Annotated in this window: 95 protein-coding genes, 2 pseudogenes and 1 riboswitch (2 of these 98 only partly in view); of the genes and pseudogenes, 65 read left to right on the top strand and 32 right to left on the bottom strand. The window is 71.4% G+C overall.

What is annotated here, in order from left to right:
- From ACZ7M7_RS20115 to ACZ7M7_RS20105, 3 genes are all read left to right on the top strand, one after another.
- Nucleotides 1-101, top strand: partial view of a hypothetical protein gene (locus ACZ7M7_RS20115; protein ID WP_472118673.1) — the final stretch only. It extends 649 nt beyond the left edge of the window; 101 of the gene's 750 nt are visible here — the last part of the coding sequence; its start codon lies beyond the left edge, outside the window; it ends in the stop codon at nt 99-101.
- A gap of 51 nt (nt 102-152) precedes the next feature.
- Entirely contained in the window at nt 153-1,835 is a 1,683-nt protein-coding gene (locus ACZ7M7_RS20110) for a peptide-N4-asparagine amidase (protein WP_472118670.1), read from the top strand.
- A 198-nt stretch (nt 1,836-2,033) separates the two neighbouring features.
- Nucleotides 2,034-3,473 carry a cation:dicarboxylate symporter family transporter gene (locus tag ACZ7M7_RS20105; RefSeq protein WP_472118667.1) on the top strand — a complete coding sequence of 480 codons (1,440 nt, stop codon included), beginning with the start codon at nt 2,034-2,036 and terminating at the stop codon, nt 3,471-3,473.
- Nucleotides 3,474-3,586: 113 nt separating this feature from the next.
- Here the strand turns inward: ACZ7M7_RS20105 and ACZ7M7_RS20100 are convergent, their stop codons facing one another.
- Nucleotides 3,587-4,036 (bottom strand): MarR family winged helix-turn-helix transcriptional regulator, encoded by a 450-nt coding sequence (locus ACZ7M7_RS20100; protein ID WP_383599033.1) that lies wholly within the window; start codon nt 4,034-4,036, stop codon nt 3,587-3,589.
- Between the two features lie 93 nt (nt 4,037-4,129).
- Here ACZ7M7_RS20100 and ACZ7M7_RS20095 point away from each other — a divergent pair, with 93 nt between their 5' ends.
- Together ACZ7M7_RS20095 and mltG are read left to right on the top strand one after the other, a co-directional pair.
- Nucleotides 4,130-5,932 (top strand): ABC transporter ATP-binding protein, encoded by a 1,803-nt coding sequence (locus ACZ7M7_RS20095; RefSeq protein WP_472118664.1) that lies wholly within the window; start codon nt 4,130-4,132, stop codon nt 5,930-5,932.
- Nucleotides 5,933-5,975: 43 nt separating this feature from the next.
- Nucleotides 5,976-6,830 carry an endolytic transglycosylase MltG gene (gene mltG, locus ACZ7M7_RS20090; RefSeq protein WP_383629995.1) on the top strand — a complete coding sequence of 285 codons (855 nt, stop codon included), beginning with the start codon at nt 5,976-5,978 and terminating at the stop codon, nt 6,828-6,830.
- 666 nt (nt 6,831-7,496) lie between these two features.
- On the opposite strand, the gene ACZ7M7_RS20085 is transcribed toward mltG, so the two are convergent.
- The 4 genes and pseudogenes from ACZ7M7_RS20085 to ACZ7M7_RS20070 all read right to left on the bottom strand — a co-directional run bounded on the left by ACZ7M7_RS20085 (nt 7,497) and on the right by ACZ7M7_RS20070 (nt 11,403).
- Nucleotides 7,497-8,582, bottom strand: a complete 1,086-nt coding sequence (locus tag ACZ7M7_RS20085; RefSeq protein WP_472118660.1) for an NAD(P)-binding domain-containing protein — start codon at nt 8,580-8,582, stop codon at nt 7,497-7,499.
- A 93-nt stretch (nt 8,583-8,675) separates the two neighbouring features.
- Nucleotides 8,676-9,698 (bottom strand): ABC transporter substrate-binding protein, encoded by a 1,023-nt coding sequence (locus ACZ7M7_RS20080; protein ID WP_472118657.1) that lies wholly within the window; start codon nt 9,696-9,698, stop codon nt 8,676-8,678.
- A 47-nt stretch (nt 9,699-9,745) separates the two neighbouring features.
- Nucleotides 9,746-10,540, bottom strand: a pseudogene (locus ACZ7M7_RS20075) (ABC transporter ATP-binding protein).
- Nucleotides 10,513-11,403, bottom strand: a complete 891-nt coding sequence (locus ACZ7M7_RS20070) for an ABC transporter permease (protein WP_472118654.1) — start codon at nt 11,401-11,403, stop codon at nt 10,513-10,515. The pseudogene ACZ7M7_RS20075 and the gene ACZ7M7_RS20070 overlap by 28 nt, the downstream one beginning before the upstream one ends.
- 391 nt (nt 11,404-11,794) lie before the next feature.
- Here ACZ7M7_RS20070 and ACZ7M7_RS20065 point away from each other — a divergent pair, with 391 nt between their 5' ends.
- On the top strand, nt 11,795-12,217 hold the full coding sequence (locus ACZ7M7_RS20065; protein ID WP_472118651.1) for a secondary thiamine-phosphate synthase enzyme YjbQ: 423 nt from the start codon (nt 11,795-11,797) through the stop codon (nt 12,215-12,217).
- Between the two features lie 51 nt (nt 12,218-12,268).
- On the top strand, nt 12,269-12,760 hold the full coding sequence (locus tag ACZ7M7_RS20060; protein ID WP_472118648.1) for a DUF2397 family protein: 492 nt from the start codon (nt 12,269-12,271) through the stop codon (nt 12,758-12,760).
- 59 nt (nt 12,761-12,819) lie between these two features.
- On the opposite strand, the gene ACZ7M7_RS20055 is transcribed toward ACZ7M7_RS20060, so the two are convergent.
- The 3 genes from ACZ7M7_RS20055 to ACZ7M7_RS20045 form a co-directional block, all read right to left on the bottom strand.
- Nucleotides 12,820-13,506 (bottom strand): alpha/beta fold hydrolase, encoded by a 687-nt coding sequence (locus tag ACZ7M7_RS20055; RefSeq protein ID WP_472118645.1) that lies wholly within the window; start codon nt 13,504-13,506, stop codon nt 12,820-12,822.
- 151 nt (nt 13,507-13,657) lie between these two features.
- Complete coding sequence (locus ACZ7M7_RS20050) at nt 13,658-14,299, bottom strand: isochorismatase family protein (protein WP_472118642.1); 642 nt, start codon at nt 14,297-14,299, stop codon at nt 13,658-13,660.
- 84 nt (nt 14,300-14,383) lie between these two features.
- Complete coding sequence (locus ACZ7M7_RS20045) at nt 14,384-15,652, bottom strand: MFS transporter (protein WP_472118639.1); 1,269 nt, start codon at nt 15,650-15,652, stop codon at nt 14,384-14,386.
- Nucleotides 15,653-15,735: 83 nt separating this feature from the next.
- Here ACZ7M7_RS20045 and ACZ7M7_RS20040 point away from each other — a divergent pair, with 83 nt between their 5' ends.
- Complete coding sequence (locus tag ACZ7M7_RS20040; RefSeq protein WP_472118637.1) at nt 15,736-18,393, top strand: ATP-binding protein; 2,658 nt, start codon at nt 15,736-15,738, stop codon at nt 18,391-18,393.
- Between the two features lie 507 nt (nt 18,394-18,900).
- Here ACZ7M7_RS20040 and ACZ7M7_RS20035 read toward each other — a convergent pair.
- Nucleotides 18,901-21,492: a SpoIIE family protein phosphatase gene (locus ACZ7M7_RS20035; RefSeq protein WP_472118634.1), complete on the bottom strand. Its 2,592-nt coding sequence runs from the start codon at nt 21,490-21,492 to the stop codon at nt 18,901-18,903.
- Between the two features lie 593 nt (nt 21,493-22,085).
- On the opposite strand from ACZ7M7_RS20035, the gene ACZ7M7_RS20030 reads away from it, so the two are divergent.
- Nucleotides 22,086-22,289, top strand: a complete 204-nt coding sequence (locus ACZ7M7_RS20030; protein WP_020125862.1) for a cold-shock protein — start codon at nt 22,086-22,088, stop codon at nt 22,287-22,289.
- Nucleotides 22,290-22,466: 177 nt separating this feature from the next.
- Complete coding sequence (locus ACZ7M7_RS20025; protein ID WP_472118631.1) at nt 22,467-23,948, top strand: DEAD/DEAH box helicase; 1,482 nt, start codon at nt 22,467-22,469, stop codon at nt 23,946-23,948.
- A gap of 85 nt (nt 23,949-24,033) precedes the next feature.
- Here ACZ7M7_RS20025 and ACZ7M7_RS20020 read toward each other — a convergent pair whose 3' ends face one another.
- Complete coding sequence (locus ACZ7M7_RS20020; RefSeq protein WP_472118628.1) at nt 24,034-25,221, bottom strand: cytochrome P450; 1,188 nt, start codon at nt 25,219-25,221, stop codon at nt 24,034-24,036.
- 105 nt (nt 25,222-25,326) lie between these two features.
- A complete protein-coding gene (locus ACZ7M7_RS20015) occupies nt 25,327-25,890 on the bottom strand; it encodes a hypothetical protein (RefSeq protein WP_472118625.1) in 564 nt (187 codons plus the stop codon).
- A 347-nt stretch (nt 25,891-26,237) separates the two neighbouring features.
- On the opposite strand from ACZ7M7_RS20015, the gene ACZ7M7_RS20010 reads away from it, so the two are divergent.
- On the top strand, nt 26,238-27,470 hold the full coding sequence (locus tag ACZ7M7_RS20010; protein WP_472118622.1) for a PP2C family protein-serine/threonine phosphatase: 1,233 nt from the start codon (nt 26,238-26,240) through the stop codon (nt 27,468-27,470).
- A 12-nt stretch (nt 27,471-27,482) separates the two neighbouring features.
- Here ACZ7M7_RS20010 and ACZ7M7_RS20005 read toward each other — a convergent pair whose 3' ends face one another.
- Nucleotides 27,483-27,638, bottom strand: coding sequence for a hypothetical protein (locus tag ACZ7M7_RS20005; protein WP_328429370.1), 156 nt, complete (start codon nt 27,636-27,638; stop codon nt 27,483-27,485).
- 246 nt (nt 27,639-27,884) lie between these two features.
- Here ACZ7M7_RS20005 and ACZ7M7_RS20000 point away from each other — a divergent pair, with 246 nt between their 5' ends.
- Nucleotides 27,885-28,295 carry a hypothetical protein gene (locus ACZ7M7_RS20000; protein WP_472118619.1) on the top strand — a complete coding sequence of 137 codons (411 nt, stop codon included), beginning with the start codon at nt 27,885-27,887 and terminating at the stop codon, nt 28,293-28,295.
- Here ACZ7M7_RS20000 and ACZ7M7_RS19995 read toward each other — a convergent pair.
- Nucleotides 28,264-28,752, bottom strand: a complete 489-nt coding sequence (locus ACZ7M7_RS19995) for a hypothetical protein (RefSeq protein ID WP_472118616.1) — start codon at nt 28,750-28,752, stop codon at nt 28,264-28,266. The two genes, ACZ7M7_RS20000 and ACZ7M7_RS19995, sit on opposite strands and share 32 nt — an antisense overlap.
- A 213-nt stretch (nt 28,753-28,965) precedes the next feature.
- Between ACZ7M7_RS19995 and ACZ7M7_RS19990 the strand changes: the two genes are divergently transcribed.
- From ACZ7M7_RS19990 to ACZ7M7_RS19920, 15 genes are all read left to right on the top strand, one after another.
- A complete protein-coding gene (locus ACZ7M7_RS19990) occupies nt 28,966-29,565 on the top strand; it encodes a DUF998 domain-containing protein (protein ID WP_472118613.1) in 600 nt (199 codons plus the stop codon).
- Nucleotides 29,566-29,620: 55 nt separating this feature from the next.
- Entirely contained in the window at nt 29,621-30,361 is a 741-nt protein-coding gene (locus tag ACZ7M7_RS19985) for a DUF1775 domain-containing protein (RefSeq protein ID WP_472118610.1), read from the top strand.
- Between the two features lie 107 nt (nt 30,362-30,468).
- Entirely contained in the window at nt 30,469-30,684 is a 216-nt protein-coding gene (locus tag ACZ7M7_RS19980) for a hypothetical protein (RefSeq protein ID WP_472118607.1), read from the top strand.
- A complete protein-coding gene (locus tag ACZ7M7_RS19975; protein ID WP_472118604.1) occupies nt 30,684-33,026 on the top strand; it encodes a heavy metal translocating P-type ATPase in 2,343 nt (780 codons plus the stop codon). Before ACZ7M7_RS19980 ends, ACZ7M7_RS19975 begins: the two co-directional genes overlap by 1 nt.
- The gene (locus tag ACZ7M7_RS19970; RefSeq protein ID WP_472118601.1) at nt 33,023-33,601 is read left to right on the top strand and encodes a copper chaperone PCu(A)C; all 579 of its coding nucleotides are present in this window, start codon (nt 33,023-33,025) and stop codon (nt 33,599-33,601) included. The genes ACZ7M7_RS19975 and ACZ7M7_RS19970 overlap by 4 nt, the downstream gene beginning before the upstream one ends.
- 184 nt (nt 33,602-33,785) lie before the next feature.
- Complete coding sequence (locus ACZ7M7_RS19965; RefSeq protein WP_472118598.1) at nt 33,786-34,517, top strand: hypothetical protein; 732 nt, start codon at nt 33,786-33,788, stop codon at nt 34,515-34,517.
- A 192-nt stretch (nt 34,518-34,709) separates the two neighbouring features.
- Entirely contained in the window at nt 34,710-35,366 is a 657-nt protein-coding gene (locus tag ACZ7M7_RS19960; RefSeq protein ID WP_383598968.1) for a sigma-70 family RNA polymerase sigma factor, read from the top strand.
- A gap of 112 nt (nt 35,367-35,478) precedes the next feature.
- On the top strand, nt 35,479-36,543 hold the full coding sequence (locus tag ACZ7M7_RS19955) for an ABC transporter substrate-binding protein (protein ID WP_472118595.1): 1,065 nt from the start codon (nt 35,479-35,481) through the stop codon (nt 36,541-36,543).
- Between the two features lie 2 nt (nt 36,544-36,545).
- A complete protein-coding gene (locus ACZ7M7_RS19950) occupies nt 36,546-37,613 on the top strand; it encodes a FecCD family ABC transporter permease (protein WP_383598962.1) in 1,068 nt (355 codons plus the stop codon).
- On the top strand, nt 37,610-38,470 hold the full coding sequence (locus ACZ7M7_RS19945; RefSeq protein ID WP_472118591.1) for an ABC transporter ATP-binding protein: 861 nt from the start codon (nt 37,610-37,612) through the stop codon (nt 38,468-38,470). Before ACZ7M7_RS19950 ends, ACZ7M7_RS19945 begins: the two co-directional genes overlap by 4 nt.
- A gap of 29 nt (nt 38,471-38,499) precedes the next feature.
- Entirely contained in the window at nt 38,500-38,724 is a 225-nt protein-coding gene (locus ACZ7M7_RS19940; protein WP_383598957.1) for a hypothetical protein, read from the top strand.
- Nucleotides 38,725-38,836: 112 nt separating this feature from the next.
- Nucleotides 38,837-40,189 (top strand): MFS transporter, encoded by a 1,353-nt coding sequence (locus tag ACZ7M7_RS19935; protein WP_472118588.1) that lies wholly within the window; start codon nt 38,837-38,839, stop codon nt 40,187-40,189.
- Nucleotides 40,190-40,202: 13 nt separating this feature from the next.
- Entirely contained in the window at nt 40,203-42,029 is a 1,827-nt protein-coding gene (gene asnB, locus ACZ7M7_RS19930; RefSeq protein ID WP_472118585.1) for an asparagine synthase (glutamine-hydrolyzing), read from the top strand.
- 12 nt (nt 42,030-42,041) lie between these two features.
- Entirely contained in the window at nt 42,042-43,304 is a 1,263-nt protein-coding gene (locus ACZ7M7_RS19925) for a cytochrome P450 family protein (protein WP_472118582.1), read from the top strand.
- Between the two features lie 95 nt (nt 43,305-43,399).
- Nucleotides 43,400-44,371 carry an L-tyrosine/L-tryptophan isonitrile synthase family protein gene (locus tag ACZ7M7_RS19920; protein WP_472118579.1) on the top strand — a complete coding sequence of 324 codons (972 nt, stop codon included), beginning with the start codon at nt 43,400-43,402 and terminating at the stop codon, nt 44,369-44,371.
- Here ACZ7M7_RS19920 and ACZ7M7_RS19915 read toward each other — a convergent pair.
- The 3 genes from ACZ7M7_RS19915 to ACZ7M7_RS19905 are packed head-to-tail and all read right to left on the bottom strand — an operon-like array spanning nt 44,341 to nt 47,156.
- Nucleotides 44,341-45,339 carry an ABC transporter substrate-binding protein gene (locus ACZ7M7_RS19915; RefSeq protein ID WP_472118577.1) on the bottom strand — a complete coding sequence of 333 codons (999 nt, stop codon included), beginning with the start codon at nt 45,337-45,339 and terminating at the stop codon, nt 44,341-44,343. The two genes, ACZ7M7_RS19920 and ACZ7M7_RS19915, sit on opposite strands and share 31 nt — an antisense overlap.
- Before the next feature lie 6 nt (nt 45,340-45,345).
- Nucleotides 45,346-46,131 (bottom strand): ABC transporter ATP-binding protein, encoded by a 786-nt coding sequence (locus tag ACZ7M7_RS19910; protein ID WP_472119266.1) that lies wholly within the window; start codon nt 46,129-46,131, stop codon nt 45,346-45,348.
- A gap of 2 nt (nt 46,132-46,133) precedes the next feature.
- A complete protein-coding gene (locus tag ACZ7M7_RS19905) occupies nt 46,134-47,156 on the bottom strand; it encodes a FecCD family ABC transporter permease (protein WP_472118574.1) in 1,023 nt (340 codons plus the stop codon).
- Between the two features lie 411 nt (nt 47,157-47,567).
- Between ACZ7M7_RS19905 and ACZ7M7_RS19900 the strand changes: the two genes are divergently transcribed.
- From ACZ7M7_RS19900 to tgmB, 8 genes and pseudogenes are all read left to right on the top strand, one after another.
- Nucleotides 47,568-48,293, top strand: a complete 726-nt coding sequence (locus tag ACZ7M7_RS19900; RefSeq protein ID WP_472118571.1) for an ankyrin repeat domain-containing protein — start codon at nt 47,568-47,570, stop codon at nt 48,291-48,293.
- 208 nt (nt 48,294-48,501) lie between these two features.
- Entirely contained in the window at nt 48,502-49,899 is a 1,398-nt protein-coding gene (locus ACZ7M7_RS19895) for an FAD-binding oxidoreductase (protein ID WP_472118568.1), read from the top strand.
- A gap of 268 nt (nt 49,900-50,167) precedes the next feature.
- Nucleotides 50,168-50,355 (top strand): annotated as a pseudogene (locus ACZ7M7_RS19890) (cytochrome); the annotation flags it as partial.
- 198 nt (nt 50,356-50,553) lie between these two features.
- Nucleotides 50,554-52,032 carry an MFS transporter gene (locus ACZ7M7_RS19885; protein ID WP_383599735.1) on the top strand — a complete coding sequence of 493 codons (1,479 nt, stop codon included), beginning with the start codon at nt 50,554-50,556 and terminating at the stop codon, nt 52,030-52,032.
- Between the two features lie 53 nt (nt 52,033-52,085).
- Entirely contained in the window at nt 52,086-53,279 is a 1,194-nt protein-coding gene (locus tag ACZ7M7_RS19880; RefSeq protein ID WP_472118565.1) for an esterase-like activity of phytase family protein, read from the top strand.
- A 96-nt stretch (nt 53,280-53,375) separates the two neighbouring features.
- Entirely contained in the window at nt 53,376-53,804 is a 429-nt protein-coding gene (locus ACZ7M7_RS19875; RefSeq protein WP_451166024.1) for a hypothetical protein, read from the top strand.
- 135 nt (nt 53,805-53,939) lie between these two features.
- Entirely contained in the window at nt 53,940-54,131 is a 192-nt protein-coding gene (gene tgmA / locus ACZ7M7_RS19870; protein WP_328883330.1) for a putative ATP-grasp-modified RiPP, read from the top strand.
- Between the two features lie 13 nt (nt 54,132-54,144).
- Nucleotides 54,145-55,101 carry an ATP-grasp ribosomal peptide maturase gene (gene tgmB, locus ACZ7M7_RS19865; RefSeq protein ID WP_383598926.1) on the top strand — a complete coding sequence of 319 codons (957 nt, stop codon included), beginning with the start codon at nt 54,145-54,147 and terminating at the stop codon, nt 55,099-55,101.
- A gap of 73 nt (nt 55,102-55,174) precedes the next feature.
- On the opposite strand, the gene ACZ7M7_RS19860 is transcribed toward tgmB, so the two are convergent.
- The 4 genes from ACZ7M7_RS19860 to ACZ7M7_RS19845 are packed head-to-tail and all read right to left on the bottom strand — an operon-like array spanning nt 55,175 to nt 59,496.
- On the bottom strand, nt 55,175-56,044 hold the full coding sequence (locus tag ACZ7M7_RS19860) for a sugar phosphate isomerase/epimerase family protein (protein ID WP_472118560.1): 870 nt from the start codon (nt 56,042-56,044) through the stop codon (nt 55,175-55,177).
- Nucleotides 56,041-57,057: a Gfo/Idh/MocA family protein gene (locus ACZ7M7_RS19855; protein WP_472118557.1), complete on the bottom strand. Its 1,017-nt coding sequence runs from the start codon at nt 57,055-57,057 to the stop codon at nt 56,041-56,043. Before ACZ7M7_RS19855 ends, ACZ7M7_RS19860 begins: the two co-directional genes overlap by 4 nt.
- Before the next feature lie 43 nt (nt 57,058-57,100).
- Complete coding sequence (locus ACZ7M7_RS19850; protein ID WP_472118554.1) at nt 57,101-58,525, bottom strand: sugar porter family MFS transporter; 1,425 nt, start codon at nt 58,523-58,525, stop codon at nt 57,101-57,103.
- Between the two features lie 11 nt (nt 58,526-58,536).
- Nucleotides 58,537-59,496: a sugar phosphate isomerase/epimerase family protein gene (locus tag ACZ7M7_RS19845; RefSeq protein ID WP_472118551.1), complete on the bottom strand. Its 960-nt coding sequence runs from the start codon at nt 59,494-59,496 to the stop codon at nt 58,537-58,539.
- 209 nt (nt 59,497-59,705) lie between these two features.
- Here ACZ7M7_RS19845 and ACZ7M7_RS19840 point away from each other — a divergent pair, with 209 nt between their 5' ends.
- A complete protein-coding gene (locus ACZ7M7_RS19840) occupies nt 59,706-60,704 on the top strand; it encodes a LacI family DNA-binding transcriptional regulator (protein ID WP_472119263.1) in 999 nt (332 codons plus the stop codon).
- Between the two features lie 18 nt (nt 60,705-60,722).
- On the opposite strand, the gene ACZ7M7_RS19835 is transcribed toward ACZ7M7_RS19840, so the two are convergent.
- From ACZ7M7_RS19835 to ACZ7M7_RS19820, 4 genes are all read right to left on the bottom strand, one after another.
- Nucleotides 60,723-62,225 carry a C40 family peptidase gene (locus tag ACZ7M7_RS19835; RefSeq protein ID WP_472118548.1) on the bottom strand — a complete coding sequence of 501 codons (1,503 nt, stop codon included), beginning with the start codon at nt 62,223-62,225 and terminating at the stop codon, nt 60,723-60,725.
- 56 nt (nt 62,226-62,281) lie between these two features.
- Nucleotides 62,282-62,459, bottom strand: a riboswitch (cyclic di-AMP (ydaO/yuaA leader).
- Between the two features lie 142 nt (nt 62,460-62,601).
- Nucleotides 62,602-63,660: an NAD-dependent epimerase/dehydratase family protein gene (locus tag ACZ7M7_RS19830; protein ID WP_472118545.1), complete on the bottom strand. Its 1,059-nt coding sequence runs from the start codon at nt 63,658-63,660 to the stop codon at nt 62,602-62,604.
- Between the two features lie 70 nt (nt 63,661-63,730).
- Nucleotides 63,731-64,990 carry a glucarate dehydratase family protein gene (locus ACZ7M7_RS19825; protein WP_472118542.1) on the bottom strand — a complete coding sequence of 420 codons (1,260 nt, stop codon included), beginning with the start codon at nt 64,988-64,990 and terminating at the stop codon, nt 63,731-63,733.
- A complete protein-coding gene (locus ACZ7M7_RS19820; protein WP_472118539.1) occupies nt 64,987-65,895 on the bottom strand; it encodes a 5-dehydro-4-deoxyglucarate dehydratase in 909 nt (302 codons plus the stop codon). Before ACZ7M7_RS19820 ends, ACZ7M7_RS19825 begins: the two co-directional genes overlap by 4 nt.
- A 654-nt stretch (nt 65,896-66,549) precedes the next feature.
- On the opposite strand from ACZ7M7_RS19820, the gene ACZ7M7_RS19815 reads away from it, so the two are divergent.
- The 25 genes from ACZ7M7_RS19815 to paaE all read left to right on the top strand — a co-directional run bounded on the left by ACZ7M7_RS19815 (nt 66,550) and on the right by paaE (nt 100,522).
- Nucleotides 66,550-68,415: a phage tail sheath subtilisin-like domain-containing protein gene (locus ACZ7M7_RS19815; RefSeq protein WP_472118536.1), complete on the top strand. Its 1,866-nt coding sequence runs from the start codon at nt 66,550-66,552 to the stop codon at nt 68,413-68,415.
- A gap of 33 nt (nt 68,416-68,448) precedes the next feature.
- Entirely contained in the window at nt 68,449-68,973 is a 525-nt protein-coding gene (locus ACZ7M7_RS19810) for a phage tail protein (protein ID WP_004003113.1), read from the top strand.
- A 27-nt stretch (nt 68,974-69,000) separates the two neighbouring features.
- Nucleotides 69,001-69,738 carry a T4 family baseplate hub assembly chaperone gene (locus tag ACZ7M7_RS19805; RefSeq protein WP_472118532.1) on the top strand — a complete coding sequence of 246 codons (738 nt, stop codon included), beginning with the start codon at nt 69,001-69,003 and terminating at the stop codon, nt 69,736-69,738.
- Nucleotides 69,731-70,480 (top strand): hypothetical protein, encoded by a 750-nt coding sequence (locus tag ACZ7M7_RS19800; protein WP_472118529.1) that lies wholly within the window; start codon nt 69,731-69,733, stop codon nt 70,478-70,480. Before ACZ7M7_RS19805 ends, ACZ7M7_RS19800 begins: the two co-directional genes overlap by 8 nt.
- Nucleotides 70,481-70,513: 33 nt before the next feature.
- Nucleotides 70,514-71,362 (top strand): Pvc16 family protein, encoded by an 849-nt coding sequence (locus tag ACZ7M7_RS19795; protein ID WP_472118527.1) that lies wholly within the window; start codon nt 70,514-70,516, stop codon nt 71,360-71,362.
- Nucleotides 71,363-71,395: 33 nt separating this feature from the next.
- Nucleotides 71,396-73,420 (top strand): ATP-binding protein, encoded by a 2,025-nt coding sequence (locus ACZ7M7_RS19790; protein WP_472118524.1) that lies wholly within the window; start codon nt 71,396-71,398, stop codon nt 73,418-73,420.
- Nucleotides 73,411-73,713 carry a hypothetical protein gene (locus tag ACZ7M7_RS19785; protein ID WP_383598898.1) on the top strand — a complete coding sequence of 101 codons (303 nt, stop codon included), beginning with the start codon at nt 73,411-73,413 and terminating at the stop codon, nt 73,711-73,713. The genes ACZ7M7_RS19790 and ACZ7M7_RS19785 overlap by 10 nt, the downstream gene beginning before the upstream one ends.
- Nucleotides 73,710-80,648, top strand: coding sequence for an eCIS core domain-containing protein (locus ACZ7M7_RS19780; protein ID WP_472118521.1), 6,939 nt, complete (start codon nt 73,710-73,712; stop codon nt 80,646-80,648). The genes ACZ7M7_RS19785 and ACZ7M7_RS19780 overlap by 4 nt, the downstream gene beginning before the upstream one ends.
- A 28-nt stretch (nt 80,649-80,676) precedes the next feature.
- Complete coding sequence (locus tag ACZ7M7_RS19775) at nt 80,677-81,363, top strand: hypothetical protein (protein ID WP_472118518.1); 687 nt, start codon at nt 80,677-80,679, stop codon at nt 81,361-81,363.
- 43 nt (nt 81,364-81,406) lie between these two features.
- Entirely contained in the window at nt 81,407-82,135 is a 729-nt protein-coding gene (locus tag ACZ7M7_RS19770) for a hypothetical protein (RefSeq protein WP_472118515.1), read from the top strand.
- Nucleotides 82,136-82,146: 11 nt separating this feature from the next.
- Nucleotides 82,147-82,530: a LysM peptidoglycan-binding domain-containing protein gene (locus ACZ7M7_RS19765; protein ID WP_383598888.1), complete on the top strand. Its 384-nt coding sequence runs from the start codon at nt 82,147-82,149 to the stop codon at nt 82,528-82,530.
- Nucleotides 82,523-83,662, top strand: a complete 1,140-nt coding sequence (locus tag ACZ7M7_RS19760) for a hypothetical protein (protein ID WP_472118512.1) — start codon at nt 82,523-82,525, stop codon at nt 83,660-83,662. Before ACZ7M7_RS19765 ends, ACZ7M7_RS19760 begins: the two co-directional genes overlap by 8 nt.
- A gap of 82 nt (nt 83,663-83,744) precedes the next feature.
- Nucleotides 83,745-84,281, top strand: coding sequence for a phage baseplate assembly protein V (locus ACZ7M7_RS19755; protein WP_383629922.1), 537 nt, complete (start codon nt 83,745-83,747; stop codon nt 84,279-84,281).
- A 50-nt stretch (nt 84,282-84,331) separates the two neighbouring features.
- On the top strand, nt 84,332-84,667 hold the full coding sequence (locus ACZ7M7_RS19750) for a hypothetical protein (RefSeq protein WP_383598878.1): 336 nt from the start codon (nt 84,332-84,334) through the stop codon (nt 84,665-84,667).
- Complete coding sequence (locus ACZ7M7_RS19745) at nt 84,664-85,059, top strand: GPW/gp25 family protein (protein ID WP_383629918.1); 396 nt, start codon at nt 84,664-84,666, stop codon at nt 85,057-85,059. The genes ACZ7M7_RS19750 and ACZ7M7_RS19745 overlap by 4 nt, the downstream gene beginning before the upstream one ends.
- Nucleotides 85,056-88,166, top strand: a complete 3,111-nt coding sequence (locus tag ACZ7M7_RS19740) for a putative baseplate assembly protein (protein WP_472118508.1) — start codon at nt 85,056-85,058, stop codon at nt 88,164-88,166. Before ACZ7M7_RS19745 ends, ACZ7M7_RS19740 begins: the two co-directional genes overlap by 4 nt.
- Entirely contained in the window at nt 88,163-91,954 is a 3,792-nt protein-coding gene (locus ACZ7M7_RS19735) for a putative baseplate assembly protein (protein ID WP_472118505.1), read from the top strand. Before ACZ7M7_RS19740 ends, ACZ7M7_RS19735 begins: the two co-directional genes overlap by 4 nt.
- Nucleotides 91,954-94,140: a hypothetical protein gene (locus tag ACZ7M7_RS19730; protein WP_472118502.1), complete on the top strand. Its 2,187-nt coding sequence runs from the start codon at nt 91,954-91,956 to the stop codon at nt 94,138-94,140. Before ACZ7M7_RS19735 ends, ACZ7M7_RS19730 begins: the two co-directional genes overlap by 1 nt.
- A gap of 78 nt (nt 94,141-94,218) precedes the next feature.
- On the top strand, nt 94,219-95,766 hold the full coding sequence (locus ACZ7M7_RS19725; protein WP_472118499.1) for a DUF6519 domain-containing protein: 1,548 nt from the start codon (nt 94,219-94,221) through the stop codon (nt 95,764-95,766).
- Nucleotides 95,766-96,650 carry a peptidoglycan-binding protein gene (locus ACZ7M7_RS19720; RefSeq protein ID WP_472118496.1) on the top strand — a complete coding sequence of 295 codons (885 nt, stop codon included), beginning with the start codon at nt 95,766-95,768 and terminating at the stop codon, nt 96,648-96,650. Before ACZ7M7_RS19725 ends, ACZ7M7_RS19720 begins: the two co-directional genes overlap by 1 nt.
- 144 nt (nt 96,651-96,794) lie before the next feature.
- The gene (paaA, locus tag ACZ7M7_RS19715) at nt 96,795-97,772 is read left to right on the top strand and encodes a 1,2-phenylacetyl-CoA epoxidase subunit PaaA (RefSeq protein ID WP_383598861.1); all 978 of its coding nucleotides are present in this window, start codon (nt 96,795-96,797) and stop codon (nt 97,770-97,772) included.
- Nucleotides 97,769-98,062 (top strand): 1,2-phenylacetyl-CoA epoxidase subunit PaaB, encoded by a 294-nt coding sequence (paaB, locus tag ACZ7M7_RS19710; protein WP_383598858.1) that lies wholly within the window; start codon nt 97,769-97,771, stop codon nt 98,060-98,062. Before paaA ends, paaB begins: the two co-directional genes overlap by 4 nt.
- Nucleotides 98,063-98,072: 10 nt before the next feature.
- A complete protein-coding gene (gene paaC, locus ACZ7M7_RS19705) occupies nt 98,073-98,900 on the top strand; it encodes a 1,2-phenylacetyl-CoA epoxidase subunit PaaC (RefSeq protein ID WP_383598855.1) in 828 nt (275 codons plus the stop codon).
- Nucleotides 98,894-99,406: a 1,2-phenylacetyl-CoA epoxidase subunit PaaD gene (gene paaD / locus ACZ7M7_RS19700; RefSeq protein WP_383598852.1), complete on the top strand. Its 513-nt coding sequence runs from the start codon at nt 98,894-98,896 to the stop codon at nt 99,404-99,406. The genes paaC and paaD overlap by 7 nt, the downstream gene beginning before the upstream one ends.
- The gene (gene paaE, locus ACZ7M7_RS19695; RefSeq protein ID WP_472118489.1) at nt 99,407-100,522 is read left to right on the top strand and encodes a 1,2-phenylacetyl-CoA epoxidase subunit PaaE; all 1,116 of its coding nucleotides are present in this window, start codon (nt 99,407-99,409) and stop codon (nt 100,520-100,522) included.
- 118 nt (nt 100,523-100,640) lie between these two features.
- On the opposite strand, the gene ACZ7M7_RS19690 is transcribed toward paaE, so the two are convergent.
- Entirely contained in the window at nt 100,641-102,806 is a 2,166-nt protein-coding gene (locus ACZ7M7_RS19690) for a TerD family protein (protein WP_472119260.1), read from the bottom strand.
- A 180-nt stretch (nt 102,807-102,986) separates the two neighbouring features.
- On the opposite strand from ACZ7M7_RS19690, the gene ACZ7M7_RS19685 reads away from it, so the two are divergent.
- The gene (locus ACZ7M7_RS19685) at nt 102,987-103,940 is read left to right on the top strand and encodes a Dyp-type peroxidase (RefSeq protein WP_472118486.1); all 954 of its coding nucleotides are present in this window, start codon (nt 102,987-102,989) and stop codon (nt 103,938-103,940) included.
- A 120-nt stretch (nt 103,941-104,060) separates the two neighbouring features.
- Here ACZ7M7_RS19685 and ACZ7M7_RS19680 read toward each other — a convergent pair whose 3' ends face one another.
- On the bottom strand, nt 104,061-104,453 hold the full coding sequence (locus ACZ7M7_RS19680) for a DUF5997 family protein (RefSeq protein WP_451166065.1): 393 nt from the start codon (nt 104,451-104,453) through the stop codon (nt 104,061-104,063).
- A gap of 58 nt (nt 104,454-104,511) precedes the next feature.
- On the opposite strand from ACZ7M7_RS19680, the gene ACZ7M7_RS19675 reads away from it, so the two are divergent.
- The gene (locus tag ACZ7M7_RS19675; protein ID WP_472118482.1) at nt 104,512-105,303 is read left to right on the top strand and encodes a LysR substrate-binding domain-containing protein; all 792 of its coding nucleotides are present in this window, start codon (nt 104,512-104,514) and stop codon (nt 105,301-105,303) included.
- A 28-nt stretch (nt 105,304-105,331) separates the two neighbouring features.
- Here the strand turns inward: ACZ7M7_RS19675 and ACZ7M7_RS19670 are convergent, their stop codons facing one another.
- From ACZ7M7_RS19670 to ACZ7M7_RS19655, 4 genes are all read right to left on the bottom strand, one after another.
- A complete protein-coding gene (locus tag ACZ7M7_RS19670; protein ID WP_451166069.1) occupies nt 105,332-105,784 on the bottom strand; it encodes an SRPBCC family protein in 453 nt (150 codons plus the stop codon).
- A gap of 71 nt (nt 105,785-105,855) precedes the next feature.
- Nucleotides 105,856-108,687 (bottom strand): beta-L-arabinofuranosidase domain-containing protein, encoded by a 2,832-nt coding sequence (locus ACZ7M7_RS19665; RefSeq protein WP_472118477.1) that lies wholly within the window; start codon nt 108,685-108,687, stop codon nt 105,856-105,858.
- A gap of 172 nt (nt 108,688-108,859) precedes the next feature.
- Complete coding sequence (locus ACZ7M7_RS19660) at nt 108,860-109,546, bottom strand: HAD family hydrolase (protein ID WP_472118474.1); 687 nt, start codon at nt 109,544-109,546, stop codon at nt 108,860-108,862.
- A gap of 19 nt (nt 109,547-109,565) precedes the next feature.
- The gene (locus ACZ7M7_RS19655) at nt 109,566-110,045 is read right to left on the bottom strand and encodes an Lrp/AsnC family transcriptional regulator (RefSeq protein WP_328429426.1); all 480 of its coding nucleotides are present in this window, start codon (nt 110,043-110,045) and stop codon (nt 109,566-109,568) included.
- 245 nt (nt 110,046-110,290) lie between these two features.
- On the opposite strand from ACZ7M7_RS19655, the gene ACZ7M7_RS19650 reads away from it, so the two are divergent.
- Entirely contained in the window at nt 110,291-111,781 is a 1,491-nt protein-coding gene (locus ACZ7M7_RS19650; RefSeq protein WP_472118471.1) for an FUSC family protein, read from the top strand.
- Between the two features lie 420 nt (nt 111,782-112,201).
- The gene (locus ACZ7M7_RS19645; RefSeq protein WP_472118468.1) at nt 112,202-113,254 is read left to right on the top strand and encodes a lactonase family protein; all 1,053 of its coding nucleotides are present in this window, start codon (nt 112,202-112,204) and stop codon (nt 113,252-113,254) included.
- A 99-nt stretch (nt 113,255-113,353) separates the two neighbouring features.
- Here the strand turns inward: ACZ7M7_RS19645 and ACZ7M7_RS19640 are convergent, their stop codons facing one another.
- Together ACZ7M7_RS19640 and ACZ7M7_RS19635 are read right to left on the bottom strand one after the other, a co-directional pair.
- The gene (locus tag ACZ7M7_RS19640) at nt 113,354-114,277 is read right to left on the bottom strand and encodes a sirohydrochlorin chelatase (RefSeq protein ID WP_383598823.1); all 924 of its coding nucleotides are present in this window, start codon (nt 114,275-114,277) and stop codon (nt 113,354-113,356) included.
- 120 nt (nt 114,278-114,397) lie between these two features.
- Nucleotides 114,398-114,718, bottom strand: partial view of an N-acetylglucosamine kinase gene (locus ACZ7M7_RS19635; RefSeq protein ID WP_472118464.1) — the final stretch only. It continues 657 nt past the right edge of the window; only the last 321 of its 978 coding nucleotides appear in the window; its start codon lies beyond the right edge, outside the window; its stop codon occupies nt 114,398-114,400.

Here is a 114,718-nt window from a genome sequence, read left to right as displayed (position 1 = left end):
TGTCCGGATCGGCGATGGGGTACCTGCTGCGCACGCTCGACCCCGATCGGCATCCCGTGGTGGTGATGGGGGACAGGGCCGACCTGAAGCGCCCCCACTGACGCGGTAGGCGTCATTGCGGAGGATGCCCGACTCGCCGTAGAACACCGGCCATGAAGAGACGGATCGCCATGTCCATGCTCACGGGAGCGACCCTCCTGGCGAGCACCCTCCTCGGCGCGAGCCCAGCCCCCGCAGCCCAACCCGCCTCCGCGGCCCAACCCGCCGGTGCCGGCGCCGACACCTCCACCGACGTCCCCACCAACGTCCCCGCCGAGTTCGGCACCGACTGGCACGACCCCCTCACCGCTGCCCCGCCCGTCACCAAACCCTCCGGCAAGTCCTGCCAAGTCACCGTCGCCGAGGCACAGTTCCGCGACTTCACCCCGTACAAGGGCACGTACACACCGCCCGAAGGCTGCGGTGACCGCTGGAGCAAGGTCGTGCTGCGGATGGACGGCAAGGTCAAGGGCCGTCAGTACGACCGGCTCGGCCATCTGCAGGTCGGCGGGGTGGAGGTCTTCCGTACGTCGACCCCCGAGCCGTCACCGGACGGGATCGAGTGGTCCGTCGAGAAGGACGTCACGCGGTACAGCGACACGTTCCGCCGCAGTCAGGACGTCGAGATGCTCATCGGGAACGTCGTCGACGACACGTACACCGGCGTCATCGACGTCAAGGTCACGTTGACGTTCTACGCCGGCCGCCCTGCCGCCGGCACCCCCGACCGCGTCCTCACCCTCAGGGACGGCACGCTGACCACGCCGCGCAACAGCGAACGTATCGTCGCCGAGGTCTACGCGACCGGCTCCGGCGGCGGTTGCGAGGAGTTCTGGTACCTGTCGGCGCCCGAGCCTGCCCCGTACTCCTGCAAGGCCGACGGCGGCCCCTACCGTGAGGTGCAGATCAATGTCGACGGTCAACTCGCCGGAATCGCCGCGCCGTTCCCGCACGTCTGGACGGGCGGATGGTCCAACCCCTTCCTCTGGTACGTCACTCCGGGGCCGCGGGCCTTCGACGTCAAGCCGATCGAATACGACCTGACACCGTTCGCGGGTCTCCTCAACGACGGGCGCCCCCACCGCGTCGAGGTCTCCGTCGTGGGAGTTCCGGAGGGCCAGAGCGGCTGGAGCGCGCCCGTGAACGTCCTCGTCCGGCAGGACGCGAAGCGCGCACACGTCACCGGCAGGCTCACCGCGCGCAAGGTCGGTGACCTCACCAACTCCTCGACGTACACGCCCGGTTCGGAGCATCGGGTGCACACGGAGGCTGGTCACCGGCTGACCGTCGCCGGATACGTCGACACCTCGCACGGCCGGGTGACGACCACCGTGCGCCGGTCGCTCGCGAACAGCTCCGCGCACCGCTGGACCGACGGCGAGAACCTGGATGCCCTCGACGCCACCTGGACGGACGACCAGTCGGTGACCGTCGATGGAAGCGGTCCCGCCCGGACGACGCGCATGGAGCGGACGTACACCATGGACGGCTCGATCACGATCGGCGCGGACGACCGGCTGCTCACTGTGCTGACCCTCGGTGACCGCGCCGCGGTCGTGACTACCGAAGGGGGACGGCGGATCTCGTGGTCGTGGCTCGACGACACCGTCGAGGGCGACGCCGCATGGACGTTGAACGTGCCACGCGACCAACGCCACGCGGTCGGCACGACGAGCGAGCGGTATCGGCTGTACGGCTCGGGCGACGTAGGTGGCTCACCCGGCTCGGGCGGCTGTTACGACCGCTCCGTCACCAGCGTTCAAGGGGCGCTCACCGAGGATCGCGAGGGCTGTTGAGGCGGGTCGGCAGGGGCTGCTGAGGCGAGTTGTGTGCGATGCGCCATGCGGGACGTGATTTACACGGATGCAACGCGGCGGTCTTGTGCGGGAACAACATCACCCCCAAAGTGATCGGCACGGAATGCGCTTTCCGTATGGCAGAAGTCCCCGCCGTCCCTTGGGGCTTCTGTGTGCCGCCGTCCCCAAGGAGTTCCCGTGCCGCCGTCCGTACCGTCCCTTCCGCGACGCGTCGCACGCACACTGCGTACCTCTCTCTTCGCGCAGGTCGCCTGCGCGCTCGTGCTCGGAATCGTCGTCGGGAAGCTGTGGCCCGGATTCGCCGCGGACCTCCAGCCGCTCGGCGACGGTTTCATCCGGCTCATCAAGACGATCATCTCGCCGCTGGTGTTCTGCGTGGTCGTCGTCGGCATCGCCAAGGCCGGTGATCTGAAGGCGTTCGGCCGGATCGGGCTGAAGGCGCTGATCTGGTTCGAGATCGCGAGCACGCTCGCGCTGGTCATCGGCCTTCTCGCCGCCAACGTGGTTCAGCCCGGTGCCGGGATGAACGTCGATCCGTCCACGCTCGACGCCTCGGCGGTCGACGCGAAGACGGGCGGCGGGCATCTGCCCTCGACAACGGAGTTCGCGCTGGAGGCGATCCCGACCTCGTTCGTCGGGGCCTTCGCGGAGAACTCTCTGCTCCAAGTGCTCGTCCTGGCCTGCCTGGTGGGGGCGGCGCTGCTGCATCTCGGTCACACCAAGGTGCCGCAGGTGCTGCCGGCCATCGAACAGGCCCAGGAGATCATCTTCGCGATCGTCGGCTTCGTCATGCGGCTGGCCCCGATCGCGGTGTTCGGCGCGATGGCCGTCCTCATCGGCAACTACGGACTCGGCGTCATCGAGACGTACGGCAAGCTGATCGTGCTGTGCTACGCCGCCGCGGCGCTGTTCATCGCGCTGCTCGCCGTCGCCCTGAAGGTGGTCACCGGGCTGAGCCTCTGGAAGTTCCTGCGCTACATCCGTGAGGAGATGCTGCTCGCGCTCGGCACCGCCTCCACCGAGTCCGTCCTGCCGCGTGTGATGCAGAAGCTTCGCAAGGCGGGCGCCCGCGACGACGCCGTGGGCCTGGCGCTGCCGACGGGCTACTCCTTCAACCTCGACGGCGCCTCGCTCTACCTGTCCATCGGCACGCTGTTCATCGCCCAGGCCGTGGGCGTGGACCTCAGCCTCAGTCAGCAGATCACCGTGGTCCTGGTGCTGATGCTGACCAGCAAGGGTATGGCAGGCATCCCCGGCTCCGCCTTCCTCGCCCTGTCCGCGACCGCCTCCTCGCTGGGCGCCATCCCGGCCGGAGCCGTCGCTCTGCTCCTCGGCGTGGACCGCATCATGGACTCGATGCGCGTCGTCACCAACCTGCTCGGCAACTGCGTCGCCGTCTTCGCGGTCTCCCGCTGGGAGGGGGCTCTCGACAAGGAGCGGGCGAAGAAGGTGCTGGACGGCGAGATCGTGGTCGAGCTGGACGACGAGGAGCCGGAGAAGGCGCAGCTCAGGAAGCCTGGGGCGCCCGGGACGTCCCGGGCTGACGCTCCCGGTCCCGAAGCGCCTGTTGCCGTGCCGGCCCAGGGCGCCAAGGAGACGGCTTCCGGGGCCGGCTGAGCCCATCCATCGCCCCATCCATCGCCCCACCCACCGCAATGGCCGCGGCCACCACTCCAGCAGCATGGAGCGGTGGCCGCGGCCATTTCACGTGCCCTCTCGGCAAAGGCCGCTCAACACCGCCGGTCGGCAGTCCCGTCGATCAGCGTGTCCAGCAACTCGCCCAGCACCTCGCGCTGTTCGTCCGTCAGCGGCGCCAGGATCTCCTCCGCGGCCGACCGGCGTGCACCGTGCAGTTCCCGCAGGGCCTTGCGCCCGTCGTCGGTGAGCTCGATCCGGATCACCCGCCGGTTGGTCGGATCCGGCACCCGCCGTACCTTTCCGCTCGCCTCCAGCCCGTCGACCAGCGTCGTCACCGCGCGGGGGACCACCTCCAGACGCTCGGCGAGGTCGGCCATCCGGGGTGGCGAGTCGTAGTGCGCGAGCGTGCGCAGCAGTCGGGACTGGGCCGGGGTGACGCCCAGGCCGCACTCGTGCAGGTGGCGCTTCTGGATCCGGTGCACCCGGCGGGTGAGGCGCAGCAGCTGCTCGGCGAGCGGGCCGTCGGGATCGGGGGTGGTCATGCGGGAACAATATCAGGACTACATTCATTGTGAGCATAGGTAACAATGAGCTAAGCTCCGTCAGTCCGCATCACCACACCTCCGTAGGAGCCCATGCACCCCGAGAACGAACCCACCCGGACGCCACTCGCCGAGCAGCCGGAGCAGCCCCGGCAGGTGCGCCGCATCCTGAAGCTCTTCCGTCCCTACCGCGGCCGCCTCGCCGTGGTGGGCCTCCTGGTCGGCGCGTCATCGCTGGTCGGCGTGGCCACGCCGTTCCTCCTCAAGGCGATCCTCGACGTCGCCATCCCTCAGGGCCGCACCGGCCTGCTCAGCCTGCTTGCGCTCGGCATGATCCTCAGCGCGGTCCTGACCAGCGTCTTCGGTGTGCTGCAGACCCTGATCTCCACGACGGTCGGCCAGCGCGTCATGCACGACCTGCGCACCGCGGTCTACGGCCGCCTCCAGCGCATGTCCCTCGCCTTCTTCACCCGCACCCGCACGGGCGAGGTCCAGTCCCGCATCGCCAACGACATCGGCGGCATGCAGGCCACCGTCACCTCCACCGCGACCTCCCTGGTCTCCAACCTGACCAGCGTGGTCGCCACGATCGTCGCGATGATCGCCCTCGACTGGCGCCTGACGGTCGTCTCGCTGCTCCTGCTGCCGGCCTTCGTCTGGATCAGCCGCCGCGTCGGCAACGAACGCAAGAAGATCACCACCCAGCGCCAGAAGCAGATGGCCGCGATGGCGGCCACGGTCACCGAGTCGCTCTCGGTCAGCGGCATCCTGCTCGGCCGCACGATGGGCCGCTCCGACTCGCTGACCAAGGCCTTCGCCGATGAGTCGGAACAGCTCGTCGACCTCGAGGTGAGGTCGAACATGGCCGGCCGGTGGCGCATGGCCGTCATCACCATCGTCATGGCCGCCATGCCCGCCTTCATCTACTGGACCGCGGGGATGGCGCTCCAGCTCGGCGGCCCGCAGGCCTCGATCGGCACGATCGTCGCGTTCGTCTCGCTCCAGCAGGGCCTGTTCCGCCCGGCGGTCAGTCTGCTGTCCACCGGCGTCCAGATCCAGACCTCGCTCGCGCTGTTCCAGCGCATCTTCGAGTACCTCGACCTGCCCATCGACATCACCGAGCGGGAGAACCCCGCCCGCCTCGACAGCGTCAAGGGCGAGGTCCGCTTCGAGAACGTCGAGTTCCGGTACGACGGCAAGAGCGGCCCGATCCTGGACGGCATCGACCTCACCGTCCCTGCGGGCGGCAGCCTCGCGGTCGTCGGCCCGACCGGCGCCGGGAAGTCGACGTTCGGCCACCTGGTGCCGCGGCTGTACGACGTGACGGGCGGCCGGGTCACCCTCGACGGGGTCGATGTGCGCGACCTGGACTTCGACACCCTCGCCCGCGCGGTCGGCGTCGTGTCGCAGGAGACGTACCTCTTCCACGCCTCGGTCGCCGACAACCTGCGCTTCGCCAAGCCGGACGCCACCGACGAAGAGCTGCACGCGGCGGCGAAGGCGGCCCAGATCCACGACCACATCGCGGGCCTGCCCGACGGCTACGACACCGTCGTCGGCGAGCGCGGCCACCGCTTCTCCGGCGGTGAGAAGCAGCGCCTGGCCATCGCCCGCACCATCCTGCGTGACCCGCCGGTCCTGATCCTCGACGAGGCGACCAGCGCCCTGGACACCCGCACCGAGCATGCCGTGCAGGAGGCCATCGACGCCCTGTCCGCCAACCGCACCACGGTGACCATCGCGCACCGCCTGTCCACCATTCGGGGCGCCGACCAGATCGTGGTGCTCGATGCGGGGCGCGTGGCCGAAAGGGGCACCCATGTGGAGCTACTGGAGCAGGACGGGCGGTATGCGGGGCTGGTCCGCCGAGACGCCCAACTGGAGCCGACGGGGTGACGTTATGCCGGGTTTGTAAGCATGTGGGGGTTACCGTGCCCGCATGCACATGAACACTCCGTCACGGAGCACGATTCGACTGACGCGCCGGGGCCGTATCGCCCTCATCGCCGCGGGCGCCGTCGTGGCCGGCACCGCCGTGGCGGTGCCGCTGCTGAGCGTGGATGAGCAGGAGGCGAAGCCCACCACGCTGGTGATCCCGGAGGGCTGGCGCGCGAGCCACGTCTATGCCGCCGTCGACAGGGCGCTCACCCTGCCGGCCGGGACCACGAAGAAGTCCCTCGCGAAGCTCGACCTCAAACTGCCGAACGACGCCGACGGCAACCCCGAGGGCTACCTCTTCCCGGCGACGTATCCACTTGAGCGCGACGGGAAGAAGGCCACGCCGGACTCCCTGCTCTCGGCGATGGTCGACACCGCCAACAAGCGGTTCGGCGGCGCGCCGATCGCCGCCGGCGCGCAGCGCAACTCGATGAACGTCTATCAGACGGTCACCATCGCGAGCATCATCCAGGCCGAGGCCGCCACCAAGCCCGACATGGGCAAGGTGGCCCGGGTCGTCTACAACCGGCTCGAACGCGGGATGCCGCTGCAGATGGACTCCACCATCAACTACGCCCTGAAACGCTCCACGGTCACGACCACCGAGGCCGACACGCGGATCGAGAGCCCCTACAACTCGTACCAGCGCATGGGCCTGCCGCCCACGCCGATCGCCAACCCGGGCGAGGAGGCGATGCGCGCCGCGATCAATCCGGCCGCGGGCGACTGGCTCTACTTCGTCACCGTCAAGCCCGGCGACACCCGCTTCTCGGCCGACTACTCGGAACACCAGCGCAACGTGGCGGAGTTCAACGCCGAGCAGAAGAAGAAGGCGAGCCCGAAGCCGACGAATTGAGTCGGCGCGGGTGTGCTGTGGTGACCCGGCGTGGGTGGTCGGCCGCGCGGCGGCCGCGCGTGCGGGGGCGGCAGACGTAGACACCACAGGACGCCGGCCGGGAGACGGCAGGTCGACGACGCCCTGCGGGCCAGGGGGCGGCGAGGCAGCCAGTGCGGAGCGGGGCGGGATGTGAGGTGCGGCTTGGCCCGTTCGCGTTCCCTGAGGGCGACGGCGTGCCCGCCCGACTCCGGCGCCTCGGGCGGACGAGTACTGGCTGGAGGTTGGCCCTGGCGGAGCGTCATGCTGGACGGTTGGCCCTGGCGGAGGGTCATGCGGCGGACCGGCCCGTCGCATCATCTGTGCCGTTGGTGTGACAGCCCGGCTCCGTTCAACGTTTCGGGCGTGCGCACGCCCGTCGGAGGGTTGCCTGAAAGGCGTCACGCAGTGGGCCGGAGCGCCCGGTTCGGCAAGGGCGACTGCTGTGCCCGCCCGGCTCCCGTCGGTCCCTCGGGTGGGGGCATACGTGGTGGAACGTAGCCCCGACGGGAGCGACGCCGCGTCATCACGGGCGGACGGCTCGCCCGGTCGGCAGCGGTCAGTACCTGGGGCCGGAGCGAGGCACGCCTGTCGGAGGTTTCCCTCGCGGGACGCCGAGCGGTGGACCCGATACGCCCGCCCCACCCCTCACGCCGCCACCGACTCCTCCGCCAGCAACCGCCTGATGTCCCGTACGGCGGCGCGGCCGGCTCGGTTGGCGCCGATTGTGCTGGCGGAGGGGCCGTAGCCGACCAGGTGGATACGGGGATCGGCGACTGCGCGTGTGCCCTCCACGCGGATGCCGCCGCCCGGCTCGCGCAGGCGGAGGGGGGAAAGATGGTCGATGGCGGCCCGGAAACCGGTGGCCCACAGGATGACGTCGGCGTCCACGCGGCGCCCGTCGTCCCACTCCACGCCCTCCGGCGTGATCCGGTCGAACATGGGCTGCCGGTCCAGGGTTCCGTCCGCGAGCCCCTGCCGGATGGCGTCGTTGAGGGGCAGCCCCGTCACCGAGACGACGCTCTTCGGCGGTAGTCCCTGCCGGACCCGCTCCTCGACGAGCGCGACGGCCGCGCGGCCGAACTCCTCCGTGAAGGGGCCCTCGCGGAACACGGGCAGGCGCCGCGTGACCCACGTCGTGGCGGCCGCGTACCGGGCGATCTCCAGCAGGTGCTGGGTTCCGGAGGCGCCGCCGCCCACCACGACGACCCGCTTTCCGGTGAACTCCTGCGGCCCGGGGTAGTGGGCGGTGTGCAACTGCCGCCCCCGGAACGTCTCCTGGCCGGGATAGCGCGGCCAGAAGGGCCGGTCCCAGGTGCCGGTCGCGTTGATCAGCGCCCGCGTCGACCAGGTCCCCGCCGAGGTCTCGACGAGCAGCCGCCCGTCCGGGCCCTCGCGTACGGCACGCACGTCGACGGGCCGCCGGACGCGCAGATCGAAGGTCCGCTCGTAACGGTCGAAGTACTCGGCGATGACCTCGGACGACGGCCGCTCGGGGTCGGCGTCGGTCAGCTCCATGCCGGGCAACGCGTGCATCCCGTGGACCTTGCCGTACGTCAACGACGCCCACCGGAACTGCCAGGCACCGCCCGGGCCGGGGGAGTGGTCGAGCACGACGAAGTCGCGGTCCGGCGCGAAGCCGGTGCGCCGCAGGTGATAGGCGCTGGACAGGCCCGCCTGACCAGCGCCTATGACGACCACGTCGACGAAGTTGACCGCGTCGGCATCATTCACGCTTCTACCAACCGCATCGAGGCCGTGGATCTTCCCGAGGCCCCGGACGACGGTCCCGGACGGTCCGGGAAGGCCCCCCGGAGGCTTGGAGCCCTAGCCTTCCGAGGGGCGAGGCGCGGCAGTCGACGGCGGGAGGTCGCCGTTGAACCTCGTGTCGGTGAAGCCGCCGAAGTCGACCTTGTTCGGGATGAGCTTCAGAGCGGCGAAGGTGTCGACGATCTCCTGCTCGGAGGCGATGAGCGGCTTGTCGACGGCCACCGCGATCCGGGTGGTGTACGTCCGCTTCACCGCGGCCAGCGCCACGTCCTCGGGCAGCCCGGTGTCCTTCGCCCAGACCTTCGCCCAGTCGTCCTCGTGCGAGTACACCCACTGCTGGGCGCGCCGCAGCCGCTCCAGATAGTCCTTGACTGCGGCGGCCTTCTTCTTGTCCTGCAGCGCGCTCGGCGCCGCCACCTGGAAGGTCAGCCCGTTGGTGATGCCGTCGCCGGTGGTCAGGACACGGCCCTGCTTCGCCTTGAGCACCTGCGAGGTGTACGGGTCCCACACCGCCCACGCGTCGACCTTGCCGGAGGTGAACGCGGCCAGCGCGTCGGCGGGCTGGAGGTACTTGACCTTCACGTCGCTCAGGCTCAGCCCGGCCTTCTTGAGGGAGGCGACCAGCTGGTAGTGGGCGGAGGAACCTTGGGCCACGGCGACGGACCTGCCCTTGAGCTGCGCGGTGCCGGACAGCTTCGAGTCGTTCGGGACGAGGACGGTGTCGCCCTTGGACGTGCCGTGCCAGGCGGCCACCACCTTGATCTTCGAGCCCGCGCCCGCCGCGAAGACCGGCGGCGTGTTCCCGACACCGCCTATGTCGACGGCCCCCGCATTGACGGCTTCCAGAAGCGGCAGACCGGAGCTGAAGGTGGACCACTTGATCTTGTAGTCGAGGTTCTCCAGCTCTCCGGCGGCACGCAGGATCGCCTCCGAACCACCCTTCTGGTCATCGACGTTGAGGGTGAGCGAGCCCTGGCCGTCGGTGTCGTTCCCCGTACTGGCGGGCGAGGCCTCGCCGCAAGCCGTGAGCAGAAGCGCGAGGGGGAGGAGAAGCGCGGCAGGGACGAGACGTCGTCGCATGAGGGTTCCGTTCTCGGTGGTTCTGGGGTGGTTCTGGGGTGGTTGGTTCAGGCGGCTTCGGCGGCGGTGTCGACGCCGAGCCGCTCCAGGAGTCCGGCGCGCAGTTCCGCGAACCGGGGGTCGGTGATGTCGCGGGGCCGGTCGAGGTCGATGCGCTGTTCGTGCGCGATCACCCCGTCGTCCATCACGAGGACGCGGTCGGCGAGGAGCACGGCCTCCTCCACGTCGTGCGTGACGAGCAGCACCGCGCAGCCGCGCCGCTGCCACAACTCACCGACCAGGCGCTGGGCCTTGATCCGGGTGAGCGCGTCGAGCGCACCGAACGGCTCGTCGAGCAGCAACAGATCCGGCTCGCGGACCAACGCCCGTGCGAGGGAGGCCCGTTGGGCCTCGCCCCCGGAGAGGGTCTTGGGCCAGGCGTTCGTACGGTGGTCCAGGCCGACTTCCTTGAGCGCCTGCTCGGCGACGGCACGACCGGGCTTGCCCCGCAGGCCGAGCAGCACGTTGCGTCACACCTTCTTCCAGGGCATCAGCCGCGGCGCCTGGAAGGCGACGGCCTTGCGGCGCGGGACCAGGACGGTGCCCTCGATGTCGCGGTCGAGGCCGGCGAGGATGCGCAACAAGGTGGACTTGCCGCAGCCGCTGCGGCCGAGGAGCGCGACGAACTCGCCCGGACGGACGTCCAGTTGGAGTCGGTCGATGACGGCACGCCCGTCGAAGGAGCGGGTCAGCCCCTCGACGTGCACGGCCTGGGGGGTCGGCGTCGCGGCCTGCACGGCCTGAGTGGTCGGTACGGCCCCGGTGGCCTTGGGGTTCACCGGCCGGTGAACGTCGGTCGCCATTGCAGCAGCAGCCTTTCGAGGGAGCGGACGATGAAGTCGGCGATCAGGCCGAGGAAGGCGTAGACGATCAGGCAGGCCACGATCACGTCGGTCCGCAGGAAGTCCCGTGCCTGCACCATGAGGAACCCGATTCCGGAGTCGGCGTTGACCTGCTCGGCGAAGACGAGGGCGAGCCAGGCGATGCCGAGCGAGTAGCGCAGGCCGGTCAGGGCGCCCGGCAGCGCGCCGGGCAGTACGACGTGCCGCACCAGCCCCCACCTGGACAGCCCGAGGGACTCGCCGGCCTCGATCAACTGGGCGTCCACGCCGCGGATTCCGGCGTACACGTTGAGGTAGAGCGGGAACGTCACGCCGAGCGTGATGATGGCAACCTTCGGCGCCTCGCCGATGCCGAACCAGATGATGAACAGCGGGATGAGCCCGACGAAGGGCACGGTCCGCAGCATCTGCACGGGCGCGTCGACGAGGTCCTCACCGATCCGGAACAGCCCGGACAACAGGGCGAGTCCGGTGCCGACGACCGTGCCGAGGAGCAGCCCGAGCGCGACGCGCTGCAGTGAGGTGCCCATGGCGGAGGGCAGCGAGCCGTCGGCGATCAGATCACCTCCGACCTGCGCGATGCGACCGGGCGAGGCGAGCACGGCCGCAGTCAGCGCACCGGTGCTGCTGAGGAGTTGCCACAGGGCGAGCAGCAGCAGTGGTCCGGTGGTGCGACGCAGCCAGCGAGGCACGCGGGTGCGGCGGGAGGAGGTGGGGACGAGGGGGATGAGGTCGGGGGAGGGGCCCTCAGTGAAGCCGGATGGGTCGGCGATATCCGAAATGTCGGATTCCAGTGAGTCGGGCGGGGCATGACTGATGCTCATGAATGCTCCACAGGAGGAGAGCGGCAGGTGATGAGACGCGCCGTGCCGCGGGCCCGCCGCGCCGGATTGTCGATCAGGGCATCAGGCGTGCGGGCAGGGGTGTGCAGGCGCGAGGAACGCGGGGGGAGAACGCGGGGAAGGGAGGAAAGGGCGTCAGCAGCCGCGGCGACACGCGGCGGAGGCCACCCGCAGCAGGGCGATGTGACCGCGCGTGGTGAGCAGGGCTGAACGCAACATGCCGCCGAAATTAGCCAGATGGCGCCGTGACGGTCAACGGTGTCCCGCGAAGTGGACCTGGTGTGTCACGACTCGGTCGTCCCTCGGCCGGCACTCAGCCGCCAGGCACGTGTCCGCGCGCGTGAACTCCGGTGGATGGGCGAGGATGGAGAACATGTCAGACGCCTTCACCACCCGAGTTCTGAACGTCGCCTCCGGCTCCTCGGAGCGGGTCGTGGATGTCACCCGCGAATGCGAGGCCTTCCTGCGCGAGGTGGCCGCGGGCCGCGACGGCCTGCTGAACGTCTTCGTGCCGCACGCCACGGCGGGCATCGCGATCATCGAGACGGGTGCCGGCAGCGACGACGACCTCTTGACCGTCCTGCACACCCTGCTCCCCGCCGACGACCGCTGGCAGCACCGCCACGGCAGTCCCGGCCACGGCCGCGACCACGTCCTCCCGGCCATCGTCCCGCCGCATGCGACGCTGCCGGTGCTCGACGGGCGGCTGGAGCTCGGGACGTGGCAGTCGGTGTGCCTCGTGGACACCAACAAGGACAACCCCGAGCGCAAGGTGCGACTTTCGTTCCTCGGGTAGCGGCTACTGCGGAACTGGGACTGTAGGCGGGATATCCGGCCGCACCAACTGATGGTCCTGTGCGCGTCTCTCGCGTGGGGGCTGCGCATCCGTCGGCATGCGGCGGGACTCGGCCTGTCCTCCACTGCGGATCAGGACGGCGTGACAGCCAGGTCGTTTGGTTGCCGCCGGTGGGAGCGGCACCTGGGGGAGAATGGCCGACGACGACCGTCACCGCCTCCGCCCGCTCCGACCAGCCCGGATCCTGAACCGGCGGGCTTCGGCCCCTTCGCTCACCTGACCGTGCGGAACACCCCGCTCTACCGCCAGGTGATGCGGGTGTTTCTCGCGGCCAAGGAGCGGTTCGCGGTCCATCCGCGTCCCGAGGACGTGCACGCCGCGCTGCCGGCGGACATCCGCACCTCCGAGCCGGAGACCGTTGCCGGCGCGCTTGACAATCTCGTTCCAGCGGCCGAGGAGGAGCCCGATCCGGCCAAGACGCACCTGGCGCTCGACGCGCTTTCGGCCCAGGGGCGCGGCCGGGCCCGGGCGGCCGCGTGGTAGTCGTCGATGACCGGTTCCCGGAACGGACCCGCGCGATCCGGGCCTGCGGTGGCAGACCCTCAGCCGGCAAACTCCTGCACGATGCGGGTGAACAGCTGTGGCTGTTGCGGGTTCCAGATGTGCCCGGCGCCGGCGATCAGCCGCAGCTCGGCTTCGGGTAGTCCCGCGGCGAGTTCCTTGGCGAAGGGGATGTTGGCCCGATCCTTCCCTCCGCACAGCACCAGCACCGGCGCCTTGACCTCTGCCAGCCGCGGCCGCAGATCCAATCGTCCCAACTCCCGCAGTCCCGCGAGGAGATCACGCTTGCCGAGCCGGCGCAGATCCTCCCCTGCCTGCTGCCGGTATGCCTCCTTCCCTCCGGCGTACATCGGTGTCAGGGCCCGGACCAGCAGGCTCTGAGGCAGCAGCCCCAGCAGGAGCCGCTGCACCGCCGCTCCTGCCCCGCCCGCATGTGCCGCCCCGCCGGAGAGAACCAGGCCCGCGACCTTCCCCGGCTCGGCCAGCGCGGCCAGCAGGGCCACGCTCACCCCGCCGGAAACGGCCACGAGATACGCGGGTTCCTCAGCCTCCGCCAGCACCTGCCGCACGGTGGCAACGGCCCGGTCCAGGGTCAGCGGCCCGGGGGCGGAGCCGTGCCCGGGGAGATCGGGAGTGTGGATGCGGTGGTGCTCGCCGAGGGCGGCGGCCTGGGCCTGGAAGGCGCGACCGCTGGAACCGAAGGCGTGGACGAAGATCAACGTAGGCATGGCTCGACCTCAGTTCTCAGAACTGGACATGGGGGCCGCGCCGCTCACGCGACACCGCCGCGGGGCTCAGGTGTGTCTCGGGCCGGCACCCGCTGAATCGGGGCATCCGGCCGGGGCCGCCGCGGGCCACGCCCGCGGCGGCGGGTCCGGGTCAGTCGGCGCGGGGCCCCAGGGCTGCCGCCAGCTGGCTTACCAGGGTGGCGAAGGGCATGTCGAGCGCGCCATAGACCTCGCCGGCGAGCGGGTCCGCGTTGTCGGCGAGGATCTGGACCATCAGCGAGGAGTAGTCGGTGACGACCACGCCGGCCTGCTGCAGGCGCAGCAGGCCCGTCTCGCGCTTGGTGGCCCAGAAGGTACCCGAGGCGTCGACGGCGACGTAGGCGTCGTACCCGGCGGCATTGGCGGACAGCGCGGGGAACGCGGCGCACACCTCCAGCGAGACGCCGGCGATGACGAGCTTGGCGCGGCCCGTGGCCTCGACCGCTTCGCGGACGCGCTCGTCGTCCCAGGCGTTGACGGTGCTGCGATCGATGACCTTGTGGCCGGCGGGCAGGGCCGCGGCCAGTTCGGGGATCAGCGGGCCCCATATGCTGTTCGCCGCGGTGGTGGTGGCGACGATGGGCAACTGCAGGACGGCCGCTGCTCGGGCGAGGCCGGTCACGTTGTGTTTGAGGTCCTGCACGGTGATGTCGCGCACCCCGGTGAACAGGCCGACTTGGTGGTCGACCAGCAGGACGGCGGTGTTGTCACGGGTCGGCGGCTCGTCGTATCGGGTGTCGGTGCTCGTGGGCATGGGCGTTCCTCTCGGCTGCTCGTGACGTCGGGTGTGTGGCGTAGGAAGTGGTCCTGAGGGGGGGAGCCCGGGCGGCTCGGCGGCTCACGCGGCGATGGTCGAAGGGCATGTGTCCTCCCGGGGTGGCGTGGTGCGCCGCTGCGCGAGGCCGACCGCGAGGCGCGTCAGGACGGACAGGAGCAGGAAGTGGAGGCCGGCGAGCGCCCAGCCCGTGGTGCCGAGCGCGACGACCGCGGTCGCCATCGCCGGGCCGACGAGGTCGGACAGTGAGCGCCCCAGGCCGTAGACGCCCTGGTAGTCGCCGGCGGCCCGGGGATCCGCCAGGGCGTAGCCGAAGTTCCAGGCGGCTGCCGCCGTCCACATCTCGCCGCAGGTGAGCACCGCCGTTGCCAGCACCAGTGTGGCGGCAGCGAGCCACGGGGGGAGTCCGGCGCCCGTGCCGAAGAGCAGGCAGCCCAGCATCAGCCCGATGCCGCCGCGGGTGTTGACGCCAACGGCCCCGCGGGTCGTGTCCGTGCCGCGGGCGGCGGACACCTGCAGGCAGACCACTAGCACGGAGTTGGCCGTCAGCAGCAGGGAGGCGGTCGTGCGTGGGGCCTCGGTGTGGCCGATCACCCACAGCGGTGCGGCGATGGTCAGCAGCTGGTTGTGGACGGTGGTCAGGCCGGTCAGGACGGAGACGGACAGGTAGGGCAGGTCGCGCAGCGCGCCGAGGCGCAGCGCCGGGCGGGGGGTGCGCGGCCGCGGGACGCCGGGCAGCAGCCAGGCGAACAGCGCGGAGCAGGCAGTCACCAGGGCGCTCGCCGCGATGAACCAGAGGTACACCGAGCGCGTGCCCGCCTGGAGGGGGATCGCCATGGCCAGCACACCGATCGCGAAGCCCAGATTGTGCACGGCGCTCAACTGGGCCCGGGAGCGCACCAGGCTCTCCGGGTCCAGCACCTGCTGGATCAGCGTAGCCTCGGCGACCCGGGTCGACGACAGGCACACCGCGGTCGAGATGCCGGCCAGCAGGAACGCGGGGAGGGAGTGGACGAGCGCGTAGGAGCAGAAGACCCCGGCGGCGGCGAGGGGCAGGCATATCAGGACCCGCCGGGCGCCGATGCGGTCCACCAGCCGGCCGGCCGGCACGGCGGCGATGAGCCCGAAGACGCTCGCGACCGACATGCCGAGGCCGACCTCTTTGCCGCTGAGCCCGCCGCAGTGGACGAAGAACACGGCGACCGTAGGCAGGATGCCGCCCAGGCCCACCGCCCGGGCGAGGACGCCCCCCGCCAGCAGCCGGTGGGGACCGCGCGGCGGGAGCAACTGCTTGCCCGCCGCGGCGATTTCCTTGATCCTGTGTGCCGTCATGACGCAGAAGCTAGAACGGGCACGTCACGGGGCGAATCCGTAGCGCTTCAGTAGAGCCTACGTAGGCCGGAACGGGGATCGCTGTGCTGTACGGGCGGGAGGACGAGGTGGCCGAACTCGTGGGCTTCACCGACCAGGTGCGGGGCGGCACGAGTGCGGCCCTGGTGCTGCGCGGTGAGGCGGGGATCGGCAAGAGCAGTCTGCTGGCGCACCTGGAGCAGAGGGCGCAGGGCATGACGGTGCTGCGGGCCGTCGGCGTGGAGCCGGAGTCCGATCTGGCCTTCGCCGCGCTGCTGCAGCTGCTGCGCCCTGTCGCGCACCACATCGATACGCTTCCCGAGCCCCAGGCGCAGGCGCTTCAGGCGGCGTTGGGGCACGGCGGCAGCTGGCAGGGGGATCGTTTCCTCACCGGTCTCGCCGTGCTGTCCCTGCTGGCCGAGGCGGCGGCGGAGCGCCCCCTGCTCTGCCTGCTGGACGACGCCCACTGGATGGACGAGCCATCGGTGCAGGCGCTGCTCTTCGCGGCCCGCCGGCTGGCCGCGGAGGGCGTGGCCATGGTGTTCGCCGCGCGCGACGAGGGGTTCGACGCCCCGGGGCTGCGCGAGCTGCGGCCCGGGCACCTGGGCCGCGCGGAGGCCGGGATGCTGCTCGATGCCCTCGGCGTGGCCCCGGCTCGGCGGCAGCGGATCATCGAAGAGGCGGGCGGAAACCCTCTGGCGCTCACCGAGTTCGCGGCCGGCGACGACACCGCCTTCGCGCCGGTCGTGCCGCTCGCCGCCCCCGACCGGGTGCTCGCTTCCTTCCGCAGCAGGATCTCGGCGCTGCCCGAGCGCACCCGGACGATGCTGCTGATCGCCGCGGCGGACCCGCAGGCTCATCTCGCCCAACTGCTGGCGGCCGCACAGCGGCTGCACGTCGGGCCCGGGGACCTGACGGATGCGGAGAGCCTGCGGCTGATCGAGGTCGCAGGGGACTCGGTCCGCTTCCGGCACCCGCTGATCCGCTCCGCGGTGTACCAGGGCGCACCGCTGGCGAGCAGGGTCGCCGTGCACCGGGCACTGGCGGATACCGCTCCGACGGCGGACGGCGGCGCCCTGCACCGGGCGGCGGCGGCGCTGGGGCCGGACGAGGCGGTGGCGACCGCCGTCGAAGCGGTGGGCGCCCGCGCCCGCGCCCGGGGCGGCTTCGCGGCGGCGGCGAACCTCTACCGCCAGGCCGCCCGGCTGACGCCGGCGCCGACCGCCCGCGCACCACGCCTGACCTCGGCGGCTTGGTCCGCCCACCGGGCGGGGATGGCGGCCCTGGCTGACGAACTCGCGGAGGAGGCAGGCCACCAGGCCGCCGCAGGCCCCGAGGACCGGGCCGGCCGGGCGGAGGCGGCCCATATCCGCGCCCTGGCCCTCTTCGAGCAGGACCAGGCCTCCGAGGCCATCAGGCTGCTGATCGATGCAGCCCCGGAAGCGCCCGCGCAGGGCGCGCAGATGATGCGGAGCGCCGCGTTCTACGCCTGGCACAGCAATGACCTGGACATGCTGCACCACTGTGCCGCCGTGCTGGCCCGGCAGCGCGAACGGCATCCGGTCGAGCGGGCGGTACAGGGCCTGGACCGGGTGGCGACCGGCGACTTCGCGCTGGGTCTGCCCCTGCTGTCCGGCCTGTTGGACGAGGCGGACCGGGCGGATGAGGACAGCCGAAGCCACGCCATCACCGGCGGTCTGCTGCTGGGCGACGACACCCGTCTGCGCCGGGTGACCGAGGCCGAGACGGCGCGATGCCGGCAGCAGGGCGTCGTCGGACGGTTGCCCTTCCTGCTGAGCGTGCTCGGCCGCCTGCACGTGTACGCCGGGGAGCATCGGGAGGCTCTGGCCACCGTCGCGGAGGCGAAGGCGCTCGCCGACGCCGCGGGCCTGCACAAGCGGCTGACCCAGCTGAACCACGTCGTCGCCCGCATCGCGGCGATCGAGGGCGACGAAATCCGCGTACGCGCGCTCGCCCGGCCAGGCCCGGCCGTCGACGGCAGCCACGGCTTGGCGGCCCTGATCCTCCTCGACCTCGGCCTCGGCCGTTACGAGGAGGTGCTCCGCAGGATCCACGAGGCCGAACGCCAGGGCTCCTGGCACTCCATGGCGCTCATCCTCGCCTGCACGGACGCGGCCGAGGCGGCCGTCCGGCTGGGCGACGAAGACCGGGCCGAGCAGGCCGCGCAGCGGTTCGCCTCCTGGGCGACGGCGAGCGGACGGCCCTGGGCCCGGGCCACCGCGCTGCGTATCGAGGCCCTGCTCACCCAGAACCTGACCCTCTTCGAGCGGGCCGTACAGGCGCATCACGATGACGCCTCACACGGCGGCAGACCCTTCGAGCAGGCCCGCACTCAGCTTGTCTACGGGGAGGCGCTGCGCCGCACCCGGCGCAGCGCCCAGGCGGCGGTGCAACTGCGCGCCGCCGCCGCGACCTTCGACCGTCTCGGCGCCACTCCCTGGGCCGAGCGAGCCCGCGGCGAACTGCGGGCCACCGGCACCGACCCGGCCGCGGCGCAGGCCGCCGCCTCCGCACCCGCGATCGCCCTCACCCCGCAAGAGCTTCAGGTCGTCCGGCTCGCCGCCACCGGCATGCCCAGTCGCGAGATCGCCGCTCAGCTGTTCCTGAGCCCCCGCACCGTGGAGTACCACCTCTACAAGGCGTATCCCAAACTGGGCGTGACCTCACGAAAGGAACTGGCGAAGCTGGACCTGCACGGCTGAGGACGGCCGGAGAGCCGGTCTGGGGTTGTCCTTGCGGAGGTTGGCGGACACGAACACCAGTAACACGGACCGTCGGGCCCGGTTGAGCTTCCTTGGATCAGGCGTTGCATCGGTGAGACTGTAGAGGCGAAGTCCGGCCGCACCTAACGATCCGCAGAGCGCCGTTGAAGGCGAGGAGCATGGCGCCCACACCGGTGACGAAGCCGGCGGAACACCGCCCCACCACGGCCCCGGCCGGCAGCCCGGCCGTCCTGGCCTGCGGCGGCGTCCAGCGAGCAGAGCACCAGGCGGCCACCGTGCCCGAGCTGCTGTCCCCGCAGCGCCGGCAGACCGTCGACGAGTTCAACCGAGCCTTCTCCGGCCGTCGGCCAGCGGATATGTGGCCCCCTTCCACATCACTACGGCCGCCGACAGGACAGTGCCAGGACCTGGGACCCGTCGAGTTACCAGGGGGGCGTACCGGAAGATCTGGGCAGGGGACAGCGGGGTTCGGAGAGCCTTGCTGCCTCACGGCGGCGGGCCGGAGCCGGCGTGTGCGGACGCCGGCTTTGTCGCCGTCTGCGGTGGCGGGGCGTACTCGGTGAGCAGGAGGGCGATGTCGTCCGCCCTGTCGGCGGAACGGCGGGCGTTCCGCAGCAGCGCGTCGGCCAGATCCTCCAGGCGGCCCCCGCCCATGCGGGCCAGTGACGCCCGGAGCCGGTCGATGTCGGAATCGATGTCCGAGTCACGCCTCTCGATCAGTCCGTCCGTGTACAGGGCCAGGACCGACCCGGGTACGAGGCGCAGCTCCGACTCCGGAAAGTGTGCCGCTGTGTCGATGCCGAGCAGAGGGCCGCCGGGCACATCCAGGACTTCGGCCCGGCCGTCGGGCAGGCGCAGCAAGGGCAGGGGGTGGCCGGCACGGACGATGCGCACGACCCCCGAGCGAGGACGGAGGCGGGCGTAGCAGCAGCTTGCGAGGAGCGTCGGGTCGAGGTCCATGTGGAGCCGGTTGGTGTTGGCGACGACGTCGCTCGGCCGGTGGCCGGCGGTGGCGAAGGCCCGTACCGCGCTTCGCAGCTGGCCCATGGCGGCCGCGGCGGCGACGTTGTGCCCCTCGACGTCCCCGACGATCAGCGCGACCTCGTCGCCGGTGGGGATGACGTCGTACCAGTCGCCGCCGATGTCCATCCCTCGGGTGCCCGGAAGATAGCGCCCGGTGACATCAAGGCCCGGCAGTGTGGGCAGCCGGTGCGGCAGCAGCGCGTTCTGCAGGCCGCGGGCGAGGGCGAATTCGGCGTCGTAGAGCCTGGCGCGTTCCAGGGCTTGGGCGATCAGGCCGCCCAGTGCGGTGAGGACGCCGCGCTCCTCGTCGGGAAATCGGTGGACGTCGTTGAAGCCGAGCAGGCAGACGCCGACCGGGCGGTTCGAGGCGATCAAGGGCAGGAACGCCCAGGAGTTGGACTGACTGACCATGATCCCGGGGTACGTCTCGAGAAGTTCCTCACGGGACTCGACGAACAGCGGGGCCCCGGAGGTCAGCGCGTCCGTCACGGGCAGCCGGGCATGCAGCGGAGTGCCTTCGAACCGGGCGAGGAAGCGCTTCGAGTAGCCGCGCTGATCGAGCAGGCGCAGGCGCCGCTCCTCCACCACGGCGATCGCCAGCTTCTGACCGCCGAAAGCGGGCAGCAGCTGCTCGGCGACGGCCTCGAACACCTCGTGCGCGGTGACCGCCTCGGTGAGCGCGCTGCCCAGCGTGAGCACCCGGTAGAGGGAACCCACGCGCGGGGCCGCGGGCGGAGACGACCAGGAGGCGGGCGGCCCCCCTTCCGCGAGGGTTGCCCCGGGCCCGGTGTCGGCCGGTACCGGCTGTCGCACGGGTGCCGCCCACCCCGTCATGCCCTGAGCGCCCGGGTGGAGGGAGAAGACCAGCCATGTGGCCGGTGGGCGGCGGACCAGGAAGGAGACCGGTTGCTGGGAGATCAGGGCGGCCCGGTAGCGGTCCTCGTACACGGGATCGGCCAGCCAGGGCAGGACGTCCCAGGGGCGTCGGCCGAGCAGTTCGTCCTGGCGGACCCGCAGCAGATCCTCCATGCTGTGGTTGGCGTAGGCGACGCGTCCGTCGGGCGAGAGTGCGAAGAAGCCGTCCGCGAGCCGCTCGATCGCCGCCACGGCGGCCATGCGGCTCCCGGAGTCGAGTACGGCGCCGACCAGATGGGCCGAGGCCTGAGGGTCGTCAGGGCTCTCGGGCACCCTGCCCCACAGCTCGACGGTGTGGTGGCCTCCGCGGCCGTCCCGGACGCGCAGGCAGTGTGCCAGTACGTGGCGTTCCTGGACCGCGGCACGGGCGGCGGACCGGAAGCCGGGCAGATCCGCGGGCTCGATCATGGCCGCCAGGGTTGCCGCCCGTCCGTCGAACTCGCGGGGCGGCATTCCGAAGATCGCGCACAGCTCGTCGTCGGCCGTGAGGGCTCCGGTGCCGAGATTCCAGTCGAACAGACCCACCCGGATCACCGGAGTGGATGGCAGCGGGACCACTACCGGAGCCGTCCGTTCGTCGTACTCACCGAGCGCGCCGCGGGCCCGCAGTCCGGCGAGGGTGGTGCCCAGCCGGTCGGCGGCGGAGCGCAGCTTCCGGCGCTGCGCCCTCGACAGCCCTGTCCCGTCCGGCCTGGCCGTCCACACCACGGCCATGGTGCCGAACGTCCGCTCGCCCGCCCGTACGGGGACCGATGCAGAACCGAACGGGTAGGGCAGGGCGACCGAGAGCTGCGGGAAGCGCCGCATCGTCTCCTCCGCGCCGGCCAGATGGACCATGCGCCCGGAGCGGTACGCCTCCGCCACTGGCAGACCGCTGTTCACCGGGATCCGACGCCACCCGCTGAGCAGGGAGGGCGGCGACCCGCACGACGCGGCCACCACGAGCGAGCGGTGGTCGCCGGAGAGCAGAAACACGCTTCCGGTATGCGCTCCGGTCAGCTCCACGGCACCGACGATGGCACTGACCAGCGCGTCGTCGCGCTCGGGCGCTTCGCCGACACTTGCGGCGCCGAACGGGTACAAGTTCGATGCCACACCGTTGGCCGACACGTTGCCCTCGATCGTCGGTGGATAGTTCATTCCATTTTAGGACGGTCCATAGCTCCCCGGGGACTGGTGCCGGGCCGGGAAAGCCCTCCGGCACCCACGTACCGAGCGGCAAGCGCCTACGTTTCCGCTTGGCCGGCCGGAGCAGGGGCCCACCCAGTCGGGATCGACCTGTCGGAGAAGCCGCCCGCCACGGCTCGAGCGATGCAGGCGGATTCTGAGGGCCCCGGCACCCACCCGAAAGGACCGCGAAACGCTTGCTGACCTGGCGTTTTTCATGCTTCCGCGTCATGTGGCGTGGTGCCGATGACGTATCCGGAGGAGATTCCGCGCTCGGGTACCTTGGCGGTTGTCTTAACGGAGTTCGGCGGACACCAACCGGGACAACCCGAACCGGCAGGTGCGACTGAGCTTCCTCGGTTAGGTGCCCGGCGCGGCGCCGGGGGATTCCAGAGGTGCGATTTGCTTTCCTCGGGTAATGCCGGGTGCGCGTGCCGTGCTAAACTTGAGTAGAGTTGCAGTTGTAGTTCCCGAAACTTCAGGTGCTTATCCGGACGGGGCTTATTCGGCACCGCAGGGGTTCGCACGGCGTAGTCCCCGGGTACTGCCCCCAAAGGAGAAATGACATGGCTACCGGCACCGTCAAGTGGTTCAATTCGGAAAAGGGCTTCGGCTTCATCGAGCAGGACGGCGGCGGCCCGGACGTCTTCGCCCACTACTCGAACATCGCCACCCAGGGCTTCCGTGAGCTCCAGGAGGGCCAGAAGGTGAACTTCGACGTCACGCAGGGCCAGAAGGGCCCGCAGGCGGAGAACATCACTCCCGCCTGACGTCGAAACGTGTGAGAGGGCTGAGGCCACGCCTTGCGGTGCGGCCTCAGCTTCATTTTTCCGGCATTCCGCCGGAATTCTTTTCTTTAGATGTGCATCCGGCTCGTTCTTGCAATTTATCCGGCTCATTTCCTTTCGGGTATTTCTCGGTGCGCGCCCTTTCCAGGAAGGTTCTCCTTGAGCCGTTCAGCCAGCACGAACGACCGTTTCCGGCCACGGGGTCAGCGCCGCCCCGGCGGCAGTACCGGCGGCACCGGGCGCCGTTCCTCCACGCCACAGGGGGAGTTCGCGCTGCCGGTCACCGTCACCCCGGCCCTCCCCGCCGCAGCGACGTTCGGCGAACTGGACATGCCCGTCGAGCTGCTGGAGATGCTCAGCAGCCGTGGCCTGAACGAGCCGTTCCCGATCCAGGCCACCACGCTGCCGAACTCCCTCGCAGGTCGCGATGTGCTGGGTCGCGCGCGCACCGGGTCGGGCAAGACGCTCGCCTTCGGCCTGGCCCTTCTCGTGCGCACGGCCGGCCGGCGTGCCGAGTCGCGGAAGCCGCTGGCCCTGATCCTCGCCCCCACGCGCGAGCTGGCCCAGCAGGTCACCGATGAGCTCGCTCCGTACGCCCGGTTGCTGAAGCTGCGGCTGGCCACGGTGGTCGGCGGCATGTCGATCGGCAGGCAGGCCGGCGCACTGCGGGCCGGGGCCGAGGTGGTCGTCGCGACTCCCGGCCGCCTCGCGGATCTCATCGAGCGCAAGGACTGCCGCCTGGACCGAGTGGACATCACCGTCCTGGACGAGGCCGACCAGATGGCGGACATGGGATTCATGCCGCAGGTCACCGCACTGCTGGACCAGGTACGTCCCGACGGCCAGCGCATGCTGTTCTCGGCCACGCTGGACCGCAACATCGACCTCCTGGTCCGTCGTTACCTCGATGACCCGGTGGTCCACTCGGTCGACCCGTCGGCCGGCGCGGTCACCACGATGGAGCACCACGTGCTCCAGGTGCACGGCGCCGACAAGTACGCCACCGCCACCGAGATCGCTGCCCGCGACGGGCGCGTGATCATGTTCCTGGACACCAAGCATGCCGTCGACCAGTTCACCAAGCACCTGCTGAGCAGCGGGGTGAGGGCCGCGGCCCTGCACGGCGGCAAGTCGCAGCCCCAGCGCACCCGCACCCTGGCGCAGTTCAAGACCGGTGATGTCACGACGCTGGTGGCCACCAACGTCGCGGCCCGGGGCATCCATGTCGACGACCTCGATCTCGTCGTCAACGTCGATCCGCCCGGCGACCACAAGGACTACCTGCACCGCGGCGGCCGAACCGCACGTGCGGGTGAGTCCGGCAGGGTCGTCACACTGGTCCTGCCCAATCAGCGCCGTGACATGGCCCGTCTCATGTCCGACGCGGGCATCAGGCCGCAGGTCACGCAGGTCCGCTCCGGCGAGGCCGAGCTGAGCCGCATCACCGGTGCCCAGGCTCCCTCCGACGTCCCCGTCGCCGGCAGTGGGCCGGTCGCGGAGCGGTCCAAGCGCGGCGGTGCCCCCTTCCGCGGTATGGGAACCCGTCCGGGGCGAGCCGGTGGTGGCGAGTCCCGCCGGTCTGCCGAGGCCCGCCAGATCGCCGAAGCCCGCAAGGCCGCCCGGGTCCGTCGCGGCGCATAGGTGAGCAACGGCGCGAGCAGCGGCGCCTCGTGCAACCGCACGTACTGATCGCCACGTAGGCAAACGGAGTGGCCCCGGCGCCGAGTCAGTGCTGCGCGGGCACCTCCCAGCGGACGCGCAGCGCCGGGGGCTTCCGGAAGACCAGGCCCTTGGCCGCGGTGGACGAGGCAGGATCGAGCCGCAGACCGGGGAGGCGGTCGAGCAGCGCGAGGAGGCAGGTACGGGTCTCCAGACGGGCGAGGTGGGCGCCCAGGCAGAAGTGCGGGCCGTGCGCGAAGGCCAGCTGCAGGCGGGAGTTGTCCCGCCGCAGGTCGAAACGGTCGGGGTCCTGGAATACCTCGGGGTCGCGGTTCGCGCCGGCGAGCGAGACGACCACCAGATCACCTCGCCGCACGTCGGCCCCGCCGATCGTCACGTCGGCGGTGGCGTAGCGGTCCACGACCGCCGCCGCGGGTTCCAGGCGGAGCGATTCCTCGATCGCCGCGTCGACCATGGACGGATCGGCGCGCACCAGGGCGAGTTGATCAGGGTGTGCCAACAAGTGCAGTACGACGTTGGCGATCATGCCCTCGGTCGTCTCGATACCGCCGAACATCAGCACCGCGGCGTTGGCGACCACCTCCGGCAGCGTCAGGCGCTCGCTCCCGGCCGCCGCGACGAGCAGCGAAGCACCGCTTCCTGCCACGACCGTCGCCTCGACGCTTGCCCGCAACTGGTCGAACGCCACCGCCCCCGCGGGGCCCGCCGACACCCCGGCGGTGATGTCGGAGACCGCGCTCACGATGGCGTCGTACCAGGACAGCACCGCCTCGGCGTCCGCGTCGACCAAGCCCAGCGACTCGGCGACGACGGCGACGGCCAGGGGCCCGGCCACCTCCCGGCGCAGTTCGGCGCTGCCACGCGGCCTGATCCTCTCCACCAGCCGGGCGGCTTCCTGCTCCACGAACCCGGTGAAGCGGTCGCGCACATCCTGCGTGCGGAACGGGTCGGTGAAGGGGGCGCGGTGCCGTTTGTGCTCGGCGCCCTCCAGGGAGAGCATGCTCGGACCGACCACCTGGGCGGTGGAGAAGCGGGGGTCGTCGACCGTGAAGGTCGCCGCGTCGCGCATCACGCGCAGTGCGAGATCACGCCGGGTCACCAGCCAGCCGCCCAGCACGGGAACCCACGAAACCGGCTCGTGGGCCCGCAGCAGGGCCAGCCGGGGATGAGGGTGGTCCTCCAGCTCCGTGAGCCTGGCCGCGGAGCCGAGCGGAAACCGGCGCGCTGTCACCATGGAAGCTGCCCTCTGTTCCGGTTCCTGGAATTCCGGCCTCCCCGGAGCCCACTCAGAGAGTATGCGTTCCCGGCCGCGGGTCCGGGACTGCCCCAAGAGTCCCGCTCACGCGCGTAGGCGTGTCCCTGTCGCGCGCTGCCGCATCAGCTGCGGCCTGTTCTCCTCCGCGGCGTCCGGTGCGGTCTCGCCGTGTGCGGAGGCGGGCGTACAGAGCCCCTGTCTGCGGGACAGCTCGGCCGCGCAGCGCTGCAGGGCCACCTCCAGGACCTCCGGCATGTTCAGGGTGCCGGTGCCGTCCGGCGGGACGAGCCAGCGCAGCGAGCCCCAGCGGCAGTGCGGGGCGGGAGCGGTGATCCAGGTGCCCGCTCCGATGAGGCGCACGCCGGTGCCGATCCAGACGGTCTGCGGCTCCGGGGGCAGCAGGAAGCCCACGTGACGTCGTCGGGTGTCCAGCAGGCAGGGACCGCGGTCGAGCAGGGGCAGCTCGTCCAGAAGGTCGGCGACGCGCAGCCCGAGGTCCTCCGGCACGATCAGCACGTCCCAGAACCGTCCGGCGGCCAGGAGCGTGACGCCGGTGCTGCCGTTCTGCCACTCCTGTTTGCAGGCGCCGGGGTCCTCCGATGCCGCAGCCAGCCACTCCATTGACCTCGTCCACTCCGTGAGTGCCATGTAAAGCCTCCTTGAGGTGCGCAGACGGCCGAGAGGTGGAGGCCTCAGTGCACCGGGTGCCCGGGGTCGCGGCCATACGCCGGGGGCTCAATTCCCCGTATGGGGCGAGCGCCCGCGCATCAAACAGGCAGATATATGCGGTGCGTGCGCCCCTGCGTCCGCCAGCTGCCACCAGTCGCCGCCGGGTCACCACCCGTGCGCCGCCCGTGCCCCCGTTACGCAGGGCGAATCCCTGTCGGGCGAGTGGTGAGCGCTCGGCAACCTGTGCGTCACCTGTGTAGGTTTGTCACTCTTTTAGAGTGTTTGGTGTGGTGCGCTGGTTCCAGACATTTCACAGACCGGCGACGGTGGAGCCCGTCGCGTCCCCCGGCGTACCCGAGCAGGACCTCGGCATACCGTCCCGGCTGACCGAGCTGCGCACGTCTGTGGAGCGGATCGGCACCACGCTGGAAGAGGACGTCACGTACGCCGAGCTGACCCGTGAGGCGGCCGCGCAGACGGGCGGTACGGCGGCGGTCCTACGGCGCGGGAGCGAAGCCGGTGGAGGGTACGCGGCCGTCCACGGCGACCCGGCGGTGCTGCCCGACATCCGGTGGGCCATGGCGGCGGTGAGGGAGGCGGCACGGCACGCGACCGGCCCGGGCGGTGGCTCGGCGGCATCTCTGTCGTCGTCCGACGGTGCCCGTCCCGTGCTCGTCGTCCCCCTGGTCGCCGACGGGGTCCGTTACGGCGTGCTGGTCTGCGCCCGCGACCGGGCACCGTTCACCCGGACAGAGGCGGAGTTCCTCGCCCTCCTCACCGAACGCGCCGCGTCCCACATCCGGCACGCTCGGGAGCACGAGCGGGTCAAGGGCATCGTCGGCAAGCTCCAGCGGGCCCTGCTCGCCGAACCCGGACGGCCGCACCCGAACCTGGACGTCGCCATCCGGTACATGCCGGTCGGGCAGAGCACTCTGGTCGGCGGGGACTGGTGCGAGACCGTCCGCCTGCACTTCGGCCGGACGCTGCTCGTCGTCGGCGACGTCATGGGGCACGGCCTGGAGGCGGCCGTGGACATGACCGCCTACCGCTCCGCCCTGCGCTACATCGCCTCCGCCGACCTGCCGCCGCACCGCGTGCTGCGCCAGCTCGACGACATCGCCTCCGCGGAGCCGGAGCGCCGGCCGGCCACGTGTCTGATCGCGCGCCTCGACCCCAACCGGGGCCAGGTGACGCTGGCCAGCGCCGGCCATCTGCCCCCGGCCGTGATCGACGGGGAAGGGCGCACCTCACTGCTGCCGGTGCCGGTCGGCCCGCCCCTGGGCACGGGCCTCGGCGGCTACGAGCCGGCCACCTATAAGCTCTCCCCGGCTCAGACCCTGCTGCTGTTCACCGACGGGCTCGTCGAGCATCGCGGCGAGGACATCGACCACTCCCTGGACCGGCTGGCGGGCGTCGGCTTCGATTCCGCCGTCGGCGTCGAGGACGTTCTCGACACCGTGCTCGCCCGCCTTGACGCGGCGAATGCCGAGGACGATGTCGCCGTACTGGCCGCCCAGCTGCACGGGCGCTCCCCGCTCCCCGGCGAGGCGCAGGGCTGAGCCGTCCCGCCCTCACCAGTCGTCGCCGTCGTACTGGGCGCCCGAGACGTACGGGTCATGCCGTCGCCCCGCCGATCCTGACGGCTGTGCCGTCGGCGGCAGGCCCGCCTCGTGCAGTGCGGCGCACCACGGGCAGTCGGAGGTGTCGTCGCTGTCGTTCCGGTCCATGCAAGCGGCTCCTGTCTCGATCGAGGCGAACGGTGTCCGGCGCTGCCGGAGGGTCTGGGGCGGCGGAGGGTGGAGGATGGCGGACGGTAGGGGATGGCGGCGGACTGCCGGGGCGGCGTCGGACGGTGTGGGCTCGGCGCATGCCGCGAAGCCATGGCTCCATCCGGGGGACGGGCCCTCACTCGACTGGGTGGTAGCGGGCGCGGCAGGCGTACCACCGGCGCACGCCTCGGCGTTGGCCCCGGCATGGACAGCACTGAGGCGGCGCGGCGTTTCCTCGGAGGCGACGCCGCACCCGTGTCGTACGTCGTACCGGTCACCGGCGTCCGGGGCCAGCCGTCGATCTACGCGGCGCTGGTCGCGGAGTGGCAGGCCAACGGTCGAGCCGTGCCCCGGCGTCATGCCCCACGGTGGGACTCCCTGGCCACGGCCTACGGCCAGGAACAGGCCGTCACCTCCTGGACGGTAGGCCGGTTCACCGGCCTGGCCCGGGCAGCCGGCGCGGAACCGGCGGGTGAGCGGCACGTCGACGTCGAGGCGGCCGACCGCGTACCGGCCGTCGTCGTTCCCCGGGGCCTGCCCGGACCGGTGGGGTTGTGGGAGTGGAGCGGGAGCAACGGGCGCGTCAGCGTGGCCGCCCCGCGTACGGACGACTGACGCGCGCCGGGCCGCCGCCTGCCCGGCCGGCCTCGCGCAGCGCCGGCCCCACGACGTCGGGGTCGTAGAGGGTGCCGGTCCCATCGGGTGGCAGGAGCCACTCCAGGCGCCATCCGGCGCGCAGGTACGGCGGCGGTACGGCGACCCATGACCCCTTGCCGACATGGCGCACGCCCGGCCCGACCCACTCGGCTGCCGGATCGGGCGGGAGGAAGAAGCCGACCCTGCGCGCCCCGCAGTTCACCAGCACGGGGCCGGACGCCCGGGGCTGCGCCCGTCCGAGCAGATCCAGGGCGCTCAGCCCGAGGTGTTCGGGGACGCTCAGCACGTCCCAGAGGCGTCCGGCCTCCAGCAGCACCGCATCCGCACCGTCGTCCCACTGCCGCACGCACGCCCGAGGATCCGCGGCGGCCGCGGCCAGCCACTCGACGGCCTGCTTCCCCATGGTGCGCTGCATGTCTGTCCAACCCCCAGCACTCGCCGACCCTGCCGGCGCGGGCAGGGCCCCTCATGCTGGTGGATATTTCTATGCGCCGGAAGGGGTGGCGCGGGCTGGCGTTTGCGGTCGTTTCGTTCGAAAGTCGCAGGTCAGTTCGCTTCCGAGGTCGTGTGGTGCCCGTCTTCTGCGTGTGCGCGGCGGCGAACCGACAGGGCGTTCTACGGTGTTCTGATGCGACTTGTCCCGAGATGGGCCCTGCTGTCATCGGGGTGTGCGCCGGTCGTGCTGATCGCGGGCTGGACGATCGCGGCGCTGCTCGAAGGGCCCCGCTACGACCCCGCCACCCAGACCATCAGCGTCCTGGCGGCCTATGGCGCCGCGGGGTTCTGGGTGATGACCGGAGCCCTGGCCGCCCTGGGCGTCTGCCATTTCGTCACCGCCTGGGGACTGCGGCCGGCCGCGCTGCCCGGGCGGGTTGCGCTGGGCGCCGGTGGCCTGGCGGCGGTGGTGGTGGCGATGATCCCGCCGCCGAGCAGTGGGGGATCACTGCGCCACGGTGCGGCCGTCGGGGTCGGCTTCGCCCTCCTGGCGCTGTGGCCCGTACTGGCCGCCGATCACCACATCGCCGCACCGTGGGCACTGCGGCCGGTGCCCGCTCTCACGGCGACCGCACTGATGCTCGTCAGTGCGGCCTGGTTCATGATCGAGATGTATCAGGACGGTCCCGCAGGCGTCGCCGAGCGCCTTGTGACGGCCATTCAGTCCCTGTGGCCCTTCGTGGTCGTCGCCTCCTGCCTCCGCCACCCTGCCGATGAGGGCCCCTCGCGCTGAGGCGTCCCCTGCGCTTGAATGCAGCGACCACATCACCGGTACGAGGGAGTCGCACGTGCCCCGCCCCACCCTGCTGACCCGCCGCCTGCGCCGCACCGGCGCCCTGACCGCGGTCGCGTTCGCGGTCTCCGTAACCTTCGCGGGACCGGCCGCGGCGCACACCGAGGTGGAGGCGGAGGGCGCCCGGGCGCTCGACCAGAACGTCGCCCTGACCTTCACCGCGGAGTCGGAGTCCGCCTCCGCCGGGATCAGCAAGCTCGAGGTGATCCTTCCCGAGGGCATAGTCCCGGCCGACATCACCTTCAAGGAGGGCCCCAAGGGCTGGGAGTTCGCCCCCACCAGCCGGGGCTACACCGTCTCCGGGGCCGAACTCGGGGTCGGCGAGGACGCCGAGTACGTCGTCACCGTACGGCAGTTGCCCGACGCCGAGTCGCTGGTCTTCAAGACCTTGCAGAGCTACAGCGACGGCAAGGTGGACCGCTGGATCGAGCTGGAGGAGGAGAGCGGCGGCGACGGCCACGGGCACGGCCACCCCGCGCCCCACCTGGAACTGAAGGCAGCCGCACCCGGCGCGAAGGTCGTCAGCCCCACACCCGCTGAGGAGCCGACGACCGAGGAGCCGGCGACGCCCACGCCCTCGACCGCACCTTCGTCCCCGTCGGCGCAGGCCGCGGCCGACGACACGGAAGGCGACGACGGCATGCCCGTGGCCCTGCCGATCGGCATCGGCGCGGCCGTCGTCGTGCTCGGCGCCGGGGCGTGGTGGTTGAGGAGCCGTCGCGGTGGAGCTTCCTGAGCCGGCGGCCGCCGAGACATCCGTATGAGGTGAACCACCGGAGGGCCGGGAACTCCCTGCCCTCCGGGCCCGACTCCTGAAGCGGAACGCACCTCAGGAGGCCGGTGATGAAAGAACCACGCAAGCTTGTGCCACCACCCGCCCTCTGCGGGTTTCTGCTGCTGCTCGCCCTGATCTTCACGGTGTCGTACGCCGTCGGAGCCGCCACCGGGCCCGTCGCACCCGGCATGCACCGTTCCGGGACGAGCGGCAACGGTGGCAGCACGGACTCCGAGGACATGGACATGGGGGACATGGACATGCGGCACGGGAGCGGCGGCTGATGGCCACCGAACCGGCACCCCCGATGACCACCACGGACCTCACCGTCGGCGGGATGACCTGCGCGGCCTGCGTGCGACGGGTGGAGAAGAAGCTCGCCAAGCTGGAGGGCGTGACCGCCACGGTCAATCTGGCCACCGGGCGCGCCCGCGTGAGCCATCCGCCGGACGTCCGCCCCGAGGAACTCGTGGCGACCGTCGAACAGGCCGGATACGCGGCCGCGTTGCCCGAACCGCCGAGGAGCCGGGAGCGTCGGGACGAGGAGGGGCGCCGGGGCGAGCAGGAGCCCGAGGGGTCCGAGGATGTCCGGCAGGAGCGTGACCGGCTGCTGATCACCGCGCTGCTCGCCGTGCCGGTGCTCGTTCTGTCGATGGTGCCCGCCTGGCAGTTCCGCAACTGGCAGTGGCTCTGCTTCGTCCTGTCCGCGCCGGTCGCCGTGTGGAGCGCCTGGCCGTTCCATGTGCGGGCGCTGCGCGGCCTGCGGCACTCGACGGCGACCATGGACACGCTGGTGTCCCTGGGAGTCGTGGCGTCCTTCTCCTGGTCGGCCTACGCCCTGTTCCTCGGTGGGGCGGGCGCGCCGGGGATGCGGATGCCGTTCAGCCTGCTTCCCTCCGCCTCGGACGGCGTCGCGCACGTGTACCTCGAAGCGGCCGTCGGCGTCCCGCTGTTCGTGCTGGCCGGCCGGTTCCTGGAGGCGCGGGCGCGCCACGGCACCGGCGCGGCACTGCGCTCACTCGCCCGGCTCGCCGCCAAGGAAGTGTCGGTACGCGAGGACGACGGCGCCGAACGCCTCATCACCATCGAGGAGTTGACGCTCGGGCAGGTCTTCGTCGTACGTCCCGGCGAGCGGGTCGCCACCGACGGGGACGTGGTGGAGGGCAACTCCGCCGTGGACCTGTCGCTCGTCACCGGGGAGAGCGAGCCCGTCGAGGTCGGGCCCGGCTCGACGGTGGTGGGCGGCGCCGTCAACGCGGGCGGTCTGCTGCTGGTACGGGCCGGTGCTGTGGGCGCGGACACGCAACTCGCCCGCATCACCCGGCTGGTGACCGAGGCGCAGGCCGGCAAGGCCCGGGCGCAGCGACTGGCCGACGCCGTGGCCGGGGTGTTCGTGCCCATGGTGCTGGCGCTGGCCGCCACCGTGCTCGGGTTCTGGCTAGGCGCCGGGGCCGACCCGCAGGCGGCGATCACCGCGTGCGTGGCCGTCCTGGTCGTGGCCTGCCCCTGCGCGCTGGGCCTGGCGACCCCGACCGCGCTGATGGCCGCCACCGGACGTGGCGCGCAGCTCGGCGTCCTGGTCCGGGGCCCGCAGGCCCTCGAGGGGCTCCGGCACGTCGACACCGTCGTCCTCGACAAGACCGGCACCCTGACCTCCGGGCACATGAGCGTCACCCGCGTCACGACCGTGCCCGACGGGCTCGGCAAGGACGCCGTGCTGCGGTTGGCCGGTGCGGTGGAGCAGGGCTCGGAACACCCGCTGGGCCGCGCGATCGTCGCGTACGCGCGCAGGACCCTCACCGAGCCGGGGCCGCTGCCCGAGGTGCGCGACTTCCGTGCGGAGGCGGGCCGGGGCGTGCGCGGCCGGGTCGAGGGCCGGCTGGTCGAAGTCCTCGCGCCGGACGACGAGATGCCCGCGGCACTGGCTCAGGCGCTCCCGGCGGCGGAGGCAGCCGCGCACACGCCCGTGTTCGTCCGCGTCGACGGGGCGACGGAGGCGCTGATCGAGATCGGGGATGTCGTACGTCCCGGCAGCTACCGTGCCGTGGACCGGCTGCGGCGGCTCGGCGTGCACCCGGTCCTCGCCACCGGCGACCGCGAGGCACCGGCGAGGGCGGTCGCGTCCGCCCTCGGCATCGAGGAGGTGCACGCGCGCCGCACACCCGAGGACAAGGCAGACCTCGTACGGGAGTTGAGGGCACAGGGCCGCCGGGTCGCGGTCGTCGGCGACGGCGTCAACGACGCGGCGGCGCTGGCCGGTGCCGACCTCGGCATCGCGATGGGCACGGGCACGGACGTCGCGATCGGGGCCGCCGACGTGACCCTGGTGCGCGGTGACATCGAGGCCCTCGGGGACGCGGTCCGGCTCGCCCGGCGCACCCTGGGCACGATCCGCGCCAACCTGCTGTGGGCCTTCGGCTACAACCTGGTGACCGTGCCGCTCGCCATGGTCGGTCTGCTCAACCCGATGGTCGCAGCGGTGGCCATGTCGGTGAGCTCACTGCTCGTGGTGGGCAACAGCCTGCGGCTACGGGCCTGGCAGCCGGCGCCGACGCCGGCCCGGGCCGGCGCGCGGGGCGGAGACCGGGACCCCAAGCCCGTCAGCACAGGAGGTCGTACCCGATGAGCGTGCCCACGGCCCGACGAGCGGCCGAGCCGACGACCGAACGGACGACGGGGCGGACGACCGGCCCCCGAGCCTGGCGCCCGACCCGTCGCCGGATCACCGACAGCCTGCTCGCCGCGCTCGCTCCCGTCGCGGCGTGCTGTGTCGCCCTGGCCGGCCTGACCACCTGGGTGGGCTCCGGCAACGCGGGCAGCCCGGCGCGGATCGCGGTCACCGACGGGCGGGTCTTCCTGCCGTACGGCGACGTCCGCGACACCGCCGCGTTCTTCCGGATCACCAACTCCGGCGGCGCGGACGACCGGCTGCTGAAGGTGACGTCGTCCGCTGTCGACGGTGACCTGGCGCTCAGCCGGCACCGCATGACCGACGGCCGGATGGCGTATGCGGAGACGGTCGACTCGGCCCGGGTGCCGGCGGGCGGTGGCCTCGCCATGTCGCCGTACGGCCTGGACGTGACGCTGCGAGTCGGCTCGGGGTGGCAGACGGGCACCTATGTGCCGTTCACGCTCCACTTCGAGCACGGCGGCCGGATCGAGGTGCAGGCGGTGGTGATCCGCCCGGGCGAGCAGCGGTGAGGGCTGCTCCACAACTCCGGACGTCCCCAGAAATGCCGCACTTCCAACTGTCGGTCGGAGAGCACGCCCAGTTCCCTCTTCGTGACGTGTCCTGTATCACTCTTCTGGGCTTGAGTGCGGGATGGGGGTGTTGTGCGTACCCACCCGTGACGAGTGGGCCCCGGATGCGAGGATGAGGGCCGTCATGACTGCTGGGTGGTGTGTGCGCGCGATTCGGGCCGCGGTGTTCGCGTCCGTCTGTGTGCTGCTCGCTGCCCTCGGACACGTGCTCATGTCGGGCGCCGCAGTTCCGTGGTGGACCCTGGTCGCCGGTGCCGCCGTCACGGGCGGCGCGGGCTGGTGCCTGGCGGGCCGGGAGCGGGGACTCCCGCTGGTCGTGTCCGTCGTGGTCGTCGCCCAGGGCGGGCTGCACGCGGCCTTCGAGTTCGCGCAGTCCTCCGCCCGCGTCGGGCAAGGCATGGGTGCCATGGGCTCCATGGCCGGCTCCACGTCCGGGCAGACCGGCTCCATGGGCGACATGTCGATGGGATCCATGGGCTCCATGCCCGCAGACCACGCGGCCACCGCCCATATGGGCAGCGGCCACATGGGCATGAGCCACATGGACCCGGGTCACATGGGGATGGGCCACGACATGGCCGGCACCTCCTCGCTCGGCATGTTCGCCGCCCACACCCTCGCCGCGCTGCTGTGCGGCCTGTGGCTGGGGCACGGGGAGCGTGCCGCGTTCCGCATCCTGCGGGCCGTCGCCGGATGGCTGGCCGCCCCGCTGCGGCTGTCGTTCGCTCTGCCCGCGCCGCCGCACCGTCCGCGGCTGCGTCCGCGGCGCGGTCGTTCCGAGCGGGCGCCGCGGCTGCTTCCGCTCGTCCATACGATCACCTCTCGGGGGCCTCCGGCGGGGATCGCTGTCGTCTGAGACAGCCGGTTCCCCGAGGCCGTACGGACACGGACGTCGACGCGTCGACGCCGACCGTGCCTCGGGCCTCGGCCGTACCTGCGTACGGCCGTGTCCCCTGCATCCCCGGACTCCTGCGGCGGCGACGCCGTGGCGCTTGCCGTCGTCGTGTCGGCCGCCGTGCCGGAGTCCGGAATACCGAGAAGGACTCAGGTGATCACTCCTGCCCTGCCCTCCTCACGCGCGACCCGCGTGAGCCAGACGAAGGCAGTAAAAGGCTCCAGAACGGTGTCCTGCGACGAGTCGACGACCGCATGGGCGCTGGCCGCCCGTGGCGGTGACCCGGATGCCACCGACCGTTTCGTACGCTCGCTGCACCGTGACGTCGTGCGGTACGTGGCGCATCTGTCCGCCGATCCGCAGGCCGCCGACGACCTGGCCCAGGACACGTTCCTGCGCGCGCTCGGCAGTCTGCACCGGTTCGAGGGCCGGTCTTCCGCGCGCGCATGGCTGCTGTCCATCGCGCGTCGCGCGGTCATCGACAGCCACCGGTACGCCGCCGCCAGGCCGCGGCTGTGCGACACCGACGACTGGACGCTGGTGGCCGAACGCGCCCAGCCGACCGGCCTGCCGGGCTTCGACGACGGCATCGCGCTGCTCGACCTGCTGGACGGGCTGCCCGACGAGCGCCGCGAGGCGTTCGTCCTGACCCAGATGGTGGGCCTGCCCTACGCGGAGGCGGCCGAGATGAGTGACTGCCCCGTCGGCACGGTCCGCTCACGCGTGGCCCGCGCCCGGGCCACTCTCGTCGAGCAGTTGACCGAGGCCGAGGACGGAGAAGAAGCCGAACCTGCCGTCGTGGCCGCGTGACCGGCTGCCCGGTGTCGGTTCCCCCTGCCGGGAACTGACACCGGGTTCGCCCCGACTACTGGAACGGGCGGCGGAGTTCCGCCCGTGCATCTAGTGGATCTGGGGAGTTTCGATGCGTTCTCGTGTGGGGCGGGCTACGACGGCCGCGGTGGTCGGCGGCCTACTGGCGGCGGGCTGTGGCGGCGGGAGCGGCGACACGGCGAGCCCTGCCGCCGGGAAGGACGACTCCGCGGGCTACCCGGTCACCGTCACCGACTGCGCGGGCGCCGAGACCACCTTCGGTTCGGCCCCGAAGAACATCGTCACCAGCAACGCCTCCGGCCTGGAACTGCTGCTGCGGCTGGGCGCCGGGGACAAGGTGATCGGCACCGGCTTCCCGCCCGGCAAGGGCACGTTGCCCGGTGAGCTGGACGCGCAGGCGCAGCAGGTGAAGGTGCTGAGCGACACCGTCATCCCCAAGGAGAAACTCCTCGGCTCCGGCGCCGACCTGTACATCGACACCTTCGCCTCGATGAACATGGGCGCAGGCATGGGGGACGCGCCGACCGAGGAGGAGTTCGGGGCGGCCGGCATCAAGCACACCTTCCTGAAGTCCACGGCGTGCGCCGCCATGAGCAAGAGCCCGGTCACGGACCTGTCCGCCGTCGAGGACGACATCACCTCCCTCGGCGCCGTCACCGGGACGAGCGCGAAGGCCGGGGAACTCGTCGACGGGATGAAGCAGAAGGTGGACGCCGTCCGCAAGGCGGTGGGCGGCACGCCCGAGGGTGAGCGGCCGACCTACTTCTTCTTCGACTACGACGCCGGCACCAAGCAGCCCATGGCCGTCTGCAACCGCCAGGTCGCCAACGCGGTCATCACCCTCGCCGGGGCCCGCAACGTCTTCGCCGACTGCGACGGCGACTACAAGCAGGTCGGCTGGGAGGACGTGATCGCCAAGAACCCGGACTGGATCCAGCTCGGCGTGCGCAACCGGGGGAGTGAGGCCGCGAACAAGAAGGCCTTCGACGAGGCACGCACATGGCTGGAGTCGAACCCCGCCACCAAGGGCCTGAACGCCGTCAAGGAGGGGCATTTCCTGCGCATCGGCTCCGAGCAGACGACCATCGCCGGGGTCGAGAACGCCGACACCGTCGAGGCGATCGCGAAGACCTTGTACCCGGGCAAGGTCGGCTGACCGTGACGTCCTTGCTGTCGCGGCCCGAGACGGCTCCGAAGACCCGGACGGTGCCCGTCGGGCCGCTGGCGTCGGTGCTCTGCGTCGTGCTCCTGGCCGCGCTGACGGCCGCTGTGGCCTGGGGTTCGACGTCCGTCCCGCCCGCAGAGGTGTGGAGCGTGGTGTGGCGCCGGCTGTCCGGCGAGGCCCCGCGGCCGGGCACGAACGACCTGATCGTCTGGCAACTCCGCGTACCGCGCGCCCTGTTGGCGGCCCTCGTCGGCGCAGGGCTCGGTCTCGTCGGTACGGCGGTGCAGGCGCTGGTGCGCAACCCGCTGGCCGATCCGTACCTCCTGGGCATCTCCAACGGTGCCTCCCTCGGTGCGGTCGCCGCGATCGTGCTCGGGCTGGGCGCCGGTGGCGCGCTGGGACTCGGGCTGTCCGGGGCGGCCTTCGCGGGAGCCCTGGCCACCTTCGCGCTCGTGTGGGCCGTGGCCCGCAGGGGTGGTGGGTTCGCGCCGCTGCGGCTGGTGCTGGCCGGGGTGGCGATCGGGCAGTTCCTGTCCGGGTTCACCAGCTATCTCGTGCTCCAGGCCGGCGACGAGCAGCAGACCCACAGCGTGCTGTTCTGGCTCATGGGCAGTCTCAGCGGAGCGAACTGGGATCTGCTCGTCGTACCGGCGGTCGCGGTGCCGGCCGGGTGGCTGTGCCTCCAGGCGCGCGCCCGGGGCCTGAACGCCCTCCTGATGGGCGACGAGACCGCGGCCGGGCTCGGTATCGACGTCACCCGGCTGCGACGCGAACTGTTCACGGTGACGAGCGTGCTCACCGGCGTCCTGGTGGCCGTCTCGGGCGCGATCGCCTTCGTCGCGCTGATGGTGCCGCACGTCTGCCGCCTGGTCGTCGGCGGGGACCACCGGCGCCTGCTGCCCGTCTCGGCACTGTTCGGGGCGCTGCTCCTGGTCGTGGTCGACATCGTCTGCCGTACGGCCATGGACACACAGGAGCTGCCGGTCGGTGTCGTCACCTCGCTGATCGGTGCTCCGGCACTGCTGTATTTGCTGGACCGGCGCCTGGGGAGCGGCAGTTGAGGATCGACATCGAGGACCTGCACGTCGCGTACGCCGGCCGTACGGTCGTCGCCGGTGCCCGACTCATCGCGGCGGAGGGCGAGATCACCGGCCTCGTCGGCCCGAACGGCAGCGGCAAGTCCACGCTCCTGCGCACCGTCTACCGGCATCTGAAGCCGACCGCGGGCCGGGTCCTGCTGTCCGGCACCGACCTGCGCCGGCTGACCCCCGCCGAGACGGCCCGCCATGTCGCGGCTCTCCCGCAGGAGCGGGGCGGCGACTTCGAGCTGACCGTACGCGAGGTCGTCGCCATGGGCCGTACGCCCTACAAGCGGGCCTTCGCCGGGGAGGACACCACCGACCGGGACGTCGTCGCCCGCGCTCTCGCGGACGTCGGCATGGAGCACCACACCGGGCGTCGGTTCACCGAACTGTCCGGCGGGGAACGCCAACGCGTCCTGCTGGCCCGGGCGTTCGCCCAGCAGCCGGACGTCCTGGTCCTGGACGAGCCCACCAACCACCTCGACATCCGCCACCAGGTGGAACTGCTCGCCCTGCTGCGCGCCGGGCGCCGTACGACCCTGGTCTCGCTGCACGACCTCAACGCCGCCGCCTCCGTCTGCGACCGGCTGCACGTGCTGCACGACGGCCGGGTCGTCGCGTCCGGACCGCCCCGCGAGGTGCTGCAACCCGCCCTGCTGGCCGAGGTGTTCGGCGTACGGGCGACCGTCGTGGACCACCCGCTGACCGGCGATCCGCTGATCGCCTTCGACCACCGGGCTCCCGCGGACGCGTCGGACGGGCAGCACAACAGGGATGTCCCCGTGTCGGCCCCGAGCGGCGTCTTGGGGGCTGGTCCCGGGCGGTCACACCGGTGAGCGCCCACGATCGCGAAAGGTCACGAACTATGAGCGACATCGAAGGCATTGCCGGCCTGGACCCGGTGGCCACCTTCTGCGGCAACTGTGACTGCGGCTGCCCGCAACTCTTCGTCGACCCCGCGGCCCCGGCCGAGCGCCGGGTGATCCTCACGGATGACTTCGGGCAGCGGGTGCAGATGAGCGCGGACCAGTTCTCGTCGCTGGTCGCGGAGGCCAAGTCCGGCAAGCTGGACGGCCTCGCCACGACCTGATTCCGCATTTCATCGTATTTCCGGCCATGTTCGGGAACTCGGCGCCGGGCGCTCCCGACCTCTGGAACGAGGCTGCTGACCGCAGTCGACCGTGAGGGGGAGGGGCGCGAGAGTGAAGGACCGCTGGGTTCTCGTGGCCGTGGCGGGCGCGCTGTCGTTCGTGGCGATGCTCGACATGAACATCGTCAACGTGGCGCTGGCCGACATCGCCGAGGGCCTGCACGTCCCGGCCGCCACGGCACAGTGGGCGGCGCTGGGCTACCAACTCCCGGTCATCGCCCTGCTGTTGCCGGTCGGCCGATGGCTGGACGGCGCGGGCACGCGGCCCGCGCTGCTGGCGGCCACCATCGGGTTCGCGCTGTGCAGCGCCCTGGCCGCGCTGTCTCCCTGGGCGGCCTGGCTGATCGCGGCACGGATCGGCCAGGGCGCCTGCGGTGCGGTGCTGTTCGTGCTCATGCCGGTCCTGGCGATCCGTGCCGTACGGCCCGAAGCGCGCGCCCGTGCCATGAGCGTGCCCGCGACCCTCGGCCCGCTCGGCGCCGTGACCGGCCCTGCGATGGGCGGGCTGCTGCTGGACCACCTGGGCTGGCGTTGGGTCTTCCTGGTGAAGATCCCGTTCTGTCTGCTGGCGTTGATCGTTGCCTGGAAGGCGCTGCCCAAGGACGGGGCACTGCGCGTACTCGATCGGCGGGCCCTGGCCGACGCGCTCGCGGTGGCCGGTGGGCTGGCCGCGCTGCTGCTCGCCCTGACACTGGGTTCCGAGAAGCCGACGTGGTTCCTGCTCGCGGCAGCCGCCGTACCGCCACTGTGGTGGTGGCTGCGCGGGCCGGGCGGCCGTCCGGTGACCGGCGTCCTGCGGGCGGCGGGGCTGTTCCGGGCGCACGGCGCCGTGCTGGCACTGGCAGCCGGGTTCGCCGCCATGCACTACGTCGTCGCCCTGCACCTCCAGCGGGACGCCGGCGTCAGCGCCACCGCCACCGGGCTGACCGTGCTCGCCTTCCCGCTCGGCATGGCGCTGGCCGGGCCCCTGGGCGGACGGCTCGCCGACCGGTACGGCCTGCGACGGATGGCGGTCACCGGCGCCTGCCTCACGGCGGCCGGGCTCCTCCTGCTGATCCCCCTCGGCGACGGCTGGTCCCCGCCCGACGTGGCCTGGCGGCTGGCGCTGGCCGGCGTCGGCATGGGTCTCAACGGCGGCCCGACCCAGGCCCTGGTCATGGGCGCCGCCCCGGCGGAGCGCACCGCGACCGTCGGTTCGACGGTGCAGGTCGCCCGCAGCCTCGGCTTCACCCTCGGCCCCGCCCTGGCGACCGCCGCCTGGGCCCTCGCCGGCTCCGGCGACGGGGCGCGGGCCGGGCTGGCCCTCGCCGCCGTGGCCGCCTGTCTCGCCGTCCCCCTCCTCTCCCTCCCCGGCCGACGGGACGCCGCCGTGCCCGAGCGCAGCACCGACACCGTCTCGACCTGATCCAGGAGTCCCCATGTGCGGAATCACCGGCTGGGTGTCCTTTCACCAGGACGTCCGCAGCCAGGCCCCGGTCATCGAGGCCATGACCGCCGAGCTCACCCGGCGCGGCCCCGACGCCGGGGGCGTATGGCTGGGCGAGCGTGCCGCGATCGGCCACCGCCGCCTGGCGGTCATCGACCTCGAAGGCGGCGTACAGCCGATGACCGACCGGCCGAACGAGCCGACGGCCGTGCTGAGTCACAGCGGCGAGATCTACAACCACCACGCACTGCGAGCCGAACTCCGAGGCCGTGGACACGTGTTCCGCACCCGCAGCGACACCGAGGTCGTGCTGCGCGCCTACGCCGAGTGGGGCGAGGCCGTGGCCGACCACCTGGACGGCATGTTCGCGTTCGCCGTCTGGGACGAGCGCGCCGAGCGGCTGCTCCTCGTCCGCGACCGGCTCGGCGTGAAACCGCTGTACTGGGCGGCCGTCGACGGAGGCCTGGCCTTCGCCTCCGAGCCCAAGGCGCTCTTCCGGCACCCCGAGATACGGCCCCGGGTGGACGCGGACGGGCTGCGGGAGGCGTACAGCCTGCTGTTCAACACCGGGCCGACGGTGTGGTCCGGCGTCCGGGAGGTCGAGCCGGGCGGGCTGCTCGTCCTGGACCGGGACGGCATCCGTGAACGCCGCTACTGGCAGCTGGAGGCCGGTGCCCACGAGGACGACCAGGACGTCACCGTGGACCGGATCAGCAGCCTCGTCGGAGCGGCCGCCCGCAGCCAGTTGGAGGCCGACGTCCCGCTGTGCAGCCTGCTCTCCGGCGGCATCGACTCCACCCTGCTCACCGCCCTGCTCGCCGACGAACTCCGCCTGTGTGAGGGACCCGACGCCCGCATCCGCTCCTACGCCGTCGACTACAGCGACCAGGCCGAGCAGTTCACCGGCGACGTCCTGCGCACCGGCCACGACACCCCGTACGCCACCGAGGCGGGCGCGTTCATCGGCACCGACCACAGCACTGTCGTACTCGACCCGCGTGCGCTGCTCGACCCCGAGCACCGCAAGGCCGTGGTCGTCGCCCGCGACTCGCCGATCGGCGTCGGCGACATGGACACCTCGCTGTACCTGCTGTTCGGGGAGATCCGGCGGCACTCCACCGTCGCCCTGTCCGGCGAGGCCGCCGACGAGGTCTTCGGCGGCTACCCCTGGTTCCACAACCCCAAGGCGCTCGCCGCCGCCACCTTCCCCTGGCTGCTGGTCACCGGCGACGAGGCCGCCATGCCGCTCAACCCCGAACTCGGCCTGCGCATCGGCGAGTTCCGCGACGACACCTACCGCGACGCCCTGGCCGCCGTCCCGCACCTCGACGGCGAAACCCCCACCGAGCACCGGCAACGCGAGATGCAGCACCTGTCCCTGACCCGCTGGCTGCGCCAGCTCCTGCACCGCAAGGACCGGTTGAGCATGGCCCAGGGACTGGAGGTCCGCGTCCCCTACTGCGACCACCGGCTCGTCCAGTACGCCTTCGACGCGCCCTGGGCGCTGCAGAGCTTCGACGGCCGGGAGAAGAGCCTGCTGCGCGCCGCCGGAGCGGGACTGGCTCCCGACTCGGTGCTGCAGCGACCCAAGAACCACTACCCGGCCACGCACCACCCCGACTACAACCGCGGACTGCAGGACCTGGCCCGCGACGCCCTGTCCCTGGAACAGGTCCGCGCGCTGGCCGACGAGACCCGCCTCAAGCCCTGTCTCGACGCCCCGCCCGAGCACCTGGAGTGGGGTCACCGCCTGCGCCTAGAACGTGTCGTCGACCTCGCCCTGTGGCTGGACCACCACCAGCCCGAACTCGCCCTCTGAGGAGCCTCATCCATGACCAGCCAGGAGCCGCTCGCGGCCGTGGACACGCAGCCGCTCGCCGACCCGGTCCCGCTGACGGGGTGCCCGTACAAGGCCGACCCCTATCCGTTGTACGAGCGGATGCGCGAGGCCGGGCCGGTCCACCGGGTCCTCTTCCCGAGCGGCGTACAGGCCTGGCTCGTCACCGGATACGACGCCGCGCACGCCGCGCTGAACGACGACCGGCTCGGCAAGAACCACGACCGCGGCAATGACCGCTGGCGGGCCCGCGCCTCGATCATGCCCGAGCCGCAGCACTCGCAGCTCCAGGTCCACCTCCTCCACCAGGACCCGCCCAAGCACACGCACATGCGGCGCTTCGTGACCGACGCCTTCACACCGCGCCGGATCGAGCAACTCCGACCCCGTTTCCAGGAGTTGGCGGACGCACTCGTCGACGCGCTCCCCGAGGGCGGGCCCACCGACCTCGTGGCCGGCTTCGCCGCCCACTTCCCCTTCCGGGTCCTCGCCGAAGTCATCGGCCTGCCGAGGGAGTTGGCCGAGCGCTTCGACCGCGACTGGGGCAAGGTCGTCCAGCCGGTGGGTCCGACGGACCCGGGGCGCCCGCTGTACGAAGCCCGGCTGCAGGGGCTGCAGAGCTACATCGCCGAGGTCGTCACCCACAAACGGGAACACGCGGACGACGACCTGCTCAGCCGCCTCGTGTTGGCCCGCGGCCAGCGAGAACTGTCCCAGGAAGAGCTGGACTCGATGATCTTCCAGCTGCTCGTCGCCGGCCAGGAACCGGTCACGAACCAGATCACCACGGCCCTGATCGCCCTGTTCCGCCACCCCGACCAGCTCGCCCGGCTGCGCGACGACCCCGCCCTCATGCCTCGCGCGGTCGAGGAACTCCTGCGCCACGACAGCGCCTTCGAGCTGACCACCTGGCGCTTCTTCGACCAGGACAGCGACCTGCACGGCACCCGGATCCCGGCCGGCGACTCCGTGATCGTGTCCCTGTGCGCGGCCAACCGCGATCCGCGTCGCTTCGACGACCCCGACGCACTCGACCTGGACCGCTCGCCCAACCCCCACCTCGCCTTCGGCCACGGCATCCACTTCTGCCCCGGCGCCGCCCTCGCCCGCGCCGAACTCCAGATCGCCCTGGGCACCCTGCTCCGACGCCTGCCCGGCCTGCACCTCGCCATCGGCGACGAAGACATCGAGTGGACCCCGGCCGTCCTGGGCCGCGGTACCAACCGCCTGCCCGTCGGCTACGACCGACGGCTGTGAAGCCGATCTCCGGCTGAGCCGAGCCCACCCACCGAAGGCGCCTCACTCGCCGAGGCGCAATGCCGCCATGCCCGCACGCCCCCCGGAGGAACGACATGCCGCTGATGACCGCTCCGGACACAGCGCCCACGACCATCGGCGCCGCGATCCTGAACCTGCTCCTGCCGCACCACCGCACGACCGACCAGAACCGCGCCTCGGCCGAGGCCTTCCCGCATCAACTGCACCGCATCACCGACTTCGTGCGGAAGGGTGCCCCCATCGTCCTCACCCTGCCCGGCTTCCCGTGCAAGTCGCCCAACCCCGCCAAGACCCTGGGCCACCTCCCGGACATGGGTGAGCGCCTCTCCCTCACCTTCCTCGACTCGCTGTGCAGCGAGATCGAGAAGATCCACTCACCCGGCGCCCGCGTCGTCATCTGCTCCGACGGCCATGTCTTCGGCGACCTGATCCGCGTGCCCGATGACCGGATCGACGCGTACTCCGACGAACTGAGCGCGCTCATCGGCCAGTTGAACCTGACACGCCTGTCCGTCTTCGACCTGCGCGACGTCCTCGGCGACCTCCCCCACGACGCCAAACGCGCCCACGTCCACGACCGTTACGCCCCCACCCTGGACGCCCTGCGCGCCGAGGTCCGCGCCGACGCCCCCACCCTTGCGCTGTACCGCGGCATCACCCGTTTCCTCGTCGACGACACCGCCGACTTCACCGGCACCCGGTCCGCTCTCCAGCGAGAGTGCCGCCGGCGGGCGTACGGAGTCATCCAGCGCAGCCGGGCCTGGGGCGAGCTGATCGCCGAGCACCACGCGCACGCCGTACGCCTGTCGATCCACCCCCAGCCGGTCGGCGCCCCCAAGTTCGGCATCCGCCTCCTCGACGCCCCGGACGCCTGGACCACCCCCTGGCACTCCGCCGCCCTGCGCGAGCACGACGGCACCTGGACCCTGATGCCGAGGGCCCGTGCCCAGCGGCTCGGCCGCCTGGTCCACCGCGACAGCAGACCGAGCCACTTCGAACGGTCACGGGACGACGGTCAGCGCTCCTCGGCCACCTTGCGCAGATAGGTGCCGAGCCGGTCGATGGCCGACGGATTGCGGGGGCTCTCGACCAGGTCGACGTAGTCGAGGACGAAGATCCTCTTGTGCTTGACGGCGGAGACGTTGCGCAGGGGCGCGTAGGACAGCAGGAACTTCTTCTTCTGCTCGGCGCTGACGTTTCCGTAGTCGCAGATCACGATGACGTCCGGGTCGCGCTCCACGACGGTCTCCCAGCCCACGGTGGTCCAGGAGTCCTCGAGGTCGTGCATGACGTTGACGCCGCCGGCCTCGCTGATGATCTGCTCCGGGGCGGCGTAGCGGCCGGAGGTGAACGGCTGGTCCTGGCCGCTGTCGTACAGGAACACCTTCGGCCGGTCGGCAGCCCCGGGCGCCTTCGCCCGCACGTCGGCGATCTGCTTCTTGAAGTCGGCGATCAGCGTGGCGGCCCGCTTCTCGACGCCGAACAGCTTCCCGAGGTTGGTCAGGTCGGCGTACAGGGCCTCCAGGGGCGGCATGATGCCGCGCGCGGTCTCCGTACGGCCGTTGTGGCAGGACTCCGTGAGGACGTACGACGGGATGCCGAGCTTCTTCAGGGCGTTTGGGGTGAAGCCGCCGTCCTCACGGAAGCCGTAGTTCCAGCCGGCGAAGACGAGGTCTGCGCGGGCGTCGACGACGTTCTCCTTGGTGAGCTGGTCCTTGGAGAGCCACTTGACCTTGTCGTAGCCGTCCTTCCACGGCACGGAGCTGAGATCGCCCTTGTCGTCGGGCATGGCGAACCCGGCCATGCGGTCCTCCAGGCCGAGGGCGAACATCAGCTCGGTGATGCCGACGTCGTTGGTGACGACGCGCTCCGGGACCTTGTCGAAGGTGACCTTGCGGCCGCAGTTGGTGAGAGTGACGGCGGTGGACTTCGCGTCCGTGGACGACTCGACGTTCGCACCGCATCCGGTGGCGGCGGCCGCGAGGCAGAGGGCCGCGGCGAGCAACTTGCGCATGGGGTCCTAACTGGGATTCACAGGGTCACTTGACGGCTGGAGGAGATCGAAAAGGAGCTGGAGCGCGCCCGTCTCCGGGTGCCGCACCTGATGGGCGCGCACTCCGAACACGTCGGCGAGCAGGGCAGGCCGGAGCACGTCGTGCGGAGGCCCGCAGGCCACGATCCGGCCGCCGTCGACGACGTACAGGACGTCGCAGTGCGCGGCGGCCAGGTTGAGGTCGTGCAGCGCGGCGAGGACGGTGAGGCCGCTGCCGCGCACCAGCGCGAGCACGTCCAACTGGTGGGCGATGTCGAGGTGGTTGGTGGGTTCGTCGAGGACCAGGACCCGCGGCTGCTGGGTGAGTGCCCGGGCGATCAGGACGCGCTGCTTCTCGCCGCCGGACAGGGTGAGGAACCCCCGGTCGGCGAGATGCGTCACGCCCGTGCGGGTCATGGCCTCGTCGCACAGGGCGCGGTCCTGCGCGGCCGTGCGGTTCCGGTGCGGCAGGCGTCCCATCGCCACCACTTCGGCGACGGTGAAGTCGAACTCGGCGGACGACTCCTGCGGCAGCGCCGCCAGTTCCCGGGCGGTGGCCCGCGGATCCATGGCGTGCAGGTCGGCCCCGTCGAGGCGGACGACTCCCCGGGCCGGGCGCAGCGCCCGGTACACGCAGCGCAGCAGTGTCGACTTGCCGCTGCCATTGGGGCCGACGAGCCCGACGAACGCACCACTGTCCGCGGCGAGCCGGACGTCCTCGACGATCCTGATCCCGGCCGCCTCGACCGTCAGGTCCTCGATGTCGAGCCGCATCGTCACCGGCCTCCGAACGCGTAGCCGCCCCGCCGCATCAGCAGCAGGAAGGCGGGGACTCCGACCACCGCGGTGATCACGCCGACGGGCAGTTCGGCTGGGGCGAGCAGCAGCCGTGACAGCAGGTCCGCCCACACCAGCAGCACCGCTCCGGCGAGCGGCGCCACGGCCAGCACCCGCCGGTGATCGGCGCCGACCAGCATCCGTACGACGTGCGGCACCATCAGCCCGACGAACCCGATGGCGCCGCTGACCGCGACCACCGTGCCGGTCACGGCCGCGGTGACGAGGAACAACTCCCTGCGCAGCCGGGCCGGCCGGACGCCGAGCGCGGCGGACGTCTCGTCCCCCATCGCGAGGGCGTTGAGCGCCTCGGCCCGCAGGCGCAGCCACGCCCATCCGGCCGCCACGGTCACCGCGGCCAGCGGCACTTGGGCCCAGGTCGCGCCGCCCAGGCTGCCCAGCAGCCACATCATCGCCGAGCGGGCCGCCTCGCCGCGGGCCGCGCCGAACACCATGACGGTGGTGACGGCTTCGAAGCCGTACGCCAGTGCCGTCCCGGTCAGGATCAGCCGCAGCGGGGTGAGTCCGTGCGGCGACCGGGCCACTGCGTACACCAGCGCCATCGCCGCGAGCGCCGACGCGAAGGCGGACAGGGACAGTGCCCAGACCCCGAGCCCCGCGAACGCGCCGAGCAGGATCACGGCGTTGGCGCCCACCGCGGCGCCGGAGGAGATGCCCAGCACGAACGGGTCGGCGAGTGCGTTGCGCACCATCGCCTGCACGGCCACGCCGACGGCCGCGAGCCCGGCCCCGACGACCGCGCCGAGCACGACGCGCGGCAGCCGGATCTCCCAGACGATCGTGTACGCGGCGACGTCCTGGCCGGCGATGGTCCCGCCGGTCAGCCCGGCCCCGAGCAGCCGCAGGACCTCGCCCCACCCGATCCCGGCGGCTCCGAGCCCCACGCCGCACAGGAGCGAGACGAGCAGGAGCAGGGCCAGGCCGGGGACGAGGGACACCACGGACAGCCGTGACGGACCGGATCTCGGTGTCGGTTTCGGTGTCGGTGTCGGTGTCCGGAGCGGACTTCGGTGCACGGGCGGGCGGTCCTTCGCCTGGGGCCGCCTGTGAACGTCGAGCAGGGAGGCAGCCCGTACGGCCGTGCCGGCCGCGCGGTCCCCTCTCGCAGTCCGCGGCGAGCAGTCAACGGGTCGCACCCACCACGGGCAATCGGGCTCACGCGACGGACCGCACAGGTCCCCACGCACACCGTTGCGGGTCAGCGCCGGACTCTCACCGGACTTCCCCCGCGGGAGGCCCGGGGAGCGTAACAGAGGGGTGTTCGGGGGCTGCGAGGCAGGGCCGCCGTGCGCTGCCGCCGGAGGTGTTGTCAGTGGGCCGTGTTATGCAGGGGGGACCTGGGAGGTGACCCGATGTTGATCGATACGACCGCTCCGCTGGCCCGTGCCTGCGTCGAAGCGATCCGGACCGGCGACGTGGCGGCGTTGCGGGACCTGCTCACCGCGCATCCGGGACTGGCGACGGCGCGAGTGGGCAACATGAAGAGCACGCGGACCCTGCTGCACGTCGCCACCGACTGGCCCGGCCACGCGCCGAACGGTCCCGGCACGGTGACGGCGCTGGTCGAGGCGGGGGCGGACGTCAATGCCCGGTTCACCGGCGCACACCGCGAGACCCCGCTGCACTGGGCGGCCAGCAGCGACGACGTGCCCGTCCTCGACACGCTCCTCGACCTGGGCGCGGACATCGAGGCGGACGGCGGGGTGATCGGCGACGGCACGCCGCTGGCGGACGCGGTGGCCTTCGGGCAGTGGCAGAGCGCACGGCGGCTGGTCGCACGCGGCGCCCGCGCCAACCTGTGGCAGGCCGCCGCCCTCGGCGAAGCCGACCGGGTAGCCGTGTGCTTCACGTCCGAGTCCGAGCCGCCCGCCGCGCAGGACATCACCGCCGCCTTGTGGTGTGCCTGTCATGGCGGGCAGCAGGGGATGGCCGACTACCTGCTGCGACGCGGCGGTGACGTCAACTGGATCGGCTACGACCGGCTGACCGCGCTGGACGCCGCCGAGCGTTCGGGCCACCCCACGCTGGTCGGATGGCTGCGCGATCAAGGGGCGAGGTCCGCCGAGGAGTTGGTCTGACAGCGGGCGGACGAGGAAACCTACGCCTGCCGCCGACGTGCGGCCGTCCATGGCTGGGTGAAGACTGAGATGTGGCGGGGCCGGTGCGCTCTGCCGACATCGACACGAGGTGCGAACGGACCCGCGCACCACGCCCCCGCTGCCCGCCCGGACGTCGAGCGCCGTCATCCGTCCGCGGCTCACCGCAGCCACACAGAGGGGTCCGGTCATGGGCGGCATCAACGGAACGGCACTCGAAGGTCTGCGTGAGGCAGTGCGGGGGCCCGTCATCACGGAGCAGGACCCGGGCTACGACGCGGCCCGCAGTATCTACAACGCCATGATCGACCGGCGCCCCGCGGCGTTCGCGCAGTGCGTGGACGCCGCGGACGTGCGGGCCGTGCTCTCCTTCGCCAGGGAGACCGGAGTCGAGCTCGCGGTGAAGGGCGGCGGCCACAGCGGACCGGGTCTGTGCCTGGTCGACGACGCGCTCGTCCTCGACCTGTCGACCATGCGCGGGGTGCGCGTCGACCCCGCCGCGATGACCGCACAGGTCGCCGGCGGCGCGCAGCTGGGCGACCTGGATCACGCCGCCCACACCTTCGGCCTGGGCGTACCGGCCGGCATCATCTCGATGACGGGGGTGGGCGGGCTCACCCTCGGCGGCGGTCATGGCTACCTGACCCGCAAGTACGGCCTGACCATCGACAGCCTCCAGTCCGCCGATGTCGTCCTTGCCGACGGAACGTTCGTCACCGCCTCCGAGGAGGAGCACCCGGACCTGTTCTGGGCGCTGCGGGGCGGCGGCGGGAACTTCGGCGTCGTCACGTCGTTCAATTTCCGGCTGCACCCGGTGGACACGGTCGGAGTCGCGGTGACGGTGTGGCCGGTCGACCGGACACCCGAAGTGCTGCGCTGGTACCGCGAGTTCATGCCCGCGGCGCTGCCGGACCTGTACGGCTTCTTCAGCGTCTTCGTCATCCCGCCCGGGCCGCCGTTCCCCGAGCCGATCCACGGGCAGAAGATGTGCGGCGTCGTCTGGTGCTACACCGGTGACCTGCGGGGCGACCGCCTGGAGCAGACACTGTCCGCGGTGAACGAACCGGCACCGCCCGCCTTCCACTTCACCACGCCCATGCCCTACCCCGGCCTGCAGGGCATGTTCGACGAGCTGATCCCCAAGGGCTACCAGTGGTACTGGCGCGGCGACTTCTTCGACTCGATCTCCGACGCCGCGATCGAAGTGCACCACAAGTACGGCGAGAACATCCCGACCGAGCTGTCGCTGATGCACCTGTACCCCGTGGACGCGGCGGCCCACCAGGTCGGCCCCGACGACACGGCCTGGGCCTACCGGGACGCCGTCTGGTCCGGAGTGATCGCCGGCATCGACCCGGACCCCGCCAACGCCGACCTGATCCGGCAATGGAGCGTCGACTACTGGACCGACCTGCACCCGCACTCCATGGGCGGCTCCTACATCAACTTCATCGGCGAGGCCGAGAGCTCGGACCGCGTCCGGGCCACCTACCGCGGTCACTTCGACCGCCTTGCCGCGACCAAGCACACCTACGACCCGGACAACTTCTTCCGCGCCAACCAGAACATCCCGCCGACGGGCGGCTGACGTCCGCCGCCCCCGTCGTGCACCCGTGCGGGGGAGCTGGGGCAGGGACCCGAGCGTTGTCGGCCACTGGGCGGCAGTGCGCCGGTGCGGGGAGTGTCGGAGGGCGGCAGGACGATGGAATCCCAGGTGGGACCGACGACCTGATCACCTTGGTCGGGCAGGGCAGGGCAGGGCAAGGCAGGGCAGCGGCACGAGTGTGGACACCCTCATGGACACGTGGCGGGTCCTCGACGCGGGCTCGCACGCGGAGCCCGCCCTGGAGCGGCTGCGGTTCTCCCATCCGGACCTCGCCCTGCCGGCCGACCAACCGCCTTGGCGCTCCTCACCATTCATGCACGGCCTGCGCTCGCTGCCCGTACGGTACGAACGGCCGAAGCGGGGCTGCCGGAGCGGTCGGCACGGCAGCGCTCGTCGCTGTGGCGCTATCTGGCGGGCCTGATCCGCAACGCCCGCTGACCTGCGTATGCCGCGGTGGCTCGGAGCGGCCCCGTGATCGACTGGAGGCCCGTCCGGCAGCGGCGTACGGTCGAATGGTGGCGGGAACCAGTCACCGAACCCCCGTCACGGCGCGATGCCATGAGCAACCCCGAGCCGACACCCGAAGCACGGACCACCCCGCAGAAGACGGAGCGGAGCGAGGGCCGTGGCAGCGGTATGGCGCTGCTGGTCATAGCCTCGTGCCAGCTGATGGTGGTGCTCGACATCACCATCGTGAACATCGCCCTGCCGGAGATCCAGCGCTCGCTCGACTTCTCCACGACGAGCCTGTCCTGGGTGGTCAACGCCTACACGCTCACCTTCGGCGGGCTGCTCCTGCTCGGCGGCAGGATGGGCGACATCCTCGGCAGACGGCGCGTGTTCGTCTTCGGTGTGCTGCTCTTCGTCCTCGCCTCGCTGCTCGGCGGACTGTCCCAGAACTCCTGGCAACTCCTCGCCGCCCGCGCCCTGCAGGGTGTCGGCGGCGCCATCGCGTCCCCGACCTCCCTCGCCCTGATCAGCACCACATTCCGTGAAGGGCCCGAACGCAACAGGGCGTTCGGTGTCTTCGCCGCGGTCTCGGCGGGCGGCGGCGCGATCGGGCTGCTGGCAGGCGGCATGCTGGTCGAGTGGCTCAACTGGCGCTGGGTGCTGTTCGTCAACGTGCCCATCGGGCTGCTGATCGTGCTCGCCACCCCGCGGTGGATCCGGGAGTCCGAACGCCACCCCGGGCACTTCGACATCGCCGGCGCGCTGACCTCCACCATCGGCATGGTGCTGCTGGTGTACGGGTTCATCCGGGCCGCCCAGGACGGGTGGCGGGACGCGTTCACCCTGGCCGCGTTCGGGGCGGCCGTCGTCTTCCTGCTGTTGTTCGTGCTGGTCGAGCAGCGCTCCAGACAGCCCATCACCCCGCTGCACATGTTCGCCGACCGCAACCGGGCGGGCACGTACGGCATGATGCTGAGCCTGGCCGCCGCGATCTTCGGCATGTTCTTCTTCCTCACGCTCTTCGTGCAGGACGTGCTGAACTTCAGCCCGCTCGAGGCCGGCCTGGCCTTCCTGCCGGTGAGTGCGGTCATCGCGGTGGGCGCGGGGATCGCCTCGCAGCTGTTGCCGAAGTACGGGCCCAAGCCGTTCATGGTGACGGGCGCGATCCTGGCCGCCGCAGGCCTGGGCTGGCTGACCCTGACCGACGTCCACTCCACCTACGCGGGCAGCATTCTCGGCCCGATGCTCGTCTTCAGCCTCGGCATGGGCATGGAGTTCGTGTCCCTGACCCTGATGGCGCTGTCCAACGTGACCACCCAGGAGACGGGTGCCGCCTCCGGACTTCTCAACGCCACCCAGCAGGTCGGCGGCTCCCTCGGACTGTCCATCCTGGTCACGACGTTCGGTACGGCCAGCAACAACGAGGCCGAAAAGCAGATCCCCGCGTTCCTGTCCCAGGCGACCCCGTTGGAGCGGCTGCGCTTCGAACGCACCGGTCAGCTGCCGTCGCAGTACGCCGACGAGATCCTGACCTCGGGGGTCTCGGCCGCCTTCATCGTGGCCGCGATCTTCACGGCCATCGCCGCGGTGATCGCCCTCCTCGTCATCCAGGTCCGTCCCTCCGACCTGGAGCGGCTCCAGGGCGGAGGGATGCCGACGCCCTGAACCGACGTCTGTCGTTGGCACATCCGTCACCCACTGCTCTTACTGTGCGCGCCATGAGAAGAACTTCGATCATGGTCAGTGCCGTGGCGCTGACCGTCTCCCTCGCATCTCCCGCCGTGGCCGAACCGGGCGGACAGGACTTCGGACGGGCCACACTGACCGGCTTCGCGTCACTGCCGGCCGAGACGTTCGTGCCGGGCAGCGAGCCGTCCGGCTCGGCGATCGGGGCCGGCCCCTTCAACGGGATCGCGGCGCCGTTCGCGCACCAGCCGGTGCAGGGCTTCAGCGGTGTGGTGAACCGGCGTGACGGCACCTTCGACGCGCTCTCGGACAACGGGTACGGCAACAAGGCCAACAGCGCCGACTTCCTGCTCCGCGTCCACCGCATCAAGCCGGACACGCGGACCGGTGACGTCAAGGTGCTCGGCGGGTTCAACCTGAGCGACCCCGACCGCCATGTGCCGTTCGCGCTCACGCGGGCCGACCGGGTGCTCACCGGCGCCGACTTCGACGTCGAGTCGATCGTGCGGATGCCGGACGGGACGTACTGGATGGGCGACGAGTTCGGCCCCTGGCTGCTGCACTTCTCCGCCCGTGGCCGCCTCCTGGAGGCCCCCGTCGCGCTCGACGGGGTGAAGGCGCCGGAGAACCCCTACCTGAACGGCGCCCAGCCGAACATAGCGAGCAGCAAGGGCTTCGAGGGCATGGTCCGCTCCGTGGACGGCCGGCGCCTCTATCCGCTCCTTGAAGGCACGGTGACCGGCGACACCCCCGGCGACCTGCGCTTCAGCGAGTTCGACCTGCGTAAGCGCGGCTACACCGGCAAGAGGTTCGTCTACCGCCTGGAGTCGACCGCGAACGCCATCGGCGACGCCATCGCCGTCGACCGGCACCGCTTCCTGGTCATCGAGCGCGACGGGGGACAGGGCGACACCGCCCGGTTCAAGCGCATCTACCTGGCCGACACCCGTGACCGGGGCGGCGACGGTCTGATGGACAAGACCCTCGTCGCCGACCTGCTGGACATCGCCAACCCCGAGGAGCTCGGCGGCTTCGGGAAGACCTTCCGGTTCCCGTTCCAGACGATCGAGGACGTGAACCTCGTCGACGACCGCACGCTGGCGGTCCTCAACGACAACAACTTCCCCTTCTCGTCCGGCCGTACGGCGGGCAAGGCGGACGACAACGAGTTCATCACCATCCGCCTTTCCGCCCCGCTGCACGCGGACAGGCGCGCCTTCCGCTGACGGCTGTACCGCCGCCGGCCGGTCGAGCGGGTGACCGGTCCGGCCGCGGGCGCTCGACCAGGGCGTGCCGGAGTTGCCGACTCCTATGATCGGCCCGTGGAGACAGCCGATCGCGAAGCCCAGCGTCTGCCCATCGCCCAGTGGAGTGCCGCGAAGCGGCTCAGGAAACTGGCGTACGAACTGTTCCTGGAGCACCAACCCGACATCACCTGGCGGGAGTTCGCCAGGTACGGCGCCATTCCGGGGACGCAGGTCCTGGCTGTGACGCTCACTCTCGAGGACGGCCGCGAGATGGTGTGCAGCCTGGTGGTGGGGATGTCTCCGGAGGCGTTCTCCGTCGAGTCGGACATCGGCGTCGACGATCCGGACGCCGAGAACGGCTACCGCTACCTGCTGGAGATCCCGGAGTCCCTCGCCGACTCGCTCGACGAGTTCATCCCGCTGATCGACCACCAGCTGGATCAACTCGTCGAGGCGGCACCGCGGTTGCTGCGCGAACTGCGAGCGGGGACGCCGAAGGCCTGACGGGTCGAGAAGCCTTTGGGTTTCCTGTGAAGGGTGTGATTACGTTCACGCCGATGTGGCTGAAAGTGATGAATTCCTTACGCAAGCGGTGCGTAAGTGACGGTAATTCAAAACAACACGCCACGGAGGTTTAAAGTGCAACCGTTCACCCTCAAGTACGCCTTTCCGAAGGGGATCTCCCTCGCGGTGACGCCGTATCACTTCGACCCGGCGCGGCAGCTGAACGTGCTGCCCGACGGACGCCCGGCCGTCAGCGACCCGGACCTCCTGCTCGCGGTCGGCACGACGACGTCGACCGCGGGCTCCGCGACCCACTTCGACGACTGACGACCGTGCGCGCATGACCGTACTGATCCTGACGTCCGAGGAGGACGTGACCGCCGACATGGTGGTGGCCAGGCTGCACGCGACGGGGACGCCCGTGATGCGACTGGACCCCGCCGACCTGCCGGGCAAGGCCGTGCTGTCCGCCGACTACGCCCACGGCGACTTCGACGGCCACCTGTCCGTCAACGGACATGTGCTCAGCATGGGGGGCCTGCGCTCCATTTGGGTGCGCAGGCCCGGCGAACCGGCCGCACACGCCGCCCACCCGTCGGAATGGCTGACCGCCGAGACGCGGCAGGCGCTGTACGGGATGCTCCACTCCGCCGCCGCACGGTGGATGAACCATCCGCGCAACGCCGACCAGGCCCGCCTGAAACCCTGGCAGTTGAGGGTCGCCCACCTCAGCGGCTTCGCCGTGCCGCCGACGGTGTTCACCACCTCGCCCCGGCTGGCCCGGGAATTCGCCGGGGAGTACCGGGACGTGGTGGTGAAGTCCGCCTCGGGACCGCCGCCCGGTAACCCCGCGCTGACCCTGCCCACCACCCTCGTCGGCCCCGACGCGGACTTCTCCGCCGTGGCGGCCGGTCCCGCGCTGCTCCAGCGGTACGTCTCCAAGCGGGCCGACATCCGGCTGACCGCCGTCGGCAGCAGGATGTTCGCCGCGCGGAAGATCGCCGAACCCGGCCAGGTCGACGGACGTTACGGCGACACTGGGCACGGCTGGGAGCCGGTCCCGGTCCCGGACCGCATCGGCAAGGCGGTGCACGAGTACGTCACGCTGGCCGGACTGGCGTACGCGGCCTTCGACTTCGCCGAGGACGAGGACGGCATCTGGTGGTTTCTGGAGTGCAACCAGAGCGGCCAGTTCGGCTTCGTCGAGCTGGAGACCGGGCAGCCGATCGCGGAGGAGGTGGCCCTGTGGCTGGCCCAGCGCAGGCCGGACCGCAGGGCGTCCGAAGGCCGTGGGTGAGTCGGGCGCCGGCCGTCGAGGGGGCGGCCGGCGCCATGGAGAGGCGGGCGGGCCCCGCGACGCCCGTCCACCCCTACTTCCCCAACTCCTTGCGGATGCGGTCCAGCATGAACGCCGACGACTCCTCGGCCCGCTCCTCCCACGCGAAGACGCAGGCCGTGGCCACGCCGTCGAAGTGCAGTCCGCGCAGCGTGCCGAAGAAGGCGTCCCAGTCGACCTCGCCCTGACCGATGTCCAGGTGCTGGTGGATACGGGCGGGAGTGCCGGGCGGGTTGAGGATGTAGCGCAGACCGGACGAACCCTTGTGGTTGAAGGAGTCCGCGATGTGCACGTGCCGGAGCTTGTCGCCGGCGTAGCGCATCATCGCCGCGATGTCGGCGCCGGCCTCCGAGGGCCCGGAGAGGTGGAAGGAGTGCGGGGCGCAGTACAGGTAGTTCACCCACGGCTCGTTGATCGCACGGACCAGGTCGACGGCAGGAGTGTTCTCCTCGCAGAAGTCGTCCGGGTGCGCCTCCAGGTTCAGGGCGACGCCTTCGCGCTCGAACACCGGGAGGAGCTCCTCCAACGAGCGCCAGAAGGCCGCCTCGCTCGCCGCCGCCTGCTCGGGACGGCCGTTGAACTCCGAGTTCATGAGCGGACATTCGAGCTCCACGGTGATCTCGATCATCCGCTTCCAGTAGCGGACGGCGGCCTGCCGCTCGGTCTCGTCCGCCGAGGACCACTTGTACAGCGGCAGCACCGAGGACAGCTGGACGCCGTGCGTGCGCAGGGAGTTCTTCAGCTCCCGCACCCGCTCGTCGTCCGCGCGCGGGTGCCGGAAGAACGGCATGAAGTCGTCGCGGGGCGACAACTCGATGTACTCGTAGCCGAGTTCGGCGACCGTGCGCACCATGTCGTCGATGGGGAGGGCACGGAGCATGTATGGGTCGAGGGCGATCTTCACGCGGCACCTCCGTAGCAGGCGGGGCGGGGCTTGAGGCCGGTGGCGACCACGCGGCCCGACTCCAGGGCCTCGGCGGTCGCGGCGGTGATGACGGTGGCGGCGTAGCCGTCCCACGCCGAGGGCCCGGTGGGCTCGTCGCCGGCCGCGACCCCCGCGATCCACTCGCGGAACTCGGTGTCGAAGGCCTCCCGGAAGCGGCCCACCCAGTCCGTCAGCACCTCGGTGCTGTGCTGTCCGGCGGTGCGCACACCGACCGCGGCGGGGTCGGGCAGCCGGACGAGCCCCTCCTCGCCGACGGTCTCGCACTGGATGTCGTATCCGTACCGGCAGTTGACGAAGACCTCCAGGTCGATGCGGACCCCCTTGGCGGTCTCGAACAGCATGATCTGCGGGTCCCTGAGGTGCGCGAAGCGCTTGCTCGTGGCGCGCGGCGTGACGACCTGGGTGGAGACGATCTCGTCGTCGAGCAGCCAGCGCAGCACGTCGACCTCGTGGACGGCCGTGTCGAGGGCGGCCATGGGGGAGATGTACGACTCAGGGACGGTCGGGTTGCGGTGGGCGCAGTGCACAATCAGCGGCTCGCCGATCCGGCCGGATTCGATGACCTGCTTCATCTGCCGGTATCCGGCGTCGTAGCGGCGCATGAAGCCGACCTGGACGAGCCGGCGGCCGTGCGCCGTCTCGGCCTCGACGATCTTCAGACAGTCCTCGGCCGTGGTGGCGAGAGGCTTCTCGCAGAAGACCGGTTTGCCGGCGGCGACGGCGTTCAGCACGTGTTCGGCGTGGGTGGGCCCCCAGGAGGTGACCAGGACGGCGTCGACGTCCTCGGCCTCGATCAGCCCGGCGCCGTCCGGCACCGCCCGGGCGCCGACCAGGGCCGCCGCCTCCTCGGCGCGCGCGGTGTCGATGTCGGTGACCGCGGTGACCTCGGCGCCGGTGACGACGTCGGTGAGCCGCCGTATGTGTTCCTGGCCGATCCAGCCGGCGCCGATGACACCTACACGCACAGTCATGGAACTTCCTTTCGAGCAGCGGGCGTTCAGGAGATGCGGGTGTTCAGGAGAAGCGGGCCTTGAGTTCCGCTTCGAGGGTTTCCAGCGAGCGGCCCTTCGTCTCGGGGACGTAGAGCTTGACGAAGGTGAGGGCGAAGACGCCCGCCACCACGAACAGGAAGAAGGTGTTGGAGATCCCGATGCCGGAGACCAGCGACGGGAAGACCAGTCCGATCACGAAGTTGGTCAGCCACAGCACGACCGCCGCGACACCCATGCCGAACCCGCGCATCCGCATCGGGAAGATCTCCGACAGCATCAGCCACGTCACCGGCGAGATCGCGCCCTGCTGGAAGGCGAGGAACGTGACGGTCATGGCGAGCACGGCGTAGGCACGAGCGTCACCGGACGGCAGCGCCAGCGAGAAGACCCCGATCAGCAACAAGGCCACCGTGGTGCCGATCTGACCGGCCATCAGCATGGGACGGCGGTTGACCCGGCCGAGCAGCCAGATGCCGACGAAGGTGGCCAGCACCGAGATCACGCCGTTGGCGATATTGGCGGTCAGCGCGCTGTCGGAGGCGAAGCCGGCGTCGGTGAGGATCTGGGTGCCGTAGTACATGATCGTGTTGACGCCGGTGATCTGCTGCACGATCGCGATGCCGAAGCCGACGAACATCAGCCTGCGGATCCACGGGGTGGCCCGCATGTCCTGCCAGCCGCCGAGCTTTTCCCGCTCCTCCTTGACGGCCAGCGCCGACACCTCGGCGAGTTCGGCCTCGGCCCGCTGCTGGGACCTGACCTGCTTGAGGACCTCCAGCGCCGCACCGAAACGGGTCCGGGAGGCGAGCCAGCGCGGGCTCTCCGGCATCACGAGCATGCCGAACCACAGCACCACGGCCGGGACGCTGGCGATCACCAGCATCCAGCGCCACACCCCGCCCGACTCCCCGCCCACCCGCGCGATGACCGCATTGGAGGTGAACGCCAGCAACTGCCCGCTGACGATCATGAGTTCGTTACGGGTGACCAGCGCGCCGCGCCGCTCGGCGGGGGAGACCTCCGCGAGGTACACGGGCACGGTCACCGAGGCGCCGCCCACCGCAAGGCCGAGCACGAACCGGGCGACGACCATCACGGCGGTCGTCGGTGCCAGCGTGCAGGCCAGCGCACCGACGAAGAACAGCACCGCGAGGGCGAGGATCGTACGGCGCCGTCCGCGCGCGTCCGACATCCGGCCGCCGACCACCGCGCCCAGCGCGGCACCCAGCAGCAGCGAACTGGTCACCATGCCCTCGGTGACCGCGGTCAGTCCGAGGTCATCGGACATGTACGGCAGAGCGCCGTTGATGACGCCGGTGTCGTAGCCGAAGAGCAGTCCGCCGAAGGTGGCGATGACGGTGATGAGCCGCAGCCTGCGCGACACCGCCGGCGGGGCGTCGTCCGTGACGGGGGCGGGGACCGGGTTCGTGTCGTCCTTCAGCTCCATGGGCTCTCTCCTCACCGGGCGCGAGTCGTGAGCGTCGGACGCCGGGTACCCGTCAGGCCGCAGCCGGCCAGGTGCTCACGGGTGCTGACGGCGATGGGCAGCGGCACCTCGGGCGCGCACGGGTACAAGTCCTGCTCGACGATCACGAACAACTCGGCGTCCAGCAGGGCCAGTTCGGACAGCACGTCGGCGGGCCTAGGCACACCCGCGGGCGGCGAGACGCACACGCCGCGCCTGACGGCCTCGCCGAACGACAGGTCCTGCGCGGCGACCTGGGCGAGGATGCCGGGGTCCATCTGCTTGATGTGGACGTACCCGACGCGCTCGCCGAAACGCCGGATCAGATCGAGGTTGTCGCCGCCGCCATAGGCGACGTGACTGGTGTCCAGACACAGGTTCGTCCAGCGGGCGTCGGACTCGTTCAGCAGCCGCTCGATCTCCGGCTGGGTCTGGATGTGGCTGTCGGCGTGCGGATGGACGACGAGCCGTACGTCGTACTCGTCGAGCAGTAGCCTGCCGAGCCGGTCGGCGGCCTTGCCGAAGCCCGCCCACTGCTCGGCGCTCAGCTCGGGTGCCTCGGTGAACGCCCCGGTCTTCTCGTCCCGGTACATCGGCGGGATGAGGACCAGGTGATGGGCGCCCGCTGCGGCCGTCAGCTCCGCGACCCGCCGGACGTGCGCGAGCGTCTCGTCCCAGGCCTCGGGCCGGTGCAGCGCGCCGAAGGCGGTGCCGCCGGAGACCTTGAGGCCGCGCACCGCGAGTTCCTCGGCGAGGACGGCCGGATCGGTGGGCAGGTAGTCGTACGGCCCGAGCTCCAGCCACGCGTACCCGGCGCGCGCCAGCTCGTCGAGGAAGCGGGGGTACGGGACCTGGTGTTCGTCCTCGGGGAACCAGACGCCCCAGGAGTCGGGAGCCGAGCCCAGGCACAGGTTGCCCGCGGTGGTGCGGAGCGAAGTTGGCGCCGTTGCCATGAGAAGTCCTTCGGGGAGGCGTGCGGACGTCGGTGGAGCGTCCAGGGTCATCTGCCGCGCTCTACTAGCGCGCTCTAGTGCGAGTACGATGGCCTGGTCCGAATGTCATGTCAATAGCTTGTTGCCGGGGGATTTCGAGGCCCGGCTAGGGTGAGCGGCGGCGAAGGGTGGGTGCGCAGGTGGACGGATCGGGCAGGCAGCGGCCCACGATGGCGGACGTCGCCGGGAAGGCCGGGGTGTCCCGGGCGCTCGTCTCGATCATCTTCCGCAACCAGCCGGGGGCTAGCCAGGAGACCCGCGATCGGGTCCTGCGGGTAGCGGACGAGATCGGCTACCGCCCCGACAACGCGGCCAGGCTGCTCGCCCGCGGCCGAAGCCGCACACTCGGCGTGATGTTCATCGTCCACCAGACCTTCCACACGGACCTCATCGCGGGCATCTATCCCGAGGCCGAACGGCTCGGCTACGACGTCCTGCTCTCCGGGACGACCCCGGGCCGCAGCGAGGCCAAGGCGATCGAGGCGCTGCTCAGCCACCGCTGCGAGGGGCTGATCCTGCTCGCCCCCGACGCCGAGCCGGCCTACCTCGACGAACTCGGCCACCGAGCGGCGGCCGTATCGGTCGGCCGTCGCGCCCTGGGCGCCCGCGTGGACTTCGTGCACAGCGCCGAGGGCAAGGGCGTACGGCAGGCCATGGACCATCTCGTGGAGCTGGGGCACCGCCGGATCGTGCACATCGACGGCGGGCGCGGCCCGGGCTCGGCCGAACGGCGACGCGCCTACCGGGCCGCGATGCGCCGCCACGGGCTGGAGTCCGAGGTGCGGGTCCTCCCGGGCGCGCACACCGAGGACTCGGGCATCGACACGGGCCGCCTGCTAGTCGCCGAGCGTGACCGGGGCCTGCCCCTGCCCACCGCGGTCCTCGCGGGCAACGACCGCTGCGCCATGGGCTTGTTGATGACCCTGACCCGCGCGGGCGTCGAGGTGCCGCGCGACATGTCCGTCGTCGGCTACGACGACAGTCACCTCTCCCATCTGATGCCGATCGGTCTGACGACGGTCCGTCAGGACGCTGTGCTGATGGCGGAGTACGCGGTGCGGTTCGCCGTGGAGCGGCTGGAGAAGCCGGAACTGGAGCCGCGCGAGGCCGTGTTGGATCCCAAGCTCGTGGTGCGGGGCACGAGCGGGCCGGCCCCGCGCGTCCCGTGACGGCGGCCGACAGGCGGCTCAGGCGGGCCGGATCACGCTGTGGATCGCCGACTCCCCTGCGTAGTAGATCGACTCCTCGCGTATGGAGGTTCCCGGGCCGGGGGCGTGGATCATCGTGCCGGTTCCGGAGCAGATGCCGACGTGGCCTGCATGGAACAGGACCAGGTCACCGGGCTCGGCGTGGGTGACGGCGATGCCACGGCCGGCGGTCGCCTGTTCCGGTGCGGTGCGGGGGAGGGCGATGCCCGCGGCCTTCCAGGCGGCCTGGGTGAGGCCTGCTCCGTCGTAGGCCTCCGGGCCCGTCGTGCCCCAGACGCAGGGCTTGCCGATCTGGGCGTGGGCGAAGTCCAGGGCGCGCAGGGCCCGGGTGTCCTGCGGGCCCGTTGACGTGAGGGCGGCGATCGGGTCGAGGGACGGGTTCGTGTCGAGGACCGGGTTCGGGTCGATCGCAGGTCCGGCAGCGGTGGTTGCCGGACCTGCGGTTGCGTTCCGGTCCGTGGCAATGGCCTGGCTCGCGATGACTACCGGGAGCGGGTCGGTGAGGGGGTCCGGCGTGGTGACTGTCGGGAGCGGGTCGGTGAGCGGGTCCGGCGTGGTGGTCCAGGGCGCCGGCGCGCCCCAGGCCGTCGTGCCGGCCGGGACCGTGGTGAGGCCGTTCGGCCCCTGTGCCTGCAGTGCCTGCCATTGTGCGTCGGCCGAGGGCTGTGCCTCGGCCGAGGGCTGTACCTGGGTCGGCGTGGCACTCCAGGTTTCGGTGACCGGCGCCGCCTCGATCGCCGCGAGCGGCGCGCTCTGCCGCGCGCTGTACGCGGACAACAAGGCGCGTGCCCGGTCGAGCTTGCGCTGGTTCTGCTCCTTGGTCGTGCGCAGAGCGGACCGCTCCTGCGGCTCGGCCGTGAGTTCGGCGGCCGGGACGGGCAGAGCGAGGGCGCTCCCGGCGGTCGTCTGCTGCAGCGCCTCCGAAGCGGCCGGAAGCGCGGCAACGGGCCCGGCGGTCAGTTCGGCCACGGCAGCCGTCCGGGTGGCCGCACCGGACGTCAGCTCGGCGACCGGCGCGGCGGGCAGCTCCAGGGCGCTGCGGCCCGACGACTCCCGCGCCTGATCGGGGCCGTCCGCCGGGCGCTGGGACCGCGTCCCGGCGGGGCGGTCGGGCATCCGGTCGGTCGGCAGCACTGCCGGAACAATCGGACCCACCTTCGCCCGGGCGGCGTCGAACCACTGCCGCGCGACGCTGTCGAGCGCGGGGTCGCTGCGCCTGCTCTCGTCGTCGCGGGGCGTGGCGGCGGCCCGGCGTGCGGTGTCCGTCGGCCGGTCGGTGCGCGCCCGCGATCCCGTCGCCGCCGCGCGGGTGGCGTTGAAGGTCCCCGTGTCCGACTCGGCCTGGTCGTAGAGGGAGCTGACCCGCCGGCTGACCTCCTCGCGGCTCGGCGCCTCGTCCGCGGCAGAGGGGGCAGCGTTGGCCGTCTGGGCGAGCAGGGCCACAGAGGTCAGGGCTGCCGACGCGAGTGCGGAATTGCGCATGCCAGGGAGGCTCAGTGCCCCCGGACGCGCGGTGCGTTCCGGCGCCATGGGTGACGTACTCCTTCCGTACTCCGCCTACCGAGTTAGCTGACGGGTTCGGGCGGTCGTCTCCGGAAGGTGTGCCCTACGGCCCCTGCCCCGAAGGGCGGTTGGGCCGATTCACCCCAAGTTCGGTTGGGTCCCCGGCTCCAGTGGACCCTTGCGGGTGCGCACCGGACTCGGCGGAGGCCGCGCGTCCCGGCGGGGTTCGCCGGAGGTCGTCGTGCGGTCCGATGCGTAACCTAACCAACTTGTGAGCCCCGCGTGAAGATTGACATGTGAAATGTCCGATACGTTTTTGTGACCTTCGACGCTCTGAGTGAGAAGGAGACCGGATTCATCTCGCGGCGCGCTGACTTCGCCACGCTTCGTAATGATCGAGGACCGTCTGCTCGATCGGACGGTAGGTAATGCCCAGCTCGTTCATGCTGCGGCTGTTGTCCACCTGGAACCGGATGCCGAGGTGCTTGCGGATGTAGTCCTGGCTCAGCCCGAACGCCGGGCCCAGGACGTGAACCGGCCAGTGCGGCAGCGCGGTGCGCGGGAGGCGCAGGTCACGGGGATGGCGGGCCCGGATCATGCGGGACATCTCCTGGAAGGACGTCATGGTCGGGGCGGCGAGGATGTAGCGGCCCTTCGCGTCCGGGTTCCGGGCCGCCGCGATGTGCGCGTCGGCCACCTCGCGCACGTCCACCGTGGTGAAGCTGAAGTCGGGTGCGCCGTAGAAGAAGTAGCCCTTGAACAGCTCCTCCAGCAGGAAGAGGCTGCCGGACTCGGAGGTGGGGGTGAGGGAGGGGCCCAGGATCAGGCCGGGGTTGACCGACACCATCCGCCAGCGGCCCTGGGCTGCCTCCGCGTCCCACGCCGCGCGTTCCGCGACCGTCTTCGCGTAGTGGTACGGGTTGTTCTCCACCGTGCTGGTGGTGTTGAAGTGGCGCTCCGACAGCACCGCGTCGTCCATGGCCAGTACGTCGGCGTAGTCGCCGAAGATCGCACCCACGGTCGAGGTGAGGACGAGTCTTTCGATTGTGGGTGTCCGCTCGACGGCCGCCAGCACATTGCGGGTGCCGAGCAGGGCCGGGTCGACGACGTCCCTGCTGCCGTCCTTGATCTTCTCCGGCATGAGGAACGGCGACGCCACATGGAACACCACCCCGCATCCGGTCATCGCCTCGTCGAAGGAGCCCTCGGCCAACAGGTCCGCCTCGAACAGGTGGAGACGGCCCGGATGTGCCTCCTGCATCTCCAGCAGGGGACGTACCTTCGCCGTGGCGGCCGTGCTGCGTACCGTGGCGTGGACCCGATACCCGCGCTCCAGCAGCCGTTTGACCAGATGACTGCCGACGAACCCGCTGCCTCCGGTGACCAACACGGCCGTCGACCTGTCTGCGCCCACCGTCACTCCTTCTCCCGCGCGGAAGCCGGGCGATCACGGTAGCGGCGTTCGCACGGGAGTGAGCGTTACTTCACCAACGGGGCAGCCGGCTCTCGTACTCCGGCCGGATCCGCCTCATGTAGCCGGTGTCGTCGCGGGAGCGCATCTCGGAATCCACGTACAGCCGGTGCAGCCGGTCCAGGGCGTCGTGGTCGAGGTCGACGCCGAGACCCGGGCCGGTGGGGACCGCGACCGCGCCGTCGCGCAGCTCCAGGGCGCCGGGCACGATCACGTCGTCGGCCGAGTTCCACGGGTAGTGCGTGTCGCAGGAGTGGTCGAGGTTGGGGATGGCCGCCGCCACGTGGGTCATCGCGGCGAGGCTGATGCCCAGGTGCGAGTTGGAGTGCATCGACAGGGCGATGCCGAACACCTCGCAGACCGCGGCCAGTTCACGGGTGCGGCGCAGTCCGCCCCAGTAGTGGTGGTCGGTGAGGAGCACCTGGATCGCGTTCTGCTCGATCGCCGGCCTCAGATGCTCCCAGGCGATCACGCACATGTTGGTGGCGAGAGGGAGCGGCGAGTCCTTCGCCACCTCCGCCATGCCGGCGATGGTCGCGGCGGGATCCTCCAGGTACTCCAGTACGCCGTCCAGTTCACGGGCGACGTGCTGCGAAGTCTCCACTGTCCAGGCCGTGTTGGGGTCCAGCCGCAGCGGCTGTCCGGGGAAGGTCTCCGCCAGCGCCTTCATCGCCGAGATCTCCTCGTCGGGTGGGAACACCCCGCCCTTGAGCTTGAACGAGCCGAAGCCGTAACGCTGGTGCATCAGCCGCGCCTGCTCGACGATGCCGGCGGGATCCAGCGCCTCGCCCCAGTCGTCGCCGACCGCCGGGCGGCCGTCGAGCGCCGGGTGCTCGGCCCACTTGTAGAAGAGGTAGGCCGCGAAGGGCACGGCGTCGCGGACCTTGCCGCCGAGCAGGTCGCTGACCGGGCGGCCGAGGAGCCTGCCCTGCGCGTCGAGGCAGGCGACCTCCACCGCCGAGGTGGTCCAGCCGCGCTCGTGGGAGCTGGGCACGGTCGGCAGCAGGGCGGCCTCGATCGCGGCCGCGACGGCCGTCGTGTCGAAGACGTCCATGCCGGCGACGACTTTCGCCGCCGTCTGAAGCCGCTCCAGGCGGGCGACGCCACCCGGGGACTCGCCGAGGCCCACCGTGCCGTCCTCCAGGACGAGTTGGAGGATGACGCGCAGGGCGAGCGGCTCGTGGACGCCGTTGGAGTTGAGCAGGGGCGGATCGCGGAAGGCGATCGGGGTGACGATGAGCTCGCGGATCCGGGTGCCGGCGCCGGTGCTCATGCGCGGACCGCCTCCAGGCCGTGGTAGATGAGTTTCGCGAGCCGGGCGACATGCTCCGGCGCCGGGTCGAGCAGCGGCGCCCGTACGCCGCCGACGTCCAGGCCCCGGAGGTTCACTCCGGCCTTGACGAGCGCAACGGCATATCCCGGGACCTCGTCGCGGAGTTCGACGAGGGGGCCGTAGAACTCGTCGAGGAGCGTGGTGACCAGCTCCCGGTCGTCGCGCGCCAGGGCCTGGTGGAAGGCCAGCGCGATCTCCGGAGCGAAGGCGAACACGGCCGAGGAGTACAGCTCGACGCCGATGCCGCGGTAGGCGGGCGCGGTCATCTCCGCCGTGGGCAGACCGTTGAAGAACTGGAAGTCCGTGCCGCCGGGCAGGGCGCGCACGGCCCGGACGATGCGGTGCATCCGCTCGATGTCGCCGATGCCGTCCTTGAGGCCGACGACCTGCGGCAGGGCGGCGATCGCGGCCGCGGTGTCCGAGGTGACGCGGGCGGTGCCGCGCTGGTAGAAGATCACCGGCAGTCCGGTCGCCGCGGTGACCTCCTCGACGTAGCGCACCAGGCCTCGCTGCGGCGCCGTCACCAGGTAGGGGGGCAGCAACAGGATGCCGTCGGCGCCGGCGCGTTCGATACGTGCGGTCTGGTCGCGCGCCACCGGGAGCGGGCCCCCCGCCGCGGCCAGGACGGGGACACGTCCGGCGGTCGTCTGCACGGCGACCCGCGTGGCCTGTTCGATCTCGTCCGGCGTCAGCGCATGGAACTCGCCGGTGCCGCAGGCGACGAACACACCGCCCGCGCCCGCGGCGACCCCGGACTCGATGTGCTGGGCGAGCCGTTCCTCGTCCAGCGATCCGTCCGCGCCGAACGGCGTGACCGGAAAGAACAGCACTCCTTGGAACTTCATGTCTCCCTCGAAGGTGGGGTCGGCCCGGCTGCTTCATCCTGTGCGGTTCGCATCCATGAACTCGCTTCACGCATCTAAATGCTCGCTCCAGCTAAGAATCGTTTCCATCACATGTCAAGACATGGCTGGGGGTTTTCACCCGGCCCCGCGGGGGCGGGTGATGGATCTAGTTCGCGCCACCCCCGGAAAACCGGCCAAGACGTGTTGTGTGCGACTCGGGGAGGTCGTACGTGCGTGCGACCAGTCGAACGAGCTCGGTGAAGGGATTCCGGCCCGGCGGGAGCCCTCGGGGCGCTTCGCGGCGACACCGCTGTGCAGATTCCGTGAACCACCTGGCCGGGGCGCGCAGGCGTGATGTGCGGATGCCGGGAGGGGGTCTTCACCAAACCCCCTGCCGGGCTGGCCTGAAGGCACCTTGCTCCGTCAACTTCCCACACACCAAGGTGGATTGAGCACTTGAGCATCAGGAGTCACAAGCGCATTGCTTGGCCCCGGCGACCGACAAGCCCGGGGTGCAGACGGGGGAACTGAATGCGGTGTGCGTCGTAGCGTCGCTCGTGTGGGGGGCGTCTTCGCGTGCCGAAAAGGGAATGCCTCCCTCCGCCATCTCTTGGTGCATTCGTCCGGTGCCCAAGACAGGGAGTAGGAGGGGGAATGCCGATGAGCGCGGTGAGCGCCGCCAGGCCGACGTATCCCGGCGTCTACGTCGAAGAGCTTCCCAGCAGCACCCGCACGATCTCGACCCTGACCACGTCCGTGACCGCCTTCGTGGGCCACACCCGGCGCGGTCCACTGAACGAGCCGGTACGCGTCACCAGCTTCACGGAGTTCGAGCGCCGCTTCGGCGGCCTGAGCGCCCAAAGCGCAGTCGGCTACGCGGTCCACCAGTTCTTCGGCAACGGCGGCACCGTCGCGGTGATCGTCCGTGTCGCCAAGGCCGGCAGCGGCAAGGCCGCCTGCGTCACCCTCAAGTCCACCGAGGGCCACAGCGAGGGCCCCGTCCTCGAGGTGCACGCCAAGGAGCCCGGCGTCTGGGGCAACGGCCTGCGGGTCGCCGTCGACCACGACACGCCGTGCCCCGACGAGACCTTCAACCTGCGTGTCTACGACGCCAAGGGTGAAGCCCGGGAGAGCTTCACCGGCCTGTCCATGGACACCTCGCACGGCCGCTACGCGCAGACCGTGATCAACGCGGGCTCCAGGCTGATCCGCGTCGAGGTCGTCGGCGAGGGCCGCCCCGACCCGTCCGGCACCGTCTCCAAGCCGTTCGGTAACGAGCTGCCGAACCTCGCGGTCGATCTGACGGTCAAGATCGGCGAGGTGGAGCGCGAGTTCACGCTCTACGACCCCGACTGCGACGGCGAAGCACCGTGCAGTGTCGCCGAGTTGGCGCTGCTGCTCGAGCGCAAGCTGCGTGCCCTGCCCGACGCGCCCGGCAAGCACGCCTTCGCGGGCGCCGAGGTCACCGCCTTCGGCCGCCGTATCCAGGTCGTCGCCGGTTCCACCGACCCCGAGGACGTCGTCCGCTTCCTCGGCGAGTGCGCCAACGACCTGGGCCTGGAGGCCTCCGTCAACCCGCCGGTCTTCCCGCTGGAGGGCGGCGAGGACGGTGAGGCGCCCGGCCCGCGCGACCTCATCGGCTCCGAGGGCGACAAGAGCGGCATCCAGGCACTGCGCGGCGTCGCCGACGTCAACCTGCTGGCGCTGCCGGAACTCGCGGCGTACGAGAAGACCGAGGACGCCCTCACCGTCATCTCGGCCGCCCAGCGGCTGTGCGCGGAGCGGCGGATCTTCCTGCTGGTCGACGCGCCGAGCACCTGGGCCAGCGTCGACACCGCACGCGCCGGGCTCGCCGCCTTCGACGCCGTGCGCGGCAACCACGCGGGCCTGTACTTCCCGCACCTGCAGCTCACCGACCCGCTCACGGGCCGGCTGCGCTCCTTCCCGCCGTCCGGCGCGGTCGCCGGCGTCATCGCCCGCACCGACTCCGAGCGTGGCGTGTGGAAGGCCCCGGCCGGTACCGAGGCGCGGCTCGCGGGCGTGCACTCGCTCACCGTCAACCTGACCGACCGCGAGACCGGGCTGCTCAACCCGCTCGGCGTCAACTGCCTGCGCACCTTCCCGGTGACCGGCCCGGTCGTCTGGGGCGCGCGCACGCTGGAGGGCTCCGACGCGCTCGAAAGCGAGTGGAAGTACGTGCCGGTGCGCCGGCTCGCCCTCCATGTGGAGGAGAGCCTCCAGCGCGGCCTGCAGTGGGTGGTGTTCGAACCCAACGACGAGAACCTGTGGCAGCAGATCCGGCTCGCCGCCTCCTCGTACCTGCACACGCTCTTCCGCCAGGGCGCCTTCAAGGGCGGCACGCCGCGCGAGGCGTACTTCGTCAAGTGCGACAGCGACACGACGACCGCCGAGGACATCGAGAACGGCGTCGTGAACGTCCTCGTCGGCATCGCACCGGTCCGGCCGGCGGAGTTCGTGATCGTCAAAATCCAGCAGACGTCCGGGCAGTTCGCGCTCTAGGCGCGGGGAATCGTGGAGAACTGAAGGAATCCGATGGCTGAGTTCACGGTCAACGCGCATCGCTTCGACCCCTACAAGAACTTCAAGTTTCTCGTCCTGTGGGACGGCCGGACGGTCGCCGGCATCAGCAAGATCAGTCCGCTGAAGCGGACGACGGAGGTCGTCAAGCACCGCCACGGCGGCGACCCCTCCTCGCCGCGCAAGTCGCCGGGCCGCTCCGAGTTCGAGGGCATCACCCTGGAGCGCGGGGTGACCCACGACCCCGAGTTCGACCGCTGGGCCAACAAGGTCTGGCAGGTCGGCGCGGGCCTCGGCTCCGAGGTCTCCCTCGCCGACTTCCGCAAGGACATAGTCATCCAGGTCCTCAACGAGGCCGGCCAGGTCGCCGTCTCGCACAAGCTGTACCGGACCTGGCCGAGCGAGTACCAGGTCCTCGGTGAGCTGGACGCCAACGCCAACGCGGTGGCCATCCAGTCGCTGAAGCTCGAGTGCGAGGGCTGGGAGCGGGACTACGAGGTGCCCGAGCCGGAGGAGCCCTCGTTCCTCAACCCCGCTTGACCGGCGGGTAGGTGAGGGGGGAAAGAGATGGCGATCACGGGGGCGGCCGAACTGCTGGCCACCTGGGAGGCGGGCCTCGCCGAGGCGCCGACGGGGCGCGCCCTGCTGCTGCACCGCACGGCGCGCCCGGACGTCGACGCCGCGACCCTGCCGGTGCTGCCGGTGGGGGAGCGCGAGGCCGACCTGTTCGCGTTGCGCCGCGCCCTGTTCGGGGAGCGGATGCAGGTGCGGCTGGGCTGCGCGGCGTGCGGGGAGGACATGGAGTTCGACCTGGACGCCGGGGAGTTCGCGCGCTCGCTGAGCGGTCGGGACGGGCCCGGTGACTCCGTGGTGCGTGTCCAACAGGACGGCTGGGACGTGCAGTTCCGGCTGCCCGGGGCCGCCGACCTGACGGCGGCGGCCCGGGCGGCGGACCCGCGCGCCGCCCTCCTCGCGCGGTGCCTCGTCTCGGCGGTGCGCGCCGGGGCGGCCGTACCCGCCGAGGACCTGCCCGTCCCGGTCCAGCGCCGGATCGCCGAGGCCGTCGAGGCCGCCGACCCCGGCGCCGACGTCACGCTCAACATCGCCTGCCCCGAGTGCGGCGAGGCCACCCGGGCCGAGCTGGACATCGCCTCCTACCTGTGGACCGAACTGGACACCTGGGCAAGGGACCTGCTGCTCGACGTCCATCTGCTCGCCACGTCGTACGGCTGGAGCGAGCCGGAGATCATGGCGCTCAGCCCGCTGCGGCGCCGCTACTACCTGGAGCTGTGTGCGGATGTCTGACGCGGACGGGGCGCCGGTTCCCGACTTCCTCGACCGGCTGATCGCCCGGCACGCCCCGGCAGCCGTCGGTCCGCGCCCGGGTGTGGTGCGGGTACGTCCCCGGCTGCCCGGCCCGTTCGAGCGGGTCGAGGCGGTACGGGCCACGGCACCGGAACCGGACGACGGCTCCGGCCTGCTGTGGCCCGCCACCACGCCGTCCGCCGTACGGCCCGGCGACACACCGGCCGCGGCGACGCCCGCCGCGCTGCTGCGCACGGAACGGGAGCGGACGGTGGTACGCACCGAACGCGCCTCGGCCGACCCGGCACCGCGACCCGCACCCCGGGCCCTGCCCGACGCGCCGCTCCTGCGTCCCGCAGCGCCGCTCGCGCCCGGCCCCCGGCCCGCGCCGGACGCCGTGCAGCGGGCGGCGGGCCGTGGGCGCCCGGAGCGGGACGCATCCCGGACCGCGGCGTCCGTGCCCATCCCCCCGGGCATGGACGCCGCATCCCCCGCCGCCGGGTCCGCGGCCCTGCGGCCCAGCGCCGCGGACACGGCGGCAGCACGGGACGCCGTACGGCAGGCCGCCGCACGGCGCCCCGGGCGGGCGCCCGAGCAGGTGGTGCAGGTGCAGATCGGGCGGCTGGAAGTGACGGCCGGACCCTCGGCCTCCGGGGGCACACGGCAGCGCACGCCGTCATCGGCGGAGCGGCGGGGGGCGACCCTGAGCCTGGCCGACTACCTGGCGCGGGGGCGGGAGTGACATGACGGACCGAGGAACCGAGGAACCGACTTCATGAGCAACGCACTCGCCATCGCCCATGTCACCCAGGCCCTGTCCCTGCTGCTCGCGTCCAACGTGGGCTCGGAGTTCGACGAGGCCGTGAAGGTGGAGCCGCGCAAGCCGCCGGCGGAGGCGCCGGACCACCCGACCATCAACGTGTTCCTCTACCAGGTCACCCCCAACACGTCGATGCGCAACAACGACCTGCCGACCCGGGCGTCCGACGGCACGCTGGTGAAGCGGCCGGCCGCCGCGCTGGACCTGCACTACCTCATCAGTGCGTACGGCGACGAGACGACCCTGGTCGGGCAGCGGCTGATCGGTTCCGTGGTGCGGACCCTGCACGAGATACCGATCCTGCCGAAGGACGTCATCGAAGAGACCGGTCACCTCCCGCACCTGGTGGGCAGCGACCTCGCCGAGGCGGCCCAGCGGGTGCGGTTCACGCCCACGGCCATGGACGTCGACGAGACGTCGAAGCTGTGGGGGATGCTCCACCAGACGCCGTACTCGCTGTCGGTGGTCTACCAGGCGGCCCTGGTCTTCATCGACGGGCGTCAGACGCCGGTGCCGGCGAAGCCGGTGGAGCGGACGGACGTACGGGTGCTGCCGTTCGGGGCGCCGGGGGCGCCGGTCCCTCCGGGGGTGGAGTCGAGGGCCGGGACTCCGTCAACTGCCGCAGAGCAGGCGGCTGTTGACGAGGTTTCGCCGGCGGAACCCGGGCTGCCCGTGAGCGGTTCTGCCAAGAAGGCCACGAAGGCCCCGGCCAAGACCGTCGCCAAGGCCCCGGCACGGACCCGCAAGACCGCCCGGGCGAGCAAGCCGCCGCAGCCGGAGCCCCGCAAGGGCACGGAGGGCTGAGAAGAGATGGGGACGACGGGGGCAGGTGAGCACATGGGGACGAACGAGGCGGGCACGGCGGCGACTTCGGGCGCTTCTGGCACTTCGCGTGCCTATGGCACTTCTGGTACGGGAGGCGGTCCCGACGTGGGCGCGAAGCTGATCGAGGAGATCAGGCGTGTCCTGTCCCGGATCGACGCCCATGCCGCCGGCGCCGGAGAGGCACCGGACGCGGAAGCCACCCCTGCGACGAGCCCGGCCCCCCTGGCCGCCCCCGGCACCGCCCCCCTCGACGCCCTCCTCACCTGTTTCGGCCTCACCCCCTTCGAACGCGACCTGATCCTCCTCGCCGCCGCCGACGAACTGGACCCCACGACCGCCGCCCGCTGCGCCGCGGCCTGCGGCGACCCGCAGCGGGCGTACCCGACCTTCTCGCTCGCCCTGGCCGCGCTCGCCGAGCCGCACTGGAGCGCACTCACCCCCGTCGCGCCGCTACGGCGCTGGCGGATCGTCGAGCTCGACGACGAGTCCCGGCTGACGACCTCCCGGCTACGCCTCGACGAGCGCATCCTGCACTTCCTGCTGGGCTCGCCCTACCTCGACGCCCGACTGCACGGCCGCCTGCGCCGCACCCCGACGCCGGACCAGCTGCCGCCGTCGTACGACGGCGCCGCGAGCCGGGTCGCCGAGGGCTGGACGACGGGGGCGAACCCCGACGCGCCACTGCTCGTCGAAGTGACCGGCGGTGACCTGCGCAGCCGTGCCGACATCGCCGCCGCGGCGGCGGCCCGGTCAGGACTCGGGCTGTACGCGATGGGTGCCGAGGACATCCCGGCCGACCCCGCCGAACGCGACGGGCTCGCCCGGCTCTGGCAGCGCGAGGCGATCCTGCTGCCCTCCGCGCTCCTCGTCGAGGTCGGCGAGCTGGACCGCGACCAGCGGGCGGCGGCCGAGGCGTTCCTGGCCGGCGCCGCCGTACCGGTCGTCGTCTCCAGCGAGGACCCCCTGCGCACGGACCGCCCGCACGGCGCACGCGTGGCGGTACCCCGCCTCGACGACGACGAGCAGACCGAACTCTGGGCCCAGGCCTTCCACCCCGTCGCCGACCTCGACGACGGCGAACTGCGTTCCCTCGTGGCCCAGTTCCAGCTGCCCCCGCACGTCATCCGGTCCGCCGCCGCGACCGTACGCCGCCGACTGCCGTACGAGGACTCCCTCGACGCCGCCGAACTCGCCTGGCGGGCGGGCATGGAGGAGGCCCGGATCGGCATGGACGAGCTGGGCCGCCGGATCGAACCGGGGGCGGGCTGGGACGACCTGGTCCTGCACGATCGGCAGACGGGCGTGCTGCGCGAGATCGTCGCGCATGTACGGCAGCGGCCCACCGTCCACCAGGAGTGGGGCTTCGCGGGCACCCTGCGCCGCGGCCTCGGCGTCACCGCGATGTTCGCGGGCGGCTCCGGCACGGGCAAGACGCTGGCCGCCGAGGTGATGGCGAAGGAACTCGGCCTCGACCTGTTCATCGTCGACCTCTCCCAGGTGGTCAGCAAGTACATCGGCGAGACCGAGAAGAACCTCCGCCGGGTCTTCGACGCCGCCGAACGCGGCGGCGCGCTGCTGCTGTTCGACGAGGCCGACGCCCTGTTCGGCAAGCGCAGCGAGGTCAAGGACAGCCACGACCGGTACGCCAACCTGGAGGTCAGCTACCTGCTGATGCGGATGGAGGCCTACCGCGGTCTCGCCATCCTCACCACCAACATGAAGAAGGCCCTCGACACGGCCTTCCTGCGCCGCATCCGCTTCGTCGTCGACTTCCCCTTCCCTGCCGAGCACGAGCGCGCCGAGATCTGGCGCCGCGTGCTCCCGTCCAGGGCCCCGGTCAAGGACATCGACCCGGGGCTCCTCGCCCAACTCACCGTCGCGGGCGGCTCGATCCGTAACATCGCGCTGTCCGGCGCCTTCCTCGCGGCCGAGGAGGGCGACCGCCTACAGATGCGGCACATGCTGGCGGCGGCTCGCACGGAGTACCAGAAGCTGGAGCGCTCGCTGACTCCGGGGGAGGTGCGGGGATGGGTATGAACGGGGAGACCCGTGAGGTCCGGGAACCTCGTGAGATCCGGGTCGAGATCGGCGAACTCGCCCTCCACGGCTTCCGCGTGGACCCGGAGCGGGTGTCGGACGCCTTCGCACGCGAACTGACCCGTCTGGTCCACGCCCACGGCGTTCCGCTGGCCACGGACGGCGCACTGGCCCTCGAAGCGCTGTCCGGCCTGCCGCCCCTGCCCGCCGGCCTGTCCGCACGCCGCCTCGGCCAGGAACTGGCCCGGGCCGTGCACGAAGGGCTCAGCGGCCACGGGGAGGTGACCCGATGAGTTCCCAGGCCCAGGACGCCCACTCCGAGCAGGCCGCCGAACAGCGCCGCCGCAAGCGCAAGGAGCGCGCCGCCAAGTCCCGTACACCCGAGCCGAAGGACATCGTCAGCGGTGCCGGACAGCCTCTCGACCCCGGCGTACGGCGGGAGTTGGAGGAGCGGCTCGGGCACGACCTGAGCCGTGTCCGGCTGCACACCGGCCGTGACGCCGGGCAGCTGACCGAGTTGCTCGGCGCCGACGCGGTGGCCGTGGGCCAGGACATCTTCTTCCGCGAGGGCGCCTTCAAGCCGGGCACGGACGAGGGGCGCCGCCTCCTCGCCCACGAGCTCTTGCACACCGTGCAGAACCCGCACGGTCTCGGGGCGCTGCGTGCCGGGCGGGAGTTGGGCGCGGTGAGTGTGCCGCAGCAGGCGATCGAGCGGGAGGCGGAGGAGGCGGCGCAGCAGCTCGTGCCCGGGCAGGACCACGATCCGCAGACTCCGGAGGTGCAGGCCGGCCAGGCGACGCCGGGGTGGCTGCGCTACGCGACCGTGGACGCGGACCGGCGCCGGATGCAGGAGCTGGACCCCGCAACGGTGGTCGACCGCTTGACCAACACCGTCCTGCGCTCGCTGCGCGGTGACCCGGAGGACAGGTCGGGCAGGGCACGGCTGCACTTGGCGCGGATGTCCGCGCAGGTGCAGGACGTCGTCCTCGACCGGCTGGAGACCCGCGTGCCCACGCCGGTGCTCGACCGGCTGCTGGCTGATGTCGAGGAGCTGGAGCAGGCGGGGCCCTTGCCGCTGGATGCCGCGGCGGCGCCCTTGGCCGTGCCCGGCGCCGCGGACGAAGTCGCGCAGGAGCGCCGACGCGACGAGACCACCGAGGAAGGCCCGGACGCGCGCGAGCCGCAGGAGGGCGCCGAGGCCGAGCGCGGGGAGAACGAGCAGGAGAAGCCCGGCGAGGGCGGTGTCCAGCCCGGGACCGAGGGCAGTGCGGGAGGCGCCGACGACGGGAAGGAGAACACGTCCCCCGAAGATGCCGCCGTGCAGGACAAGGAGGAGGCCGGGGCGCGGGACCAGGATCGGTCCCGGTCCCAGCAGGCGGACAAGGACGCGTCCGCAGGCGAGCAGAGGAACGCCTCCGCGCAGGACGAGCAGCAGAAGGCCGCGGACGACGGCGCGAAAGAAGACGAGGCGACGAACGACGACGCCGCCGCCGAGGAGGACCGCGAGGCAGCCGGAGGCCAGGAGGAGGCCCCGCCGGAGCCGGAGCAGCAAGCGGGCGAGCAGCAGGCACGCCAGGACGAGGGCCCGGCGGTCGCATCGAGCGCCGCGGCCGCCCCGATGCCGGTCGACAGGAGCGGCGCCGAGCCCGGCGAGAGGTCCCGTACCGGCGGCGACACCGGCCCGCTTCGCGCGGCGGGCGATCCGGAGAATGAACAGGACGCGGACGACGAGCCGTTGGGGCTCGACCCGGAGCCGACCGAGCAGGAGCCGACCGCCGACGAGGACACCTCCGAGGCCGCCCGCGGCAATGAACCCGTCCCCGACGTCGACCTCGTCGGCTACACGGATGCGGCCAAGAACCCGGGCCTTGTCGAGGAACGGAAGAAGGGCACCGCCCCCCGGCCGTCCTTGCCGTCCACGGACGCCGGACCGACGCCGGACGAGGCCGAACCCGTCGGCCCGGAGGAGACACCGGCACGTTCCGGGGCGGACGACGGGTCCCAAGGGCTCGCCGACCAGGACCTCTTCGCCGGAGCGTCCTCGGAGCAGGGCGTCGGGCCGGACGGCGGCGGGTCGACATCCGGCGTCTCCGCCGACGGGTCCGGGCTCAGCACAGCGGCCTCTGCCGGAGGTATCGGCGACAAATTGCAGGCGGAGCAGCGTACGGAGGACGCCGAGGCCCGCCGACGGGACGAGGAGGCCCGTACCGCCGATGGCGCGGGCCCCGGTGGGACCCCGCCGACCGGTGAGCCGGCCGGGCCCGAGCGACTGGCCAAGGCGGACGAGGACGCCCGCACCCAGGACGCGGGTTCGTCCCAGGCGCCGGGCAAGGCGGCGGAGGGCGGCAGCAAGTCCGAAGACTCCTCGAAACAGGGAGCTCAGGCTGCGGGCGCCCCGGCGAAGGGCGAGAGTGCCCCGGCGAAGAGCGCGACGCAGCCGGCCGCCGGAACGGACAAGGACGCCGCGAAGCCGGCCGACAAGGGCGAGGACAACGCGGGCGGCACCGGCACCGGTGCCGACAGTGGAACGGCTGGCCCGGCCACTCCTGGCACCACGCCGCCCCCGACTCCCGACGACCGGGGAGTCACCGAAGGTAACGGGGATGCCACCTCACCCGGACCGGAGACCGGTCCGGACAAGGTCTCCACACCGGGGCCGGGCTCCGCTCCGCAGCTTGCGCCGGGCAAGGGCCCCTCACCCATGTCCGCCGCGGAGGCCAAGACCAACACGCCCAAGGACGGGGGCTCTTCGGGGTCCGGGGGAGGTGCTTCCGCCGCCCGGCCGAAGTCATCCGGCAGCAAGCGCCAAGCCGCACGGAAGGTCGCGCGAAACGCCCGCCGAACCCCGGGCGGCGGGGGCGGCGGGGGCCGCTCGTCCACGGCTCCGGCCCCGGCACGGGGCGGCGGTGGACGCGGGGGCGCATCGGCCTCGGCGAAGTCCAAGAAGGAAGCCGCCGCACCGGATGTCTCGAACGCCACGCCCGAGGCGGGACTCGCCACGGCCGCCGGCCTGAAGCCGCATCAGATGCTGGACACGCTCAAGGGCGTGAACGGAGCTGTCGGCCGCTCGGTCGACAAGGAGCGTTCGGCGCTGCGCAAGGCGCCGCCGAAGGAACAGCGGCCTTCCGGCTCACCGCGCACGGTGCCGGGCGGCCCGACGTCGGCGGCTCCAGGTACATACACCAATGCCAAGGTGGCCCGGACCGACGCCGCACCGGGCAAGACGCCCGAGATCACCGGTGACCGGAAGCCGGAAGGCGAGGTACCGGGTGCGAACGTGCCCGAGCCGAGCTGGTGGGACATCGCCGTCACCATCGGCGCCCAGCTCTTCGGCAAGCTTCTCAAGGAGATCCTGCCGCTCGACGACCTGATCGACTCGATCCTCGGCCTCCCCACGAAGGACGAGGGCCTCCAGAACGCCAAGGTGGGAGACGCCCCGCGACTGCCGCTGGACAACGACTCGGACCCGCAACGCACCGACGAGCAGGGCCAGAAGCTCGACGAGCGGAAGTCGGAGTTGCACCGCTCCGGCCGGGAGGACGCTGCCCGCCCGATGGGCGAGGACCAGATCTACCCGGATGTGCCCAAGGAGACCCTGACCGGCAAGGTGCCCGGCGGCAACGGCAAGAACGCCAAGGGCGCCGGGCGCACGATGACCGGTGGCGGGGTGCCGATCGAGTCCGCGTCCGCCGTGGCCGAGCACGACCGCGGCCCGCAGATCCAGGCCGGCTTCAGCGAGGGTCGGCAGAAGATCGGGCAGGAGCGCAAGACCAAGGACGACAAGGCGCACAAGGACCGGCGGAAGCACGATCAGGACCTCAAACGTGAGGTCGACAAGAGCGGCAAGCAGCAGTCCGATGCCCGGGACAAGGGCCGCTCCGACGTCGCCGACTCCCGCGACAAGTGGCGCAAGGAGCAGGACGACAAGACCGCGGACATCGACGGCAAGAAGGGCAAGAAGTACGACGAGGTCCGCAAGGACATCGACGACAAGCAGCAGCAGACCGACAAGGACGTCGACAAGCGGACCGAGGACGACAACAAGAAGATCACCGACGAGCAGACCAACGCCGAGAAGGAGGCGGAGAAGAAGCAGGAGGATGGCAAGGACGACGCCGACAACTGGCTCGAAGAGGCCATCGAGAAGCTGAAGGAGTTCTTCGAGGGGCTCAAGAAGGCCATCAAGGGCATCTTCGAGAAGGCCCGGCAGCTCGTCACCGATCTCATCGACAAGTTCAAGCAGCAGGTCTTCAAGCTCATCGATGATGCCCGCAACTGGGTGATCGACAAGATCAACAAGTTTGCGGACGTGCTGATCGCCCTCGGTGACGAACTCCTCGCCGACTACCCGGCGATGCGCGACAAGTGGCGCCGCACCATCGACGGTGCGCGTGACTGGGCAGTGGAGAAGGTCAACCAGCTCGCCGACGGGCTCAAGGAGATCGCCGGGAGGCTGCTCGACGGCCTGTGCGGGGCGCTGCTGGCGGGGCTCGATGTCCTGGAGACCGGGATGCTGGCCGCCGTCGAGGTCGCCGAGTCCGCGACGGTCGGTGCACTGGAATTCGGTGCCGCCGTCGTGGAGGGTCTCGGTGAGTGGGCCGCCATCTTCAACGACATCGTCTCCGACCCCGGGGACTGGATCAGCAAGGCGGGCGCCGCCGCGGACACCGGTGCCAGGGAACACCTCTTCAACGAGGTCACCAGCGCGGTGAAGGCCTGGTTCAACCAAAAGGTCCAGGAGATCATCGGCATTCCGATCGAGGACTTCCAGGAGCTGGTCTCCGGTGGGGTGACGGTCGAGCAGATGGCTCAGATGGCGTGGGACGAGGCACTGCCCCAACTCCCGGTCATCATCGGTGTGCTGGTTGTGGAGAAGGTCGTCGCGAAGCTGATCCCCGGCGCGGGCTGGGTCATGGCGGTCATCGACGCCCTGAAGACGGCGTGGGGTGCGCTGAGCGAGATCCTCGCCGCCTTCGGCCTGTTCATGGACTTCCTCAAGTCGGTCAAGAGCGGCAATGGCGCGCTCCCCTTCGCGAAGGCGGTGGCGGCCGGTGTCGTTGCTCTGCTCGAGCTGATCTACGAGTTCCTGATCGAGGGCGTCGGACGGTTCATGGGCAAGGTGGCCGACAAGCTCGGCGACATGCTGAAGAACCTCCGCAAGAAGAAGGACAAGCCGGACGGCTCCGATGCTCCGCCGGCACAACCGAATGCTCCGGGCAAGCCCAAGGACCAGGACCAGGACCCGGCGCCCACGACCAACGACCGCTCACCGAATCCGGACCGCCCGACCGACCGCGGGTCCGACCGTGACGACGACCGCGCCGCGCCGCGTCGGCCCACCACGAACCAGAAGTCCCGGCCACCGACCCGGCCGCGCCCCGGCAAGCGCTCCTCCCCCGAGAAGAAGCGCCCCTCGCACACCACCCGCCCGAAGAAGCGCCGTGACGACGAACGGCGCCGCGATGACGGCCGTGACGTCAACGCCGCCCGGAAGCGGGTACGGGATGCGGAGCAGCGCACTCGCAACGACAAGAACGACACCCCGGCCACCCTGCCGCGACGCCGCCCCGACACGGACCGCACGGACAGCGGCGGCCCGGGCCGGCGCCGCCCCGGTGACCGGCGTACGGACGACCGTCGCCAGGAAGACAAGCGCCGTCCGAACGAGAAGCGCCCCGAAGACAAGCGTCGCGCGGACGACAAGCGCCGTGTCGAGGACCGCCGTCGCGACACCGACCGTGACCGCGACAAGGACCGCCGCCCCGGCAACCGTGTCCGACGGGCGCGCCAAACCATCAAGTCCGCCGTCAATCGCGCCCGCCGTGCCGCGGGCAAACTCTTCGGCAAGGCTCGCCGCAAGGTCGGTAACCGCTTGAACGACCGGTTGCGGAGGCTCCGGGAGCAGTGGCGGCACAAGAACGGCCGGGACCGCGACATGGACCGCACGCGGGATCGGGACAGGCAGGGGCAGCAGGGGGGCAGGAAGGACTACGACCTGCCCAAGGTGCGTTTCCGTACAGACGATGGCGAGTTGCACACGCTGCTCTTCAACGGAAAGGGCAGGAGCGCCGATCTGACTGTCCGGAGCACGCCGCAGGCCATGAGGAGCTTCTTCAGCTACTGGGCCAAGGAGAACGATCTCCTAAAGGAGTCCGACCCCGAGCGCTGGATGGAGCAGGAACGGGCGCTCAAGGCGGCCATGGCCCAGTACGACGTCGTGGAGGGCAAGCAGGACAGGCTCCCCGACTCCGTCCGCGAGAACCGGTCGCGCAAACTGCGTTACGGCACGCCGGTCCACCTCGACAGGCCGGGCGGCATGGCCTTCGAGCAGGCGCTCAACGATCTCAGGGAGCAGATGGAGTATCTGGCCGAGCTCCTGGAGGCCAGGGGGTCGGCCATGGAAGTACCCCCCCTGCCACCCACGATCCTGCCCCCCTTTGCGGATGGGCCACTGGCAGCTGAATTCCGGGCTCACTACATCAAAAAGAGGACGCCCAAGGGCACCGATATGGGGGAGCGTGAAAAGGTTTCGCCCTCGGGCTGGAACAGGCTCTCCGTCGCCGCCCGGAAGACCGATTGGGTCCGTATGCACATGCTGCCGGCTCGGCTCGGCGGCCACGCGACGACCTCGAATCTGGTTCCGGCCAGGAAGTCGGAGAACAAGGACGTGGAAAAGGTCGAGCATCCCGCGGCGTTGGCCGTCGGTAAGACAGGAAAAGACGGCAAGACCCTGGGTAAGTTCAGCGCTCCGGCCAAACTTGAGAAAATGGTCTGGTACGACGTCAGGAAGCTTGACTATCACGCCAAGCACCCTGGTTTCCCGAAAACCGTTCATGTGCACTGGGGTACCTACAAGGTCGAAGGCGGTCATTGGAAACGAGGTGACGAGCTCGGCCGGTGGCCCGGATCGTTCAACGAGCCGGAAGCGGTTGATCTGGGAACCTCGCGGAAGCGCCGCAAGGTGAATGTGAACACGGCCACATCGGGTCAGGTGCAGGAGGTGCTGGAAGGGATTTCCGACTACTTTGCCCAGGCCATTGTGAGGATGGTCAAGAAGCGAAAAGAAAGCGGTCGCAAGTTCAACAGCTCCAGTGAACTCGCGAATGCCCTGGCAGCAGGCGAGGACCTCGGATCCGACGGTGCGCAGAACGGAGCGAACCGCAAGGAGCGCCTGGAGGTGGTCGAGCTGATCAAGAAGGCGGGTGGCAAGCTCACCTTCGGAAACTGAGCTGACCTCTGATGGAACGGAACCAGGAATGACCGCTCTCACTTCCCAGGAAAACGTGTGGCTGGACGTCCTTGCAGAGTTGAGGAACTCTCCGGGTATCCACGTGTACAACGAGTGCAACGACCCGATCGACGACAGTCTGGGCGATGGGTCGGCAGCCATGAACGAGCTCGCCGAGGACTATGACGTTCACCTTGATCCGTCCTTCCGTGAGCTGTACACGCGGTTCAGTGGAATAGGAAGCTCCTGGCGGACCACGGAGGAGTACCCCTTCATGGCGGGAGAGTTCCATATCGCGAGCATCCAGCTGGAGATCGAGCAGGCGCCGCCCGAACTCGGGTGGACAGAATCGCCAATCGATGACCCGGACCTCATCTACCAGCTCCGTGCCATTGACGGTACGCCGGACAGCGGTGTGGGAACCCTGGCTGCTGTGCGCGTACTGCCCGGTGTGACAAACCCCGAGATCTGGTTCGATCACGGACAGAGAGGGGCGTGGAAGCTGGACTTGGATTACCGGGGCTACATGGAAACGCTGCGTATGACGAAAGGCACCTTCGGTTGGCAATACCTCTTCACGGATGTGTCGTTGCGGGGTGATGACTTCGGAGAGACCGGTACGCGGCTCAGCGACATGCTGACGGTGTTCCCCGAACTCTTTCCCGGATACGACTACCAGCCACTTCGGCGTCGTCTGGCCGCGCGGCTCAGATAGCCCGCGCCATCACGATCGTCCTGTCTCCGAGAGGTGAGGTCCATTGACCCGCTACGCCGACATCCCCAAACCCATCCGCTCCGGAATAGTCGTAGTCAACCCCGACACCGGCACCCCCCAGCGGATCATCGTCCTGCAGTTCAACCCGGACACCCTGGAGCGCAGTGTCTCCCCCCAGTCCGCCGGCGACAGTGGCGACAGCGGGAGTGGTGGCACCGGGAGTGGTGACCGTAACGAGGCACTTCGGCTCAAGGGCCCCGCCCAGGAGACCTGGAAGTTCACCGCGGAGATCGACGCCACCGACCAGTTCGAGATCGCGGCGCCCGACGGCATCCACCCGCAGCTCGCCACGCTCGAGATGCTGGTGCAACCGACCACGGCCCAGCTGCGCGCAGCGATGAAGCTGGCCCAGAAGGGTGCCATCGAGATCAGCCCGATCGAGATGCCGCTCACCCTGTTCACCTGGGGGAGCAAGCGGGTGATGCCCGTGCGGCTCACCGAGTTGTCCGTCAACGAGTCAGCCTTTGACGTGAACCTCAACCCGATCCGCGCCTCCCTCAGCATCGGCATGAAGATCCTCACGGTCAGTGACCTGCCTGCCGGTCATCGGGGCGCCGACCTGTACATGGCCCACCTCGCGCAGAAGGAGCGGCTCGCCGCAGCCGCGCGCGGCGGCAGCCTCGGCTCGCTCGGGCTCGGCGGAGGCGGGGGCGGTGCCGGAGGCGTATTCGGCACCGGAGTCGGAACCAACGTCGCGTTCGGAAGGGGCTGAGGAGGACAACCATGGCTGAGATCGAGCCGTACGAGAACGCCCTGGACGCCATACCGGGAGCACACCCCTATCCACGCACCAGCCGCTACCACGACGCCGAGATCGGCATCCATCGCCGTCCCGACGGCAGCGAAGTCCGGTACACCAAGCGCCGCTTGCTGCCCCCGCTCGACCCGACCCCCGACGGCGACCTCACCCAGCCCCACACCGTCGGTGCCGGCGAGCGTCCCGACCTCCTCGCTCAGCACTACTTCGGCGACGTCGGCCAGTGGTGGCAGATCGCCGACGCCAATCCCGTACTCGATCCACGCGAGTTGACCGACGAGGCCGGGCGCGTCATCGACATCCCGCTGGCCGGCGGGTTCCCCGGCGGCAGGGGAGACCGGCGTGTTTGATCTGCCCGTGGGGCAGGGCCCCGTTCACATCACGCTCCTCATGGGGCCGAAGCTCGCCCGGCCCGTCCCGGCCGAGGTGACCGAGGCCCTGCTGTCCGCGCAGATCACCGCCACGGCGGGGGAGCGCAGCGGCTTTCAGATCGCCTTCGACCTCACCAAGAACGGGATCATCAGCCGACGGCTGCTGCCCGAGGGGTTCTTCGATCCCAAGACCCGGATCATCGTCACCGTCAGCGTCAAGGGCACCCCGGAGGTCCTCTTCGACGGCCTCGTCGTCCGCCACGAGGTCGGCGCCAGCAACCAGCCCGGCCACTCCACCCTCACCGTCACCGGCGAGGACCTGACGCTGCTCATGGATCTCGAGGAGCGCACCGCCCGCTATCCCAATCTCCCGCCGTCCGAGCGCGTGCTCAACATCCTGCGCCGCTACTCCGACTACGGCATCCGGCCCGACGTCTACACCGAGAAGGTCGCCCAACCCCCGCACCAGGACCTCCGCGTGCACTACCAGACCGGCACCGACCTCCAGTACGTCACCGAGCTCGCCCGCGCGAACGGGTACACCTTCTACCTGGAGCCAGGTCCCAACCCCGGGCAGTCATCCGCCCGTTGGGGGCCGGAAGTCCGCCTCGGCATCCGTCAGCACGCCCTCAACGTCAACATGGACGCCAACTCGACCGTCGACCAGATGACGTTCGCGTACGACGGGACGGCCCGGGAAGAGCCGCAGGCCCGCTGGCAGAACCCCGAGACCCGGCAGTCCGCCCTGCTGCCGCAACCGTCGATCAGCCCGCTGCGCCCGCCCCTGGGCAAGCGGCCCACCCCCGCCCTGAAGCGCAGGACGCTCTCCGGCACCGCCAAGCAGCAGCGCGAGCAGGCCGAGGCGGAACTCCTCGCCCGCGCCGCCGTGTCCGCCGACGTCGTCTCCGGCTCCGGCTCGCTCGACGTCAACCGACACGGCTACATCCTCCAGCCCCGCCAGCTCGTCGGCGTACGCGGCGCGGGACGGGCGTACGACGGCGACTACTACGTCAAGTCCGTCACCCACAACCTGCGTCCGGGCTCGTACCAGCAGAACTTCACCGTCTCCAGAGAGGGACTCGAAGCCCGCAGCGACTACGTCCGGCCGTAAGCCGCAGACGCGTGCACAGCCACATACCCACACGCCCACACGCCCGCACACCCCAGTCCCATCGACCAGGAGCACCTCCACCATGGCGGCACCCAGCAATCGCTACCTCGGCAAGTTCCGCGGCCGGGTCGTCAGCAACGACGACCCGCTGCGCATCGGCCGTATCACCGTCGAGGTCCCGGACGTCCTCGGCGACGAGCCGTCGACGTGGGCGCTGCCCTGTCTGCCGTTCACCGGGCCCCAGTCGGGGCAGTTCGTGGTGCCGCCGCCCGGGGCGGGCGTGTGGGTGGAGTTCGAGCAGGGGGATCCCAGCTTCCCCGTGTGGACCGGGTGCTGGTACGGGGCCGCGGAAGAGCTCCCGCCCGACGCGCGCCGCGAGCTCCAGGCCGGCTCGCCCAGCAAGCCCGTGGTCGTGCAGACGCCGCAGGCGCACAAGCTCGTCATGAATGACACGCCCGGCGCCGAGCAGGGGATTCTGCTCCAGGCCCAAGGTGGCGCCTACATCCGCATCACCAAGGAGGCCGTGGTCATCTCGACCGGCGCGGGCGCCGAGATCCTGCTGCGCGGCAATGAAGTGACCATCAACGAAGGCCAGTTGACCGTGCTCTCGAAGCGATGACAGCGACGAGAACGATGAACGCGACGAAGGAATACGGGGGACCACGAACCATGCCCGGGACTCTGCTCGACGCCGGTGCCGTGATCGGCTGTCCGCACGGCGGCCGCGTCGCGCCCGCCACCACATCCTCCGGCGGCGTACGCCTCGCGGGCGCCGCCGCTGCCACCGCCGCGCACAGCTACGTGGTGACCGGCTGTCCGCACACCGTGAACCGCGTGCCCTCGCCGTGCGTGACGGTCCGCTGGACCGCCGACGGCTCCGGGATCACCGTCGACGGTGCGCCCGTGCTGCTCGACACCTCCGCGGCCCAGTGCTTCTCGGCGGCCTTCGTGCCGCAGGGACCGCCCGTCGTCCAGGTCGCGCAGCGAAAGGTCAATGTCCGATGAGCCCCACCAGCCGGGGTACGAGGCCCCGTTCCGACATCGCCTTCCCCTTCCGCGCCGACCGCCGGGGCCGTACCGCGCACGCCACCCGCGGCGAGCACGTGCACGACCTCATCGAGCAACTGCTGTTCACCAGCCCCGGTGAGCGCGTCATGCGTCCCGACTTCGGCTGCGGGCTCCTCGACCTGGTCTTCGCCCCGACCAGCCCGGAACTCATCAGCACTCTCGAACTCTCCGTCCAGGCCTCGCTCCAACGCTGGCTCGGCGACCTCATCGACGTGGAGGCCCTCGACGTGGTCAGCGAGGACAACGTCGTCCGTGTGTACCTGTCGTACGTGATACGCGCCGACGGCGCCCGACGCGACGACGTCTTCGAAGGGAGGGCCACGGCATGACCGGGACGACCACGACCACCTCCCGCCGGTCCAAGGTCCGCGCCGCCCAGCTGGGCGGCATCGACGCCGTCGAGGTCGGCGACGACGGCTTGCTGCTCACCGTCACCTTCCTCGGCAAGGCCCCGCACGGCCTCGGCCCCGAGAACGTCCGCGTCGACGGCGGCCGCCGTATCACCGGCGTCACCGCCGTGGACGTCAGCGTGGAGCGAGAGGAGGACCCCGAACTCGACGACCGCCTCTACGTCACCCTGGACCGGGCCGGCGACACCTCCCGCTACCGGCTCTCCCTCGTGGAGACCGACCCGTACGGACGGCCCGGCACAGAGCCCTACCGCGGCTTCGACCAGCGCTACCACAGCGCGACCTTCGCCTTCCGGCCGGACTGCCCGACTCCCTTCGACTGCAAGGAGGAGGAGCAGCCAGCCTCGGACTTCCCATCCGCCCCCGTCGTCGACTACACGGCACGCGACTACGACACCATCCGCAAGCTGCTCCTGGACCGGCTCGCGCTCACCACACCCGACTGGGTCGAGCGCAACCCCGCCGACCTGGGCGTGACCCTCGTCGAACTGCTCGCGTACACCGGCGACCAGATCAGCTACCAGCAGGACGCCGTCGCCACCGAGGCCTACCTCGACACCGCGCGCCGCCGCGTCTCCGTACGGCGGCACGTGCGGCTGATCGACTACGCGATGCACGACGGGTGCGCGGCGCGCGCGTACGTCGCCGTCGAGACCGCCCGGGATCACACCCTCGCGCCGGGCACCTACCGTTTCGCCTCCGTCGACGTCCGCACCCTCGACCCGCATGACCGGCCCGAACCGGGCACGGTCATCGACGAGACCGACCTCGGCGACCTCGACGAGCGCGGCTCGGTGGAGGTCTTCGAACCGGTCGTCACCGCCGACCCGCTGGAGCTGCGCGTCGCCCACAACGCGATCCGCCTGTGGAGCTGGGGCGGCGAGGTGTGCACGCTGTCCAAGGGTGCCACCTCCGCGACCCTGCGCGACGCGTGGGTGGACCCGGAGACCTGCCGGGAACGGCGACTCGACCTCAGGCGCGGCGACGTACTCGTCCTGGAGGAGGTCAAGGGCCCGCGCACCGGCACCCCCGGTGACGCGGACCCGAGCCATCGCCAGGCCGTCCGGCTGACGTCCGTCACCCCGGCCGTGGACCGCATCGAGGACCAGCCGGTGCTGGAGGTGACCTGGGCAGGCGCGGACGCCCTGCGTTTCCCGCTCCGCCTCACCACCCGTGGCGGCCGCGACTGTCTGCCCGTCGACGACGTGACCCTCGCGCGCGGCAACGTCGTCCTGGTGGACCACGGCCGCACCCTGCAGGGGCTCCCCGAGACGTTCACCGTGCCGCAGGTCCCGGCCGAGGTCGCCTCCTGCGACCGGCCCGCCTTCGGGTGCCACGACCGTGAAGAGGGCAACGCCCCCGCCCGGCTCATCAACTCCCTCACGGACCGCGCGGAATCCGGTGACGCCCTCACCGCCGACGACATCCGCGAGCTCTTCGAAGTCGTCGGCGAGCCGGCCACCAACCGCGCCGGACTCGGCCTGGAGCGCGCCGGCCAGCGCCACGAACGCGTCGTGCCCGGCACGGCGTACGCCCAGGCGGCCGCCCTGCGCACCCTGCTCGCCCAGTCCGTCTACCCGGGGATCCAGCCCCGCTTCCGTCCCGTCCTCGGTCGTGCGCCCGTCGCGCAGACGGTGCCGTTCCCCGAGCCGGCCACCGTCGCAGCCGGGCAGGCCGAGCGGATCGCGGCGATCCCGGGGCGGGTCCGGCAGCGCCTCGTCGAGCTGTGGCGCAGCGCCCGCGACCGGGACGGACTCTCCGAGCGGGAGATCGACGAGCTCACGGTGATCTTCGGCCTGAGGATCCTGGAGCACATCGAACTCCATCGCCACCCCGTCCGTGCGCTGCGTGAACTGCTGTACCGCAGCGACCAGTTGCTCGACACCAAGGTGCGCCGGGTCGAGGTCCTCACGGCACGTGCCCGCGCCGGCACCGTGCTCGACGGGCACATCGCCTGGGAGATCGCGCACAGTTGGGGCCCCGCCTACGCGACCGGACTGCACCCCGACGAGACGGTGCTGCGCGGCTCCGCGACCGACGCGCTCGCGCAGGATCCGCGGCAGGCCCTGCCCGCCGTACGCGTCCACCAGGGCGACGACGAGGACACCGTGTGGCAGCCGCGCCGCGACCTGCTGGCCAGTGGCCCTCGCGACCGTCACTTCGTCGGTGAGCTGGAGGACGACGGCCGCCTCGGCCTGCGGTTCGGCGACGGCCGGCACGGCGCGAGGCCGACGCCCGGATCCCGGCTCACCCTGCACTACCGCCTCGGAGGCGGCAAGGCCGGCAACGTCGGCGCGGAGGCCATCAACCACCTCGTCGTCCTGGCCGACTGCGAGCCGCCGCCCGCCGCCGTGGTGCGCAACCCGCTGCCGGCCGTCGGCGGCACGGAACCCGAACCTGTCGAGCAGGTACGCCAGTTGGCCCCCCTCGACCTGCGCCGCACCCGGCTGCGCGCGGTCACCGCCGAGGACTACGCGGCCCTCGCCACCGCCCTGCCCGGCGTCCAGCGCGCCGCGGCGGAGCTGCGTTGGACCGGCAGCGTCCAGGAGGCGCATGTCGCCGTCGACGCGTACGGCACCGGCGCCCCGTCGGCCGAGCTGCTCGCCTCGGTCGCCCAGGCCCTGGAGCCGTACCGGCGCATCGGCCACGACGTCGTCGTCGGTGCCGCGCGTCCGGTCCCGCTGGACATCGAGCTGGCCGTGTGCGCGAAGCCGGGGCATCAGCACGGGCAGATCCTGGCCGAGCTGTACCGCGTGCTGGGCCGCGGTGTGCGGGGCTTCTTCCACCCGGACGCGCTGACCTTCGGCGAACCGGTGCGGCTCAGCCGCCTGGTCGCCGTCGCGGCGGCGGTGCCCGGCGTGGAGAGCGTTCAGGTCACCCGGCTGCAACGACTGTTCGAGCCGGAGCGAGGAGAGAAGGAGGACGGCGTGCTGCGGCTCGGCCCGCTGGAGATCGCCACCTGCGACAACGACCCGGACCGGCCGGAGAACGGCCGGCTGGCGATTTCCCTGGGAGGTGCCCGATGACCGAAGGCCCGATCACCGACCGGGGCACGACGACCGACCAGTGCACCTGCGGCGGCACCTGTCGCGGCGGCCACGACGAGCGCCTCGCCCCGGCCCCCGTGCACAACCCGCCCGGCCGCACCGCACTCGACTACCGGGTCGGCGAGTACGGCTCCTTCCTGGCCGCCCTGCTCGACCGCCGCGCCTCACCGGCATACCCGGCGCTCAACGGCCTGACCGTGCGCACCCCGGACGACCCGGCGATCGGCCTGCTGGACGCCACCGCCGTACTCGGCGACCTGCTCACCTTCCACTCCGAGCGCATCGCGGACGAGGCGTACATCCGCACGGCCAACGAGCACCGCTCCCTGGTCCTGCTCGGCCGCCTCGTCGGCCACCGCCCGCGCCCCGGCGTCGCGGCCGCCACGCACCTGGCGTACACCCTGGAACGCGACCCGCGCGCCGAGGCCCTGCCCGTGCTGATCCCGCGCGGCGCCCGCAGCCACAGCGTGCCGGCCTCGGCCGACGAGCAGTCCCTCACCTTCGAGACGAGCCGGGACCTGACGGCCCGCTGGGACTGGAACGAGCTGAAGGTACGCCGCCGGCGTCCCTCCCTCGTCACGCCCGAGGACCTGGAGCGCCGCTCGGAGCTGTTCGTCGAGGGCACGGCCAACTCCCTCCAGACCGGCGACCAGTTGCTCTTCGTGTTCGGCGAACAGGCGGGCGGCGAACGCAAGTTGCTGCCGGTCGCCAAGGCGCGTGTCGACCGGGAGGACGAGATCACGGCGATCTCCCTGCCGAAGTCGGCCCCGCCGACCCTGAAGGAACTCGTCGACGAGGTACGGCGCTGGACCGCCGCCCCGCAGGCGCCGGGCGAGCCGGGCGACGAGCCGCCGACGCCCGAGGTCCCCAACCCGCGGCCGGTCAGCCGGCTGATCGAGGACTTCGAGGACCAGGTCCTCGCACCTCTGCGGGACGACCTGGACGGCATCAAGACTCCCGAGCGGCTCGCGGCCCGCCTCGCCGAGCCCGTCGCACGGCTGGGTGAGGCGCAGGTGCTGGCCGAGCCCTACGAGGACGTGGCGGCCTGGTTCGAGCAACTGGAGGCGGTGCTCGCGGAACTGGCCGAGCGGGCCATGGAGTTGGCGCCCGCCCAGCCCGCCGAAGGTGAGCGGACGCAGACCCTGAGGAGCGGGGTGGATCCGCGCGCGGCCGCCCTGCGCACCCTGGGCGCCGTCCTGCCCGCCCTGCGCGCAGCGACCCCCGCCCCCCAGGGCGGCGGCACCGGCACCCAGCGCCCCGGCACCGACACCGCACGTCTGCTCTCCGTCCTGAACCCCGGACTCGGCACCCTCTACCCGGCCTGGCGGACGGCCGCCGCCCCCGACACCCCGCAGCTCCTGCGTGAACTGCTCGCCATGCGCGTCACAGCCGCCCCCTTCGGCGCCACGGCCCCGCTCAAGCCCGTCCAGGACGACCGCGGCCGGGTCATCCGCACCGCGGACTGGCCGCTCACGGGCGCCGTGCTGGCGAGTATGCGGGTCGTGTACGACACGGCGGGCCGGACGCCGGTGCGGGCGGAGTTCCAGTACGTCGAGGGCAGCAGCTCCGACCAGCGCGCCGAGAACCTGCCGGTCGTCCAGCCGGTCAGGTTCCCCCTCGGCACGGGCCAGGTCGAGCTGTCCGTGCGCTCCGGCCAGGACCGCGACCTCAACTGGCTGAACCGCCGTCCCGCCGACTCCCAGGAGCCCGGCGTCACGGCCCGTCTCCACTCGGGCCTGCCCGAGCGCACCCTCTTCGTGTCCCGCCCGGACGACGAGGGCCTGGTCCACGTCGGCGTCCACAACGGCACGTCGGAGCAGATCGCCCTGCGGCCGAACACCGACGAGCAGTTCACCCACGGCGAGTACGAGGTCAGCCTGAAGTACACGGTGGGCACCACCGAGCCCAACGTCGAGGTCGTCATCGCCAGCAAGCCCGAGCCCCTCAACCGCCGCGTCCTCCAGCTGGACACGGTCCACACCGGCATCACCGTCGGCAGCTGGGTCGCGATCCAGCGCCCCGCCAAGGGCGTCCAGGACGGCGTACCGGGCGACACCGAGCTCGCGTTCGTCACCACCCAGGTCGTCGCGGCGCGTACGGCGGCGTACACCAACTACGGCATCACCGGCCGCGGCACCGAGCTCACGCTCGCCGAACCGTGGCTGGACGAGTTCGACGTCCTGCTCTCCCACATCCGCGACACCACCGTGCACGCGGCCGGCGAGCCGCTCCGCCTCGCGGACGAACCGCTGGGCGAGGACGTCCACGGCAACGAGATCGAACTCGCCCAGCTGTACGACGGGTTGAGGGCCGCACGTACGCTCGTCGTGACCGGCGAGCGCAGCGACATCCCGGGCACGGCGGGCGTGCAGGCCACCGAGGTGGTCACGGTCGCCGCCGCAGACCCGGCGGTCGATCCCCGACTGCCCGGCGACCACGTCCACACCCGGCTGACCCTGACCGCCGACCTCGCTCACCGCTACCGCCGCGAGACCGTGAAAATCCTCGGCAACGTCGTCGAGGCCACCCACGGCGAGAGCCGCGAGGAGGCCATCGGCAGCGGTGACTCCGACCGCGTGAACCAGACGTTCGCGCTCTGGCAGTCCCCGCTGACCTGGCTCGCCGACGAGAATCCCCTCGGCGCCACCCCGGTGCTCGAGGTCCGGGTCGACGGCGTCCTGTGGCACGAGGTCGACAGCCTCGCGGGACGCGGCGCGGGCGAGCGGGTCTACATCACCGGCTCCACGGCCGACGGCCGTACGACGGTGACCTTCGGCGACGGAGTCAACGGCGCCCGGCTGCCGTCCGGGCACGAGAACATCCGGGCCCGCTACCGCTTCGGCACCGGCAAGGCCGCCAACGTCGCCGCCGACCGCATCAGCCAGCCCCTCACCCGGCCGCTCGGCGTCACCCAGGTGACCAACCCGCGTCCGGCGAAGGGCGGCGCGGACGCGGACGGCCCCGGCCTGACCCGCCGTACGGTCCCGCTCGCCGTCTCGGCGCTGGACCGCCTGGTCTCCGCGTCCGACTACGAGGACTTCGCCCGCTCCTGCGCCGGCATCGGGCGGGCGTCGGCACGTGAACTCTTCGACGGGCGGCGGCGCGTGCTGCACGTGACGGTCGCCGGCACGGACGACGTGCCGATCGACGGCGACTCGGACACCCTCAGGGCCCTGCGCGGCGCGCTGACCGAGTACGGGGACGGCAACCTCCCGGTCCGGGTGGACGCACGCGAGCTGGTCCTGCTGCTGCTCGCCGCCAAGGTGAAGGTGGCCCCGGACCACGCCTGGCAGGTCGTCGAGCCACGCCTGCGCCAGGCACTGCTCGGCCGACTCGGCTACGAGGGACGGGAGTTGGGCCGACCGGCCCGCCTCTCGGACGTTTTGGCCACGGCCCACTCGGTGCCCGGCGTCGACTACGTGGACGTGGACGTCTTCACCGGCGTCCCCGCGTCCGCCACCCCCGAGGAACTCACCGGGATCCTCACCGAGCCCGGACCGCCCAAGGCATCGGTCCCGGCGTACCCGGCGACGTACGACGAGAAGATCCACACGGTCCGCGCCGAGAACGGCGAGACGCTGTCGGAGATCTGCGCCGAGTACGCCGTCCCGCTCGCCGAGCTCCTGCGCCTCAACCCCGACATCACCGACACCCGGCGCCTGGCGAAGGGCCGTTCGGTGTTCGTCTTCCGCGGTATCCGCCCGGCCCAGCTCGCGCTGCTGTCGCCGAAGGCCGCGGACACCCTGATTCTGACGGAGGTCAAGTGATGTCCCCGGACGTCCAGTTCGATACGACGACCCCGGCGACCACGTCCAGGGAGCCGGATGGGCTCGCCGCCCTGCTGCCCCGCTGGCACCTGTTGCGCGACGCCGAGGAGGGCGAGCCGCTGCGCGCGCTGCTGGCGGTGATCGCCGAGCAGATCGACCGGGTGCGCGACGGCGTCGAGCAGGGCTACGAGGCCCTGTTCGTGGAGACGGCGGCGCCCTGGGTGCTGCCGTACCTCGGCGACCTGGTCGGCTACCGCACCCTGCCCGGCTACGAACGGGTCCTCACGACCGGCCTGCACGCCGGTGGCCGCGCCGCCCTCGCCGAAGCCGTCGCCCCGCGCGCCGACGTGGCCGCGACGGTCGCCAACCGTCGCCGCAAGGGCACCCTCCACCTCCTGGAGGAGCTCTCCGAGCGCGTCACCGGCTGGCCCGCTCGCGCCGTCGAGCTGTCCCGGCAGGTCTCCCACACCCAGCCCGTGAAGCTCTACGGCGACACAGGCGTCCACCGCGGCGGGCGCGGGCGTCTCGTCGACCTGCGCGACAACTCGGCCCTCGACCTCGCCGGCGGCCCCTTCGGCGCGACGGCGCGCACGGTCGATGTCCGTCGCGCCGACTCACGCCACCGGCAGGGGGGTTGGACTCCGGCCGGGGTCGCCCTCTTCGTCTGGCGGCTGAAGGCGCACTCGCTGACGCAGTCCCCGGCGTACTGCATCGACCGGGCCCGCAACCTCTACACCTTCTCGATCCTGGGCAACGACACCCCGCTGGTCACCAAGCCCTTCCCGGAGCCGTCGCCCACGCACATCGCGACCGTCGACAACGTGCCGGCGTTCATCACCCGCCGTCAGCTCCACGACCGGCTCGCCGACCACTACGGCCCCGGCAAGAGCCTCGTCATCCGGCGCGACGGCGAGGACCAGCCGGTACCGCCGTCCGACATCGTGGTCGCCGACCTGTCCGACTGGCGCTACCGGCCCAAGCGGGGGCAGGTGGCCGTCGACCCGGAGCTCGGGCGGATCGCCTTCGGGTCGCGGTCGGCGCCCCGGCAGGGCGTATGGGTGGACTACCACCACGCGTTCGGCGCGGACATGGGCGGCGGCGAGTACGACCGCCCGGACCGCGAGCCGCGTCCCGACGCCGAGGTCTACCGGGTCGGCCCCGGGCATCCGTACCGCCAGATCATGGACGCCTACCGGGCCTGGCAGCACGACCGCCGCGCGGACCGGACCGGCCCCGCCGGTGTCATCGAGATCACGCACAGCGGCGCCTACCAGGAGCAGCTGGACTTCGACCTCGACCCCGGCGACCGCCTGGAGGTCCGCGCGGCCGAGGGCACCAGGCCGGTGATACGCCTCCTCGACTGGTACAGCAACCGCCCGGACGCCCTCAACATCCGTGCGGTGTCGGAGGAATGCGCCCCGCACGAGCGTCCGCGCATCGTCCTCGACGGCCTGCTGATCGCCGGACGCGGCATCAATGTCACCGGCCCCATGGGTGCGGTCGTCGTACGGCACTCCACGCTGGTACCGGGCTGGTCGCTGGAGCCGGAGTGCGATCCGCACTCGCCGGAGGAGCCCAGCATCGTGCTGGAGCGCACCATCGCGTGCGTCCAGATCGAGCACAGCATCCTCGGCACCATCGAGGTCATCGGCGACGAGGTGAGCGAGGAACCCCTCGACATCCATCTGCGCGACAGCATCCTCGACGCCACCGGCCCCGGCCGCGAGGCCCTCTCCGCACCGGACTGCCGCCACGCCCACGCGGTGCTGCACCTGCACCGCACCACCGTGATCGGCGAGATCTTCACGCACGCCGTGCAGATCGCCGAGAACTCGATCTTCACGGGCCGGCTCCACGTGGCCCGGCGCGGCATCGGCTGCCTGCGGTACTCGTCCGTGCCGGCCGGATCGCGCACCCCGCGCCGGTACCGCTGCCAGCCCGACCTCGCCGGGCCCGAACAGGCCGCTCACGTACGGCCGTTGTTCACCTCCGAGCGCTACGGGACGCCCTGGTACGGGCTGCTCGCCGACCGCTGCGCGCAGGAGATCCGGCGTGGCTCGGACGACGGCGCCGAGATGGGCGCCTTCCACGACCTGTACCGGCCGCAGCGCGAGGACGGCCTCAGGGCACGGCTCGCGGAGTACACCCCGGCGGGCACGGACGCCGGGATCTTCTTCGTGACGTGAGGCGAGACATGAACCATGACGTGCGCGCCGCCGCCGCAAGCCCTACCCGCACTTTCCTGAACCAGGGGGACCCCCTTCATGCACGCTGATCTCTCCCGCCTCACGTTCCGCCCGGAGCGGCGCTACTCGGCGGTCGTCGCCCAGCAGGGCCGCGTCCAGCTCGACGCCGACATCAACGAGCAGACCGCGATCCAGCTCCACCAGACCCGAACCCTCGCCGCCGACCTGATCGGCCGGCACGGCGGGCCGCGCGACGCCGCGGGCTTCAAGATCGATTACGTGGGCGGCAAGCACGACATCGACACGCTGCTCATCCACGGCGGCCGCTACTACGTCGACGGCATCCTGCTGGACGCGACCCGCCCGGCGCCCGGCGTGCCGGTCACGGACGACGACGCCGAGGACCAGGACACCGCCGCCCCGCCCGCGTACTGGACCTACTGGGACCAGCCCGACGGCTTCCGCGACCCGGAGAAGCCCGGCGACCGGCTGCCCTCGCCGGCCCAGACGCCGTTCCTGGTCTATCTGCAGGTCTGGGAGCGCACCGTCTCCGCCGCCGAGGACCCTGCCCTGCGCGAGGTCGCGCTCGGCGCGGCGATGCCGGACACCGCGGCCCGCGTGAAGGTCGTCTGGCAGGCGCTGCCGCTGTCGCTGGCCGCGCTGGACATCGAGGAGACCGACCCGTCCAAGGAGGTCGTACGGGCCGCCTTCGACAAGTGGGCGCAGAAGCAGGCCGCACCCACCGCACGCCTCGCCGCCCGCAGCGAGCGGCCCGACCACGCCGACGAGGACCCCTGCCTGGTCAAGCCGGACGCCCGCTACCGCGGCCAGGAGAACCAGCTGTACCGCGTCGAGGTGCACGCGGGCGGCGAGGCGAAGGACGCCACGTTCAAGTGGTCGCGCGAGAACGGCTCGGTGGTGTTCCCCGTCGACGAACTCGACGGCACCTGGGTGCAGTTGGCGTCCCTCGGCCACGACGACAAGCTGGACCTGGACGTCGGCGACCACGTGGAGCTCACGGACACGGCGTATGCCTCCCGCCTCGAACCGCTGCCCCTGCTGCGGGTCGAGGAGCTGGACCTGCCGGGCCGCCGGGTCCGGCTGTCCGCCGAGCCCGACCCGTCGGTCGGACGGCTTCCCCACCTCAACCCGTTCCTGCGTCGCTGGGACCACCACGGGGGTCCGAAGCGCAAGGGCCGTACGACTGCCCTGAAGGGCGGTGCGGTCCCCGTGTCGGAGGGGGAGTGGCTGCCGCTGGAGGACGGCGTCGAGGTGTACTTCGCCAAGGGCGCCGGCTACCGCACCGGTGACCACTGGATCATCCCCGCCCGCACCGCCACCGGCGGCGTCGAATGGCCCACGGACGCAGCCCGGCGCCCGCTGCTCCGGGGTCCTTCCGGCGTCGTCCGCGGCTTCGCGCCGCTGGCCCTGGTCAAGGGCGAGGGCGGCACCGTCGATCTGCGCCTGGCCTTCAACCCGCTGGCGGGCAGCATCCCGGCCGCCGACGCGGCGACGCTCGCGGCGGAGGAGCAGGCGCGCCACGAGGAACAGCGGGCGGAAGACCCCTCGGGCGGGAGGTCGCAGACCACGGCGGAAGCCGAGGCCGCGGCGGAAGGAGACGAGTAATGGCCAAGCCCCTGAGCGCGTCCAAGATGGTGGAGATACTGCGGGCGGAGGGCCTCAAGGTCCACGAGGTCCGCAGCTGGCGCACCCACAACCGCAACAGCAAGGGCCCCTGGGGGCCGGTGAACGGTGTGATGATCCACCACACCGTCACCAAGGGCACCGAGGCGTCGGTCAACATCTGTTACAACGGCTACTCCGGCCTGCCCGGCCCGCTCTGCCACGGCGTCATCGACAAGAAGGGCGAGATCCACCTCGTCGGCAACGGCCGCGCCAACCACGCCGGTCTCGGCGACAGCGACGTCCTGCGCGCCGTGATCAACGAGTCGAAGCTGCCGCACGACAACGAGGCCGACACCGACGGCAACGCGCACTTCTACGGCTTCGAGTGCATCAATCTCGGCGACGGCAAGGACCACTGGCCCGAGGCGCAGAAGGAGGCCATCGAGAAGGTCTCGGCCGCGATCTGCCGGCACCACGGCTGGAGCGAACGCTCGGTCATCGGGCACAAGGAGTGGCAGCCCGGCAAGACCGACCCGCGCGGCTTCACGATGGACGGCATGCGCAAGCGCATCGCGGAGCGGCTGAAGGGCGGCGGCACAAAGCCCGACCCGGACCCGAAGCCGGCGCCCAAGCCGAAGCTCGAGCCCTTCCCGGGCAGCGGCTTCTTCCACGTCGGCCAGAAGTCCCCGATCATCACGGCCATGGGCCGGCGCCTGGTCGCCGAGGGGTGCGGCCGCTACGAGGAGGGCCCGAGCCCCGAGTGGACCGAGGCCGACCGCCGCTCCTACGCCGCCTGGCAGCAGAAGCTCGGCTTCAAGGGCAAGGACGCGGACGGCATCCCCGGCAAGGTCAGCTGGGACAAGCTGAAGGTGCCCAACGTGTGACGGTCTGCGACCGGCACTGATACGGCCCAGGTACCCCGCGGGGGTGTCCTGGGCCGTTTTCGCGTGCCGGAAGGGTCTTGCTCCCCTGGCGGAAACAGGTCACACTGGATACCGAACGAATGGTCGGTTGGGAAGCGGGAATCGATGACGACTTCACACTCCGCCGAGGCGCCCCCCGAAGAGCCGCTCCAGGAGCACTTCGACGCGACGATCTCGCGCGACCAGCGGATCGAGCCGCGTGACTGGATGCCGGACGGCTACCGGAAGACGCTGATCCGGCAGATCGCGCAGCATGCCCACTCGGAGATCATCGGCATGCAGCCCGAGGGTGAGTGGATCACGCGCGCCCCGTCGCTGCGCCGCAAGGCGATCCTCTTCGCCAAGGTGCAGGACGAGGCCGGCCACGGGCTGTACCTGTACTCGGCGGCGGAGACCCTGGGCGCCGACCGCGCGGACCTGACCGACCGGCTCATCGAGGGCCGCCAGAAGTACTCGTCGATCTTCAACTACCCGACCATGAGCTTCGCCGACGTCGGCGTGATCGGCTGGTTCGTTGACGGCGCGGCGATCTGCAACCAGGTGCCGCTGTGCCGGAGTTCGTACGGGCCGTACGCCCGCGCGATGGTGCGGATCTGCAAGGAGGAGTCCTTCCACCAGCGGCAGGGCTACGAGCTGCTGATGACGATGATGCGCGGCACCGACGCCCAGCGCGAGATGGTGCAGGACGCCGTGAACCGCTGGTGGTGGCCGTCGCTGATGATGTTCGGCCCGCCCGACGACGCCTCGCCCAACTCCGCGCAGTCGATGGCCTGGAAGATCAAGCGGCACAGCAACGACGAGCTGCGCCGGCGCTTCGTCGACATGACCGTCCCGCAGGCCGAGAAGCTCGGCGTGACCCTGCCGGACCCGGAGCTGCGCTGGAACGCCGAGCGCGGGCACCACGACTTCGGCACCCCCGACTGGGACGAGCTGATGCGGGTCATCAAGGGCGACGGGCCGTGCAACGACCAGCGTATGGAGCGGCGCAGAAGCGCCCACGACGAGGGCGGCTGGGTCCGCGAGGCGGCCACCGTCCACGCGGCCAAGCAGGCCGCCCGTGCGGAAAAGGGAGCGGTGGCATGAGCGCCGACAAGCAGGGCTGGCCGCTGTACGAGGTGTTCGTGCGCGGCAAGCGAGGGCTGAACCACGTCCACGTGGGTTCGCTGCACGCCGCCGACGACCGGATGGCGCTCACCCACGCGCGCGACCTGTACACGCGACGCAACGAGGGCGTCAGCATCTGGGTGGTGAAGTCCGAGCACATCACCGCGTCGACCCGCGACGAGAAGGACCCGTTCTTCGAGCCCAGCGCCGACAAGGTCTACCGCCACCCGACGTTCTACGACATCCCCGACGACGTCCCGCACATCTGAAGGAGAGGGCATGAGCGACGACCACGTCTACATGACCCTCGCCGAGGGACACGACGACGACACCCGCTGGGCCTACGGCACCGGCTTCGAGGACCCGCTGCACGGCGTGGACACCACCGTGCCCGAGGGCATCGACGCCGGTGAACTCGCCGCCGTCTGCGTCGCGTTGGCCGACGACGCCCTGATCGCGGCCCAGCGTCTGGGCGAGTGGGTCACCCGCGCCCCCGAGCTGGAGGAGGAGGTGGCGCTGGCCAACATCGGCCTCGACCTCCTCGGCCAGGCCCGCCTGCTCTACTCCCGCGCCGGCCAGGCCGACGGCACCGGCCGCGACGAGGACGCCTACGCCTACTTCCGCGACGCGGGCGACTTCTGCAACGTACGCCTGGCCGAACTGCCCAACGGCGACTTCGCGTTCTCGATCGTCCGGCTGCTGATGTTCGCCAGCTGGCGCCTCGCTCACTTCGAGCGGCTGGCGTCGCACCCGGACCCCGTCCTGGCGGCGATCGCCACGAAGGGCGTCAAGGAGCTGGCCTACCACCGGCAGTACGCGGCGGAGTGGGCGGTACGCCTCGGGGACGGCACGGAGGAGTCGCACCGCCGGGTGCGCCGGGCCCAGGAGCAAGTGGCCCCCTATCTCGGCGAGTTGTTCACGGCGTACGACGTCCGCGACGAGGTCGTGACCGTCCTGCGCCAGGTCACCGAGGCCGCAGGACTGCCCATGCCGGTGTACCGGCCGCTGCCCGGATCCGGCCGCGACGGCGAGCACACCGAGCATCTCGCCCCGCTGCTCGCCGAGTTGCAGGGCGTGGCCCGTGCCCACCCGGAGGCGACATGGTGACGACCCTGCTCGACGCCCGGCGCGCCCGGCACATCGCCGACCAGGTGCCCGACCCCGAGCTGCCCATGCTCACGCTGGCCGACCTGGGCGTCCTGCGGGACGTGGAGCTGACCGAGGACGGCACGGTGGTCGCGAGCCTGACCCCGACTTATTCGGGGTGTCCGGCGATGGCCGAGATGCGGGCGGACGTCGCGGCGCGTCTGCGCGGGGCGGGGTACGAGCGCGTGGAGATCCGCACGGTCCTCGACCCGCCCTGGACCAGCGACTGGATCACCCCGTCCGGACGCCGCAAGCTCACCGAACACGGCATCGCGCCGCCCGGCCCCGCCCCGCGCGGCGCAGGTCCGGTCGCGCTCGTGCTGTCACCCACCCGGCACGCGGTGACCTGCCCGCGCTGCGGCTCGGCGAACACCGAGGAGACCTCCCGCTTCGCCGCCACGTCCTGCAAGGCGCTGTGGCGCTGCCGCGCCTGCCGCGAGCCGTTCGAGTACGTCAAGGAGATCTGAATGGAAGGCCTCAGGGAAGAATCGACGGCTGCGTCGGTACGCCCGCGCATTCGCCGCCGTCCGGCCTTCCACGCCCTGCGCGTCGCCGCCGTGACGCCCCTGTGCGCGGACGCGGTCGCCGTCGGGTTCGACATCCCGGCCGAGCTCGCCGAGGAGTTCGCGTTCGAGCCCGGGCAGTCACTGACGCTGCGGCGTGCGATCGAGGGGCGGGACGAGCGGCGGTCGTACTCGATCTGCTCGCCGGTAGGGTCGATGCCGCGCATCGGCGTCCGGGTCGTGCCCGGCGGCCTGTTCTCGTCCTGGCTCGTCAACGACGTCCGCCCCGGCGACACCGTCGAGGTGATGGCCCCCACCGGCGCCTTCACCCCCGACCTCACCACGCACGGCCATCACGTGCTGATCGCGGCGGGCTCCGGCATCACGCCCATGATGTCCATCGCGGAGTCCGTCCTGGCCGCAGACTCCCGCTCGGCGGTCACCCTCCTGTACGGCAACCGCCGTACCGACACGGTGATGTTCGCCGACGAGCTCGCGGACCTGAAGGACCTCTACCCGGCCCGGTTCCAGCTGGCCCATGTGCTGTCCCGGGAGCCGCGCGAGGCCGAGGTGCTGTCGGGACGCATCGACGCCGAACGGCTCTCGACCCTCGTCGACGCGCTGGTCGACGTGCAAACCGCCGATCACTGGTGGCTGTGCGGCCCGCACGGTATGGTCCGGGATGCGCAGGGGGTCCTGGCGGGCCTCGGGGTGCCGACCGAGCGGGTGCATCAGGAGCTGTTCTACGCCGACGACGAGCCCGTACGGGAGGCGGTCCACGAGGAGAGCGGCCCGCAGGGGCCCGTCAGCCAGGTCACGATCACCCTCGACGGCCGGTCGACCAGCGCCGCCCTGCCGAGGGAGCGGTCCATCCTGGACGGCGCCCAGCGGACCCGCCCCGACCTGCCGTTCGCCTGCAAGGGTGGCGTCTGCGGCACCTGCCGTGCGCTCGTCACCGACGGCAAGGCGGACATGCGCCGCAACTTCGCCCTGGAGACGGCCGAGGTGGACGCCGGCTATGTCCTGACCTGCCAGTCGTACCCGGTGTCCGAGACGCTGACCGTGGACTACGACAGCTGACGGCTGCAAGAGCCGTGCCGGCAGGAAGAGTTGAGTGGCGAGGAAAGCGAGAGGACTAATTCAAGAAGGAGTTGAGAAGGAAGTCCCTTCATGGCCTCGCCACGGCCGACTCTAACAGTCACGCGGGGATCAGGTCGCGCAGATTTTCGGGGGTCAGGATCCGGGAGTCCGGGTGCAGCCCGTCGGGGCGCTGAAGACCGATGTAGGTGACCGGACCGTCGGGGACGTTCGCGCCGTCCCACAGGGTCGTGGTCGTGGCGTCCATCAGGCCCGTCAGATAGCGCACCGTCAGCTGCTCGCGTTCCACGATGCCCCGCAGCAGCGTCGCCACCGACACCCGGTTCTCCTCGACCCGGTTGGCGGCCGGCGTCCCCTTCAGGTACAGGTGCAGCCACTTGGCACGCCACCGCCCGTCGGATCCCCGCAGGAACGCCAGCGGCAGCGCGACCCGGCCCGGTCCGCGCAGCTCCGACTTCATGCGCACGGTACGCGCCTCGAACGGGCGGCCCTGCTGCTCGCCCTCACGCAGCATGAACCCGAAGAACGACTCCTCGACCTCCTCGAAGCCCTCCCCGGCGAAGATGTTCACCTGCGGCACGATGAAGTCGCCGCGCACGGCACCCAGTCGGAGATCGATGAACTCCGAGGCGCCGTCGGGTGCTTCGGTGATGTCACCGGAGTGCTCGCCCTCCAGGTCCTTGAGGTTGGTGTACGCCAGCCAGCAGACCGTCGCGAATTCGGTGTCCAGCATCAACGCCGACAGGTCGTAGTCGGTGCGCCGGTCGGCCTCCTTCCAGTACACGAAGAACCGCAGCAGCTCGCCGTCCACCGGAGACAGCGAGCCCCGGGGCAGCACACCGAGCCCGGCCGCGCTCGCCCGGCCGCTGAGCGGCAGCGCCACATCCAGCACGTCCGGGTCGATCAGCAGATGGCCAGGAGCCGGCAGCCGACGCCGTATCTCGGCGTCCAGTACGGCGATCAGGCGCTCACGCTCGGGCGGCAGCACGGGGGGACGGTCGTCCTCGGTGACCCAGGCGCGGCCGAGCCGGTTCACGAACACCCGGCGCTCACCTGTGTCCTGCGCGCGGTTGGCGAGGTGCTCACGCACCGACAGGACCACCCGGCCGGACACCTCGCCCACGACCTCCTCGGCGGCGGACGCCACCGCGAGGCGCTCGTCCTGGTCGAGGGCCAGCCGCAGCAGCCGGTCCAGGGAGCGGAACAGCTTGCCCGGCGCGGCCTTCAGCAGCATCGCCGCGCCCGTGATGTCGTTCATGCCGAGCAGTTCCTCGACCCGGCTGTCGAAGGAGCGGGCCTCCTTCTCGCGCCGGGCGACCGCGAACACGTCGGCGGCGTGCGGCCACCGCGGGTACTCATGCGGGTGCAGCCGCTCGCCGAGCCGCTTCCACGCCTCGCGGTGCGCATGCACGTCGGCCAGCTTGGCGGGGGACGCGGCGACAACCCTGTCCAGGCCGGCGAGCAGCGCGCGGCGCACCGGACGGGACAGCGCCCGGAACCTGGTCGGCGCCTGCAGCGTCACGTCGCCGCCCGACAGGGCGCAGGCCAGCCGCAGCACATCGGTGACCGTGTCCAGCAGCAGCTCCGCACCGGCCTTCAACCGGGCCTCGTTCACGACGGCACGGTTCTCCCGCACGGGAATCGTCTCGGGCTGCGGCGCGTCCACGCAGTGCCCGGCGAGGACCCGCAGATCGCGCAGGTCCTCCTCGCCCAGCGGCGTGCTGCTGCCCGCCAACGCCAGGTACAGGGAAGCGACTTCGGCGTCCGTGTCGCCGCCGAGATGCAGCGCCGTCATACGGTCGCCCGCCGCGGCGATCAGTTCCTCGTGGTGGCCGAGCATCTCCGTGTAGGTGTGCTGGTAACGGCCGTACGACGGCAGGGTGAGGAGATTGACGAGCCCCTCGCTCAACTGCTCCAGAACGCTTGCGCGTGCGTCGTCGTCGGCCAGCGCCTCGGCGACGCAGCGCATCCAGAAGTCGTATGTGTCCGGCACGTTGGCCGGGAAATCGACGAAGTACACGTTGTGCCGCACATGGTCGCCGACCATCTCGCGGACCGTGCCCAGTGTCCGCACGGCCGTGTCGACGACCGTTCCCTCGGACAGCGCCGACAAGCGCGCCAGCAGCTCCGCCGACAGCTTGAAGCCCACGGACATGAGCGCTGCGTCGAACTGCCGTGCCGCGACGGCGCCTTCCCCGGCGGGGCCCGCGGGGGAGGGGAGACGGTGGACGTGCCGGATGACCAGGGGTTCGAGACGGTGGACCATCCCGGGATCGTCCCAGAGCGGGGCGAGCGGGCGCACTCGGGTTTTCGTCTCCGAGGCGGGCATCCACACCCCTCCTACGCGCCAGGAGCGCGGCCGGGAGTGCGGAAACTAGGCGGGTATCGTTCCCGGTTCGGCCGGGCATCGTTAGTTGGCGGGGTTTGAGGGTGAGAGAGGGGAAACATGCCGTCGTCGTCGATGCGGTCGGTCGATGCACAGCCACAACCGGTACTCAGTCCGCCGGCGCCCGTCGCCGTCTTCCTGGTGGTGACGATCGAGCCGGGCGGCGAACCCGCCGTGCACGATCTGCTCACCGGTCTCGCGGGGCTCATACGGGCCGTCGGGTTCCCGAGTCCCGACAGCGGCCTGTGCTGCGCCACCGGAGTGGGATCCGTGGCGTGGGACCGGCTGTTCGGGGACCCGCGTCCGCAGGAGCTGCATCCGTTCAGGGAGTTGGAGGGGACGCGGCACCGCGCCGTGTCGACCCCCGGTGACCTGCTCTTCCACATCCGGGCCGCCCGTACCGATGTGTGCTTCGCCCTGGCCGCCGAGATCATGAAGCGGCTGCGCGGCGCGGTCACCGTCCAGGACGAGGTCCAGGCCTTCGCCTACTTCGACTCGCGCAACCTCCTCGGCTTCGTCGACGGTACCGAGAACCCCGTCGGCCAGGCGGCGGCCGACGCGGCGATCGTCGGGGACGAGGACCCCGCGTTCCGCGGCGGGAGCTACGCGATGGTGCAGAAGTACGTGCACGACGTCGACGCCTGGGAAGCCCTCGCGGTCGAGGCTCAGGAGAAGGTGATAGGCCGCTCCAAGCTGACCAACATCGAACTCGACATGCCCGGCTCCCACAAGGACGTGAACACGATCACCGGCCCGGACGGGGCGGAGCTGGAGATACTGCGGGGCGCGATGCCGTTCGGCAGGCCGGGGCACGGAGAGTTCGGCACGTATTTCGTCGCCTACGCGCGTACCCCCGAGATACCGGAGACCATGCTGCGGAAGATGTACCTCGGCGGCCCGGAATCCGGCCCCGACCCGATCCTCGACTACTCGGAGGCGGTCACCGGAACCCTCTTCTTCGTCCCGTCGGCCACGTTCCTCGAGGCACTGCCGGAACGGCCGGCAGCGGGCTGATCCTGACCGGTCGGAGGCGGGCTGCACGCGTGCGCGGTGCGGCTCGCCTCACCCGGCGACGGCGCGGGTGACGGCGTCAGCGGGGGCGGCAGCCGCAGGGAGCTACCAGCACCGGAGGGGTCAGGACTGCTCCGCCGCCCGCTCCGCGTCCCGCTGCTTGATGCGGGCCGTCTCCTTGCGGACCTCGGCCTGAGTCGCGCGCTCCTTGACCAGCCACTCGGGCTGCTCCTGCTTCACGGCCTCGATCTGCTCGGTGGTGAGGGCCTCCGTGACGCCGCCGCGGGCCAGCCCCGCGATGGAGACGCCCAGCTTCTGCGCGACGACCGGACGGGGGTGCGGCCCGTTCGCCCGCAGCTCCTGCAGCCACGCGGGCGGCTCCGCCTGCAGCTGGTTCAGCTCGGCGCGCGTGACCACACCCTCCCGGAACTCGGCGGGGGTGGCTTCGAGGTACACACCCAACTTCTTGGCCGCGGTCGCGGGCTTCATGGTCTGGGTGCTTTGGTGCGACGTCATGGTCTCAAGGGTATCGACTGGGTGAACCGCCGCCGACCACGGCCGGTAGCCTGGCCTGGTGACAGGCTCGGAAGTACCCCCGTCGTTCCGGCTCGCCTACGTCCCGGGCGTGACCCCCGCCAAGTGGGTGCGGACCTGGAACGAGCGCTTCCCCGACGTACCCCTCACCCTCCACTCGGTGACCGCCGCCGAGGCCCCCGACATGCTCCGGGACGGCGGCGCCGACGCCGGTTTCGTACGGCTGCCGGTCGACCGTACGGTCCTCAGCGCGATCCCCCTCTACACCGAGACCACGGTCGTCGTCGTCCCCAAGGACCATGTCGTCTCGGCGGTCGACGAGGTGACCGCCGAGGACCTGGCCGACGAGGTCGTCTTCCACCCCCTCGACGACGTCCTCGACTGGGAGCGGCCGCCGGGTCAGCCCGCCTTCGAGCGCCCCGCCACCACCGCGGACGCCATCGAGCTGGTCGCGGCGGGCGTCGGCCTGCTCGCCGTGCCCCAGTCGCTGGCCCGGCTCCACCACCGCAAGGACCTCACCTACCGGACGCTGGTCGACGCCCCCCAGTCGAGCGTCGCGCTGTCCTGGCCGGAGGACGCGACCACCGACCTGGTCGAGGACTTCATCGGCGTCGTCCGCGGCCGCACGGTCAACAGCACCCGGGGCCGTACGACGTCCCCAGCCACGGCCGCTACGGAACAGCCGAAGCGCAAGCGCGCGGAAGCCGCCGGCGCCCCTCGGCGGCAGTCCGGAGCCGGGGGCCGGAGCGCCCGCTCCGGTTCGGGCTCCGGCTCCGGCGGTGCCAAGGGCGCCAAGAGCCCCCGACGGGGCAAGCCGCGCCGCAGGTCGTAGCGGACCGCCGAAGAGTCCGGCTGCCGGGCTACCCGGTGCGTTCCGTGAGCCTGCGTTCCAGGTCGCGCAGGTCCTTGCCGATGTTGTGGCGGACATGGCGGGCCATGATCGGGGCCGCCGGCCGGTAGACGCCGCCGGGGCCGCCCCGGACGCGGATGCGCGCGAGGGTGCCGTCCGCGTGCGGGTCGAAGGCATAGGTGACCTGCATCGGCACCGGCCCGGCCACGGCCACCATGTCGAGCAGTCGCGGGAAGTCGTACGACGCCACGCGCAGCACGTAGCCGATGTGCCGACCCAGGAAGTGCGCCGTCCGCCTGACCTCGGCGCCGACCCCGAAGCCACCCTCGTCGGCCTCGCGGATCAGCTCCGCCGTGCGGATGCCCTGCGTCCAGTCACGGTCGTGGCGCCAGTCCATGGCATAGGCGGCAACCTGCTCGGGAGGAAAGGGGATCACCCGCTCCGCCGACACGTCGATCGTCATGGCTCCAGCATCCCCGCGCCGGGAGTCGAGCGCTCGGCGCGGGGATGCGGCGCGGGGGTCAGATCGCCGGGTCAGGGAGCGTACGTCGCCTGCTCCGCCGTACGGACGATGGTCCGCCCGTTGGCCTGACTCAGCAGACCGGCGGTGACCCAGGCGTTCACGGTGGACCGCACGCGCGAGACCAGTGCCCCCTTGTTGCCGAAGGGAGCCCCGGCCCAGATCTCGTCCAGCAGCGTGGTTCCGTCGGACTTCGCGGGGTTGGCGACGCCGGAGTCGGAGTTGCCGAAGACCACCCGGGGTTCCGAGCGCCGGAAGTAGGCGTGGGTCGGGTCCTCGGTGCCCTCGAAGAAGGGGGCGAACTCGGTTCCGGCGAGGGTGTGGTGGAGCGGCTTGCCGGACACGGGAGTGAGCGACGGCAGCAGGTCGCCCGACAGCCCGGCGTTGCGGTAAAGGCCCAACTGCAGGTGAGTTGTCGAAGAGCTGCGGCCGACGAGATTGACGGGGCCGTAGAACAGCGTCTGCAGCGCAGGGTCGTCGATCGCCTTCTCCGCCCTCAAGCGGAAGGGCATGGAGATCCGCACGGTGTCGCCGTCGCGCCACGTCCGCGACACGGTGAAGTAGCTCCCCGGCATCGGAGTGCCGCTCACCGCACTGCCGTTGACCGTCACCCGGAAACCCGCGGTCGCCCACGACGGCACCCTCAGCCGCAGCGCGAAGGCCGCGCTGGAGCCGCCGATGGTGAGGGTGGTGCCCTGCTCCCGCGGGAACGTGGTCGCCTGCGTGACCGTCACGCCCTTTTCCGCCCACGTCAGTCGGGACGGACTGTAGAGATTGACGTACAGCGTGCTGCTGTCAGCGGCCTTGAAGTACACCGAGTCCTGGTACTTGGTGGCGCTCTCCATCCCGGTGCCCTCGCAGCACGTCGTGCCCTGCTTGGGTGTGTAGTCCCGCACATGGCCCGGCGTCAGCCCGATGAAGTACGTGACCAGCGGCTTCTCGGCGTCCGCCTTGTCCTGCTTGGAGCCGAGGACCTGGTTGTAGAGCGCCCGCTCGTAGTAGTCCATGTACTTCGGCTGCTGCTCGTGGAAGAACAGCGTCCGGCTCAGCTTCAGCATGTTGTACGCACAGCACGTCTCGGCGGTCGTGTCGCTGATCGTGCCCGCGATCACGTCACGCGCCTTCCAGAACTCCGCGGTGCTGGTGCCGCCGATGCCGTACATCCGGTGGGGGACGACCATGCCCCAGAAGTTGCGGGCGGCGTCGAGATAGCGGACCTCGCCGGTGGCGTCGTACAGCCGCAGGTACCCGGTGAAGATCGGTATGTGCTGGTTGGCGTGCAGCCCGTCGAGGATGTCGGTGTTCGCGGCGGAGTTGTCGATGAGCCGGTCGAGGTCGAACAACTGGGCCAGCGCGAGGTGTTCGGCCTTGCCGGTGATCGCGTGCAGATCGCAGATCGCCTCCACGATGCCGCCGAACTCGCCACTGGAGAACAGCCCCCACATACGCTGCAGGGTGGCCTCGGGCAGCTCGGACAGCCGGGAGTACATCCAGTCGCACATGCCGGACGCGAGATCGAGGGCCTGGGCGTCGTCCGTGGTGAGGTAGGCGTCCAGCACACCCCTGAGGATCTTGTGCGCGGTGTAGTACGGCGCCCACACCTTGGTGTAGTCGCTGCTGGTCCTCGACTCCAGATCGATGAACTGCGTCTCCGGGTACGCCGCCAGAAACCCGGGGTGGCTGGGCCCGCCCCAGGTGCGGCGCAGGGTGGCGGTGAGGCCGCGACCGGAGGCATCGGCGAACGTCCCGCCGGAGGTCTCGTCGAAGGCGTACGACGCCAGGTTGCCGGGTCCGGCGGAGGCGTCGGCGGCCCGGCTGCTCTGCAACTGCGTGATCTCCGTCGCGGTGAGGGCGCGCGACCAGACGTTGAACTCGTCGTAGGCACCCGCGAAGACCGGGTCGGTGGCGAAGTTGGAGCGGCCGAGCCAGTTGTTGGTGAGAGAGCCGAGGGCGGCCGGGGTGAGGGACATCGCCGTGTTGCGGGCCACGGCGGTGCCGTTCACGTACAGCGTCCCGGTGCCGCCCGCGATCGTGACTGCGAGGTGGCTCCACTGGTTGAGGGGCAGCGCGGCGGTGCCGTCGAGGCCCTGTTCGCCGCCCGGCCCGTTGGTCGTGATGGCGAACCGCGGCACACCGGCGGCGTTGCGGGCGGCCAGATACAGGTAACGGGTGTTGTCGTTCCCGAAGTCGAAGACCCGCGTCCAGATTGCGTCGTGGGTGGGCTTCACCCAGGCCGACAGGGTGATCGCGGAGGCACCCCCGAGGACGGCGGCGGGCAGATCGACGTACTGGTAGGAGCCGCGGACGTGCTCGGCGGCCGTGCCGAACCTCCCGCTCACGCTCAGCACTGCGGGGTCCTTGCGCAGTGCCGCGCGCACGTCGGTCAGCGCCCCGACCATGGTGCGGATCTTCTCGACGAACACCTGCTCGCCGGTGCCGGCATAGGCCTGCGACAGCATGGTGAGGAAGTGCCCGGTGTAGTGCCCGCGCAGATTGCCGTTGGCCTCGCCGTCGAGCCCCTCCCAGCCCCCGGGCGCCACCGCGCCGCCGGTGGAGAGGCCGGCGTTGGCACGGAAGACCTGCAGCAGCCGGTTCACGTCGTAGCCGCGCGCATGGTCCAGCATCAACTGCCGCTTGTCGGCGAAGAGTCCGGGCCTCAGCGCCACGTCGTCGAGGGCGAAGGGCTGGACGGTCCAGGTGGAAGGTGCGACGGCCACCGACTGCGCCTCCTGAACGGCGGCCGGGGCGGCCGAGGCCCGGCCGGTTGCCGAGTGGCTGATCGCGGGAACCGCCGCGGCGAGGGCGGCGGCCTGGAGAAGGGATCGTCTGGAGAGGGGCGGGGCCATGTGTGCTCCTCCACGAGGGGGTGGGGACGATGAGTGTTCGGTGTTCGGTATTGCGAACAGTGTACGAATGGTCGACCAGACGATAGGTAGGAGGCGGGCGAGGGTCAACGGGTCTGGAGTGTTTTGATTCCGGTCGCAGTTCCCGCCGTTCGGCTCGTCGACCGGCAGGCTCCTACCGCGTCCGGCGCAGCCAGTCGTACGCCGTACGCGCCGTGAACTCCTCCTGTCCGCCCCGCAGCAGCAGACCTGCCGCCGCGAACTCCGGGGCGTCCGCCTGGCCGGCCACGTACGGGACGGCGATGCAGCGCATGCCGGCCGCGTGTGCGGCGGCGGCGCCCGGGGCGGCGTCCTCGACGACCACGCAGTCGGCCGGCGCGGCGCCGAGCCGGCGGGCCGCTTCGAGGAAGACGTCGGGGGCGGGCTTGCCGTGCTCGACCTCGTCGGCGGAAACGACGGTGTGCAGATGGGCGTCCAGGCCCGTGCCGGACAGGATCGCCTCGATGGCGGTCGGGGGCGAACCCGAGGCGACGGCCAGTGGGACGCCCTCGGTGGCCAGGAGCTCCACGAACTTGCGCATCTCGGGGTAGGCGCGCGTGGAGCTGCGGGCGAGCTCCAGGTAGCGGCGGTTCTTGGCGGCGAGCAGTTCGTCCACGGACGCCCGAAGGCCGTACTCCCGCTTCCAGAGCGTGACCGTCTCCAGCGTGCTGATGCCGACGTACCGCTCGTGATCCGACCATGTGAAGTCGGGAACCCCGTGCTCGGCGAGGACTTGGCGCCCCGCCTCGTAATAGTTGGGCTCGCTGTCCACGAGTGTTCCATCGAGATCGAAGATGACCGAAGTGCTGCCGAGACCGCTCATGGCCCCAGGATGTCAAAGGTCATTTGCGGGCCGCCGCCCGCCCGATCGACTCCACCAGGGGCAGCAACCGATGCGGGACACGCTCGCGAAGGGCCACCTCGCTGCGGGTGCGGACCACGCCGGGCAGGCTGATCAGCTTCTGGATCACGTCCTCCAGGTGGGCGTTGTCGCGGGCCACCACCCGGGTCAGCAGATCGCCCCCACCCGTGATCGAGAACGCCTCGACGATCTCCGGCACGGCGGCGAGCTCGTCGCCCACGTCGTCCAGGTGGCCCTGAGTGACCTCGATGTGCACGAACGCCAGCACCGGATGCCCGAGCGCGGCGGCCGAGAGGGCCGGCCCCGTGCCGGTGATCACGCCGTCCCGCTCCAGCCGGTCGAGGCGTGCCTGCAGCGTGCCCCGCGCGACGCCGAGGATCCGGGCGTACTCGCGCACGCTGGTGCGGGGCTGCTCCAGCAGCAGCCGCAGGATGCGGGTGTCGAGCTCGTCCACGGCCATGCCGTCCGGCCTCCTTCGCCCCGTGTCCGCATCCGCGTCGGCCATGGACCGCCGTGGGCCGTCCTGGGCCGTCATGGTCCGTTGGCTCGCCGGTGGACGTACGGGGACCGTTGTTTCTGTGCCAATGGCTCAGCATTCTAGGTGCCGCTTGAGCCAGGGTGCTCCTTGATGCTGCAATGAGCCCGTCGATGGCGCTGCGGATCCCGCGGCGCCTTTTTCATGCCGGAGCAAAGGGGCGGGACGTAGTGCTGAAGAGGGTGTTCGTGGCGCCGGACCCGGGGCGGGCGCGGCTGCGCTTCGCCGTGCGGGCCGTGCTCGGCATCGGGCTCGCGGTCGTCGTCTGCGGACTGGCCGGACACTCCCTCGTCGGTGCCGTCACCGGCGGGCTCGCCGCGCTGCTCGCGCTGTTCACCGTCACCGACGCCACGGTCCGGGGACAGGCGGTCACCACCGCTCTGCTGCCGATCGTCGGCCTGCCCGTCCTCGCGGCGGCGGCCGAACTGCACGACCAGCCGGTCGCCCGCGACCTCACCTTCCTCGCCATCGTCGGCGCGGGTGTGTACGCGCGCCGTTGGGGGCCACGCGGGCACAGCCTCGGTGTGTTCGCGTTCATGACCTTCTTCGTGGCGCAGTTCCTGCAGGCCACCCCGGGCCGGCTGCCCGAGCTCTACGCCGCCGTACTGCTGTCCCTGCTCACCGCGTCCGCGGTGCGCTTCGGGCTGTGGTGCTACGAACGCCGTCTGCCCCCGGCGCCGGTACCGGCACCGCCGGGCGGCACCGGACTGGCCCGCGTGACCACACGGCAGGCGATCCAGGCCACGGCAGGTGCGGGTTTCGCGCTCGTCGTGGGCCAGCTGGTGTCCGGGCACCGCTGGTACTGGGCCGTCGGCGCCACCTGGTGGATCTTCGTCAACACCACCTCGCGCGGCGAGACCCTGGTCCGCGGCTTCCGCCGGGTCCTGGGCACGGTGATCGGCATCGGCCTCGGCCTGCTCGTCGCCGTCCCGGTGGCCGGCGAGACGATCCCGACGGCCGCGCTCCTCGCCGTCTGCGTCTTCGGCATCTTCTACACGGCCGCCGTCTCCTACACCTGGATGATGCTCTGCGTCACGGTGCTCGCCGAGCTCCTCTACGGCGTGCTGGGCGTCCTTGATCCCGCCCTGCTGGCGCTGCGGCTCGCCGAGACCGGCGTCGGGGCGCTCGGCGCCGCGCTGGCCGTGCTGTTCGTCCTGCCCGTGACCACGCATGCCGTCAACGACGCCTGGATCCGGCGCGCCCTGCGCTGCGTCCACGCCGCCACCGCCGCGGCCGCCGCACGCCTGGGCGGGGACGAGACCGCCGACCCGGCCTCGCGGCTCGCCGAGCTGGAGCAGCTGCTCGGCCGGGTGCGTCTGGCACTCGCCCCGCTGGTGCATCCGCTGAACCCGATGTCGGCCCGCAGGCGGCGCGCACGCCACGTCCTGGCCCTGCTCGACGACTGCGCCCGGGAGATCCGTGGCCTGGCCGCCGTCGCCGCCGACCCCGAGGCCTCGCACGACGCCCGCCTGGCCGCGGCGTGCTGGCGCGTCGAGGCCGCGGTCGAGGCGCTGACCGGCGGTGCGGACGTCGACGCCCCCCACACGCGCCCGACGGAGTCGGATCCCGCACTGACCCATCTGCACGGCCTGGAACGCGCCCTGTCCGAACTGTCCCAGCCCCTGCGCACACCCTCCGGGTCACGACTCGTCGGAGCGTGAGAACGCCGGGAGCGCGGGAGATCCTCCGCGATCCGCACGCCGGCCACCCGGGCCGCCCCCGGTCCGCCCGAAGCGCCAAGTCGCTTTATCGGCCATCCGGAAGGTGGATCACGCGATCCTCCGGGTACCCCCGCGCCATCGGGCGCAAGGAACCCGCGAGCCGTGCGGGAGCGGCCCGCGGGTGAGTCTCCTGGGGTGTGCCCACGGGGTGCCCTCGGGGCAGCGCCACGCCCGTCCGCCACCGGAGCCAGGAGTCGGTGCAGCGGCATCCCGCCTGCCCGCATCACCCCGAGGCCAGGGCCCGGGCCGGGGGCGAGAGACGACCGTACGCGCCGACGTTTTGAACGGCTCTTGGTCTAGACCGATGATGATCCGCTGCTACCGTCAGCCCGGACGGCACCCGACCGGAAGGGGACTTCGGTGGCAGATGGTGGCAGGCGGGCACGGCGGGCCTACATCGGGTCGTTCACGGCGGCCGGCGGCCCCGGGATCGTGACGGCGTCCGTGGCCGCGGGCAGCGGCGCACTGACCGTCCTGGGAGGCGCGGACGACGTGCCCGACCCCGCGTACCTGGCCCTGTCGCCGGGCGGCGACACGCTCTACGCGGTCAGCGAGACGGCCGAGGGTGCGGTGGCCGCGTACCGCGTGACCGGGGACAAGCCGGAGCTCATCGGATCACCGGTCCCGGTCGGCGCCGGCGGGCCCACCCACCTCAGCCTCTTCGCCGGCCACGTCCTGACCGCCAACTACGGCTCCGGCAGCGTCACCGCCGTGCCCGTCCGCGCCGACGGCACCCTCGCGGGCGTCCCGTCCGCCGTCCTCCAGCACACCGGCTCGGGCCCGCACACACCGCGCCAGCAGGGCCCGCACGCCCATCATGTGCAGCCCGACCCGAGCGGCCGCTGGGCCGTCAGCGTGGACCTCGGCACCGACTCGGTGCGGGTGTGCACACTGGCCGGCGGCACACTCGACGTGCACCGGGAGATCGCCCTGCGGCCGGGCTCGGGCCCTCGCCACCTGGCGTTCCACCCGCACGGCCCGTACGCGTACGTCGTCAACGAACTCACCCCCACCGTCACCGTCTGCCACTGGGACGCCGACGACGGCACGCTCAAGCCGCTGACGGAGACACCGGTCCTGCCGGGCGGCCCGGCCGGCGACGCCTATCCGTCCGGCATCGTCGCCTCGCCCGACGGCCGCTTCGTATGGACCGCGACCCGAGGCGAGGACGTGCTGTCGACGTTCGCCGTCGAGGGCGAGGAACTACGGCTCGTCGGAACGGTGATCTGCGCCGGCCACTGGCCGCGCGCGCTCACCGAGGCGGACGGGTTCCTGTACGTCGCGAACGAGCGCTCCGGAGACGTCACCTGGTTCGCCCTGGACCCCGACAGCGGGCTCCCGCGCTACGAGGGCTCGATCGAGGTGCCCGCGGCGTCCTGCGTGGTCATCGGCCCGGACGTCGGCAGGGTGTGACCGCACGCCGAAGGGCCCGCTCCGGACGTGGAGCGGGCCCTTCGGCGTTACGTCTGCGATGCGCACATCAGCCGTGCGGTCACGTGTACATGGGCGACGTCAGCGGACCGGCGTGCCCTGCGCCTGCTGCGGGGCGATGCCCAGCGCCGACGTGTACTTCGACAGGGCGAGCTTGCCGATCGCCGGGTACGGGCCGAGCGGCTCGGCGGCGGAGCAGCCCGCCTCGTGAGCGGCCTCCGAGACCACGCTCGGGTCGATCTCCGGCCCTATCAGGTACGGCGCCAGCGCCAGCTGCTGGGAGCCCGAGGAACGCAGCTGCTCGGCGATCGCCGAGATCGAGCCCTCCTGGTCCAGGGCCGCCGCCATCACCGGCACGGCCAGGCGAGCGGCGAGCAGCATGCCGGTGATCCCGGCCGCCTGAACGGCCTCCTCACCACCGACGGAGGCCAGGATGATGCCGTCCGCGGCCGTGGCCACGGTGAACAGGCGGGCACGGTCGGCGCGGGCCAGACCGGCCTCGGACAGACGCACGTGCAGCGCCTCGGCGAGCAGCGGGTGCGGGCCCAGCACATCGGTCAGGTCGGCCGCGACGCGGCTGTCCATCACGGCCTGGCGGATGACGCGCAGCAGCGCGCTGTCCGGGCCGGCGAGCAGCGGCACGACGACGGCGACGGGGCCCTCCGGCTCCTTGGCCTCCACCCCAGCGGCGATCGCCTGCTCATAACGGGCGGCGCGCTCCTCGGCGGCGTGCACGAGCACCGACTGGAGAGTGAGGAACTCCACGTCATCGCCGTCGACGTACCCGATCCGGGCGTCGAGGCCGGGGAGCTCGGAGCGGGCGATGCTCACGACCTCCTCGGCGAGACCGCGGGTCGCGGCGCTAGGCGTGCCCGGCACCGCGAGGACGAGCGCGGGCGCGCCCTCGGGAGCCGCCAAGGGCTCGGGTCGGCGGTGCCGCCCGGGCTGACGAGGTCGCGGCATTCGTACTGGCAGGCCGGACGCGGGCCCAGTGGGGGAGCTCATGGCGAGGCATGTTACTGGCTTCTTGGGCTCCCCTGTTCGGGGAGGGTGCAGGTGAGCGGTATCCGTCCGCTTTTGTCTGATTGAGTTACGTGCAGAGTGGAACCGGGCGGCCTAGGTGGATCAGTCCCCCTTGTCGTTCACCACGCAGAGCATCGCCTCGTCACTCGGCAGCGTGAGCGCGTCCGTCGCGAGATCGGTCGCGATGCGCACCGACCCGTCGAGCGGATCCCCTGTGGCCGGCGCCCTGCGCGCGTGCGGCAGGCGCTTCGCCAACTCCTCTTCCAGGGGCACCACGAGAGGGTCACCCATCTTGAACAGGCCGCCGGTGAGCGCGACTTGAGGCTCCCCGGTGGTGGGGCAGACGGCGGCCGCGGAGTCGGCCATGTGCCGTGCTGCGGCCCGCAGGATGTCGACGGCCGTCGGATCGTCGTCGGCGCAGGC

The organism is Streptomyces sp. NPDC111606, from assembly GCF_055656945.1.
This window is presented reverse-complemented; position numbering and strand designations above follow the sequence as displayed.

Bases quoted from the DNA above. Each gene is read 5' to 3' on its own strand.
- ACZ7M7_RS20110 (WP_472118670.1), top strand. From the start codon at position 153: ATGAAGAGACGGATCGCCATGTCCATGCTCACGGGAGCGACCCTCCTG.
- ACZ7M7_RS20100 (WP_383599033.1), bottom strand. From the start codon at position 4,036: ATGACCACCCCCGATCCCGACGGCCCGCTCGCCGAGCAGCTGCTGCGC.
- ACZ7M7_RS20095 (WP_472118664.1), top strand. From the start codon at position 4,130: ATGCACCCCGAGAACGAACCCACCCGGACGCCACTCGCCGAGCAGCCG.
- mltG (WP_383629995.1), top strand. From the start codon at position 5,976: ATGCACATGAACACTCCGTCACGGAGCACGATTCGACTGACGCGCCGG.
- ACZ7M7_RS20080 (WP_472118657.1), bottom strand. From the start codon at position 9,698: ATGCGACGACGTCTCGTCCCTGCCGCGCTTCTCCTCCCCCTCGCGCTT.
- ACZ7M7_RS20070 (WP_472118654.1), bottom strand. From the start codon at position 11,403: ATGAGCATCAGTCATGCCCCGCCCGACTCACTGGAATCCGACATTTCG.
- ACZ7M7_RS20065 (WP_472118651.1), top strand. From the start codon at position 11,795: ATGTCAGACGCCTTCACCACCCGAGTTCTGAACGTCGCCTCCGGCTCC.
- ACZ7M7_RS20060 (WP_472118648.1), top strand. From the start codon at position 12,269: ATGGTCCTGTGCGCGTCTCTCGCGTGGGGGCTGCGCATCCGTCGGCAT.
- ACZ7M7_RS20055 (WP_472118645.1), bottom strand. From the start codon at position 13,506: ATGCCTACGTTGATCTTCGTCCACGCCTTCGGTTCCAGCGGTCGCGCC.
- ACZ7M7_RS20050 (WP_472118642.1), bottom strand. From the start codon at position 14,299: ATGCCCACGAGCACCGACACCCGATACGACGAGCCGCCGACCCGTGAC.
- ACZ7M7_RS20045 (WP_472118639.1), bottom strand. From the start codon at position 15,652: ATGACGGCACACAGGATCAAGGAAATCGCCGCGGCGGGCAAGCAGTTG.
- ACZ7M7_RS20035 (WP_472118634.1), bottom strand. From the start codon at position 21,492: ATGAACTATCCACCGACGATCGAGGGCAACGTGTCGGCCAACGGTGTG.
- ACZ7M7_RS20030 (WP_020125862.1), top strand. From the start codon at position 22,086: ATGGCTACCGGCACCGTCAAGTGGTTCAATTCGGAAAAGGGCTTCGGC.
- ACZ7M7_RS20020 (WP_472118628.1), bottom strand. From the start codon at position 25,221: ATGGTGACAGCGCGCCGGTTTCCGCTCGGCTCCGCGGCCAGGCTCACG.
- ACZ7M7_RS20015 (WP_472118625.1), bottom strand. From the start codon at position 25,890: ATGGCACTCACGGAGTGGACGAGGTCAATGGAGTGGCTGGCTGCGGCA.
- ACZ7M7_RS20005 (WP_328429370.1), bottom strand. From the start codon at position 27,638: ATGGACCGGAACGACAGCGACGACACCTCCGACTGCCCGTGGTGCGCC.
- ACZ7M7_RS20000 (WP_472118619.1), top strand. From the start codon at position 27,885: ATGGACAGCACTGAGGCGGCGCGGCGTTTCCTCGGAGGCGACGCCGCA.
- ACZ7M7_RS19995 (WP_472118616.1), bottom strand. From the start codon at position 28,752: ATGCAGCGCACCATGGGGAAGCAGGCCGTCGAGTGGCTGGCCGCGGCC.
- ACZ7M7_RS19990 (WP_472118613.1), top strand. From the start codon at position 28,966: ATGCGACTTGTCCCGAGATGGGCCCTGCTGTCATCGGGGTGTGCGCCG.
- ACZ7M7_RS19980 (WP_472118607.1), top strand. From the start codon at position 30,469: ATGAAAGAACCACGCAAGCTTGTGCCACCACCCGCCCTCTGCGGGTTT.
- ACZ7M7_RS19975 (WP_472118604.1), top strand. From the start codon at position 30,684: ATGGCCACCGAACCGGCACCCCCGATGACCACCACGGACCTCACCGTC.
- ACZ7M7_RS19970 (WP_472118601.1), top strand. From the start codon at position 33,023: ATGAGCGTGCCCACGGCCCGACGAGCGGCCGAGCCGACGACCGAACGG.
- ACZ7M7_RS19965 (WP_472118598.1), top strand. From the start codon at position 33,786: ATGACTGCTGGGTGGTGTGTGCGCGCGATTCGGGCCGCGGTGTTCGCG.
- ACZ7M7_RS19955 (WP_472118595.1), top strand. From the start codon at position 35,479: ATGCGTTCTCGTGTGGGGCGGGCTACGACGGCCGCGGTGGTCGGCGGC.
- ACZ7M7_RS19940 (WP_383598957.1), top strand. From the start codon at position 38,500: ATGAGCGACATCGAAGGCATTGCCGGCCTGGACCCGGTGGCCACCTTC.
- asnB (WP_472118585.1), top strand. From the start codon at position 40,203: ATGTGCGGAATCACCGGCTGGGTGTCCTTTCACCAGGACGTCCGCAGC.
- ACZ7M7_RS19925 (WP_472118582.1), top strand. From the start codon at position 42,042: ATGACCAGCCAGGAGCCGCTCGCGGCCGTGGACACGCAGCCGCTCGCC.
- ACZ7M7_RS19920 (WP_472118579.1), top strand. From the start codon at position 43,400: ATGCCGCTGATGACCGCTCCGGACACAGCGCCCACGACCATCGGCGCC.
- ACZ7M7_RS19915 (WP_472118577.1), bottom strand. From the start codon at position 45,339: ATGCGCAAGTTGCTCGCCGCGGCCCTCTGCCTCGCGGCCGCCGCCACC.
- ACZ7M7_RS19910 (WP_472119266.1), bottom strand. From the start codon at position 46,131: ATGCGGCTCGACATCGAGGACCTGACGGTCGAGGCGGCCGGGATCAGG.
- ACZ7M7_RS19900 (WP_472118571.1), top strand. From the start codon at position 47,568: ATGTTGATCGATACGACCGCTCCGCTGGCCCGTGCCTGCGTCGAAGCG.
- ACZ7M7_RS19895 (WP_472118568.1), top strand. From the start codon at position 48,502: ATGGGCGGCATCAACGGAACGGCACTCGAAGGTCTGCGTGAGGCAGTG.
- ACZ7M7_RS19885 (WP_383599735.1), top strand. From the start codon at position 50,554: ATGGCGCTGCTGGTCATAGCCTCGTGCCAGCTGATGGTGGTGCTCGAC.
- ACZ7M7_RS19880 (WP_472118565.1), top strand. From the start codon at position 52,086: ATGAGAAGAACTTCGATCATGGTCAGTGCCGTGGCGCTGACCGTCTCC.
- tgmB (WP_383598926.1), top strand. From the start codon at position 54,145: ATGACCGTACTGATCCTGACGTCCGAGGAGGACGTGACCGCCGACATG.
- ACZ7M7_RS19855 (WP_472118557.1), bottom strand. From the start codon at position 57,057: ATGACTGTGCGTGTAGGTGTCATCGGCGCCGGCTGGATCGGCCAGGAA.
- ACZ7M7_RS19850 (WP_472118554.1), bottom strand. From the start codon at position 58,525: ATGGAGCTGAAGGACGACACGAACCCGGTCCCCGCCCCCGTCACGGAC.
- ACZ7M7_RS19845 (WP_472118551.1), bottom strand. From the start codon at position 59,496: ATGGCAACGGCGCCAACTTCGCTCCGCACCACCGCGGGCAACCTGTGC.
- ACZ7M7_RS19840 (WP_472119263.1), top strand. From the start codon at position 59,706: ATGGCGGACGTCGCCGGGAAGGCCGGGGTGTCCCGGGCGCTCGTCTCG.
- ACZ7M7_RS19835 (WP_472118548.1), bottom strand. From the start codon at position 62,225: ATGCGCAATTCCGCACTCGCGTCGGCAGCCCTGACCTCTGTGGCCCTG.
- ACZ7M7_RS19825 (WP_472118542.1), bottom strand. From the start codon at position 64,990: ATGAGCACCGGCGCCGGCACCCGGATCCGCGAGCTCATCGTCACCCCG.
- ACZ7M7_RS19820 (WP_472118539.1), bottom strand. From the start codon at position 65,895: ATGAAGTTCCAAGGAGTGCTGTTCTTTCCGGTCACGCCGTTCGGCGCG.
- ACZ7M7_RS19815 (WP_472118536.1), top strand. From the start codon at position 66,550: ATGCCGATGAGCGCGGTGAGCGCCGCCAGGCCGACGTATCCCGGCGTC.
- ACZ7M7_RS19810 (WP_004003113.1), top strand. From the start codon at position 68,449: ATGGCTGAGTTCACGGTCAACGCGCATCGCTTCGACCCCTACAAGAAC.
- ACZ7M7_RS19805 (WP_472118532.1), top strand. From the start codon at position 69,001: ATGGCGATCACGGGGGCGGCCGAACTGCTGGCCACCTGGGAGGCGGGC.
- ACZ7M7_RS19800 (WP_472118529.1), top strand. From the start codon at position 69,731: ATGTCTGACGCGGACGGGGCGCCGGTTCCCGACTTCCTCGACCGGCTG.
- ACZ7M7_RS19795 (WP_472118527.1), top strand. From the start codon at position 70,514: ATGAGCAACGCACTCGCCATCGCCCATGTCACCCAGGCCCTGTCCCTG.
- ACZ7M7_RS19790 (WP_472118524.1), top strand. From the start codon at position 71,396: ATGGGGACGAACGAGGCGGGCACGGCGGCGACTTCGGGCGCTTCTGGC.
- ACZ7M7_RS19785 (WP_383598898.1), top strand. From the start codon at position 73,411: ATGGGTATGAACGGGGAGACCCGTGAGGTCCGGGAACCTCGTGAGATC.
- ACZ7M7_RS19780 (WP_472118521.1), top strand. From the start codon at position 73,710: ATGAGTTCCCAGGCCCAGGACGCCCACTCCGAGCAGGCCGCCGAACAG.
- ACZ7M7_RS19775 (WP_472118518.1), top strand. From the start codon at position 80,677: ATGACCGCTCTCACTTCCCAGGAAAACGTGTGGCTGGACGTCCTTGCA.
- ACZ7M7_RS19765 (WP_383598888.1), top strand. From the start codon at position 82,147: ATGGCTGAGATCGAGCCGTACGAGAACGCCCTGGACGCCATACCGGGA.
- ACZ7M7_RS19755 (WP_383629922.1), top strand. From the start codon at position 83,745: ATGGCGGCACCCAGCAATCGCTACCTCGGCAAGTTCCGCGGCCGGGTC.
- ACZ7M7_RS19750 (WP_383598878.1), top strand. From the start codon at position 84,332: ATGCCCGGGACTCTGCTCGACGCCGGTGCCGTGATCGGCTGTCCGCAC.
- ACZ7M7_RS19745 (WP_383629918.1), top strand. From the start codon at position 84,664: ATGAGCCCCACCAGCCGGGGTACGAGGCCCCGTTCCGACATCGCCTTC.
- ACZ7M7_RS19740 (WP_472118508.1), top strand. From the start codon at position 85,056: ATGACCGGGACGACCACGACCACCTCCCGCCGGTCCAAGGTCCGCGCC.
- ACZ7M7_RS19735 (WP_472118505.1), top strand. From the start codon at position 88,163: ATGACCGAAGGCCCGATCACCGACCGGGGCACGACGACCGACCAGTGC.
- ACZ7M7_RS19730 (WP_472118502.1), top strand. From the start codon at position 91,954: ATGTCCCCGGACGTCCAGTTCGATACGACGACCCCGGCGACCACGTCC.
- ACZ7M7_RS19725 (WP_472118499.1), top strand. From the start codon at position 94,219: ATGCACGCTGATCTCTCCCGCCTCACGTTCCGCCCGGAGCGGCGCTAC.
- ACZ7M7_RS19720 (WP_472118496.1), top strand. From the start codon at position 95,766: ATGGCCAAGCCCCTGAGCGCGTCCAAGATGGTGGAGATACTGCGGGCG.
- paaA (WP_383598861.1), top strand. From the start codon at position 96,795: ATGACGACTTCACACTCCGCCGAGGCGCCCCCCGAAGAGCCGCTCCAG.
- paaB (WP_383598858.1), top strand. From the start codon at position 97,769: ATGAGCGCCGACAAGCAGGGCTGGCCGCTGTACGAGGTGTTCGTGCGC.
- paaC (WP_383598855.1), top strand. From the start codon at position 98,073: ATGAGCGACGACCACGTCTACATGACCCTCGCCGAGGGACACGACGAC.
- paaD (WP_383598852.1), top strand. From the start codon at position 98,894: ATGGTGACGACCCTGCTCGACGCCCGGCGCGCCCGGCACATCGCCGAC.
- paaE (WP_472118489.1), top strand. From the start codon at position 99,407: ATGGAAGGCCTCAGGGAAGAATCGACGGCTGCGTCGGTACGCCCGCGC.
- ACZ7M7_RS19690 (WP_472119260.1), bottom strand. From the start codon at position 102,806: ATGGTCCACCGTCTCGAACCCCTGGTCATCCGGCACGTCCACCGTCTC.
- ACZ7M7_RS19685 (WP_472118486.1), top strand. From the start codon at position 102,987: ATGCCGTCGTCGTCGATGCGGTCGGTCGATGCACAGCCACAACCGGTA.
- ACZ7M7_RS19680 (WP_451166065.1), bottom strand. From the start codon at position 104,453: ATGACGTCGCACCAAAGCACCCAGACCATGAAGCCCGCGACCGCGGCC.
- ACZ7M7_RS19670 (WP_451166069.1), bottom strand. From the start codon at position 105,784: ATGACGATCGACGTGTCGGCGGAGCGGGTGATCCCCTTTCCTCCCGAG.
- ACZ7M7_RS19665 (WP_472118477.1), bottom strand. From the start codon at position 108,687: ATGGCCCCGCCCCTCTCCAGACGATCCCTTCTCCAGGCCGCCGCCCTC.
- ACZ7M7_RS19660 (WP_472118474.1), bottom strand. From the start codon at position 109,546: ATGAGCGGTCTCGGCAGCACTTCGGTCATCTTCGATCTCGATGGAACA.
- ACZ7M7_RS19655 (WP_328429426.1), bottom strand. From the start codon at position 110,045: ATGGCCGTGGACGAGCTCGACACCCGCATCCTGCGGCTGCTGCTGGAG.
- ACZ7M7_RS19640 (WP_383598823.1), bottom strand. From the start codon at position 114,277: ATGAGCTCCCCCACTGGGCCCGCGTCCGGCCTGCCAGTACGAATGCCG.